104 protein-coding genes, 1 tRNA gene, 1 pseudogene and 1 riboswitch (1 of these 107 only partly in view) are annotated in these 112468 nt (G+C 71.2%); of the genes and pseudogenes, 74 read left to right on the top strand and 32 right to left on the bottom strand.

Annotated elements, in window-relative coordinates; translation table 11 throughout:
* On the bottom strand, positions 1-1425 hold the 5' portion of the coding sequence (locus tag ACIQI8_RS05200; protein ID WP_402345086.1) for an ABC-F family ATP-binding cassette domain-containing protein. It extends 195 nt beyond the left edge of the window; the window shows 1425 of its 1620 coding nt (coding positions 1-1425); the start codon lies at positions 1423-1425; its stop codon lies beyond the left edge, outside the window.
* Between the two features lie 315 nt (positions 1426-1740).
* Between ACIQI8_RS05200 and ACIQI8_RS05195 the strand changes: the two genes are divergently transcribed.
* A complete protein-coding gene (locus ACIQI8_RS05195) occupies positions 1741-2379 on the top strand; it encodes a GPP34 family phosphoprotein (protein ID WP_402345084.1) in 639 nt (212 codons plus the stop codon).
* Between the two features lie 98 nt (positions 2380-2477).
* Complete coding sequence (locus ACIQI8_RS05190) at positions 2478-3314, top strand: isocitrate lyase/phosphoenolpyruvate mutase family protein (RefSeq protein WP_402345082.1); 837 nt, start codon at positions 2478-2480, stop codon at positions 3312-3314.
* On the opposite strand, the gene ACIQI8_RS05185 is transcribed toward ACIQI8_RS05190, so the two are convergent.
* Positions 3311-3727, bottom strand: coding sequence for an SsgA family sporulation/cell division regulator (locus ACIQI8_RS05185; protein WP_402345080.1), 417 nt, complete (start codon positions 3725-3727; stop codon positions 3311-3313). The two genes, ACIQI8_RS05190 and ACIQI8_RS05185, sit on opposite strands and share 4 nt — an antisense overlap.
* Positions 3728-4001: 274 nt before the next feature.
* On the opposite strand from ACIQI8_RS05185, the gene ACIQI8_RS05180 reads away from it, so the two are divergent.
* The 3 genes from ACIQI8_RS05180 to mmpA all read left to right on the top strand — a co-directional run bounded on the left by ACIQI8_RS05180 (position 4002) and on the right by mmpA (position 6138).
* A complete protein-coding gene (locus ACIQI8_RS05180) occupies positions 4002-5078 on the top strand; it encodes a WD40/YVTN/BNR-like repeat-containing protein (protein WP_402345079.1) in 1077 nt (358 codons plus the stop codon).
* A gap of 88 nt (positions 5079-5166) precedes the next feature.
* The gene (locus tag ACIQI8_RS05175) at positions 5167-5862 is read left to right on the top strand and encodes an endonuclease V (RefSeq protein WP_402345077.1); all 696 of its coding nucleotides are present in this window, start codon (positions 5167-5169) and stop codon (positions 5860-5862) included.
* A gap of 129 nt (positions 5863-5991) precedes the next feature.
* Positions 5992-6138, top strand: a complete 147-nt coding sequence (gene mmpA / locus ACIQI8_RS05170) for a morphogenic membrane protein MmpA (RefSeq protein ID WP_402346690.1) — start codon at positions 5992-5994, stop codon at positions 6136-6138.
* A gap of 40 nt (positions 6139-6178) precedes the next feature.
* On the opposite strand, the gene ACIQI8_RS05165 is transcribed toward mmpA, so the two are convergent.
* A complete protein-coding gene (locus ACIQI8_RS05165) occupies positions 6179-7357 on the bottom strand; it encodes a saccharopine dehydrogenase family protein (RefSeq protein WP_402345075.1) in 1179 nt (392 codons plus the stop codon).
* A gap of 91 nt (positions 7358-7448) precedes the next feature.
* Between ACIQI8_RS05165 and ACIQI8_RS05160 the strand changes: the two genes are divergently transcribed.
* From ACIQI8_RS05160 to ACIQI8_RS05140, 5 genes are all read left to right on the top strand, one after another.
* Positions 7449-7832: an MmcQ/YjbR family DNA-binding protein gene (locus ACIQI8_RS05160; protein ID WP_402345073.1), complete on the top strand. Its 384-nt coding sequence runs from the start codon at positions 7449-7451 to the stop codon at positions 7830-7832.
* A gap of 179 nt (positions 7833-8011) precedes the next feature.
* Positions 8012-9142: a CaiB/BaiF CoA transferase family protein gene (locus tag ACIQI8_RS05155; protein WP_402345071.1), complete on the top strand. Its 1131-nt coding sequence runs from the start codon at positions 8012-8014 to the stop codon at positions 9140-9142.
* Complete coding sequence (locus ACIQI8_RS05150) at positions 9139-10281, top strand: acyl-CoA dehydrogenase family protein (RefSeq protein WP_402345069.1); 1143 nt, start codon at positions 9139-9141, stop codon at positions 10279-10281. Before ACIQI8_RS05155 ends, ACIQI8_RS05150 begins: the two co-directional genes overlap by 4 nt.
* 21 nt (positions 10282-10302) lie before the next feature.
* Positions 10303-11517: an acetyl-CoA C-acetyltransferase gene (locus ACIQI8_RS05145; protein WP_402345067.1), complete on the top strand. Its 1215-nt coding sequence runs from the start codon at positions 10303-10305 to the stop codon at positions 11515-11517.
* A 56-nt stretch (positions 11518-11573) separates the two neighbouring features.
* Positions 11574-13748: a 3-hydroxyacyl-CoA dehydrogenase NAD-binding domain-containing protein gene (locus ACIQI8_RS05140; protein ID WP_402345065.1), complete on the top strand. Its 2175-nt coding sequence runs from the start codon at positions 11574-11576 to the stop codon at positions 13746-13748.
* A 115-nt stretch (positions 13749-13863) separates the two neighbouring features.
* Here ACIQI8_RS05140 and ACIQI8_RS05135 read toward each other — a convergent pair whose 3' ends face one another.
* Positions 13864-14580, bottom strand: coding sequence for a MerR family transcriptional regulator (locus ACIQI8_RS05135; protein ID WP_402345063.1), 717 nt, complete (start codon positions 14578-14580; stop codon positions 13864-13866).
* A gap of 109 nt (positions 14581-14689) precedes the next feature.
* On the opposite strand from ACIQI8_RS05135, the gene ACIQI8_RS05130 reads away from it, so the two are divergent.
* Entirely contained in the window at positions 14690-15169 is a 480-nt protein-coding gene (locus ACIQI8_RS05130; protein ID WP_402345062.1) for a macro domain-containing protein, read from the top strand.
* A 99-nt stretch (positions 15170-15268) separates the two neighbouring features.
* Here ACIQI8_RS05130 and ACIQI8_RS05125 read toward each other — a convergent pair whose 3' ends face one another.
* Positions 15269-16765, bottom strand: coding sequence for a M1 family metallopeptidase (locus tag ACIQI8_RS05125; protein ID WP_402345060.1), 1497 nt, complete (start codon positions 16763-16765; stop codon positions 15269-15271).
* Positions 16766-16975: 210 nt separating this feature from the next.
* On the opposite strand from ACIQI8_RS05125, the gene ACIQI8_RS05120 reads away from it, so the two are divergent.
* Together ACIQI8_RS05120 and ACIQI8_RS05115 are read left to right on the top strand one after the other, a co-directional pair.
* Positions 16976-18925: a Xaa-Pro dipeptidyl-peptidase gene (locus ACIQI8_RS05120; protein WP_402345058.1), complete on the top strand. Its 1950-nt coding sequence runs from the start codon at positions 16976-16978 to the stop codon at positions 18923-18925.
* 147 nt (positions 18926-19072) lie between these two features.
* Entirely contained in the window at positions 19073-20173 is a 1101-nt protein-coding gene (locus ACIQI8_RS05115; protein ID WP_402345056.1) for an ArsR family transcriptional regulator, read from the top strand.
* On the opposite strand, the gene ACIQI8_RS05110 is transcribed toward ACIQI8_RS05115, so the two are convergent.
* From ACIQI8_RS05110 to ACIQI8_RS05100, 3 genes are read right to left on the bottom strand one after another with little or no spacing between them, the layout of a single operon-like run.
* Complete coding sequence (locus tag ACIQI8_RS05110) at positions 20128-20751, bottom strand: hypothetical protein (protein WP_402345054.1); 624 nt, start codon at positions 20749-20751, stop codon at positions 20128-20130. The two genes, ACIQI8_RS05115 and ACIQI8_RS05110, sit on opposite strands and share 46 nt — an antisense overlap.
* A gap of 13 nt (positions 20752-20764) precedes the next feature.
* Complete coding sequence (locus ACIQI8_RS05105) at positions 20765-23008, bottom strand: glycoside hydrolase domain-containing protein (protein WP_402345052.1); 2244 nt, start codon at positions 23006-23008, stop codon at positions 20765-20767.
* Positions 23009-23036: 28 nt separating this feature from the next.
* Positions 23037-23519, bottom strand: coding sequence for an RICIN domain-containing protein (locus ACIQI8_RS05100; protein ID WP_402345051.1), 483 nt, complete (start codon positions 23517-23519; stop codon positions 23037-23039).
* Between the two features lie 211 nt (positions 23520-23730).
* Between ACIQI8_RS05100 and ACIQI8_RS05095 the strand changes: the two genes are divergently transcribed.
* On the top strand, positions 23731-25431 hold the full coding sequence (locus tag ACIQI8_RS05095) for a BCCT family transporter (RefSeq protein WP_402345047.1): 1701 nt from the start codon (positions 23731-23733) through the stop codon (positions 25429-25431).
* 74 nt (positions 25432-25505) lie between these two features.
* Here the strand turns inward: ACIQI8_RS05095 and ACIQI8_RS05090 are convergent, their stop codons facing one another.
* Entirely contained in the window at positions 25506-26468 is a 963-nt protein-coding gene (locus tag ACIQI8_RS05090) for an FAD-dependent oxidoreductase (protein ID WP_402345045.1), read from the bottom strand.
* Positions 26469-26534: 66 nt separating this feature from the next.
* On the opposite strand from ACIQI8_RS05090, the gene ACIQI8_RS05085 reads away from it, so the two are divergent.
* Positions 26535-27557: an oxidoreductase gene (locus ACIQI8_RS05085; protein ID WP_402345043.1), complete on the top strand. Its 1023-nt coding sequence runs from the start codon at positions 26535-26537 to the stop codon at positions 27555-27557.
* A gap of 48 nt (positions 27558-27605) precedes the next feature.
* Positions 27606-29246, top strand: coding sequence for an ABC-F family ATP-binding cassette domain-containing protein (locus ACIQI8_RS05080; RefSeq protein ID WP_402345042.1), 1641 nt, complete (start codon positions 27606-27608; stop codon positions 29244-29246).
* Positions 29247-29355: 109 nt separating this feature from the next.
* Here ACIQI8_RS05080 and ACIQI8_RS05075 read toward each other — a convergent pair whose 3' ends face one another.
* The gene (locus ACIQI8_RS05075) at positions 29356-31740 is read right to left on the bottom strand and encodes a Tex family protein (RefSeq protein ID WP_402345040.1); all 2385 of its coding nucleotides are present in this window, start codon (positions 31738-31740) and stop codon (positions 29356-29358) included.
* Positions 31741-31897: 157 nt separating this feature from the next.
* Between ACIQI8_RS05075 and ACIQI8_RS05070 the strand changes: the two genes are divergently transcribed.
* Together ACIQI8_RS05070 and ACIQI8_RS05065 are read left to right on the top strand one after the other, a co-directional pair.
* On the top strand, positions 31898-32857 hold the full coding sequence (locus tag ACIQI8_RS05070) for a GlxA family transcriptional regulator (RefSeq protein WP_402345039.1): 960 nt from the start codon (positions 31898-31900) through the stop codon (positions 32855-32857).
* A gap of 85 nt (positions 32858-32942) precedes the next feature.
* A complete protein-coding gene (locus tag ACIQI8_RS05065; RefSeq protein ID WP_402345038.1) occupies positions 32943-33593 on the top strand; it encodes a DJ-1/PfpI family protein in 651 nt (216 codons plus the stop codon).
* Here the strand turns inward: ACIQI8_RS05065 and ACIQI8_RS05060 are convergent.
* Entirely contained in the window at positions 33565-34320 is a 756-nt protein-coding gene (locus ACIQI8_RS05060) for an enoyl-CoA hydratase/isomerase family protein (RefSeq protein ID WP_402345036.1), read from the bottom strand. The genes ACIQI8_RS05065 and ACIQI8_RS05060 overlap by 29 nt on opposite strands.
* A gap of 66 nt (positions 34321-34386) precedes the next feature.
* Between ACIQI8_RS05060 and ACIQI8_RS05055 the strand changes: the two genes are divergently transcribed.
* Both ACIQI8_RS05055 and ACIQI8_RS05050 read left to right on the top strand, forming a co-directional pair.
* On the top strand, positions 34387-35019 hold the full coding sequence (locus ACIQI8_RS05055) for an HdeD family acid-resistance protein (RefSeq protein WP_402345034.1): 633 nt from the start codon (positions 34387-34389) through the stop codon (positions 35017-35019).
* Between the two features lie 174 nt (positions 35020-35193).
* Positions 35194-35703, top strand: a complete 510-nt coding sequence (locus tag ACIQI8_RS05050) for an ATP-binding protein (protein WP_402346688.1) — start codon at positions 35194-35196, stop codon at positions 35701-35703.
* Between the two features lie 3 nt (positions 35704-35706).
* On the opposite strand, the gene idi is transcribed toward ACIQI8_RS05050, so the two are convergent.
* The 3 genes from idi to galE all read right to left on the bottom strand — a co-directional run bounded on the left by idi (position 35707) and on the right by galE (position 38645).
* A complete protein-coding gene (gene idi / locus ACIQI8_RS05045) occupies positions 35707-36300 on the bottom strand; it encodes an isopentenyl-diphosphate Delta-isomerase (RefSeq protein ID WP_402345032.1) in 594 nt (197 codons plus the stop codon).
* Between the two features lie 256 nt (positions 36301-36556).
* Positions 36557-37498 (bottom strand): cation diffusion facilitator family transporter, encoded by a 942-nt coding sequence (locus ACIQI8_RS05040; RefSeq protein ID WP_402345030.1) that lies wholly within the window; start codon positions 37496-37498, stop codon positions 36557-36559.
* A 127-nt stretch (positions 37499-37625) separates the two neighbouring features.
* Positions 37626-38645: a UDP-glucose 4-epimerase GalE gene (galE, locus tag ACIQI8_RS05035; RefSeq protein ID WP_402345028.1), complete on the bottom strand. Its 1020-nt coding sequence runs from the start codon at positions 38643-38645 to the stop codon at positions 37626-37628.
* A gap of 289 nt (positions 38646-38934) precedes the next feature.
* Between galE and ACIQI8_RS05030 the strand changes: the two genes are divergently transcribed.
* From ACIQI8_RS05030 to ACIQI8_RS04935, 20 genes are all read left to right on the top strand, one after another.
* Complete coding sequence (locus tag ACIQI8_RS05030; protein ID WP_402345026.1) at positions 38935-40728, top strand: DUF5941 domain-containing protein; 1794 nt, start codon at positions 38935-38937, stop codon at positions 40726-40728.
* Positions 40725-41477, top strand: coding sequence for a sugar phosphate nucleotidyltransferase (locus ACIQI8_RS05025; protein ID WP_402345024.1), 753 nt, complete (start codon positions 40725-40727; stop codon positions 41475-41477). Before ACIQI8_RS05030 ends, ACIQI8_RS05025 begins: the two co-directional genes overlap by 4 nt.
* The gene (locus ACIQI8_RS05020) at positions 41465-42526 is read left to right on the top strand and encodes an iron-containing alcohol dehydrogenase family protein (RefSeq protein WP_402345022.1); all 1062 of its coding nucleotides are present in this window, start codon (positions 41465-41467) and stop codon (positions 42524-42526) included. The genes ACIQI8_RS05025 and ACIQI8_RS05020 overlap by 13 nt, the downstream gene beginning before the upstream one ends.
* A complete protein-coding gene (locus ACIQI8_RS05015; protein ID WP_402345020.1) occupies positions 42504-43283 on the top strand; it encodes a CDP-alcohol phosphatidyltransferase family protein in 780 nt (259 codons plus the stop codon). The genes ACIQI8_RS05020 and ACIQI8_RS05015 overlap by 23 nt, the downstream gene beginning before the upstream one ends.
* A gap of 5 nt (positions 43284-43288) precedes the next feature.
* Positions 43289-44161 carry a glycosyltransferase family 2 protein gene (locus ACIQI8_RS05010; protein WP_402346686.1) on the top strand — a complete coding sequence of 291 codons (873 nt, stop codon included), beginning with the start codon at positions 43289-43291 and terminating at the stop codon, positions 44159-44161.
* Between the two features lie 94 nt (positions 44162-44255).
* Positions 44256-45185 (top strand): ABC transporter permease, encoded by a 930-nt coding sequence (locus ACIQI8_RS05005; protein WP_402345018.1) that lies wholly within the window; start codon positions 44256-44258, stop codon positions 45183-45185.
* Positions 45178-45981, top strand: a complete 804-nt coding sequence (locus tag ACIQI8_RS05000) for an ABC transporter ATP-binding protein (protein WP_402345016.1) — start codon at positions 45178-45180, stop codon at positions 45979-45981. Before ACIQI8_RS05005 ends, ACIQI8_RS05000 begins: the two co-directional genes overlap by 8 nt.
* Before the next feature lie 390 nt (positions 45982-46371).
* Positions 46372-47274, top strand: a complete 903-nt coding sequence (hpnC, locus tag ACIQI8_RS04995) for a squalene synthase HpnC (protein ID WP_402345014.1) — start codon at positions 46372-46374, stop codon at positions 47272-47274.
* A complete protein-coding gene (gene hpnD / locus ACIQI8_RS04990) occupies positions 47271-48218 on the top strand; it encodes a presqualene diphosphate synthase HpnD (protein WP_402345012.1) in 948 nt (315 codons plus the stop codon). The genes hpnC and hpnD overlap by 4 nt, the downstream gene beginning before the upstream one ends.
* The gene (locus ACIQI8_RS04985; RefSeq protein WP_402345010.1) at positions 48218-48355 is read left to right on the top strand and encodes a DUF6380 family protein; all 138 of its coding nucleotides are present in this window, start codon (positions 48218-48220) and stop codon (positions 48353-48355) included. Before hpnD ends, ACIQI8_RS04985 begins: the two co-directional genes overlap by 1 nt.
* On the top strand, positions 48352-49779 hold the full coding sequence (hpnE, locus tag ACIQI8_RS04980; protein ID WP_402345008.1) for a hydroxysqualene dehydroxylase HpnE: 1428 nt from the start codon (positions 48352-48354) through the stop codon (positions 49777-49779). Before ACIQI8_RS04985 ends, hpnE begins: the two co-directional genes overlap by 4 nt.
* Positions 49779-50909 (top strand): polyprenyl synthetase family protein, encoded by a 1131-nt coding sequence (locus tag ACIQI8_RS04975; protein WP_402345005.1) that lies wholly within the window; start codon positions 49779-49781, stop codon positions 50907-50909. The genes hpnE and ACIQI8_RS04975 overlap by 1 nt, the downstream gene beginning before the upstream one ends.
* A 119-nt stretch (positions 50910-51028) precedes the next feature.
* Complete coding sequence (gene shc / locus ACIQI8_RS04970; protein WP_402345003.1) at positions 51029-53035, top strand: squalene--hopene cyclase; 2007 nt, start codon at positions 51029-51031, stop codon at positions 53033-53035.
* The gene (locus ACIQI8_RS04965; protein ID WP_402345001.1) at positions 53035-53676 is read left to right on the top strand and encodes a 1-hydroxy-2-methyl-2-butenyl 4-diphosphate reductase; all 642 of its coding nucleotides are present in this window, start codon (positions 53035-53037) and stop codon (positions 53674-53676) included. The genes shc and ACIQI8_RS04965 overlap by 1 nt, the downstream gene beginning before the upstream one ends.
* Positions 53677-53681: 5 nt before the next feature.
* The gene (gene hpnH, locus ACIQI8_RS04960; protein WP_124002031.1) at positions 53682-54704 is read left to right on the top strand and encodes an adenosyl-hopene transferase HpnH; all 1023 of its coding nucleotides are present in this window, start codon (positions 53682-53684) and stop codon (positions 54702-54704) included.
* A gap of 4 nt (positions 54705-54708) precedes the next feature.
* The gene (gene ispG / locus ACIQI8_RS04955; protein WP_402344999.1) at positions 54709-55866 is read left to right on the top strand and encodes a flavodoxin-dependent (E)-4-hydroxy-3-methylbut-2-enyl-diphosphate synthase; all 1158 of its coding nucleotides are present in this window, start codon (positions 54709-54711) and stop codon (positions 55864-55866) included.
* Between the two features lie 27 nt (positions 55867-55893).
* The gene (dxs, locus tag ACIQI8_RS04950) at positions 55894-57798 is read left to right on the top strand and encodes a 1-deoxy-D-xylulose-5-phosphate synthase (RefSeq protein WP_402344997.1); all 1905 of its coding nucleotides are present in this window, start codon (positions 55894-55896) and stop codon (positions 57796-57798) included.
* Complete coding sequence (locus ACIQI8_RS04945) at positions 57795-59180, top strand: aspartate aminotransferase family protein (RefSeq protein ID WP_402344995.1); 1386 nt, start codon at positions 57795-57797, stop codon at positions 59178-59180. The genes dxs and ACIQI8_RS04945 overlap by 4 nt, the downstream gene beginning before the upstream one ends.
* 65 nt (positions 59181-59245) lie before the next feature.
* Positions 59246-59869 (top strand): helix-turn-helix domain-containing protein, encoded by a 624-nt coding sequence (locus ACIQI8_RS04940; protein ID WP_402344993.1) that lies wholly within the window; start codon positions 59246-59248, stop codon positions 59867-59869.
* Positions 59866-59991, top strand: a complete 126-nt coding sequence (locus ACIQI8_RS04935) for a DUF6126 family protein (RefSeq protein WP_402344992.1) — start codon at positions 59866-59868, stop codon at positions 59989-59991. Before ACIQI8_RS04940 ends, ACIQI8_RS04935 begins: the two co-directional genes overlap by 4 nt.
* Before the next feature lie 31 nt (positions 59992-60022).
* Here the strand turns inward: ACIQI8_RS04935 and ACIQI8_RS04930 are convergent, their stop codons facing one another.
* On the bottom strand, positions 60023-60820 hold the full coding sequence (locus ACIQI8_RS04930) for a tyrosine-protein phosphatase (RefSeq protein ID WP_402344990.1): 798 nt from the start codon (positions 60818-60820) through the stop codon (positions 60023-60025).
* Positions 60821-60999: 179 nt separating this feature from the next.
* Between ACIQI8_RS04930 and ACIQI8_RS04925 the strand changes: the two genes are divergently transcribed.
* The 3 genes from ACIQI8_RS04925 (at position 61000) to ACIQI8_RS04915 (ending at position 65602) form a co-directional block, all read left to right on the top strand.
* Positions 61000-63078 carry an alpha-galactosidase gene (locus ACIQI8_RS04925; RefSeq protein WP_402344988.1) on the top strand — a complete coding sequence of 693 codons (2079 nt, stop codon included), beginning with the start codon at positions 61000-61002 and terminating at the stop codon, positions 63076-63078.
* Positions 63079-63384: 306 nt separating this feature from the next.
* A riboswitch (cyclic di-AMP (ydaO/yuaA leader) is annotated at positions 63385-63554 on the top strand.
* Positions 63555-63558: 4 nt separating this feature from the next.
* Positions 63559-64551, top strand: coding sequence for a peptidoglycan DD-metalloendopeptidase family protein (locus tag ACIQI8_RS04920; RefSeq protein WP_402344986.1), 993 nt, complete (start codon positions 63559-63561; stop codon positions 64549-64551).
* Positions 64552-64816: 265 nt separating this feature from the next.
* Positions 64817-65602 carry an SGNH/GDSL hydrolase family protein gene (locus tag ACIQI8_RS04915; protein ID WP_402346684.1) on the top strand — a complete coding sequence of 262 codons (786 nt, stop codon included), beginning with the start codon at positions 64817-64819 and terminating at the stop codon, positions 65600-65602.
* A 102-nt stretch (positions 65603-65704) separates the two neighbouring features.
* On the opposite strand, the gene ACIQI8_RS04910 is transcribed toward ACIQI8_RS04915, so the two are convergent.
* Positions 65705-66325, bottom strand: coding sequence for a TetR/AcrR family transcriptional regulator (locus tag ACIQI8_RS04910; protein WP_402344984.1), 621 nt, complete (start codon positions 66323-66325; stop codon positions 65705-65707).
* Between the two features lie 114 nt (positions 66326-66439).
* The gene (locus ACIQI8_RS04905; RefSeq protein WP_402344982.1) at positions 66440-67618 is read right to left on the bottom strand and encodes a Glu/Leu/Phe/Val dehydrogenase dimerization domain-containing protein; all 1179 of its coding nucleotides are present in this window, start codon (positions 67616-67618) and stop codon (positions 66440-66442) included.
* A 269-nt stretch (positions 67619-67887) separates the two neighbouring features.
* On the opposite strand from ACIQI8_RS04905, the gene ACIQI8_RS04900 reads away from it, so the two are divergent.
* The 11 genes and pseudogenes from ACIQI8_RS04900 (at position 67888) to ACIQI8_RS04850 (ending at position 76391) form a co-directional block, all read left to right on the top strand.
* On the top strand, positions 67888-69084 hold the full coding sequence (locus ACIQI8_RS04900) for an MBL fold metallo-hydrolase (protein ID WP_402344981.1): 1197 nt from the start codon (positions 67888-67890) through the stop codon (positions 69082-69084).
* Between the two features lie 158 nt (positions 69085-69242).
* Positions 69243-70091 carry a YhjD/YihY/BrkB family envelope integrity protein gene (locus tag ACIQI8_RS04895; RefSeq protein WP_402344979.1) on the top strand — a complete coding sequence of 283 codons (849 nt, stop codon included), beginning with the start codon at positions 69243-69245 and terminating at the stop codon, positions 70089-70091.
* A gap of 79 nt (positions 70092-70170) precedes the next feature.
* Positions 70171-70380 (top strand): annotated as a pseudogene (locus ACIQI8_RS04890) (DUF1206 domain-containing protein); the annotation flags it as partial.
* 67 nt (positions 70381-70447) lie between these two features.
* Positions 70448-70789, top strand: coding sequence for a DUF1206 domain-containing protein (locus ACIQI8_RS04885; protein WP_402344977.1), 342 nt, complete (start codon positions 70448-70450; stop codon positions 70787-70789).
* 60 nt (positions 70790-70849) lie between these two features.
* Positions 70850-71137: a hypothetical protein gene (locus ACIQI8_RS04880; protein ID WP_402346682.1), complete on the top strand. Its 288-nt coding sequence runs from the start codon at positions 70850-70852 to the stop codon at positions 71135-71137.
* 393 nt (positions 71138-71530) lie between these two features.
* A complete protein-coding gene (locus tag ACIQI8_RS04875; protein WP_402344975.1) occupies positions 71531-73642 on the top strand; it encodes an ATP-binding protein in 2112 nt (703 codons plus the stop codon).
* Between the two features lie 68 nt (positions 73643-73710).
* Positions 73711-74145 carry a roadblock/LC7 domain-containing protein gene (locus ACIQI8_RS04870; protein ID WP_402344973.1) on the top strand — a complete coding sequence of 145 codons (435 nt, stop codon included), beginning with the start codon at positions 73711-73713 and terminating at the stop codon, positions 74143-74145.
* Positions 74146-74147: 2 nt separating this feature from the next.
* Complete coding sequence (locus ACIQI8_RS04865) at positions 74148-74519, top strand: DUF742 domain-containing protein (protein ID WP_124002318.1); 372 nt, start codon at positions 74148-74150, stop codon at positions 74517-74519.
* Positions 74497-75096, top strand: a complete 600-nt coding sequence (locus tag ACIQI8_RS04860; RefSeq protein WP_402344971.1) for a GTP-binding protein — start codon at positions 74497-74499, stop codon at positions 75094-75096. Before ACIQI8_RS04865 ends, ACIQI8_RS04860 begins: the two co-directional genes overlap by 23 nt.
* A gap of 64 nt (positions 75097-75160) precedes the next feature.
* Positions 75161-75742, top strand: a complete 582-nt coding sequence (locus ACIQI8_RS04855) for a GAF domain-containing protein (RefSeq protein ID WP_402344969.1) — start codon at positions 75161-75163, stop codon at positions 75740-75742.
* Between the two features lie 55 nt (positions 75743-75797).
* Positions 75798-76391, top strand: a complete 594-nt coding sequence (locus ACIQI8_RS04850) for a TetR/AcrR family transcriptional regulator (RefSeq protein WP_402344968.1) — start codon at positions 75798-75800, stop codon at positions 76389-76391.
* 26 nt (positions 76392-76417) lie between these two features.
* On the opposite strand, the gene ACIQI8_RS04845 is transcribed toward ACIQI8_RS04850, so the two are convergent.
* Genes ACIQI8_RS04845 through ACIQI8_RS04835 form a run of 3 tightly spaced genes read right to left on the bottom strand, consistent with a single transcriptional unit; the run spans position 76418 to position 78592 of the window.
* Complete coding sequence (locus ACIQI8_RS04845) at positions 76418-77023, bottom strand: GPP34 family phosphoprotein (protein WP_402344967.1); 606 nt, start codon at positions 77021-77023, stop codon at positions 76418-76420.
* 13 nt (positions 77024-77036) lie between these two features.
* Complete coding sequence (locus tag ACIQI8_RS04840) at positions 77037-78293, bottom strand: YbfB/YjiJ family MFS transporter (RefSeq protein ID WP_402344965.1); 1257 nt, start codon at positions 78291-78293, stop codon at positions 77037-77039.
* Positions 78290-78592 carry a muconolactone Delta-isomerase family protein gene (locus tag ACIQI8_RS04835; protein ID WP_402344963.1) on the bottom strand — a complete coding sequence of 101 codons (303 nt, stop codon included), beginning with the start codon at positions 78590-78592 and terminating at the stop codon, positions 78290-78292. Before ACIQI8_RS04835 ends, ACIQI8_RS04840 begins: the two co-directional genes overlap by 4 nt.
* Before the next feature lie 138 nt (positions 78593-78730).
* Between ACIQI8_RS04835 and ACIQI8_RS04830 the strand changes: the two genes are divergently transcribed.
* The 12 genes from ACIQI8_RS04830 to ACIQI8_RS04775 all read left to right on the top strand — a co-directional run bounded on the left by ACIQI8_RS04830 (position 78731) and on the right by ACIQI8_RS04775 (position 88969).
* Positions 78731-79660: a LysR family transcriptional regulator gene (locus tag ACIQI8_RS04830; protein ID WP_402344961.1), complete on the top strand. Its 930-nt coding sequence runs from the start codon at positions 78731-78733 to the stop codon at positions 79658-79660.
* 193 nt (positions 79661-79853) lie between these two features.
* Positions 79854-80567, top strand: a complete 714-nt coding sequence (locus ACIQI8_RS04825; protein ID WP_402344959.1) for an SDR family NAD(P)-dependent oxidoreductase — start codon at positions 79854-79856, stop codon at positions 80565-80567.
* Positions 80568-80612: 45 nt separating this feature from the next.
* Positions 80613-80987, top strand: coding sequence for a YybH family protein (locus tag ACIQI8_RS04820; protein WP_402344958.1), 375 nt, complete (start codon positions 80613-80615; stop codon positions 80985-80987).
* 154 nt (positions 80988-81141) lie between these two features.
* Positions 81142-82170: an L-threonine 3-dehydrogenase gene (gene tdh / locus ACIQI8_RS04815; protein WP_402344956.1), complete on the top strand. Its 1029-nt coding sequence runs from the start codon at positions 81142-81144 to the stop codon at positions 82168-82170.
* A gap of 56 nt (positions 82171-82226) precedes the next feature.
* The gene (locus tag ACIQI8_RS04810) at positions 82227-83429 is read left to right on the top strand and encodes a glycine C-acetyltransferase (RefSeq protein WP_402344955.1); all 1203 of its coding nucleotides are present in this window, start codon (positions 82227-82229) and stop codon (positions 83427-83429) included.
* 81 nt (positions 83430-83510) lie between these two features.
* Positions 83511-84413 carry a LysR family transcriptional regulator gene (locus ACIQI8_RS04805; protein WP_402344953.1) on the top strand — a complete coding sequence of 301 codons (903 nt, stop codon included), beginning with the start codon at positions 83511-83513 and terminating at the stop codon, positions 84411-84413.
* A gap of 98 nt (positions 84414-84511) precedes the next feature.
* Positions 84512-85093: a helix-turn-helix domain-containing protein gene (locus ACIQI8_RS04800; protein WP_402344951.1), complete on the top strand. Its 582-nt coding sequence runs from the start codon at positions 84512-84514 to the stop codon at positions 85091-85093.
* Entirely contained in the window at positions 85090-85626 is a 537-nt protein-coding gene (locus ACIQI8_RS04795; protein ID WP_402344949.1) for a GNAT family N-acetyltransferase, read from the top strand. The genes ACIQI8_RS04800 and ACIQI8_RS04795 overlap by 4 nt, the downstream gene beginning before the upstream one ends.
* Before the next feature lie 55 nt (positions 85627-85681).
* Positions 85682-86041 carry an MmcQ/YjbR family DNA-binding protein gene (locus ACIQI8_RS04790; RefSeq protein ID WP_402344948.1) on the top strand — a complete coding sequence of 120 codons (360 nt, stop codon included), beginning with the start codon at positions 85682-85684 and terminating at the stop codon, positions 86039-86041.
* Between the two features lie 87 nt (positions 86042-86128).
* Entirely contained in the window at positions 86129-87490 is a 1362-nt protein-coding gene (locus ACIQI8_RS04785; RefSeq protein WP_402344946.1) for an MFS transporter, read from the top strand.
* Between the two features lie 110 nt (positions 87491-87600).
* Positions 87601-87674: transfer RNA gene (locus ACIQI8_RS04780), tRNA-Pro, on the top strand.
* Between the two features lie 407 nt (positions 87675-88081).
* Positions 88082-88969, top strand: a complete 888-nt coding sequence (locus ACIQI8_RS04775) for a sugar phosphate isomerase/epimerase family protein (protein WP_402344944.1) — start codon at positions 88082-88084, stop codon at positions 88967-88969.
* A 157-nt stretch (positions 88970-89126) separates the two neighbouring features.
* Here ACIQI8_RS04775 and ACIQI8_RS04770 read toward each other — a convergent pair whose 3' ends face one another.
* The 4 genes from ACIQI8_RS04770 to ACIQI8_RS04755 all read right to left on the bottom strand — a co-directional run bounded on the left by ACIQI8_RS04770 (position 89127) and on the right by ACIQI8_RS04755 (position 93397).
* Positions 89127-91238 carry a nitrate- and nitrite sensing domain-containing protein gene (locus tag ACIQI8_RS04770; protein ID WP_402344942.1) on the bottom strand — a complete coding sequence of 704 codons (2112 nt, stop codon included), beginning with the start codon at positions 91236-91238 and terminating at the stop codon, positions 89127-89129.
* Positions 91239-91394: 156 nt separating this feature from the next.
* Positions 91395-91796 (bottom strand): hypothetical protein, encoded by a 402-nt coding sequence (locus ACIQI8_RS04765; protein WP_402344940.1) that lies wholly within the window; start codon positions 91794-91796, stop codon positions 91395-91397.
* 148 nt (positions 91797-91944) lie between these two features.
* The gene (locus ACIQI8_RS04760; RefSeq protein ID WP_402344938.1) at positions 91945-93135 is read right to left on the bottom strand and encodes an SPFH domain-containing protein; all 1191 of its coding nucleotides are present in this window, start codon (positions 93133-93135) and stop codon (positions 91945-91947) included.
* A gap of 10 nt (positions 93136-93145) precedes the next feature.
* Entirely contained in the window at positions 93146-93397 is a 252-nt protein-coding gene (locus ACIQI8_RS04755; RefSeq protein WP_124002080.1) for a hypothetical protein, read from the bottom strand.
* Positions 93398-93746: 349 nt separating this feature from the next.
* On the opposite strand from ACIQI8_RS04755, the gene ACIQI8_RS04750 reads away from it, so the two are divergent.
* Both ACIQI8_RS04750 and ACIQI8_RS04745 read left to right on the top strand, forming a co-directional pair.
* A complete protein-coding gene (locus ACIQI8_RS04750; protein WP_402344936.1) occupies positions 93747-94934 on the top strand; it encodes a cytochrome P450 in 1188 nt (395 codons plus the stop codon).
* Positions 94935-94996: 62 nt separating this feature from the next.
* Positions 94997-96025, top strand: coding sequence for a helix-turn-helix domain-containing protein (locus tag ACIQI8_RS04745; protein ID WP_402344933.1), 1029 nt, complete (start codon positions 94997-94999; stop codon positions 96023-96025).
* Between the two features lie 181 nt (positions 96026-96206).
* On the opposite strand, the gene ACIQI8_RS04740 is transcribed toward ACIQI8_RS04745, so the two are convergent.
* Positions 96207-96650 carry an SRPBCC domain-containing protein gene (locus ACIQI8_RS04740; protein ID WP_402344931.1) on the bottom strand — a complete coding sequence of 148 codons (444 nt, stop codon included), beginning with the start codon at positions 96648-96650 and terminating at the stop codon, positions 96207-96209.
* Positions 96650-97573 (bottom strand): NADP-dependent oxidoreductase, encoded by a 924-nt coding sequence (locus ACIQI8_RS04735; protein WP_402344929.1) that lies wholly within the window; start codon positions 97571-97573, stop codon positions 96650-96652. The genes ACIQI8_RS04740 and ACIQI8_RS04735 overlap by 1 nt, the downstream gene beginning before the upstream one ends.
* A 119-nt stretch (positions 97574-97692) precedes the next feature.
* Here ACIQI8_RS04735 and ACIQI8_RS04730 point away from each other — a divergent pair, with 119 nt between their 5' ends.
* A complete protein-coding gene (locus ACIQI8_RS04730) occupies positions 97693-98112 on the top strand; it encodes a winged helix-turn-helix transcriptional regulator (protein WP_402344927.1) in 420 nt (139 codons plus the stop codon).
* Between the two features lie 100 nt (positions 98113-98212).
* Here the strand turns inward: ACIQI8_RS04730 and ACIQI8_RS04725 are convergent, their stop codons facing one another.
* Positions 98213-99667 carry an MFS transporter gene (locus ACIQI8_RS04725; protein ID WP_402344925.1) on the bottom strand — a complete coding sequence of 485 codons (1455 nt, stop codon included), beginning with the start codon at positions 99665-99667 and terminating at the stop codon, positions 98213-98215.
* A gap of 185 nt (positions 99668-99852) precedes the next feature.
* On the opposite strand from ACIQI8_RS04725, the gene ACIQI8_RS04720 reads away from it, so the two are divergent.
* From ACIQI8_RS04720 to ACIQI8_RS04705, 4 genes are all read left to right on the top strand, one after another.
* Positions 99853-102537 carry an MGH1-like glycoside hydrolase domain-containing protein gene (locus tag ACIQI8_RS04720; RefSeq protein WP_402344923.1) on the top strand — a complete coding sequence of 895 codons (2685 nt, stop codon included), beginning with the start codon at positions 99853-99855 and terminating at the stop codon, positions 102535-102537.
* Positions 102534-103982: an alpha-amylase gene (locus ACIQI8_RS04715; RefSeq protein ID WP_402344921.1), complete on the top strand. Its 1449-nt coding sequence runs from the start codon at positions 102534-102536 to the stop codon at positions 103980-103982. Before ACIQI8_RS04720 ends, ACIQI8_RS04715 begins: the two co-directional genes overlap by 4 nt.
* A 50-nt stretch (positions 103983-104032) precedes the next feature.
* On the top strand, positions 104033-104713 hold the full coding sequence (locus tag ACIQI8_RS04710) for an NUDIX domain-containing protein (protein ID WP_402344919.1): 681 nt from the start codon (positions 104033-104035) through the stop codon (positions 104711-104713).
* Positions 104714-104784: 71 nt separating this feature from the next.
* The gene (locus tag ACIQI8_RS04705) at positions 104785-105771 is read left to right on the top strand and encodes an aldo/keto reductase (RefSeq protein WP_402344918.1); all 987 of its coding nucleotides are present in this window, start codon (positions 104785-104787) and stop codon (positions 105769-105771) included.
* Between the two features lie 27 nt (positions 105772-105798).
* Here the strand turns inward: ACIQI8_RS04705 and ACIQI8_RS04700 are convergent, their stop codons facing one another.
* The 5 genes from ACIQI8_RS04700 to ACIQI8_RS04680 all read right to left on the bottom strand — a co-directional run bounded on the left by ACIQI8_RS04700 (position 105799) and on the right by ACIQI8_RS04680 (position 110693).
* Positions 105799-106335, bottom strand: a complete 537-nt coding sequence (locus tag ACIQI8_RS04700) for an NUDIX hydrolase family protein (RefSeq protein WP_124002091.1) — start codon at positions 106333-106335, stop codon at positions 105799-105801.
* Positions 106336-106350: 15 nt separating this feature from the next.
* On the bottom strand, positions 106351-107478 hold the full coding sequence (locus ACIQI8_RS04695) for an amidohydrolase family protein (RefSeq protein ID WP_402344915.1): 1128 nt from the start codon (positions 107476-107478) through the stop codon (positions 106351-106353).
* 1 nt (position 107479) lies between these two features.
* Complete coding sequence (locus tag ACIQI8_RS04690; protein WP_402344913.1) at positions 107480-108883, bottom strand: glutamine synthetase family protein; 1404 nt, start codon at positions 108881-108883, stop codon at positions 107480-107482.
* Positions 108884-108922: 39 nt separating this feature from the next.
* Positions 108923-109735, bottom strand: coding sequence for an SAM-dependent methyltransferase (locus ACIQI8_RS04685; RefSeq protein WP_402344911.1), 813 nt, complete (start codon positions 109733-109735; stop codon positions 108923-108925).
* Between the two features lie 115 nt (positions 109736-109850).
* Positions 109851-110693 (bottom strand): hypothetical protein, encoded by an 843-nt coding sequence (locus tag ACIQI8_RS04680; protein WP_402344909.1) that lies wholly within the window; start codon positions 110691-110693, stop codon positions 109851-109853.
* Between the two features lie 309 nt (positions 110694-111002).
* On the opposite strand from ACIQI8_RS04680, the gene ACIQI8_RS04675 reads away from it, so the two are divergent.
* Positions 111003-112430, top strand: a complete 1428-nt coding sequence (locus ACIQI8_RS04675; protein WP_402344907.1) for a cytochrome P450 — start codon at positions 111003-111005, stop codon at positions 112428-112430.
* The last annotated feature ends 38 nt before the right edge of the window (positions 112431-112468 follow it).

Here is a 112468-nt window from a genome sequence, read left to right as displayed (position 1 = left end):
CTGCGGGGCCGGTTCGGCCAGCATCAGGGCGGCCAGCGCGGCCCGGAAGCGCTCGCCGCCGGACAGGGTCGCCGCCTTCTGGTCGGCGCGGGCGCCCCGGAACAGGAAGCGGGCCAGGCGGGCCCGGATCCGGTTGTTGGTGGCGCCCGGCGCGAACCGGGCCACGTTCTCGACGACCGACAGTTCGCCGTCGAGGACGTCGAGCCGCTGCGGCAGGAAACGCAGCGGCACGTGCGCGTGCGCCTCGCCCGACACCGGCGCCAGCTCCCCGGCGATCGTGCGCAGCAGCGTCGTCTTGCCCGCGCCGTTGCGCCCGATCAGCGCGACCCGCTCGGGACCGCGCAGATCGAGACCGCCGGCCACGCGCGCCCCGTAGGCGAGTTCCAGGTCCAGCAGGGTCAGGACGGTACGGCCCGGCGGTACGGCCGTGTACGGCAGGTCGACGCGGATCTCGTCGTCGTCCCTTACGGCCTCCACCGCGTCGTCGAGCCGCTCCTTGGCCTCGGCCAGCCGCTCCTCGTGCATCAGGCGGTGCTTGCCCGCGGACTCCTGCGCCGCGCGCTTGCGCGCACCCATGACGATCTTCGGCTCGCGTTTCTGGTCCCACATCTTCTGCCCGTACCGCTTGCGGCGGGCCAACTTCACCTGTGCGTCGGCCAGTTCGCGCTTCTGCTTGCGCAGGTCGGACTCCGCGACCCGCACCATGCGTTCGGCCGCCTCCTGTTCGGTGGCGAGCGCCTCCTCGTAGGCGGAGAAGTTGCCGCCGTACCAGGTGACCTCACCGCCCCGCAGATCGGCGATCTGGTCGACCAGGTCGAGGAGTTCGCGGTCGTGGCTGACCACGACCATGACGCCGGACCAGGACGACACGGCCGCGTACAGCCGACGGCGCGCGTACAGGTCGAGGTTGTTGGTCGGCTCGTCCAGGAGCAGTACGTCCGGGCGGCGCAGCAGCAGGGCCGCCAGGCGCAGGAGCACCGACTCGCCGCCTGAGAGTTCGCCGACCGTGCGGTCCAACTCGACGTGGCCGAGACCGAGTTCGCCGAGGGTGGCGAGCGCGCGCTCCTCCACGTCCCAGTCGTCGCCGACCGTCTCGAAGTGCTCCTCGGCCACGTCACCCGCCTCGATGGCGTGCAGCGCGGCCCGCCGGCCGGCGATGCCGAGGGCCTCGTCGACGCGCAGCCGGGTGTCGAGCGTGACGTTCTGCGGGAGATAGCCGACCTCGCCCGCGACCCGTACCAGGCCGTCGGCCGGCGCGAGTTCACCGGCGATCAGCTTCAACAGGGTTGATTTTCCGGACCCGTTGACACCGACGAGCCCGGTCCGGCCGGGACCGAAGGCGACGTCGAGGACCTCGAAGACGGGGGTGCCGTCGCGCCAGGCGAAGGAGAGGGACGTGCAGGCGATGGACATGGTCGTAGACATAAGGGCGCCTCGCGATTGCTTGATGCGGTGATGGGCAAACGCGTATCGAGACACCGGAGGCGGCGACGGGGAGGGAAGGAGCGGGACACAGCCCTGGGGCCATGAAAAAGGCCCGCTCCGTCGGGACGGCTCGAATGCCGAGGTCGCACGCGGCACACACACCACAGGCGGGTGGGTGGCTCGGTGTCTCAGAACCTCAGACGAGCAACGTCCTTCTCCAATCGACGGCAACAGGACCGTCACCAACGGTACGAACGCGCCTGATCGCTGTCAACGAATTAACGTGAGCCTCGATCGCCCCCTGAAGGAGACCCCGTGTCCGACGGTTCGCTCTCGCTCCCCGCCCTGCTCTACCTGGTCGCCTGGGACACGGAGACGGGCGAGGGTTCCGGCGCCGCCCCGCAGGCCCGCGCCGGCGCTCTGGTGGAACTGGCCCGGCGCGGTCTCCTCGTCGACGAGGACGACATCGTCACGCCCGTCGACATGGACGCCCTGACCGGGGACGGTCCCCTCGACGAGCTCCTGGAACTGATCCGCGAGTCCCGGCCGCACGGCTGGCGGTCGTGGGTCACGCTGCACGCGCGCGAGACGGCGGACGCCCTGCGGGAGCAGCTGACCGCCGAGGGCTATCTGCGCACCGAGCGGAAGCGGGTCCTCGGCGTCTTCCCGGGCGTGGAGCACAAGCTGGAGCGGGCCGCCGACGTGGCCGCGCTGCGCGCCGAGATCCAGGAGGTCCTGGACGGGCCGGTCCCCGTCGCGGAGGTACCGGAGCGGGACGCGACCGCCGCCGTCCTGGCCGCCGCGGCCGAGCTGGGCACTCCGACCCCGGTCAAGGACCCGGAGCGCGTCGAGCAGCTGGTCGCGCATGTCGGAACGGGCGTGCCCGGGCTGCGGAAGGTGATCGACGAGGTGCGTACGGCGCTGACGCCCGTGCCCGCGGAGGCGGGGGAGTAGGCGCCTTTCGCGCGGTCTCCCGACCGTCCTCGCGAGGGTCACGTACATGTCGGATTCCTGCCAGCCTCCACCCCGCCGCGGCTGCTTGGCTGGGCGGCATGACGACCGAGAACCCCCTCCGTGACCGCGCTCTCGCCTTCCGCTCGCTGCACGTCCCGGGCGATCCGCTCGTCCTGCCCAACGCCTGGGACACCGCGAGCGCCCGCATCGTCGAGGACGCCGGTGCCGCGGCCGTCGCGACCACCAGCGCCGGGCTCGCCTGGGCGCTGGGCGCGGCGGACGGCGACCGGCTCGACCGCGAGGCGGCCCTCGGCGCCGTCGCGCGCATCGTCGCCTCGGTGGACGTGCCCGTCAGCGCGGACATCGAGAGCGGATACGCGCAGGACGCGGCCGGGGTGGCCGACACCATCCGCGCGGTGATCGCGGCCGGGGCGGCCGGCGTGAACATCGAGGACGCGCTGTACGCGGCCGGGGCGGGGCCGCTGCGGCCGGTGGCCGAACAGGCCGAGCGCATCGCCGCCGCGCGTGCGGCGGCCGACTCGGCGGGCGTGCCGCTGTTCGTGAACGCCCGTATCGACACGTTCCTGCGCGGTGATGGGGAAGTGGACGTCACCCTGGAGCGGGCCGCCGCCTTCCTCGCGGCGGGCGCCGACGGGATCTTCGTCCCCGGGGCCGTCGAGCCGGGGACGGTCAAGCTCCTCGCCGACGGAATCGAGGGGCCGCTGAACGTGATGGTGCATCCGGGCGCGGCGCCGGTCGCCGAGCTGGCCGCGCTCGGTGTCGCGCGCGTGAGCGCCGGTTCAGGGCTCGCGCAGGCCGCGCACGCCTTGGTCCGCCGTGCCGCGCGGGAGCTGCTGGACACGGGGACGTACGACGCGCTGACGGACGCGCTGGACTACGGCGAGCTCAACGCGTTGCTGGGCGCCGTGCGTTAGCAGGCGTCCCGCATGAGCTCGGCCAGGTCGCGGTCGAGGTCGAGGTGGAGGTGTTCGAAGCCCACGGGCACCAGGTCGCTGGTGGCCTGGAGGAACCGGCGTATCTGCTCCGAGTGGACGTGCACCACGGCGGTGCCCTCGGGGGCGTGGAACTCCAGGACGGTGCGGTCGTACCCGTACGGCCGCACCCGGACGTCTCCGGTGCCCTCGGCGCTGTGCAGGCCGGCCGCGAGGAGTTCGCGCGCGAAGGTCCAGCAGACCTCCACGCCCTCCAGGGTGGCCGGGGCCGGGAAGGTCATACGGATCGCGAACGGATCGCGGCGGTCGTAGTGCAGCTTGGCCGGGATGCTCGGCATGCGCGGAGCGGCCGCGACGAGGCGGGCCTCCACGGGCTGCTCGATGACGGTGATCAACGCCTTGCTCCCTCGTGACGGCTGGACGGTGGGGTCGACGGATAAGGCCGGCCAATGGAAGAGACGTCGGAATCGGTCAATCAGTGCACACGAATTGCTAGTGACCTCCGTCACCGCTTTCATTCACGGAAGTGAAATAGTCGGCCCGCCGGTCAGCACGGGCCCTTGCGGTGGGCCCGGGGACGGTGTGCCGGAGCGGACGCGGCCATCTGGACGGCACCCTTCCCGTCGGCTAGCTTCGCCCGCCATGAGGCCCATGGGGAAGACGCGACGCATGAGACGTACGGTTCGCACGGTGGCCGCGGGGGCGGTGAGCGCGGCGGCACTGGCCGCCCTGACCGCCGTACCGGCGCAGGCGCACGAGCCACAGCACCGGGCGCCGCACTGGGAGCTCAAGGACACCGGGGCCGCCGACGTGCGCTTCCGTGGCCTCGCGGCCGTCGAGCGCGACACCGCGTGGGTGGCCGGCACCGCGGGCACCGTGCTGCGGACCACGGATGGCGGCAAGAAGTGGCGGAACGTCTCGCCGCCGGGCGCGACCGACCTGCAGTTCCGGGACATCGAGGCGTTCGACGCGCGGCGCGCCGTGGTGCTGGCCATCGGCGAGGGCGAGGCCTCCCGCGTCTACCGCACCGAGGACGCGGGCCGGACCTGGACGGAGTCCTTCCGCAACACCGACGCCGCCGCCTTCTACGACTGCCTGACCTTCTTCGACAGCCGCCACGGCCTCGCCATGAGCGACCCGGTGGACGGGAAGTTCCGCATCCTGTCGACCGGCGACGGCGGCCGCTCCTGGAAGGTGCTCCCGAACGCCGGTATGCCCGCCGCCCTGACCGGTGAGGCCGGGTTCGCCGCCAGCGGGCAGTGCCTGGTCTCCTCGGGTCCGTCGGACGTGTGGCTCGCCACCGGAGGCGGCGCCCACGCGCGCGTGCTGCACTCCGCGGACCGCGGAGTGCACTGGACGGCCACCGACACACCGATCCCGGCGGGCGACCCGGCCAAGGGCGTCTTCGCGCTCGCCTTCCGCGACCGCACCCACGGCCTCGCGGTCGGCGGCGACTACCGCGCCGACCGGACCTCTCCGCAGGCCGCCGCCCGCACCACCGACGCCGGCCGCACCTGGCGGCCCGCCACCCAGCCGCCGCCCGCCTACCGCTCCGGCGTCGCCTGGCTCCCGCACAGCCGCACCACCGCCCTCGCCGTCGGCCCCACCGGCACCGACCTGACCAGCGACGGCGGCCGCACCTGGCGCACCGTCGACACGGGCTCCTACGACACCGTGGACTGCACCGCCGACCGGGCCTGCTGGGCCGCCGGCGAACAGGGCCGGGTGGCCCGCCTGGAGAGGTGACGCGTCCGCGGGGAACGCGAGTGACCGGTCGCGAGGTCCGACCTGACCGCGGGCCGGTCCGGCCGGGAACCGTACGCTCGTCCCCACCATGACGACCGTACGCATCCCCGCGGGCTGGCCCGCGACCGAGGAGCAGGCCCGCGATGTCCAGGACGAACTGCGCGCGCGGGTAGTGCTCGACGAACCCGGACCACCACCCGGAAGCGGAGTGGTGACCGGCGTCGACGTGGCCTACGACGACGAACGGGACGTCGTCGCGGCCGCGGCCGTCGTCCTGGACGCGGCCACCCTGGACGTCGTCGCCGAGGCCACCGCCGTCGGCCGGATCTCCTTCCCGTACGTCCCCGGCCTGCTGGCCTTCCGCGAGATCCCCACCGTCCTGGCCGCCCTCGACGCGCTGCCGTGCCCGCCGGGACTGGTCGTCTGCGACGGCTACGGCCGCGCCCACCCGCGCCGCTTCGGCCTCGCCAGCCACCTCGGGGTGCTCACCGGCCTGCCCACGATCGGCGTCGCCAAGAACCCGTTCACCTTCGCGTACGACGAACCCGGCGCCCCGCGGGGGAGCACGTCCCCGCTCCTCGCGGGCACCGAGGAGGTCGGCCGCGCCGTGCGCACCAGGGACGCCGTCAAGCCGGTCTTCGTCTCCGTCGGCCACCGCACGGGCCTCGACAACGCCTGCGCGCACGTACTCGCCCTGACCCCCGCGTTCCGCCTCCCGGAGACGACCCGCAGGGCGGATGCCCTGTGCCGCAGCGCCCTGCGGGCGGCGACGGAAAGCGGGTGAGGCGGCGGGAGTCGGGTACGGGGCGGGCGTGAACTGAGTACCCGGACTGAGTATCTGTACGGATGTGGACGCACCCGCCCGGTCGGCAGGCTGTGCGCCATGACGACGCACCGCATGACGACCCGCCGTATGACGAGCCGCCGCGACCCGAAGCCGCTCGCGGACCCGAACCGTCCCGTCGAGCGGGTCGTGAACCTCGCGCTGGTCCTCGCCGTGCTGGCGGGCGTCGGCTGGATCGGCGGGATGATCTACACGGTCGCCGGGTGGACGCTCTAGGGATCGGCCGCCGGCCTTCGCGAAGCTCCAGTGGGCCGGATCACCAGCTCGCCACCACCCGGAACGTGAGCCCGGCCGCGCGCAGCCGCTCGGTCAGCGCGTCACCCATCGCGACGGCCGTGGTGACCTGACCCGCCGTCGGCGGAAGGTCGTCAAACGCGAGGGACAGCGCGGACTCGGCGAACATCTTCGCCGTCTCGCCGTAGCCCGGGTCGCCGCCCGCGACCTCCGTGAACACTCGCCGGCCGCCACCTTCGCCGACGAAGCGCACCGTGAACCAGCTCTTCGCCCGCTTCTCCGGACCCGGCCCGTCCCCCGGCTTGAACCGGTCGGACAACCAGCGCCGGGCAACGGGTAGTTGGGCCGCGGCGAAGATCCCGCCGGTGAGCGCGATCCCGCCCACCGCGACGGGCAGATACCGGGCGGCCGCGTAGTGCCGGTAGCGGAAGTCGGGGCCGTAGCGCTCCAGTGCCCGCGCCGACCGGCGCACGATCTGCGGGTCGATCGTCGGCAGCGGCAGCGCCCACGCGCCGACCTCCTTCGCGAACCGCGGTGCTCCCATCGGCGCCAGCGCCCGACGCCCCACCAGCCGCGGCTCGTGCCGTTTGCGGTCGCGCTCGGCGGTCAGCATGGGCCGCCAGCGCGCGAACTGGTTGAGCGCCGAGGCGAACGTGCCGCCCGAGAACATGGCGTCCGCCGTCACGTACCCGTCGACCGTCAGCGGCACCCCCTCCGGCAGCTGCCGGACCGTGAAGTACGCGCCCAGGTCGTGCGGCACCGAGTCGAAACCGCAGGCGTGCACCAGCCGGGCACCGGTCTCACGCGCGCGTGCGTCGTGCCGGACATACGTGAGGTCCACGAACTCGGGCTCACCACTGAGGTCGAGATAGTCCGCGCCGCTGTCCGCGCACGCGGCCACCAGGTCCTGACCGTGCAGCACGTACGGCCCCACCGTCGTCGCCACCACGCGCGCGTGCTCGGCGAGTTGGCGCAGCGAGGCCGGATCCGCGACGTCCGCGCGCAGCACCCCGACCTTCCCGCCGCCGGGCAGCCGCTCGCGCAGCCGCTCCAGCTTCCCTTCGTCGCGGCCCGCGATCGCCCAGCGCAGATCCTCGGGCGCGTGCGCGGCGAGGTACTCCGCGGTCAGCGTTCCGACGAAGCCGGTGGCTCCGAAGAGAACGATGTCGTACGGACGGTCCGTCCTGTTCAGCCTGCTCATGACACCCCTCGGTCCGCGGCGCGCGCCGTTGTCGGTGGCCGAGGCTAGCGTGAAGGGTGCGGAGCCCGAAGACGAGCCCGGAGGTGTGCCGGTGGCGGTGGACAGGAACGCCCTGAAGAAGTGGGAGAAAGTGCGCGAGTTCGCCCTCGGGCTGCCCGGTGCCGTCGAGGAGTTCCCCTGGGGCGAGAGCGTCGCGAAGGTCAACAAGAAGGTGTTCGTCTTCCTCGGCGTCGACGACGGCAGCTATCCCCTGGCGCTCACCGTGAAGCTCAAGGACGAGGAGGCGCACGCCCACGCCCTGACCTCCCCGGGCGCCGAGCCGGCGGGCTACGGCCTCGGCAAGGCGGGCTGGGTGCGGGTGCCGCTGGCGGAGAAGGGCGCGCCGGCCGCCGAGCTGCTGTGCGACTGGGTGGAGGAGAGCTACCGCGCGATCGCGCCGAAGCGGCTGACGGCTGAACTGGACGAGAGCGGCTGATGTCGGAGCCGGTCGAGCGTTGAGCCGTGAGCCGGATACCGGTCGCCTGACCGGTACCGGATCGGTGGGACGTGCGCCGATAATTGGCTAAGCGCTTGCTCGTTCGGGCTTGTGCTCGATGGAACGTGTTCTTAACATCGTTGGTGTTACATCAGTTGTGTCACACCTCTGGGGGCCGGATGGCGACGACGCCAGGACAGGGACCGCTCGTCGGCGTGCGCGTGGTCGAGCTGGCCGGGATCGGGCCCGCGCCCTTCGCCGCCATGCTCCTGGCCGACCTGGGCGCAGACGTCGTGCGCGTGGACCGACCCGGCGGCGTGGGACTGGGGATCAACCCGGACTACGACGTCACCAACCGCAACAAGCGCTCGGTGATCGTCGACCTGAAGTCCCCGGACGGCCCGACCCGCGTCCTCGACCTCGCCGAACGCGCCGACATCCTCATCGAGGGCCTCCGCCCCGGCGTAGCCGAGCGCGTCGGCGTCGGACCCGAGGCCTGCCACGCCCGCAACCCGCGCCTGGTCTACGGCCGCATGACCGGCTGGGGGCAGGACGGCCCCCTCGCCCACCGCGCCGGACACGACATCGCCTACCTGGCCGTCACCGGCACCCTCGGCATGATCGGCGACCCGGACCGGCCGCCGGCCGCCCCCGCCAACCTCCTCGGCGACTACGGGGGCGGCTCGCTCTACCTCGTCGTCGGAGTCCTCGCCGCCCTCCACCACGCGCGCGTGAGCGGCGCCGGCCAGGTCGTGGACGCCGCGATCGTCGACGGCGCCTCCCACCTGGCGGCGATGATCCACGGCATGGTCGCGGCGGGCGGCTGGCAGGACCGGCGCGGCGCCAACCTCCTGGACGGCGGCTGCCCGTACTACGGCACGTACGAGACCGCCGACGGGAAGTACATGGCGGTGGGAGCCCTGGAGCCGCAGTTCTACGCGGAGTTCGTGACCCTCCTCGGGATCCCCGACCAGGCCGACGCCCGCAAGGACTGGGCCCGTTGGGGCGAGCTGCGCGAGGCCGTCGCCGCGCGCTTCCGCAGCCGTACACGCGAGGAGTGGACGGCCGTCTTCGAGGGCACGGACGCGTGCGTGGCGCCCGTACTGTCGCTCGGCGAGGCCCCGCACCACCCGCACCTCGCCGCCCGCGGCACCTTCACCGACCACGGCGGCATCACCCAGCCCGCCCCCGCGCCCCGCTTCTCCGCGACCCCCACGACCGTCCGCACCGGTCCCGCCCGACCGGGCGCGGACACGACCGAGGTGGCGCGCGACTGGGACGTGCCCCGCCTCACCAAGGACCTGCCATGAAGCGCCGGATCTTCGCCCCCGAGCACGACGCGTTCCGTGAGACCGTACGGGCCTTCCTGGCCAGGGAGGTGCTGCCGTACTACGAGCAGTGGGAGAAGGACGGCATCGTCGCGCGCGAGGCCTGGCGCGCGGCCGGCAAACAGGGGTTGCTCGGGCTCGCCGTGCCCGAGGAGTACGGGGGCGGCGGCACCCGCGACTTCCGTTACAGCGCCGTACTCGCCGAGGAGTTCACGCGCGCGGGCGCACCCGGGCTCGCCATCGGCCTCCACAACGACATCATCGGCCCCTACCTCACCGGCCTCGCCACCGAGGAGCAGAAGCGCCGCTGGCTGCCCGGCTTCTGCGACGGCTCGCTGATCACGGCCATCGCCATGACCGAACCCGGCGCGGGATCCGACCTCCAGGGCATCCGGACGCACGCCGAGGACAAGGGCGACCACTGGCTGCTCAACGGCTCCAAGACGTTCATCTCCAACGGGATCCTGGCCGACCTCGTGATCGTGGTCGCCAGGACCACGCCGGAGGGCGGTGCGCACGGGCTGTCGCTGCTGGTCGTCGAGCGGGACACGGCCGGCTTCGAGCGCGGTCGCAACCTCGACAAGATCGGCCAGAAGGCGCAGGACACCGCCGAGTTGTTCTTCACCGACGTACGCGTCCCGAAGGAGAACCTGCTGGGCGAGCTCAACGGCGCGTTCGTGCATCTGATGACCAACCTCGCCCAGGAGCGCCTGCACATCGGCGTCGCCGCGATCGCCGCGGCCGAGCACGTCCTGGAGATCACCACCGACTACGTCAAGGAGCGCGAGGCCTTCGGCCGGCCGCTCGCCACCAAGCAGCACATCCGGTTCGAGATAGCCGAGATGGCCACCGAGTGCGCCGTCACCCGCGCCTTCCTCGACCGCTGCATCGAGGAGCACGACAGCGGCACGCTCGACGCCGTGCACGCCTCCATGGCCAAGTGGTGGGCGACCGAGCTGCAGAAGCGGGTCGCCGACCGCTGCCTCCAACTGCACGGCGGCTACGGCTACATGACCGAGTACCCCGTGGCCCGGGCGTTCACCGACGGCCGCATCCAGACCATCTACGGCGGCACGACCGAGATCATGAAAGAGATCATCGGCCGTTCCCTGCTGGGCTGACCCTCATTGAAAGGCTTCCCCGTGACCACCGAAGCGTACGTGTACGACGCGATCCGCACCCCGCGCGGCCGAGGCAAGGCGAACGGCGCCCTGCACGGCACCAAGCCCATCGACCTGGTCGTCGGACTCATCCACGAGATCCGCGACCGCTTCCCGGGCCTGGACCCGGCCGCGATCGACGACATCGTGCTGGGCGTCGTCGGCCCGGTCGGCGACCAGGGCTCCGACATCGCCCGCATCGCCGCGATCGCCGCCGGACTGCCGGACACGGTCGCGGGCGTCCAGGAGAACCGCTTCTGTGCCTCGGGCCTGGAAGCCGTCAACATGGCCGCCGCCAAGGTCCGTTCGGGCTTCGAGGACCTCGTCCTGGCGGGCGGCGTCGAGTCCATGTCGCGGGTGCCGATGGCCTCCGACGGGGGCGCCTGGTTCAACGACCCGATGACCAACCTGGCCGTCAACTTCGTGCCGCAGGGCATCGGCGCCGACCTCATCGCCACCATCGAGGGCTTCACGCGGCGTGACGTCGACGAGTACGCGGCGCTGTCCCAGGAGCGGGCGGCCACCGCCTGGAAGGAGGGCCGCTTCGAGCGGTCCCTCGTGCCCGTCAAGGACCGCAGCGGGCTCGTCGTCCTCGACCACGACGAGCACATGCGCCCCGGCACCACGGCCGACTCCCTCGCCAAACTGAAGCCGTCCTTCGCGGACATCGGCGACCTGGGCGGCTTCGACGCGGTGGCCCTGCAGAAGTACCACTGGGTCGAGAAGATCGACCACGTCCACCACGCGGGCAACTCCTCCGGCATCGTCGACGGCGCCGCCCTGGTCGCCATCGGCACCAAGGAGGTCGGCGACCGCTACGGGCTCACCCCGCGCGCGCGGATCGTCTCCGCCGCCGTCTCCGGCTCCGAGCCCACCATCATGCTCACGGGTCCCGCCCCCGCCAGCCGCAAGGCGCTCGCCAAGGCGGGCCTGACCGTCGACGACATCGACCTCTTCGAGATGAACGAGGCCTTCGCCGCGGTCGTCCTGCGCTTCGCCAAGGACATGGGCATCTCCCTGGACAAGGTCAACGTCAACGGCGGCGCGATCTCCCTGGGCCACCCGCTCGGCGCGACCGGCGCGATGCTGCTGGGCACCCTCGTCGACGAACTGGAGCGCCAGGACAAGCGGTACGGCCTCGCCACGCTGTGCGTGGGCGGCGGCATGGGCATCGCCACGATCGTCGAACGCATCTGATTCCCGGCGGAATCGGCGGACCACACGACCTCAACGGCTTCTACGGAGACCCTGTCATGACACAGAGCACCACCATCCGCTGGGAACAGGACCGCAGCGGTGTCGTCACGCTCGTCCTCGACGACCCGAACCAGTCCGCGAACACGATGAACTCGGCCTTCCGCGAGTCCCTCGCCGCGGTGACCGACCGCCTGGAGGCCGAGAAGGACTCCATCCGCGGCGTCATCCTCACCTCGGCCAAGAAGACCTTCTTCGCCGGCGGCGACCTGCGCGACCTCATCCGGGTCACCCCGGAGACCGCGCAGGAGCTGTTCGACGGCGGCCTGGCCATCAAGCGCAACCTGCGCCGCATCGAGACGCTGGGCAAGCCGGTCGTCGCCGCGATCAACGGCGCGGCTCTGGGCGGCGGTTACGAGATCGCGCTCGCCTGCCACCACCGGGTCGCCCTGGACGCGCCCGGCACCAAGATCGGCTGCCCCGAGGTCACCCTCGGCCTGCTCCCCGGAGGCGGCGGCGTCGCCCGCACCGTCCGTCTGCTCGGCATCGCCGACGCGCTGCTCAAGGTCCTCCTCCAGGGTACCCAGTACAACCCGCAACGGGCCCTGCAGAACGGCCTGATCGACGACGTGGCCGCCACCCCCGACGAGCTCCTCACCAAGGCCCGCGCCTTCATCGAGGCCCACCCCGAGTCGCAGCAGCCCTGGGACAAGCCCGGCTACCGCATCCCGGGCGGCACCCCCGCCAACCCGAAGTTCGCGGCCAACCTCCCGGCCTTCCCGGCGAATCTGCGCAAGCAGACGAACGGCGCGCCCTACCCGGCCCCGCGGGCCATCCTCGCGGCCGCCGTCGAGGGGTCCCAGGTCGACTTCGAGACCGCGCAGGTCATCGAGGCCCGCTACTTCGTCGAACTGGCCGCGGGACAGACCTCGAAGAACATGATCCAGGCGTTCTTCTTCGACCTCCAGGCCGTCAACTCCGGCGCCAACCGCCCCAAGGGCATCGAGCCCCGGAAGGTCCGCAAGGTGGCCGTCCTCGGCGCGGGCATGATGGGCGCGGGCATCGCCTATTCGTGCGCCCGCGCGGGCATCGAGGTGATCCTCAAGGACGTAACTCCGGAAGCGGCGGCCAAGGGCAAGGCGTACTCCGAGAAACTGTGCGCCAAGGCGGTCTCCCGGGGCCGTGCGACCCAGGAGAAGGCGGACACGCTCCTGGCCCGCATCACGCCCACCGCGGACCCGGCGGACCTGGCGGGCTGCGACGCGGTCATCGAGGCGGTCTTCGAGGACACAGCGCTCAAGCACAAGGTCTTCCAGGAGATCCAGCACGTAGTCGAGCCGGACGCGCTGCTGTGCTCCAACACCTCCACGCTCCCGATCACCGCACTGGCCGAAGGGGTGGACCGCCAGGCGGACTTCATCGGCCTGCACTTCTTCTCGCCGGTGGACAAGATGCCGTTGGTGGAGATCATCAAGGGCGAACGGACGGGCGACGAGGCGTTGGCCCAGGCCTTCGACCTGGTCCGCCAGATCAACAAGACCCCGATCGTGGTGAACGACTCCCGAGGCTTCTTCACCTCCCGGGTCATCGGCCACTTCATCAACGAGGGCGTCGCGATGGTCGGCGAGGGCATCGAGCCGGCGTCGATCGAACAGGCGGCGGCCCAGGCCGGCTACCCGGCCAAGGTCCTCTCCCTCGTGGACGAGCTGACCCTCACGCTCCCGCGCAAGATCCGCAAGGAGTCCAAGCGGGCCGTCGAAGAGGCGGGCGGCACCTGGCCGGCACACCCCGCCGAGGCCGTTGTCGACCGCATGGTCGACGAGTTCGACCGCACCGGCCGCAGCGGCGGGGCGGGCTTCTACGACTACGACGCGGACGGCAAGCGAGTCGGCCTCTGGCCGGGCCTGCGCGAACACTTCACCAAGCCGGGCCACGAGATCCCCTTCGAGGACATGCAGGAACGCATGCTCTTCTCGGAGGCCCTGGACACGGTAAAGCTCCTGGAGGAGGGCGTGTTGACGTCGGTGGCCGACGCCAACATCGGGTCCGTCTTCGGCATCGGCTTCCCCGGCTGGACCGGCGGAGTCCTCCAGTACATCAACGGCTACGAGGGTGGCGTCACCGGCTTCGTAACCCGCGCGCGTGAACTGGCGGCCCGCTACGGCGAGCGCTTCAATCCGCCGGCACTGCTGGTGGAGAAGGCGGAGAAGGGGGAGCGTTTCGGGGACGCTTGACACTTGCTCACGCGCGCTTCTCGACGCCGGTACGGGCCTTGGTCCTTTGCCTTTCGGCCCGTCCGGCGTCGAGGACGAGGGCAGCGGCTTCCTGACCGGGCAGACGCTCGACGTCTCAGGAGGGTCGGCGCTCCTGTGACCCGTCGACCCAGGCGTGCAGCTCCTCCTTGAGGGACCGCTGGAAGGTGGTGAGCAGCGCCTGCAGCACCAGCGGCTCCATGTGGGCGGACAGGGACCTGACGGCCCGCGCGTCCCGCTCCCGGACCTCCCCGCGGAACAGCTCCGACAGCTCGTGCGCCGCCGCGCGCGAGTGCGCGATCAGCACCTGGCGCGAGGCGAGGATCGCCTCCTCGGACAAGGGCACATCGAGCAACCGCACCCCGAGCCGCAGCAGCCCGACGTCGACGAGATAGCCGCCGCCCTCCTCGGACCGCACCACACCCATCGCACCGAGCCGCTCGACATCATGGTCGCTCAACGCCCGCCCGGCCCGCTCCCGCAGCTCCGCCGGGCTCAGCGTCTCCAGCGTCTCCGGCGCCCAGGAGGACACCACGGCCCGGTGAATGGCGAGGTCCTGGGCGGTGAGATCCGGCGGCAGCTGCTGCAGATACCGTTCGATGGCCGCCAGCGTCATGCCCTGGTGCTGCAGCTCCTCGATGAGCGCCAGCCGGTCCAGGTGCTCCCCGCTGTAGTGCCCCACCCGACGCGGCCCGATCACCGGCGGCGGCAGCAGCCCCTTGGTGCTGTAGAACCGAACCGTACGAACCGTGACCCCGGCCCGCGCGGCCAGTTCGTCGATGGTGAGCGTCGGCTCCTCGGTGTCGGTCGTCATGCGTATCAGTATCGCTGTCTCACCACCACTGTGACACCTCTTACGCGACCTCGACGGCGACCCCGGCTCGTCCGAGGCCGTTGTCAGTGGCGAGCCGTACGGTGACGTCATGGCAGAGATCATCTACACACGGGGTGACGCCACCGTTCCGTCGGTGAAGGGCGTCAAGGTGATCGCCCATGTCTGCAACGACATCGGGGGATGGGGAAAGGGCTTCGTCCTGGCCCTCTCCCGTCGTTGGCCGGAGCCGGAGGCCGCGTACCGGGCCTGGCACCGCGACCGCGCACAGAACGACTTCGGTCTGGGCGCCGCGCAGTTCGTCCAGGTCGAGCGTTATGTGTGGGTGGCCAACATGGTCGGCCAGCGCGGCACGAGGACCGGCAGCAAAGGCGTCCCGGTCCGGTACGAGGCCATCGACACGGCTCTCGGCAAGCTGGCCGACAAGGCCCTGGAGCTGAGCGCGTCCGTCCACATGCCCCGCATAGGCTGCGGCCTGGCCGGCGGCAAGTGGTCACGCGTCGAACCGCTGGTGACGGAGCGACTGGTCGCGCGCGGGGTCCGGGTCACGGTCTACGACCACGGGGACTGACCAAAGGACAGCGATGACCACGCCGTGAAGGGGCGCGGGGAACTGCGCGACCAGCCACACCGGACGCGCAGCCCCCACACAACCGAACCGGGCAACCCCTCAGTGGGCGCCTTCGTGCACATCATTCGTCGTCGCGATCTTCTTCCACGACTTGGGCTGAACAAGGGGCGCCGACCGAGTGATCGACGCCGAGCCCGCCGCCGGGGCGCCCGGCTTGGTCGGCTGGAACAGCCACGTGTCGAAGAGCGCCGACAACGACTGCCCGGACACCCGCTCGGCGAACGCCTGGAAGTCGGCGACGGACGCGTTGCCGTACGCGTGCTCCTTCGGCCACCCCTTCAGGATCGCGAAGAACGCGTCGTCGCCGACGGCGTTGCGCAACGTCTGGATCGCCAGCGCGCCGCGGTCGTAGACGGCGAGGGCGAACTGGTCGTCCGGACCGGGGTCACCCGGCTTCACGGTCCAGAACGCGTCGTCGGCCGGGTGCGAGGCGTACACGTAGTCGGCGAGTTCCTGGGTCGTGCCCTCGCCCTCGTGCTCGGACCACAGCCACTGCGCGTACCGGGCGAAGCCCTCGTTGATCCAGATGTCCTTCCAGCCCTTCAGGGACACGCTGTCGCCGTACCACTGGTGCGCCAACTCGTGCACCACGACCGACGTGTTCGAGCCGTTCGCGAACTGCCGGGGGCTGTAGTAGACGCGGGTCTGGGTCTCCAGCGCGTACCCGGTGGTCGTGTTGGGCACGTAGCCGCCGGCCGAACTGAAGGGATACGGCCCGAAGTAGCCGCTCAGCCAGTCGACCAGCTCCCCGGTCCGCTCCACGCTCGCCCGCGCCGCCCCGTCGTTGTCGCCGAGGTCCTTGCTGTAGGCGTTGACGACCGGCACCCCGCCCTCGGAGGTGCTCGTCGTGATGTCGAACTTCCCGACCGCGAGGGTGGTGAGGTAGGTCGCCTGTGGCTTGTTCTCACGCCAGTTGTAGCGGGTCCAGCCGCGCTGCGAACTCGTCGACTGGAGCAGCCCGTTGGAGATCACCTGCGTGCCGTTCGGCACCGCCACCGACACGTCGTAGGTCGCCTTGTCGAGCGGGTGGTCGTTGCTCGGGTACCACCACCAGGCCGACTCGGGCTCGTCCGCCGCGATCGCCCCGTCGGGCGTGCGGTGCCAGGTCGAGAAGCCGTACGCGCTCTTCGTGGACGGCACCCCGCTGTAGCGCACGACCACGGTGATCACCGTGCCCTTGGCCAGCGGTGTCTTCGGCGTGACCACCAGCTCGTGCTGGCCCGAGGTCGTGAAGGAGGCCGCCGCGCCGTTGACCCGCACCTCGCTGACGTCCAGCAGGAAGTCCAGGTCGAAGCTCGACAGATCCTGCGTGGTCTTCGCCAGGATCGTCGCCGTACCCGCCAACTCGTCGGTGGTGGGCTGGTATTGAAGTCTCAGGTCGTAGTGGGAGACGTCGTATCCGCCGTTGCCGTAGGCCGGGTAGTAGGGGTCGCCGATACCGGGCGCGCCGGGGGAGAAGCTCGCGGCCGACGCCGGGATCGCCAGCATCAGGGACGCGGCGGCAAGTGCGCCCGGCGCGATGATTCTGCGGTGCACGAAAGGCTCCAAGTGTTGGGGGCACGAAGGCTGTTCGAAGCCTATTCAGTCTCTGTGCACCCATCCCTGTCCACGGCCCCTCCTGTCACACGATCGCCATTCGGCCGACATGAGCGAGGTCCACGCAGGGGCCTTATTCGGCCACAGGGGCGCCACAGTTCGCGCATAGTCCTCTTCTGTGCGGGAGTTGACCGAGGTACCGTCCCGCGCATGCCGACACGCACGCGCTTCACGACCTGGAGACCGCTCGCGACGGCGGCCATCGCCGCCCTCATGGCCGCGTTCCTCACCCCGATCGCGGCCCACGCGGCCCCTCGGGAGAGCCAACCTGTCTACTCCTACGACAACGCTGTCCGCGAGGCCGTCTGGGTGGACACCGGCCTCGACGGCGACGGCGACGGCCGGCACGACCGCGTGGCCGTGGACATCGTCCGGCCCCGCGAACCGGCCCAGCAGGGCCGCAAGATCCCCGTCATCATGGACGCCAGCCCGTACTACTCCTGCTGCGGACGCGGCAACGAGGGCCAGCTGAAGACGTACGACGCCCATGGTGACGTCGTCCAGATGCCGCTCTTCTACGACAACTACTTCGTACCCCGCGGCTACGCGTTCGTCGGTGTCGACCTCGCCGGCACCAACCGCTCCGACGGCTGCGTCGACGTCGGTGGCCGCTCCGACATCCAGTCCGCGAAGGCCGTCGTCGACTGGCTGAACGGCCGCGCCAAGGCGTACACCACCCGCACCGGAACCGCACGCGCCAAGGCGAGTTGGACCAACGGCAAGACGGGCATGATCGGCAAGAGCTGGGACGGCACGATCGCCAACGGCGTCGCCGCCACCGGGGTCAAGGGCCTGAAGACGATCGTCCCGATCAGCGCCATCTCCTCCTGGTACGACTACTACTTCGCCAAGGGCGCGCCCCTGTACGACTCGGGCCCCGACTGGCTCTCCGACTACGTCGACAGCCCGGACGCCCGCGCCAAGTGCGCCGCCGTCCAGCAGAAGATCGTCGACGGAGCCCCGCGCACCGGTGACTGGACGAAGTTCTGGACCGAGCGCGACTACGTGAAGGACGCGAGCAAGGTCAGGGCGAGCGTCTTCCTGACCCACGGCCTCCAGGACCTCAACGTCCGCACCAAGCACTTCGGCCAGTGGTGGGACGCCCTCGCCAAGAACGGCGTCGAGCGCAAGATCTGGCTCTCCCAGACCGGCCACGTCGACCCCTTCGACTTCCGCCGCGGCGCCTGGGTCGACACCCTGCACCGCTGGTTCGACCACGAACTCCTCGGCTACGACAACGGAATCGACCGCGAGCCGATGGCCGACGTCGAGCGCCACCCCGACCAGTGGGTCACCTCCTCGGTCTGGCCCCCGCGAGGCACGGCCACCACGACCCTGCGCCCCGACCAGGGCACCCAGGCCGGAGTCGGCACCCTCGGCCTCACCAAGGGCGACGGCACCGAGACCTTCACCGACGACCCGCAGCTGAGCGAGACCGACTGGGCCGCCCAGATCGACACCTCGACCCCCGCCAAGGCGGGTTTCGTGACGAAGCCGCTCAGCGGCGACCTGCGCGTGTCCGGCTCATCCAAGGTCACCGTCACCGCGACCCCGACCACCCCGACGGCCCACCTCTCCGCCGTCCTGGTCGACCTGGGCCCCGACACGATCCGTGACTACGCGGCCGGCGGCGAGGGCATCAGCACGCTCACCGACCGCAGTTGCTGGGGCGCGAGCACCACGGGCGACAGCGCCTGCTTCAAGAACACCGCGGCGAAGAAGGCCGACGTCGACTACACGGTGGTCAGCCGCGGTTGGGCCGACCTCGGCAACTACGCCTCCGACCGCAGGGGAGTTGCGCTCACCCCGGGCAAGGCGTACACCATCACCCTCGACCTCGCGGCGACCGACCACGTCGTCCCGGCGGGACACCGCCTCGCCCTGATCGTCGCGGGCACCGACAAGGACCTCATCGATCCGCCGGCCGACACGCCGACGCTCACCGTCGACCTGGCGCGTACGTCCGCGCGCGTTCCGCTGGTCGGCGGCGCGTCCGCGTTCCGGCACGCCACCTCGGGCACATCCGGCGCGGCGGCGGAAGCGACGGACCTCGACGGGGTCCGCGTGCCGCGCACCCACCGCGTACCGGACGGAAGTTGACGGACCGTCGGCCCACGGCGTCCGCGCCGTGGGCCGACGGACTCGGGGACCGCCACCGCTGCTGACCACAGCGTGGAACCGCTGCTGACCACGGCGTGACACGGCCCCTGACCACAGCGCACGACGCACCACCACGGGGGAACCACCATGCTGAAGTTCCATTTCACGGACGCCGATCTGGCCCGGATACGGGTCGCGAGCGGACCGCATCCCATGTGGGAGGTCCTGCTCAGCCTGCACCTGCTCGCCGGCTGCGACGGGGCGGTCGTGTTCGGGCCCTGGCGGCGGCACGTCCGCGCCCAGCTGCCCGCCGGCGTCCGCATGCTGCTCGATCTGGCCCCGCCCCGAGGCTACTCGGCCGACTTCCTCACCCCGGCGCTCGACCGCAACGAACTGGACGCGGGGATCGACGCCGTCCTGTCCACCCCGCGCAAGCTGCTGCGCCGGGACGTGGCCGGGGTGGCCGCCGCCCGCCGCGTCGGGACGTGGACCCGGCCCCTCGCCGAGGGCGACACCGGCACACTGGGCCGCCTCGGCGCGGCCCTGCGCGGCTATTTCGACCACGCCCTGCGCCCGCACTGGGCGCGGGTGCGCACGACGGTCGAGGCGGACCGCGCGCTGCGGGCGCGGGCCGTCCTCGACGGGGGCACCGAAGCCATGCTGGCCACCGTCCACCCGGGCCTGCGCTGGGAGTCGGGCGTGCTCACCATGGCCAGCGCGTACGACCGGGACATCCACCTGGAGGGCCGCGGACTGCTTCTGGTGCCGTCGTTCTTCTGCCGGCGCGCGCCGATCACCCTGCGCGACCCGGTCCGTCCCCCGGTGATCGTCTATCCGGTCGCCCACGACCTCGGCTGGGCCCAGGAGGAGGACGGGCCGGTCAGCGACGGACGCGAGGCGCTGCGCACCCTGCTGGGCCGCACGCGTGCCGAGCTGCTGTCCGCGGCCGCGTCGGGCGGGTCGACCGGTGAGCTGGCCCGGCGGCTCATCGTGTCCCCGGCGACGGTCTCGCAGCACGCTGCGGCCCTGCGCGAGGCGGGCCTGATCGTCACCCAACGCCGGGGACAGGGCGTCCACCACAGCACGACACCGCTCGGGCAGGCACTCCTGGACGGGCGGCGCGGCATCCCGCAACGCTGGCCGGAGAGCGGAGCGCAGCCGGCCGCCGGGCATACGAGCCCGGCGGCCAGGTGGGGTTCCGGTCAGGCGGCCAGCGGGAACACCCCCGCGCCCTCGCCCGGGAGTTGAGACCAGCCCCCGATCCGGGCGGCCAGCCGCCGCAGCCGGGGGTCACCGGGGCGGACGTCGATCTGGAAGTGCGCCACGTGCGGCCGGCGCAGCCGGCCGCCCCAGGCCACCACGCCCTCGCACTCCCGGACGATGTCCCGCACCGCCCGCTCCTGCTGCGGGAACAGCACGCCCTCCGCGCCGAGTGGATAGGCGTCAGGGCGGACGGCCACGGCGGTCCCGGAGGCGTAGTTGGTGCGGTGCCCGGTCAGCCCTGCGGCGGTCCGGTGCCCGGCCAGTTCGTGGCGGGCCACCTCCTCGACCTCGTAGTGGAAGCGGCGGATGACGTGGACGAGCACCGTGGATACGTCCCCGTCCAGCAGTGCGACGGAGGCCGGGGTGCCCGGCACAGGCAGGGTGCTGATGCCGGCGGTGGTGACGGGCCATCCGTTCGCACTGGTGGTACCGGCCGCCGCCGAGGCGGGAGCGGCCGTCGGCAGGGAGATGCCGGCCGCCACCGCCCCCGCGAGTCCGGTGAGCAGCAGGGTCCGCCGCGGCAGGCCTCTGCCGCCCGGTCCGTCCGTGTCTCTGATCTGCATGCCGGTTCCCCCTTCAGCCGCGCACGACTGCGTTGTAGGCCTCGAAAATGTTGTAGAGGTCGCGCGCTCGGCGGCCGTACTCCTGTGCGTCCTCGGTGGTGCCGTTGTAGCGCGCGAGCACCGTGACGTTGTCGGCGTCGGAGTAGCGCAGCCGGTCGGTGGTGACGCCCTTGAGGGAGGCGGACCAGATGTGGATCAGCGGGACGGTGCTCACGTTGTAGTCGTCGTCGTTGCGCAGTTGGTTCCAGACCGCCCGGCGGGCCCGCCAGTCCTCCGGGTCCTGGATCGGGGCCGAGATCACGTCCGCGTCGATGCAGTGGTTACGGGCCCTGATCGCGGTCCTGCCGAAGATCTGGGCGACGCCCGTGCTGGAGTCGTCAAAGGTCGGGGTCGGCGGGGTGGGCGGTGACCCGACGGGGTTCTGCTCCCAGGCGGCCTGCGCGTCCTTCCAGTTGTAATAGGCGTCGACCAGCACATCCACGCCCTCGTCGGTGAAGTCGGCCTGGTACTCCCAGAAGACCACGGCCTGGATGAGCGACTTGCGCATCCGGAAGGACCGCGCGAGTCCCGTGATCAGCGCGTCCATGTCGAGGACCTTCGCGATGCACTCCTCGGCACTGCGGGCGCGGTACCAGTCGTCGTGGCCGTTGGCCACGATGTAGTTGACGAGACCCGAGGTCAGCCCACCTCGCATGCTCATGTCGAAGGGCACGTCCAGCGCGGTGTCCGGCCCCCGGGGCGCGAACTGGCTCTGTCCGACGTCGCGGCCGGACGCCACGTCCTTGTCGATCTCGATGAACCCGGTGCCCGAGCCCACCGTGATCGTCGCGATCTGGTCGAAGGCCCAGTCCTTCGGCAGCGGGAAGCCCAGGTTGCCGCTGTATCCGGTCGACATGTCGGATACGAAACTGGCCACCGTCAGACCGGCCTTGGAGAGCCGGCTGCAGATGTTCCGCGGCGCGTAGACACCGACGCGGTACTCGCTGCCGTAAGCGGTCATACGGCCCACCAGGCCGCGGAAGTGCGGGATGACCCGGCTGGTGATCTCCTCGTCGACGGCGTCGTAGTCGACGGAGAAGTAGAGGATGGTGCCTGCCTTGAAGCCGTGTCCCCGAGCCGCCTCCAGGGCCGCCAGGGCGTCCGTGGCGCCCTGCTGCGCGTTGAAGTACTCCGGATCGCCGCCGTTGGTCTGGTAGATCGGGAAGACCGAGAGGCCGCCCGCGACGATGTTGGCGAGTTCCCCGGGCTGGATCTTCTTGTTCTTCGGGTTGGTGACGTTCGCGTTGGTCAAGTACCGCCCCACCGTGGTGTATCCGGCGGCGCGCAGCGCCTGGGCGCGGGCCGGGGTGATCTCGGTGATGCAGTCGGCCGCGGTGCCGGCCCTGCTCGGGTCGCCGGTGCTGACCAGCAGCGAGGCCCAGGTGCGGAAGTCCGCGGTGCCCGTGGTGGGCAGGAGTTGGGCGAACCGCTGGAAGTCCACGACGGTGCTGAGCAGCGACCCCGAGTAGAAGCCGTCGAACTCGACGTCCCAGCCGTTGAACCGCATCGCCGCCTGGAACAGGTGCACGAACTGCTTGGCGCCGTCGGCGGAACCGAGTCCGAGCATCGCCTGCGCCCGGACGCCGTCCTGAGTACCGGGCCCGAAACGCCCGTTGGCGACGTCGTCGCTCATGCCGATCTCGTACTGGAGGGCGAAGACCAAGGCCTTCTGCACGTCCCGGGAGAAGTTCCCGTCGGCCGGGCAGATGAAGAACTCCCGGCGCTTCACGTACCGCCCGTTGAGCCACTGCTGGATCGTGCGCACCTGCTCGGTGCCGTTGCCCACCCGGACGTAGGGGTCCATCGTGAGCAGCGCCTTGAACACCTTCGGCTGCAGCCCGCTGCCCGGATAGGCCCCGCCCACGCCCATGTCGGACTTGAGCTCGGCGACCGAGTCCGCGGTCCTGCCGCTGTAGGTGCCGTCGATGCCGCCGCCGTCGTAGCCCTTGCAGTACAGGCCCGACTGGATGATCCGGTAGACCTTGTCGTTTCTGGTCCCGTCGTCGATCTGCGCCCCGAACCGGGACTGGAGCGTGCTCAGTGTCGTCGGACCGAAGGTGTCCGACAGCGAGGTGATGCCCAACTCGTACTGGAGCGCCCGGGTCAGGGCGTACATCACCGTCCAGCTGGTCTTCCCGTTCACCTCCACCTTCGGGATGCCGGACACGTTGTAAGAGTTGATGAACTGCTGCGCGCGTTCCACCATCTCGTCGGCCATGTGCGCCTCTTCTCCGTGTGGTGGGGCGTCAGACCCAGTCCTGGTAGATGCCGCCGTTGCAGCCGGTGGTGCGGAAGCCGCTGTCGTCGCTGTCGTCGATGCAGTCGCCGGTGTACTGGTTGCGGAAGGTCAGGCGCACCTCGTGGTGGCGGACGATGTACCAGCTCACGGACTCGGAGCTGCCGCAGAACTGCGTGCTGAACCCGGCCGGGCCGTCATAGAGACAGCGCCCCGTGGCCTGGTTCTGGAAGCGGCGCGTGCCGTCGTTGAAGACGTGGACATCCCAGTTCTGGTAGATGCCGCCGTTGCAGGGGTAGGTGCGGAAGCCGAAGGAGTTGCTGTCGTCCATGCAGCGCAGCGTGCCCAGGCTCTGGAACGTGTTCAGGACCAGGACGGAGGTGCCTCCGTCGGGCCTCTCCTGCACGGCGTCCGCGGTGCCCGTCGCGGTGAACAGGGCCCCCGCGCACAGCACGGCGGCGAACATCGCTCTGATCGACTTCTTCTGCCTCATCCGATTCCCCCGAGGTCTGAGTGGTTCGGTCTCGTCCTGGGGTCAGCGTGGGGTCGCCTGACATGGCACCGCCAGACGTTTCAGGCATAGCTGAAACCACGACTCGGACCGGGACCGAGCGCCGCGCCCGCCCGGACCACGCCACCTGTGATAGGCCCTTGGGGCAAAGCCCAACAGAAATGAGCAAAACACCCAGGGGAAGGTGCAGCCGATGACCGACGATCCGCAGCGGGGAGGCGACGGGGAAGGGGCGTCGGCCCCTCCCCGCAACCACACCGACCGGGTGGTGTTCGGTGTCACCGCCGCCATCACCGTGGCCTTCGTGATCTGGGGCTGGGCGGCCACGGACTCCCTGGAGAGCGTCTCCACGACGATGCTCAACGGCCTGATCCACAACGGCGGTTGGGCCTTCATGCTGTCCGCCTCGTGCTTCGTGGCCTTCGCCCTGTGGCTGGCGATCAGCCGCTACGGCCGCATCCACCTCGGCGCCGAGGGCGAGGAACCCGAGTTCCGCACGGTGTCCTGGGTCGCGATGATGTTCAGCGCCGGCATGGGCATCGGCCTGATGTTCTACGGCGTCAGCGAACCGCTCGCGCACTACACGAGCCCGCCGCCCGGTACGCCCCCCGCCGACTCCGGCGAGCGGATGCAGACGGCGATGGCCACCACCCTCTTCCACTGGACGCTGCACCCCTGGGCGATCTACGCGGTGGTCGGCCTCGGCATCGCCTACAGCACCTTCCGCAAGCGCCGCCGCCAGACCATCAGCGCGGTGTTCACCCCGCTCATCGGGGAGCGGCACGCGAACGGCGCCGCCGGGCGGGTCATCGACATCCTCGCGATCATCGCCACCGTCTTCGGCTCCGCGGCCTCCCTCGGCCTCGGCGCCCTCCAGATCGGCTCCGGATTCCAGGAGTTGGACTGGATGGACGACGTCAGCACCGGTCTGCTCGTCGCCATCATCGCCGTGCTCACCCTGGCGTTCGTCGCCTCGGCGGTCTCCGGCGTGGAGAAGGGCATCCAGTGGCTGTCCAACATCAACATGGTGCTGGCGCTGATCCTGGCGGTCTTCGTCTTCGTCGCGGGCCCCACGATCATCGTCCTGGACCTGCTGCCCACCTCGATCTTCGCCTACCTGGGCGACCTGCCCCAGCTCGCGGGCCGCACGGAGGCCAGCGGCGGCAAGGGCGTCGCGGACTGGCTGGGCAGCTGGACCGTCTTCTACTGGGCCTGGTGGATCTCCTGGACGCCCTTCGTCGGCATGTTCATCGCCAGGATCAGCCGCGGCCGCACCATCCGGCAGTTCGTCGGCGGCGTCATCCTCGTCCCCAGCACGGTCAGCCTGGTCTGGTTCGCGGTCTTCGGCGGTACGGCGATGAAGCTGAAGGAGGGCGGCGCGCTGGGCGGCAAGTCGACGCCCGAGGCCCAACTCTTCGGCGTCCTCCAGGAGTTCCCCATCGCGACCGCCACGAGCCTTCTGGTGATGATCCTGGTCGGCATCTTCTTCGTCTCGGGTGCCGACGCCGCCTCCATCGTGATGGGCACGCTCTCCCAGAAGGGCGCCCTCGAACCCGGCCGGTTCGTCGTGGTGTTCTGGGGCGTGGTCACCGGAGCCGTCGCCGCGATCATGCTGCTCGTCGGCAGCGGTGAGGACGACGCCCTCACCGGCCTGCAGAACCTCACCATCCTGGCCGCCGCGCCCTTCGTCCTGGTGATGATCGGCATGTGTGTCGCCCTCGTCCGCGACCTGCGCCGCGACCCGGTCATCGTGCGCGGCGAGATGGGCTCCGAGGCCGTCGAACTCGCCGTGATCGAGGGCCACAAGAAGTACGACGGCGACTTCGAGATCAAGGTCGGCCCGGGCCCCGGCACCGGTACGGAGGGCGACCCCTTGGGGCACGACCACGGCTGAGGGGTACGGCTGGGACGGAACTCGGCACGGCCTGCTCGCCGTTGAGATGCGCCGGGGTGGGGCTCACCCCCGGCTCACCCCGCAGCTCCGGCGCCGACGGCGAGCGCGGCCGCCTCCTCCGCGCACCCCCAGGCCACCGTCACCCCCGCCCCGCCGTGACCGTAGTTGTGCACCAACACCCGCCCGTCCGCGAGGACTTCACTCTCCAACCGGACCGCGTCCCGGGCCGGCCGCAGCCCCACCCGGTGCTCCAGCACCCGCGCCCCGGCGATCTCCGGCCGCAGCGCCGCACACCGCCGTACGATCGCCTCGGCCACCGCCGGATCCGGTTCCGTGGACCACGCGTGCTCGTCGGCCGTGCCACCGAGCAGGAGTCGGCCGGGCTGCGGGAAGAAGTACGCCATCTCGCCGTCGGCGCCGGTGGTGACCAGCCAGGTGTCGATCCCGGGGTTCTCCACCACGACCAACTGCCCCCGCACCGGATACACGTGCGCGTCCGGCACCAGCTCACGGGCGCCGAGGCCCGAGCAGTTGACCACCACCGGGGCGTCCGCCTCCGCGAGCGCGGCCACCGTTCGCTCCTCGACCACCCCGCCCGCCTTCGCCAACCGGCCGAGCAGCCACGGCAGATGGGCCGGCATGTCGATGAGCGGCAACCGCGCCCACAGGCCCGTCCCCGTGTACTCGTCGCCCGTCGCCGCCCGCAGCCCCGGCACCCGGGCCGCCCACGGCCCCAGCTCGTCCAGCCGCGTCTCACCGAGTACGCCCTCGGCCATGCGTACGCCCGTCTGTGCGGGCCGCGCGGCCAACTCCTCGTACACGCCCAGCGCGCGCAGCGCCCACGCGCCGGCCCGCGCCTCCGGTTCGATCCGGTACGGCCACCAGAGCGCCCCGGCAACGGCCGAGGTCGTGCGCTCGGCGGGATCCCGGGACCAGACCCGCACCCGTATCCCGCGTTCGGCGAGGACGACGGCCGTGGTCAGACCGACGACCCCGCCACCGATCACGATGACATCGCTGTTCGATCCGCTCTCCATCCCGGGACCGTAGCGGAATGTCCCATGCCGTGCGCAGATCGCTGTCGCTGCGGGAATACTCACAGCATGTCTGCCGAGTACGCGACCTTCGGCCTGGCACCGGCGATGCGTGCCGGTGGAGTCCTCGTCAATGGTGACTACCAGGTTCACCGGGACTTCCTGGACTTCATCGTCGACGGACGACCGCTGCTGTTCCAGCTCTCCGACCTCGATGCCGTCTCCCCACTGGCCTCCGACATCCCACCCGCGATCTTCACCGAACAGGTCCGCAGCCTGCTGCTGGAGGCGGACGCCCCGCTTCCGGGCGGGCGTTACGTCATCTACGGCTGCCCCGAGTGCGCCGACCTGGCCTGCGGCGCCGTCACCGCGGTCATCGAGAAGGACGGCGCCGACTACATCTGGCGGGACTTCGCCTGGCAGACCGACGAACACGCCGACCTGGAGCTCAACGGCTACCACGGCATAGGGCCGTTGCGCTTCGCCGGCACCGAGTACCGCGAGGCACTGGCGGCCCTCCTCGACGAAGGCCCGGGCGGCACCCGCCGCCGGGTTCTGCTGATCGGCGCCCGCGTCGCCCTGCTCGCCAGACTCGCCGCCGCCCTGCGCATCATCGGCATCGGCGCCGACATCGCCCACGACACCGACGGCGTCCACACCGACGAACTGCGCGGCTACGGCGCCGTCGCCTTCGGCCGCGCGGTCGCCGAGCAGGAACGTGCCTCCGTACGCCGTGCCTTCGAACAGGCCGGCGTCGACGTCGCCTACGTCGACGGCCTCGCCCCGATAGTCCCGCTGCTCGTCGCCCAGATCGAACACGCCCTGGACCGCAGCCCGGTGGAACTGCGCCGCCTCACCCACCTGGTCGCCGCCGACGGCGAGGCGGGCGTCGAGGTCACCTCGTCCTGCCGGGTCAGCCTCACCGCGTACCGCCTCGACCGCCTCTACCGCGCCCACGCCCACGAGGTCTTCGACGGCGTCCTCGAACCGGGCCGCCACCGCATCGCCCTGGACGCCAAGGCGGTGAAGGGGGAGTCCTTCGTGGTGGCACGGACCGCCGGGAGTGTGCTGGTGGAGGCGATGGCGCGGTGAGAACCCGGCGGCGGGAGACCGCGCCCGGCCGTTAGGATCGGCGGTCTGATGACTGCCACCCTCGTCGCCAAGAATCTCGCCGCCGGCCACGGTGACCGCTCCCTCTTCGCCGGGCTCGACCTCGTCGTCGCGCCCGGCGACGTGATCGGGTTGGTCGGCGCCAACGGCGCGGGCAAGTCCACGCTGCTCAAGATGCTCGCGGGCCTGCTCGCTCCCGAGGAGGGGGAGCTCAGGCTCTCCCCGCCGAGCGCCACCGTCGGCCACCTCCCGCAGGAGCCCGAGCGCCGGCCCGGCGAGACGGTCCGGGAGTTCCTCGCCCGCCGCACCGGCGTCGCCGAGGCCCAGCGGGTGATGGACGAGGCCACCCAGGCGCTGGTCGACGGCGCGCCCGGCGCCGACGACGCCTACTCGACGAGCCTGGAGCGCTGGCTCGACCTCGGCGGCGCCGACCTCGACGAGCGGGCCGCGGAGGTCACCGACTCCCTGGGCCTGTCCGTGGACCTCGACCAGCCCATGACCGCCCTCTCCGGCGGCCAGGCGGCCCGCGCCGGACTGGCCTCCCTGCTCCTGTCCCGCTACGACGTCTTCCTCCTCGACGAGCCCACCAACGACCTCGACCTGGACGGCCTGGAGCGCCTGGAGCGCTTCGTCTCAGGCCTGCGCGCCGGCACCGTCGTCGTCAGCCACGACCGCGAGTTCCTCACCCGCACGGTCACCAAGGTCCTCGAACTCGACCTGGCCCAGCAGCAGATCACCCTCTACGGCGGCGGCTACGAGGCCTACCTGGAGGAGCGGGAGGTGGCCCGTCGGCACGCCCGCGACGACTTCGACGAGTACGCCGACAAGCGCTCCGCGCTCCAGGACCGCGCCCAGATGCAGCGCTCCTGGATGGACAAGGGCGTCAAGAACGCCCGGCGCAAGGCGAACAACGACAACGACAAGATCGGCCGCAAGTTCCGCAGCGAGGCCAGTGAGAAGCAGGCCGCGAAGGCCCGGCAGACCCAGCGCATGATCGAGCGCCTGGACGTCGTCGAGGAGCCCCGCAAGGAGTGGGAACTGCGCATGGAGATCGCCTCGGCCCCGCGCTCGGGCGCCGTCGTGGCCACCCTGCGGGACGCCGAGATCCGCCGCGGCGACTTCGCCTTCGGCCCGGTCACCCTCCAGATCGACTGGGCGGACCGGGTGGCGGTGACCGGGGCGAACGGCGCCGGCAAGTCGACCCTGCTCGGCGCCCTCCTCGGCCGCATCCCGCTCGACTCCGGTACGGCCTCCCTCGGCTCCGGCGTCCTGGTCGGCGAGGTCGACCAGGCCCGCAAGCTCTTCCACGGCGAGGAGTCCCTGCTCGACGCGTTCTGCGCGGCCGTCCCGGACACCGAACCGGCCGAAGTACGCACCCTCCTGGCCAAGTTCGGCCTCAAGGCCCACCACGTCATGCGCTCCGCGGCCACCCTCTCCCCGGGCGAACGCACGAGGTCGGCCCTGGCCCTCCTCCAGGGCCGAGGAGTCAACCTCCTGGTCCTGGACGAGCCCACCAACCACCTCGACCTACCGGCCATCGAGCAACTGGAGTCCGCCCTCGACGCCTACGAGGGCACCCTCCTCCTGGTCACCCACGACCGCCGCATGCTGGACGCGGTACATGTGACGCGCCGCTTGGAGGTAGCGGCGGGCAAGGTCGAGGAGCGCTAGCGGAGGGTGAAACGCGTGGTCTTCTCGCGAGACGGTTGGGGACGCGCCCCGAAAGGGGCGCGGGTAACTGCGCGACCAGCCACAACGGCCCCGCAGTTACCCACTGCCGTCAGCGCTTGCCATCCTTGGGATTGAGCAACCCCGCCTTGCGAAGAGCATCGGCCATCGCACTGTTGGCCGGCGGCGCAGCCGCTTGCCGCGAACCACCGCCACCCCCTTGCCGCTGCTGCCGCTGCTGAGGCGGACGCCCACCCCGCTGCCGACGGTCACCCCCGCCGCCCTGCTGCCCCTGCTCCTTCGGCGCCGCTTCGTCATCGAGCCGCAGGGTCAGCGAGATGCGCTTACGCGGGATGTCCACGTCGAGCACCTTCACCTTGACGATGTCACCCGGCTTCACGACCTCACGCGGGTCCTTGACGAACGTCTTCGACAGCGCGGACACATGCGCGAGCCCGTCCTGGTGGACACCGATGTCGATGAACGCCCCGAACGCGGCGACGTTCGTGACGACGCCCTCCAGCACCATCCCGGAAGTGAGGTCGGAGATCTTCTCGACGCCGTCCTTGAAGGTCGCCGTCTTGAACGCGGGCCGCGGGTCGCGACCCGGCTTCTCCAGCTCCTTGAGGATGTCCGTCACGGTCGGCAGACCGAACGTCTCGTCCACGAACTCGGTCGGCCTCAGCGAGCGCAGCACACCCGTGTTGCCGATGAGCGAGGCCACCTCCTGCCCGGACGTCTTCACCATGCGCCGGACCACCGGGTACGCCTCGGGGTGCACGCTGGACGCGTCCAGCGGGTCGTCGCCGCCGCGGATCCGCAGGAAGCCCGCGCACTGCTCGTAGGCCTTGGGGCCGAGCCGTGCCACGTTCTTCAGTTGGCCGCGCGAGGTGAACGGGCCGTTGGAGTCGCGGTGGGCCACGATGTTCTCGGCGAGTCCGGAGGTGATGCCGGAGACCCGGGAGAGCAGCGGGGCCGACGCCGTGTTGACGTCCACGCCGACGCCGTTCACACAGTCCTCCACCACCGCGTCGAGCGAGCGCGACAGCTTCACCTCGGACAGGTCGTGCTGGTACTGGCCGACGCCGATCGACTTGGGGTCGATCTTCACCAGCTCGGCGAGCGGGTCCTGGAGGCGGCGCGCGATGGAGACGGCGCCGCGCAGCGACACGTCCATGTCGGGCAGCTCCTGCGAGGCGAACGCGGAGGCCGAGTACACGGAGGCGCCGGCCTCGGACACCATCACCTTGGTGAGCTTCAACTCCGGGTGCTTGGTGATGAGTTCACCGGCGAGCTTGTCGGTCTCGCGGGACGCCGTGCCGTTGCCGATCGCGATCAGCTCGACCGCGTGCTCCTTGGCGAGGCGGGACAGCTTGGCGATCGCCTCGTCCCACTTGTTCGCCGGGACGTGCGGGTAGATGACGTCGGTCGCCACCACCTTGCCGGTCGCGTCGACGACGGCGACCTTCACCCCGGTCCGGAAGCCGGGGTCCAGGCCGAGCGTCGCGCGCGTGCCGGCCGGGGCGGCGAGCAGCAGGTCGCGGAGGTTGGAGGCGAAGACGTTGACCGCCTCGTCCTCGGCGGCCGTGCGCAGCCGCAGCCGCATGTCGATGCCGAGGTGCACCAGGATCCGGGTGCGCCAGGCCCAACGGACCGTGTCCGTCAGCCACTTGTCACCGGGGCGCCCGCGGTCGGCGATCCCGAATCTGTGGGCGACGATCCCCTCGTACGAGGAAGGCCCCTCCGTCGCCTCCTCCGGCTCCAGGACGAGGTCGAGGACCTCCTCCTTCTCGCCGCGCAGCATGGCGAGGGTCCGGTGCGAGGGCAGGGCGGTGAACGGCTCGGCGAAGTCGAAGTAGTCGGCGAACTTGGCGCCCGCCTCCTCCTTGCCCTCCCGCACCTTGGCGGCCAGGCGGCCACGCGCCCACATGCGCTCGCGCAGCTCGCCGATCAGGTCGGCGTCCTCCGCGAACCGCTCGGTGAGGATCGCCCGGGCGCCGTCGAGGGCGGCCTGCGGATCGGCCACGCCCTTGTCGGCGTCGACGAACGCGGCGGCCGCGGCCAGCGGTTCCACGGTTGGGTCGCCCAGCAGCCCCTCCGCCAGCGGCTCAAGACCGGCCTCGCGCGCGATCTGCGCCTTGGTGCGCCGCTTGGGCTTGTACGGCAGGTAGATGTCCTCAAGGCGCGCCTTGGTCTCCGCGGCGCGGATCTGCGCGGCCAGCTCGTCGGTGAGCTTGCCCTGCTCGCGCACCGACTCCAGGATCGCCGTGCGCCGCTCCTCCAGCTCCCGCAGGTAGCGCAGCCGCTCCTCGAGTGTGCGCAGCTGCGCGTCGTCGAGCATCTCGGTGGCTTCCTTGCGGTAGCGCGCGATGAAAGGCACCGTCGAGCCGCCGTCGAGCAGCTCTACGGCCGCCTTGACCTGCCGCTCCCGTACGCCGAGTTCCTCGGCGATCCTGCCTTCGATGGACCCTGGTTCGATGGATCCGGCTGTCGTCACGATCCCGTACCGCCTTCTCGCTGGGGTTGCGCGGCAATTGTGGCAGGTCGCACCGACACCCGGGGATCAGGGCGCCGCCCTGTGGAAAAGCCGGATGGCAGGAAAGGTGGGAAGCGCGTCATTGCGGCCATGTGCACGCCCGCCGAGAATCGACGGCATGGCGCAGCGAACCGTTCTCGTCGTCCTCTTCGACGGCGTCCAGAGCCTCGACGTCACCGGCCCGGTGGAGGTGTTCGCGGGTGCGGAGAAGGGCGTGCCGGGCTCGTACCGCATCCGTACGGCCTCCCTGGACGGCGGCCCGGTGCGCACGTCCAGCGGCCTCACCCTCGTAGCGGACCAGGCGCTCACGGAGGCGCCGGACCCGCACACCCTGCTCGTCCCCGGCGGCGCGGGCACCCGCAGTCCGGACCCGCGCCTGGTCGACTGGCTGCGTGCGCACGGCACGCGCGCGAAGAGGCTGGTGTCGGTGTGCACGGGAGCGCTGCTGCTGGCCGAGGCGGGCCTGCTGGACGGCCACCGCGCGACCAGCCACTGGTCGGTGTGCGAGAAGCTCGCCCGCGACCACCCGGCCGTCGAGGTCGACCCGGACCCCATCTACATCCGCGACGGACACCTCGCCACCTCGGCCGGCGTCACCTCCGGCATCGACCTCGCCCTCGCCCTGGTCGAGGAGGACATCGGCCGGGAGACCGCCCTCTCCATCGCCCGCCACCTCGTCGTCTTCCTCCGACGCCCGGGAAACCAGGCCCAGTTCAGCGCCCAGCTCGTCGCGCAGACGGCGCAGCGGGAGCCGCTGCGTGAGGTCCAGCAGTGGATTACCGAGCACCCCGGCGACGACCTGTCCGTGGAGGCCCTCGCGACCCGCGCCGGCCTCTCGCCCCGCCACTTCGCCCGCGCCTTCCAGACCGAGACCGGCATGACACCGGGCCGCTACGTCGACCGTGTCCGCCTCGAACACGCCCGCCGCCTCCTGGAGGACACCTCCGACGGCATCGAGGAGATCTCCCGCGCCTGCGGCTACGGCACGCCCGAGGCCATGCGGCGCGCCTTCGTCAGATCCCTCGGCACCGCACCGGCCGAGTACCGCCGCCGGTTCCGCCCGGCGCCCGCGCACTGAAACACCCGCGGATCAGCTGGACACATGCAGATCGGCTGGACATCCGCCGACCGCTGATACATCCGCAGACCGAAGGGGGAACCCCATGCAGTTCGCCATCGTCCTCTACGACCGCTTCACCGCCCTCGACGCCGTCGGACCCTACGAGACCCTGGGCCGCCTCCCGGACTCCGAGGTCGTCTTCGTCGCCGAGCAAACCGGGCCCGTCCGCACCGACAACGGGAACCTCGCGCTGATCGCCGAAAGGACCCTGGCCGAGGTGCCCGGCCCCGACGTCGTGGTCGTCCCCGGCGGCCCCGGCCAGACCCCGCAGATGGAGAACGAGGCACTGCTGGACTGGATCCGCACGGCCGACGCCACGAGCACCTGGACGACGTCCGTGTGCACGGGTTCGCTGCTGCTGGCCGCCGCGGGACTGCTCGACGGGCGCCGCGCGACCTCGCACTGGCTGGCCCTGGACGAGCTGAAGAGGTTCGGCGCCGAGCCGACGGGGGAGCGGGTCGTCACGGACGGCAAGTACGTCACCGCGGCCGGGGTCTCCTCGGGCATCGACATGGGCCTCACCCTGCTGGGCCGTATGTCGGGCGATGTCGTCGCCCAGGCCGTGCAGTTGGGCATCGAGTACGACCCGCAGCCGCCCTACGACGCGGGGTCCCCGCAGAAGGCGCCCGCGGACGTCGTCGAATTGATCCGCTCGATGAGCCGGTTCATCCTGGGAACGGAACCGACCACGTGAACCGCGGCCGCCTGCGCTCCAGGAACGCGGCGACCCCCTCCGCGGTGTCGTCGCTGCCGCGCGCCTGCTCGGCCCAGTAACCGTCCCTGTCCGTACGCCCGCCCGCGAATTCCTTGGCCGCGGCCTGCGTGAGCCGCGAGCGGGCGGCCAGGATCCTGGTGAACTCCGCGACCCGCTGGCTGAGTTCGCCCGCCGGAAGGACCTCGTCCACCAGGCCGGTGCGCAGCGCCCGCTCCGTGTCGATCAACTCGCCCGAGAACAGCAGGTACTTGGCGGTGGCCGGACCCACCAAGGCCACCAACCGCCGCGTGGACGAGGACGCGTACACGATCCCCAGCTTGGCCGGTGTCACCCCGAACAGCGCACCCTCCTCGGCGAACCGCAGATCGCAGGCCGCCGCGAGCTGCGCGCCGCCGCCCACGCAGTGCCCGCGGATCGCGGCCAGCGTCGGCTTCGGAAAGGCCGCGAGGGCATCCTCGGCACCCACCGCAAGCGACTGGGCCTCCTTCGGCGACCCCCGCAGCGTCGAGATGTCGGCCCCCGCGCAGAACGTGCCGCCCTCCCCGGTCAGCACCAGTGCCCGCACCTCCGGATCGCCCGCGAGCGCGTCGAGCAGCGGCGGCAGCGCGGCCCACATCGCGGCCGTCATGGCATTGCGCTTGGCCGGGTGATGGATGACGACCGTGGCGACGGAGTCGGTGACCGTGTGCATCAGCTGGGGCTCCATGGCCGGATGCTAGCCGCAGCGCCCGACCGTACGATCAAGGAGGGGGCCGACCGCGAGGAGACTGCGATGGCCACTGCCCGACAGGACGAGGCCGCGAAACTGCACCGAGGTTTCGGCTGGCTCGCCGCGCTCGGCGTGATCCTGGTGCTCGCCGGACTCGTCGGGCTCGTCTACACCGGGGTCGCCACCCTGACCTCGATGCTGCTCTTCGGCTGGCTGCTGCTGATCGGCGGCGCCGTGGGTCTGCTGCACGCGGTGCAGGCGCGCGGCACCAACTTCTTCTGGCTCGGCGTCATCGTCGCGGCCCTGAACATCGCCGCGGGCGTGGTCGTCATCCGCCGCCCCGACGCGGCCGCCGCCGCTCTCACCATGTTCGCCGCGCTGCTCTTCCTCACCGCCGGTCTCTTCCGCCTCGTGGGCAGCCTGGTGGTGCGCGGTCCGCAGTTCGGCTGGACCCTGCTGCTGGGCGCCTTCGACCTCCTGCTGGGCATCCTGGTGCTGGGGAACTGGCCGAGCAGCAGCAAATACGTCATCGGCTGTTTCTTCTCGCTCGCGCTGCTCTTCGACGGACTCGGACTGCTCGCGACCGGTTTCGGCGGTCGCCGGATCGTCGGCCTGGTCTCCGAGCGGCTCGCCGGGGAGGACGACGCCCGGGACGGACCGGGCCGGGCGCACGCCAAACCCGTACCCCCCGAATAGGTCGCGAAGTCGGCGCGGAGCGGACAGAAGTGGTCACCTAGGCGACCTCGTCATCCGTCAACGGTCATAAGTGCTCGATACTCGCTGACTTCTGTTCAGTCATCCGGAGCGGAGCGGGTCGTTATCAACACTCGATGCGTGGTGACAATCGAGCGCAAGGGTGGCGACCGGACGATGGAGAACCACGGGCGCGGGTCCGGCCCACGCCCAGACGGCGACACGGACGAGCCCCGTGACCGGGGGGCCCCCGATCCACTGCCGTACGAAGGTGTCTGGCGGTTCACCGCGCCCGCTGTCGACGCCTCGGTCCCGCAGGCGCGACACGCCGTGCGGGACCTGCTGTACCGCCAGGGAGTGCCCCTCTCCGACGACCTCGTCCAAGGCCTGCTGCTGATCGTCTCGGAGCTGGTCACGAACGCCGTCCGGCACGCGGCGCTGCTGTCGCCGATGCTCGCCGTGGAGGTCGCGGTGGGCGCCGAGTGGGTGCGGGTGTCCGTCGAGGACAACCACCCCTACCGCCCGACCGCCCTGGAGGCCGACCACGGCCGGACCGGCGGCCGTGGACTGCTGCTGGTGCGCGAGATCACCAGGGAGGCGGGCGGGGTGTGCGACGTCGAGCACACGTCGAGCGGCGGCAAGGTGATCTGGGCCGCGCTGCCGCTCAAACCCGTGCGGGTGCTCTGAGCCTCACCAGCCGGCCGACGGGCCGGTCAGCTCCCGCACCGCGGGCCGGGCGGCGTCGAGGACCGTCATGAACCAGGACGAGAAGGGGTCCTTGGCATGCCGCTCGGCCAGCTCCGCGGGGGTCACGAACGCCGTGTCGCCGACCTCCTCCTCGTCGGGCCGCAGCTTCGACTGCACCAGGCCCACGAAGAGGTGGTTGTACTCCTGCTCGACCAGGCCCGAGGCCGGGTCCGGGTGGTTGTAGCGGACCGTGCCCGCCTCGGCGAGCAGCGTCGGGGACACCCCCAGCTCCTCGTACGTACGCCGGGCCGCCGCCGCGAAGGGCGCCTCGCCGGGGTAGGGGTGGCCGCAGCAGGTGTTGGACCACACACCGGGGGAGTGGTACTTGCCCAGCGCCCGCTGCTGGAGCAGCAGCCGGCCGCGCTCGTCGAAGAGGAACACGGAGAACGCGCGGTGCAGCCGCCCCGGGGGCTGATGGGCGGAGAGCTTCTCCGCGGTGCCGATCGTGACGCCGTCCTCGTCGACCAGTTCGAGCAAAATGGCGTCTGCGGTGCCGTTCGACGGACTGTGCGTCGCGGTGGCTGGTGTGATCGGCATACCCATCCTTCGCATCGGTTCTCGCCGCCCAAGTCTGCCGTACGAATCCGGCACTCCCGGCACTTCGCGGCGCGCCCGCATGTCCCGCGCGCGGCACGGACAGCGACCGTCACCGGTCGGACGCCGGAACAGGGGCCCGGTAGGTCATCGTGCCCCTGGCGGTCGGCGGGGAACCGCGCGGGGCGGGCGTACTGATGTGCAGGACGCCGATGCGCCCCGGACGGCTGCGTTCCGCGCCGGGGGCGCCCCACGTGCCTCAGTGGCAGAGCTTCGCCTCGTGTTCCGCGTGTCCGCCCGGTTCCAGCTGGAAGGTGCAGTGCTCCACGTCGAAGTGGTCGCCGAGGCACTCCTGGAGCTCGTGCAGCATCTTCTCGTGGCCGATCGCGCTGAGCGCGTCGGAGCCCACGACCACGTGCGCCGACAGCACCGGCATGCCGGACGTGATCGTCCAGGCGTGCAGGTCGTGGACGTCCTCCACCCCGTCCAGGGCCAGCATGTGGGACCGCACGTCCGCCATGTCGACGCCCTTGGGTGCCGTCTCCAGCAGCACGTCCAGCGTCTCGCGCAGCAGCTTCAGGGTGCGCGGCACGATCATCAGGCCGATCACGAGCGAGGCGATCGGGTCGGCGGCCTGCCAGCCGGTGCCCAGGATCACCAGCGCCGAGATGATCACCGCGAGCGAACCGAGGGCGTCCGCGGCGACCTCCAGGAACGCCCCGCGCACGTTCAGGCTCTCCTTCTGACCACGCACCAGCAGCGTCAGCGACACCATGTTGGCGACCAGACCGATCGCGCCGAACACGATGGTCAGCCCGCCCTCCGTGGCGGCCGGCGTGACGAACCGCTGGACCGCCTCGTACAGGACGTATCCGCCGACCCCGAGCAGCAGCAGGCAGTTGGCGAGCGCGGCGAGGATCTCGGCGCGGGCGAGCCCGAAGGTGCGGTTCCCGGTCGCCGGACGGCCCGCGAAGTGGATGGCGAGCAGTGCCATGCCCAGGCCAAGGGCGTCGGTCGCCATGTGGGCGGAGTCCGCGATCAGCGCCAGCGAGTCCGCCAGCACTCCGCCGACCACCTCGATCACCATCACGCCGAGCGTGATCGAGAGCGCGACACGCAGCCGACCGCGGTACGCCGAGGTGGCCGTACCCGTGGTCGGCGCATGCGAATGCGCGTGTCCGTGGTCGTGTCCTGCCCCCATGACAGCCCTTCCTGTGTTCCGCCCGGGAACCCAGTGAACTACGGGTGGGGGGTATCGGGCAACGCGGCACTGAACACCGTTGTCATGTGCCGTGACCTGCGGAAACGATACGCAGGTCAGGAGACCCTCAGTTATTCGGCCGGGTGCCCTCCGGCTCGCCGGTCGTGCCGTGGCCGCCGTGGTGCAGCAGCCAGCCCCGCCACGCCGACTCGACCATTTCGCGTACCCCGCGCCCGGCCGTCCACCCCAGTTCCCGCCCGGCGAGCGCGGCCGAGGCGACGGCACGCGGCGCGTCCCCGGGGCGGCGCCCCTCGACGAGCGCCGGCCGGGTGTCGCCGGTGACCTCACCGATGAGCGTGACCAGCTCCCGTACCGAGACGCCCTCGCCGCGACCGATGTTCACCGTGAGGTCGCCGGCGGCGGTACCGGTGGCCTCACCGAGCCGCCGGGCCGCCGCCAGATGCGCCTCGGCCAGGTCGGCGACGTGGATGTAGTCGCGCACGCACGTGCCGTCCGGTGTCGGGTAGTCGGCGCCGAAGATCCGCGGGGCCTCGTCACGGGTGATCCGGTCGAAGACCATCGGCACGATGTTGAAGACGCCGGTGTCGGCCAGCTCCGGCGCGGCGGCGCCCGCCACGTTGAAGTAGCGCAGGCACACGGTCGAGATGCCGTGCGCCCGGCCCGCCGCGCGGACCAGCCACTCCCCGGCCAGCTTGGTCTCGCCGTACGGGTTCACCGGCCCGCACGGGGTGTCCTCCGTGATGAGGTCCACATCGGGGTTGCCGTACACGGCCGCGGACGAGGAGAAGACGAACCGTCCGATCCCGGCCTCCGCGACCGCCTCCAGGAGCGTGGCGAGGCCGCCGACGTTCTCCCGGTAGTAGCGGGTCGGCTGCGCCACGGACTCGGCGACCTGCTTGCGGGCGGCCAGGTGCACCACACCGGTCACCTCGTGCTCGGCGAAGACCCGCTTGAGCAGTCCGGCGTCCAGCGTCGAGCCCCCGATCAGCGGGACGTCCGCCGGCAGCCGGCCCGCCACCCCCGCCGAGAGGTCGTCCAGCGCGACGACGCGTTCCCCGGCCCCGGCCATGACCCTCGCCACATGGGCTCCGATGTATCCCGCTCCGCCTGTGATCAGCCATGTCATGGTCGCCCACCCTATGTCGGCACCGCCGGGCGCCCTCGATGTCCTGGATGCCCGGGCCGAAGGGGGTGATAGCGGGCACGGTTTGTGGGCGGAGCCCAAAATCACCGATGATGATCGCGGCAAAGGCCAGTGGATCCGGCGTTGATCAGCCCATGAACGGGCGGTGAACGCAGGCCTTCGAACATCCGATAGCCTCTGCCGACATGCCGCCCGCCTGGTGCAACCAAGGGGCGCCCCCATCGTGTACATGACCGGCGCCAGGGCGTCGGCACCCAGGGAGTGAGTTCGGTTGTCGACCGCCATCCTCACCGGTCAGCCGGTCCCCGGATCGTCGATCGAGGGTGATCTGCGGTCCCTCGGCTTCGACGTGCTGGTGGCCGCCGACGCCGTCGACGCCGAGCGGCTCGTCGCGCAGGTGCCCTCCGACGGACGGGTCGCCCTGGTCGACGCCCGGTTCGTCGGCCACGTGCACGCGCTGCGCCTCGGTCTCACCGACCCCCGCTTCCCGCTCGCCGCGATCGCCGGTGCCGTCACCGCACAGCCCGAGGGCCGGTCGACCCTCACTCGCGCGCTGGCCCGCGAGACCTCGGCGGGCGGCGGCACGGCCCTGGCCGTCGACAGCCTCCCCGACCGCATAGTCACCGCCCTTTCCGACGACGGCGCCGACGTCCGCAGCCCCGAGCTCGGCAGCCTGGTCGCCGCCGTCCCGGCCGACCCGCAGGCCCGCAACGAGGCACGGCAGGCCGTCGCCGACGTGGACGACGAGGCCGTACGCCTGAAGTCGGCGGTGAAGGCCCGCGACGGCTTCTTCACCACGTACTTCATCAGCCCGTACTCCCGTTACATCGCCCGCTGGTGCGCCCGCCGCGGCCTGACCCCGAACCAGGTCACCACCGCCTCCCTGCTCACCGCGCTCATCGCGGCGGGCTGCGCGGCCACCGGCACCCGCGGCGGCTTCGTCGCGGCCGGCGTGCTGCTGATCGCGTCCTTCGTCCTGGACTGCACCGACGGTCAGCTCGCCCGCTACTCCCTGCAGTACTCCACGCTCGGCGCCTGGCTCGACGCCACCTTCGACCGGGCCAAGGAGTACGCCTACTACGCCGGCCTCGCCCTCGGAGCCGCCCGCGGCGGTGACGACGTATGGGCCCTCGCCCTCGGCGCGATGGTCCTGCAGACCTGCCGGCACGTCGTCGACTTCTCCTTCAACGAGGCCAACCACGACGCGACCGCCAACACCAGCCCCACCGCAGCCCTCTCCGACAAGCTCGACAGCGTCGGCTGGACGGTGTGGCTGCGCCGGATGATCGTGCTGCCGATCGGCGAACGCTGGGCGATGATCGCGGTCCTCACCGCCGTCACGACCCCGCGCATCACCTTCTACGTCCTTCTCATCGGCTGCGCCTTCGCGGCGACCTACACGACCGCCGGGCGCGTACTGCGCTCGCTGACCCGCAAGGCACGGCGCACGGACCGCGCGGCACAGGCGCTGGCGGACCTCGCGGACAACGGGCCGCTGGCGGGACTGGTCGCGCGGGTGGCCCCCCGCTTCCCGGCGCCGGTGAGCGCCGCGGCCGGCGGGCTCCTCGTGGTGATCTCCGCCGCAGTCTGGGGCGCCGGCTGGCCGACCGTGCTGGGCGCCGTCGGCTACGTCCTGCTCTCCGGGGTCGCTCTCTCGCGCCCCCTCAAAGGCGCTCTGGACTGGCTCGTCCCCCCCTTCTTCCGGGCGGCCGAGTACGGCACCGTCCTGATCCTGGCGGCGAAAGCGGACGTGAACGGAGCGCTTCCCGCGGCTTTCGGACTGGTGTCCGCCGTCGCCTACCATCACTACGACACGGTGTACCGCATCCGTGGCGATGCCGGAGCGCCCCCCACGTGGTTGGTGCGCGTCATCGGGGGACACGAAGGACGGACGCTGCTCGTCACCGTCCTGGCCGCGCTGCTCACGGCCTCGCAGTTCACGCTCGCGCTCACGGCCCTGGCCGTGGCCGTGGCCCTGGTGGTGCTCGCCGAGAGCATCCGCTTCTGGGTGGCTTCCCATCTGAGAGGCGCCTCCGCAGTACACGATGAAGGAGAACTCGCATGATCGGCCTCGTGCTGGCGGCCGGCGCCGGTCGGCGTCTGCGCCCCTACACCGACACCCTGCCCAAGGCACTGGTGCCGGTGGGGCCCGCGGGTGCCGAGGACTCGATCACCGTGCTCGACCTCACCCTCGGCAACTTCGCCGAGATCGGCCTGACCGAGGTCGCCGTCATCGTCGGCTACCGCAAGGAGGCCGTGTACGAGCGCAGGGCGGAGCTGGAGCGGAAGTACGGCGTCAAGCTCACCCTCATCGACAACGACAAGGCCGAGGAGTGGAACAACGCCTACTCCCTGTGGTGCGGCCGTGACGCTCTCAAGGACGGCGTGATCCTCGCCAACGGCGACACCGTCCACCCGGTCTCCGTCGAGCGTGCGCTGCTCGCCGCGCGGGGCGACGGAAAGCGGATCATCCTGGCCCTGGACACGGTGAAGGACCTGGCCGACGAGGAGATGAAGGTCGTCGTCGACCCCGAGCAGGGGATGACGAGGATCACCAAGCTGATGGACCCCGCCGAAGCCACCGGCGAGTACATCGGCGTCACGCTCATCGAGGGCGACGCGGCCCCCGAACTGGCCGACGCGCTCAAGACGGTCTGGGAGACGGACCCGCAGCAGTTCTACGAGCACGGCTACCAGGAGCTGGTGAACCGCGGCTTCCGGATCGACACCGCGCCCATCGGTGACGTGCAGTGGGTGGAGATCGACAACCACGCCGACCTCGCCCGCGGACGGGAGATCGCGTGCCAGTACTGACCCGGCTCATTCCCTCGCCGCTGGTCGTCGACATCCGCCCGGGTGCTCTCGAGGACCTGGCGGGAGTGCTGGCCGACGAGCGCATCTCGCAGTCGGGCCGGCTCGCCGTCGCCGTCAGCGGCGGCTCGGGTGCCCGGCTGCGGGCGCGCCTGGAGCCGACGCTGCCCGGTGCCACCTGGTACGAGGTCGGCGGCGGCACCCTCGACGACGCGGTGCGGCTGGCCGGCGAGATCAAGGCCGGCCACTACGACGCGGTCGTGGGCCTGGGCGGCGGGAAGATCATCGACTGCGCCAAGTTCGCCGCCGCGCGCGTGGGCCTGCCCCTGGTCGCGGTGCCGACCAATCTCGCGCACGACGGCCTCTGTTCGCCGGTCGCCACCCTCGACAACGACGCCGGGCGTGGCTCCTACGGTGTGCCGAACCCGATCGGCGTGGTCATCGACCTGGACGTGATCCGCGAGGCCCCCGCCCGCTTCGTACGGGCAGGCATCGGCGACGCGATCTCCAACATCAACTCGATCGCGGACTGGGAGCTGTCCCACCGGGTCAACGGCGAGAAGGTCGACGGACTCGCCGCCGCCATGGCCCGCCAGGCCGGCGAGGCGGTGCTGCGTCACCCCGGCGGCATCGGCGACAACGACTTCCTCCAGGTCCTCGCCGAGGCACTGGTCCTCACCGGAGTCGCCATGTCGATCTCGGGCGACTCCCGGCCCGCCTCGGGCTCCTGCCACGAGATCAACCACGCCTTCGACCTGCTCTTCCCCAAGCGCGCAGCCAGCCACGGCGAGCAGTGCGGCCTGGGCGCGGCCTTCGCGATGTACCTGCGCGGAGCCCACGAGGAGGCCGCCTACATGGCCCAGGTGCTGCGCCGGCACGGACTGCCGGTGCTCCCGGAGGAGATCGGCTTCACGACGGAGGAGTTCGTCCGGGTCGTGGAGTTCGCCCCCGAGACCAGGCCCGGCCGTTACACCATCCTCGAACACCTCGACCTCAAGACCGACCAGATCAAGGACATCTACGCCGACTATGTCAAGGCCATCGGTAGCTGAACTCCGCCCGGTCGTCCACCCGCCGGGGGTCAAGGACCGGCGCAGCGGTGAGCACTGGATGGGGCGCCTCTACATGCGAGAGGTGTCCCTGCGCGTCGACCGCTACCTGGTGAACACCAGGGTCACGCCCAACCAGCTCACGTACCTGATGACCGTCTGCGGCGTGCTCGCGGCGCCGGCGCTGCTGGTGCCGGGCATCCCGGGCGCGGTGCTCGGCGTGCTCGCGGTCCAGTTGTACCTGCTGCTCGACTGCGTGGACGGCGAGGTCGCCCGCTGGAAGAAGCAGTACTCGCTGGGCGGGGTCTACCTCGACCGGGTCGGCGCCTATCTGACCGACGCGGCAGTGCTCGTCGGCTTCGGGCTGCGCGCCGCCGACCTGTGGGGCAGCGGCCGTATCGACTGGCTGTGGGCCTTCCTCGGCACTCTCGCCGCGCTCGGCGCGATCCTGATCAAGGCCGAGACCGACCTGGTCGGCGTCGCCCGCCACCAGACGGGCCAGGCGCCGGTCCAGGAGGCCGCGTCCGAGATGCGCTCCTCCGGCATGGCGCTGGCCCGCCGGGCCGCCGCCGCGCTCAAGTTCCACCGGCTGGTGCTCGGCATCGAGGCGTCCCTGCTGATCCTGGTCCTGGCCATCGCCGACGAGGCCCGCGGCGACCTGTTCTTCTCGCGGCTCGGTGTCGCCGTACTCGCCGGCATCGCGCTGCTGCAGACCTTGCTGCACCTCGTGTCCATCCTCGCCTCCAGCAGGCTGAAGTGAGCGCCATGCGGGTCGGCGCGGTGATCATCACCATGGGCAACCGCCCCGACGAGCTGCGGGCCCTGCTCGACTCGGTCGGCAAGCAGGACGGCGACCCGGTCGAGGTCGTCGTGGTCGGCAACGGATCGCCCGTCCCGGACGTCCCCGAGGGCGTCCGCACGATCGAGCTGCCCGAGAACCTCGGCATCCCCGGCGGCCGCAACGTAGGCATCGAGGCCTTCGGCCCCAGCGGTCGCGATGTCGACATATTGATGTTCCTCGACGACGACGGCCTGCTCGCTCAGCACGACACCGCCGAGCTCTGCCGCCAAGCCTTCGAGGACGACCCCCGCCTCGGCATCATCAGCTTCCGCATCGCCGATCCCGAGACCGGGATAACCCAGCGCCGGCACGTCCCGCGGCTGCGCGCCGCCGACCCGATGCGCTCCTCCCGGGTCACCACCTTCCTCGGCGGCGCCAACGCCGTCCGCACCAAGGTCTTCGCCGAGGTCGGCGGCCTCCCGGACGCCTTCTTCTACGCCCATGAGGAGACCGACCTGGCCTGGCGCGCCCTGGACGCCGGCTGGATGATCGACTACCGGTCCGACATGGTGCTCCACCACCCCACGACCGCCCCCTCGCGGCACGCGGTCTACCACCGCATGGTCGCCCGCAACCGCGTCTGGCTCGCCCGCCGCAACCTCCCCGCGCCCCTGGTCCCGGTCTACCTCGGCAGCTGGCTGCTGCTCACCCTCGTCCGCCGCCCCTCGCGGTCCGCCCTGCGGGCGTGGTTCGGCGGTTTCCGGGAGGGCTGGAGCACGCCCTGCGGACCGCGCAGGCCCATGAAGTGGCGTACGGTGTGGCGGCTGACCCGACTGGGCCGTCCCCCGGTGATCTGACAAGCTCGTTCCTGTGAGCCGGCGGATCCGACCGGCTCCGGTCCCCGTGCCGGCCCGCACGGGTGCGCATCCCGAAGACGAAGGTTTTCCACTGGTGAGTGAGACAACGCATGACGGCACGGTCGCACCGAGTGCGGCCGCGCTGCCCGCCGAGGGCCTCACGGCGGCCCAGCTCGCCTCCAAGTACGGGCTGACCGTGAGCGGGGCCCGGCCCTCCCTCGTCGAGTACTTCCGTCAGCTCTGGGACCGGCGGCACTTCATCCTCGCCTTCTCGCGGGCGAAGCTGACCGCCCAGTACAGCCAGGCGAAGCTCGGCCAGCTCTGGCAGGTGGTGACCCCGCTGCTGAACGCGGCGGTCTACTTCTTCATCTTCGGCATGATCCTGAAGGCGAACCGCGGTCTGTCGCACGACGTCTACATCCCGTTCCTGGTCACCGGCGTCTTCGTGTTCACCTTCACGCAGAGCTCGGTGATGGTGGGCGTGCGCGCGATCTCCGGCAACCTCGGCCTGGTCCGTGCCCTGCACTTCCCGCGCGCCTCGCTGCCGATCTCCTTCGCGCTCCAGCAACTCCAGCAGCTGCTCTACTCGTTGATCGTGCTGTTCGTGGTGGCCGGCGCCTTCGGCAGCTACCCGGACCTGTCCTGGCTGCTGATCGTTCCGGCGCTCGCCCTGCAGTTCCTCTTCAACACCGGGCTCGCCCTGGTCTTCGCCCGGGCCGGCTCCGCGACCCCGGACCTCGCGCAGCTGATGCCGTTCGTGCTGCGCACCTGGATGTACGCGTCCGGCGTGATGTTCTCCATCCCGATCTTCCTGGCCGACAAGCCGCAGTGGCTGGCGAACGTCCTGCAGTGGAACCCGGCGGCGATCTACATGGACCTGATGCGCTTCGCGCTCATCGACGGCTACGGCGCCGAGAACCTGCCCGACCACGTCTGGGCGGTCGCCGTCCTGTGGGCGGTGTGCCTGGCCGTCGGCGGGTTCGTCTACTTCTGGAAGGCGGAGGAAAGGTACGGCCGTGGCTGAGCACAATCCCGTCGAGCGGGTGGTCGAGCAGGGTGCGGACCGCATCCCCACCGTCGTCGCCGAGGAACTGCACATCGTCTACCGGGTCAACGGCGCCAAGACCGGCAAGGGCAGCGCCACTTCGGCGCTCAGCCGGATCATCAAGCGCGGCGAGGAGCGGGGCGTGCGCAAGGTGCACGCCGTGCGGGGCGTGTCGTTCGTCGCCTACCGCGGCGAGGCCATCGGCCTGATCGGCTCCAACGGCTCCGGCAAGTCGACCCTGTTGCGCGCCATCGCCGGGCTGCTGCCCGCCGAGAGCGGCCGGGTCTACACCGGTGGCCAGCCCTCCCTGCTCGGTGTGAACGCGGCCCTCATGAACGACCTGACCGGCGAGCGGAACGTCATCCTGGGCGGGCTCGCCATGGGCATGTCCCGCGAACAGATCAGGGAGCGCTACCAGGAGATCGTCGACTTCTCCGGGATCAACGACAAGGGCGACTTCATCACCCTGCCGATGCGCACCTACTCCTCCGGCATGGCGGCCCGGCTGCGGTTCTCCATCGCCGCCGCCAAGGACCACGACGTCCTCATGATCGACGAGGCCCTCGCCACCGGCGACGCCGCCTTCCGCAAACGTTCCGAGCAGCGCATCCGCGAGCTGCGCAAGGAAGCCGGCACGGTGTTTCTGGTCAGTCACAACAACAAGTCGATCCGGGACACCTGCGACCGCGTCCTGTGGTTGGAACGCGGTGAGCTGCGGATGGACGGACCCACCGAAGAGGTCCTCCAGGAGTACGAGAAGTTCACGGGCAAGTAGTCCACCCCGACATGGGCAGTCAGGCCCACCACGCTTCCACGGGCCCCGCCGGAACCTCTCCGGCGGGGCCCCGCGTCTGCAAAGGAAACGTCAACTCGTGGTCGCCTTAGGAATCTTGGCGCCAATCGGTGTGTTGTTGTGATGTGCAGGACACCCCAGAGAACCTCGCTGCGTTGTACAACGTAAGCTGGACCGGTCCCGAAACGCGGCAAGTGGGGCGATAATGCGCGACACCCTCGTACGGGACGACTGTGCGGACGGCCGGGCGGCGTGTCCGAAATAGTGTGTATTGGGTCGGCAGTGTAGAACGGGAGATGTGACGGCAATGGCTACGGAAACTCCCCAGCTCAACGGAGCTGCCTGTGCCGTCCCCGCGCCGGGAAGTGAGCGGTGACGGGAACCGGCACGCCGGCCTCCGACGATCCGGAGCGCGGCACGCTCGACAAGGCCGCGGACGAGAACTTCCCCGTGGCACCCTTCTTCCTGCCCAAGGCCTGGCGCACCGACCTGATGGCGGTCTACGGCTTCGCCCGCCTCGTCGACGACATCGGCGACGGCGACCTGGCCCCCGGCGGCGCCGACGCCCGGCTGCTCGGCGTGGAGGGCGCGGCGGCCGAGGACCGCCTGCTGCTCCTGGACGCCTTCGAGGACGACCTCCACCGCGTCTTCGACTCGACCCCGCGCCACCCCCTGCTGCGCCGCCTCCAGCCGACCGTCCGCCGCTGCGCCCTGACCCCCGAGCCCTTCCTGGGCCTGATCGCCGCCAACCGCCAGGACCAGCTCGTCAGCCGCTACGAGACCTACGACGACCTGCTCGCCTACTGCGAGCTCTCGGCCAACCCCGTCGGCCGCCTCGTCCTCTCGGTCACCGGCACCTCGACCCCCGAGCGGATCCGCCTCTCGGACGCGATCTGTACCGCACTTCAGATCGTCGAACACCTGCAGGACGTGGCCGAGGATCTCGGCAACGACCGCATCTACCTGCCCGCCGAGGACATGAAGCGGTTCCATGTCCAGGAAGCGGATCTCGCCACGGCCAGCGCGGGCGCGTCGGTGCGCGCCCTGGTTGCATACGAAGCGGAACGCGCACGCGATCTCCTGAATGAAGGCGCCCCCCTGGTGGGTAGCGTCCACGGCAGGTTGAAGCTGCTGCTCGCGGGGTTCGTGGCGGGGGGGAGGGCGGCGATCAAGGCGATCGCCGCCGCTGAATACGACGTACTTCCCGGCCCGCCCAAGCCCGGCAAGATCCAGCTGCTGCGCGAGGTGGGCGTGACTCTGCGAGGAGAGGGGTGATCCGGACCGTGGACGCACCACAGGTGTCCCCGCCGGTACTCGCCGCCTACAGCTACTGCGAGGCCGTCACCGGACAGCAGGCCCGTAACTTTGCCTACGGGATCCGCCTGCTGCCCACGCCGAAGCGGCGCGCCATGTCGGCGCTCTACGCGTTCTCCCGGCGGGTCGACGACATCGGGGACGGCACGCTGGCGGTCGAGGCGAAGGGCGCGAGACTCGAGGAGACCCGGGCGCTGCTGACCCGGGTCCGCGAGGGAGCGGTCGACGAGGACGACACCGACCCGGTCGCGGTCGCCCTCACCCACGCCGCCCAGGCCTTCCCGATCCCGCTCGACGGCCTGGACGAGCTGATCGACGGCGTCCTGATGGACGTACAGGGCGAGACCTACGAGACCTGGGACGACCTGAAGGTCTACTGCCGCTGCGTGGCGGGCGCGATCGGGCGGCTCTCGCTCGGCGTGTTCGGCCCCGAGCCCGGGGCGCCCGGCGTCGAGCGCGCGTCGGAGTACGCCGACACGCTCGGGCTGGCGCTCCAGCTCACCAACATCCTCAGGGACGTCCGCGAGGACGCCGAGAACGGGCGGACCTATCTGCCCGCCGACGATCTCGCCAAGTTCGGGTGCTCGGCCGGGTTCGACGGGCCGACCCCGCCGGAGGGCTCCGACTTCGCGGGTCTCGTCCACTTCGAAGTGCGACGGGCCCGCACCCTTTTCGCCGAGGGGTACCGGCTGCTCCCCATGCTCGACCGGCGCAGCGGCGCCTGCGTGGCCGCCATGGCCGGGATCTACCGCCGGCTGCTCGACCGGATCGAGCGCGAACCGGAGGCCGTGCTGCGCGGCCGGGTCTCGCTGCCCGGGCGGGAGAAGGCGTACGTAGCCGTGCGCGGACTGTCCGGCCTGGACGCCCGCGGTGTGACGCGGAGGACCATCAGGAGGCGCGCCTGATGGACAATTCGGTCCAAGGTGATTCCACCGGAGAAAAACGGCACGCAACCCTCCGGTCGCGGACGGCGTCCATGACTGCAACGGCCTGCCGCGCGGGGTTCGACCGCGGTGGCCGCTCGGGGGAGGGCGCACGATGAACGACGGGACGCAGTCCGAGGGGCTGCCCGCGGACGTCCCGGCACGGGCCGGGCGGGACGCCGTCGTGGTCGGCGGCGGGCTCGCCGGCATCACCGCGGCGCTCGCACTGGCCGACGCGGGCGTGCGCGTCACCCTGATCGAGGGCAGGCCGAGACTGGGTGGCCTTGCCTTCTCCTTCCAGCGCGGCGAACTGACCGTTGACAACGGCCAGCACGTGTACCTGCGCTGCTGCACCGCCTACCGCTGGTTCCTCGACCGGATCGAGGGCACGGCGCTGGCACCGCTGCAGGATCGTCTCGACGTGCCCGTCCTCGACGTCGACAAGCCCGAGGGACGGCGGCTGGGACGGCTGCGCCGCGACGCGCTGCCGGTACCGCTGCACCTGGGGCGCAGCCTCGCCACGTATCCGCACCTCTCGCTCGCCGAGCGTGCCAGGGTCGGACGTGCCGCGCTCGCGCTCAAGGGCCTCGACCTCGCCGATCCGAGCCTGGACGCACAGGACTTCGGCAGCTGGCTGACCGCGCACGGTCAGTCGGCGCGTGCCGTCGAGGCCCTGTGGGACCTGGTCGGGGTCGCCACTCTCAACGCGGTCGCGGGCGACGCCTCGCTGGGGCTCGCCGCGATGGTGTTCAAGACCGGTCTGCTGTCCGAACCGGGCGCGGCCGACATCGGATGGGCGCACGTCCCGCTGGGTGAACTGCATGACCGGCTCGCCCGCAAGGCGCTCGACTCCGCGGGAGTGCGTACCGAGATCCGTACACGAGTCACCTCCATCTCTACTGACGAGAACGGACGCTGGAGCGTTCAGGTTCCCGGCGAGACCATCGAGGCGGACACGGTCGTCCTCGCCGTGGCCCAGCGCGAGGCTCACGATCTGCTGCCGCCGGGCGCACTCGACGCCCCCGAACGGCTCCTCGACATCGCCACCGCGCCGATCCTCAACGTGCACGTCGTCTACGACCGCAAGGTGCTCGACAAGCCCTTCTTCGCCGCGCTCGGCACCCCGGTGCAGTGGGTCTTCGACCGCACCGACGCCTCCGGGCTGCGCGAGGGGCAGTACCTCGCGCTGTCCCAGTCGGCCGCCCAGGACGAGATCGACACGCCCGTGGCCGAGCTGAAGGAGCGTTACCTCCCGGAGCTGGAGCGGCTGTTGCCCGGCACCCGCGGCGCCGAGGTGAAGGACTTCTTCGTGACCAGGGAGCGCACGGCGACGTTCGCTCCGACCCCCGGCGTCGGGCGGCTGCGGCCCGGCGCCCGCACCAAAGCCCCCGGCCTGTACCTGGCCGGTGCGTGGACCGCCACAGGGTGGCCCGCGACCATGGAGAGTGCGGTCCGCAGTGGGGTGAGCGCGGCGGACGCCGCTCTCGCCGCCCTGGGCCGGCCCCGCCCCCGTCACCTCTTCGAAGTCGAGGAGGCGGCGTGATGCTCGATCAGCAGGCGGCAGGCGACCCCCGCACCTCCGGTACCGCAACAAGAGGAGAGACTGTGCCCACTGTGCCCCCGGCCTCGACGGCTGCCGACGCGGTGGACGTGACCGCGCTCCTGGAGCGCGGCCGGACCCTGGCCACACCGGTACTGCGGGCGGCCATCGACCGCCTGGCCCCTCCCATGGACACCGTTTCCGCCTACCACTTCGGCTGGATCGACGCCGACGGCAACCCCGCGCACGGCGACGGCGGCAAGGCCGTACGTCCCGCCCTCGCGGTGCTGTCGGCCGAGGTCACCGGCGCCGCGCCCGAGATCGGCATTCCCGGCGCGGTCGCCGTCGAGCTGGTCCACAACTTCTCGCTGCTGCACGACGACCTGATGGACGGCGACGAACAGCGCCGTCACCGTGACACCGTCTGGAAGGTGCACGGGCCCGCCCAGGCGATCCTGGTCGGCGACGCCCTGTTCGCCCTCGCCAACGAGGTGCTGCTGGAGCTCGGCACCGCCGAGGCCGGCCGCGCCGCCCGCCGCCTGACCTCCGCCACCCGCGCCCTCATCGACGGACAGGCCCAGGACATCTCCTACGAGCACCGCGACCGCGTCAGCGTCGAGGAGTGCCTGGAGATGGAGGGCAACAAGACCGGCGCCCTGCTCGCCTGCGCCTGCTCGGTCGGCGCGGTGCTCGGCGGCGCTGACGACTGGACCGCCGACACCCTCGAGAAGTACGGCCACCACCTCGGCCTGGCCTTCCAGGCCGTCGACGACCTCCTCGGCATCTGGGGCGACCCGGTCTCGACCGGCAAGCAGGCCTGGAGCGACCTGCGCCAGCGCAAGAAGTCCCTGCCGGTGGTGGCCGCGCTCGCGGCGGGCGGTCCCGCCTCCGAGCGGCTCGGCGAGATCCTCGCCGCGGACGCCAAGAGCAGCGACTTCGAGAACTTCTCCGAGGAGGAGTTCGCGGCCCGCGCCGCCCTCATCGAGGACGCGGGCGGCCGCGAATGGACGGCCGAGGAAGCACGCCGTCAGCACACCACCGCCATCGAGGCCCTCGACGCCATCGACATGCCCGACCGGGTGCGGGCACAGTTCGCGGCGCTCGCCGACTTCGTCGTCGTACGAAAGAGATGATCACTATCGGTCGAATAACCCTCGCGTAGTCGCCGACCGGTGCCCTGGGCACCACCCGCGCACCGGCCGACGGCGGACCCACAGCAGCACGATTTGAACGACTGCACGAAGGGGAAGCCATGACAGCGACGACCGACGGAAGCACCGGGGCTTTGCCGCCCCGCGCTGCCTCGGCCCGCGAAACCGACAGCACGACCCCCGTGGCGGCGGGGGGACCGGACGCCGCCGTACGGGCCGTACAACGCGCCACCGACTACCTGCTGTCGCGGCAGGACCCCCAGGGTTGGTGGAAGGGCGACCTGGAGACGAACGTCACCATGGACGCCGAGGATCTGCTCCTGCGTCAGTTCCTGGGGATCCGCGACGAGGAGACCACGCGCGCCGCCGGGCTGTTCATCCGCGGCGAGCAGCGCGAGGACGGCACCTGGGCCTCGTACTACGGCGGTCCGGGCGAACTCTCCACCACCATCGAGGCGTACGTCGCCCTGCGGCTGGCCGGTGACGCGCCGGACGCCCCGCACATGGCGAAGGCCTCGGCGTGGATCCGCGAGCGCGGTGGCGTGGCCTCGGCCCGGGTCTTCACCCGGATCTGGCTCGCCCTGTTCGGCTGGTGGAAGTGGGAGGACCTGCCCGAACTCCCGCCGGAGCTCATCTTCTTCCCCAAGTGGGTCCCGCTCAACATCTACGACTTCGGGTGCTGGGCGCGGCAGACCATCGTCCCGCTCACCGTCGTCTCCGCGAAGCGGCCGGTGCGGCCCGCGCCGTTCGCGCTCGACGAGCTGCACACCGACCCCACCCGGCCGAATCCGCCCAAGCCGCTTGCTCCGGCGGCGAGTTGGGACGGTGCCTTCCAGCGGCTCGACAAGGCGCTGCACCGGCTGCGCAAGGTCGCGCCGCGCCGGCTGCGCAGGGCGGCGATGAACTCCGCCGCCCGCTGGATCGTCGAGCGGCAGGAGAACGACGGTGCCTGGGGCGGCATCCAGCCGCCGGCCGTGTACTCGGTGATCGCGCTGTCCCTGCTCGGCTACGACCTCGAACACCCCGTGATTCGTGAGGGGTTGGCGTCCCTGGACCGGTTCGCCGTCTGGCGCGAGGACGGGGCCCGGATGATCGAGGCCTGCCAGTCGCCGGTGTGGGACACCTGTCTCGCCACCATCGCGCTGGTCGACGCGGGCGTGCCGGCCGACCATCCGCAACTCGTCCGAGCGGCGGAGTGGATGCTCGGGGAGGAGATCGTCAGACCCGGCGACTGGGCCGTGAAGCGACCTCAACTGCCGCCTGGTGGCTGGGCGTTCGAGTTCCACAACGACAACTACCCGGACATCGACGACACCGCCGAGGTGGTCCTCGCGCTGCGCCGGGTCCGGCATCACGACCCGGAGCGGGTGGAGAAGGCGATCGGGCGGGGGGTGCGCTGGAACCTCGGGATGCAGTCGAAGAACGGGGGCTGGGGCGCCTTCGACGTCGACAACACCAGCCCGTTCCCCAACCGGCTGCCGTTCTGCGACTTCGGGGAGGTCATCGACCCGCCGTCGGCCGACGTGACGGCGCACGTGGTGGAGATGCTGGCCGTCGAGGGGCTCTCGCACGATCCGCGCACCCGGCGCGGCATCGAGTGGCTGCTCGCCGAACAGGAGCCGAACGGCTCGTGGTTCGGGCGCTGGGGCGTCAACTACATCTACGGCACCGGGTCCGTCGTACCCGCCCTCGCCGCCGCGGGACTGCCCGGCTCGCACCCGGCGATCCGACGGGCGGTCACCTGGCTGGAGTCGGTCCAGAACGACGACGGCGGCTGGGGCGAGGATCTGCGCTCCTACGACGACGCGGAGAAGTGGAGCGGCCGCGGGGCCTCGACTGCCTCGCAGACGGCGTGGGCGCTGATGGCCCTGCTGGCGGCCGGGGAGCACGACTCCAAGGCCGTGGAGCGGGGGGTGGAGTGGCTCGCCGTCACCCAGTTGGAGGACGGTTCCTGGGACGAGCCCTACTTCACCGGGACCGGCTTCCCGGGGGACTTCTCCATCAACTACCACCTCTACCGGCAGGTGTTCCCGCTCACCGCTCTTGGCCGGTACGTGCACGGGGAGCCCTTCGCGAAGAAGCCCTTCCCAGAGGCCGAGGGGGGCTGATGAGCACACAGCCCGCACCGGCCCCGCTGCTGATCGCCTGCGCCCTCGGCATCGAGAGCCTCGCGCTGCGCAGCCGCGACCACCGCGGGGCCGACGGGCCGGTCACCGTCCTGCGCACGGGCATGGGACCGGAGGCCGCCGAGGCTTCCACCACCCGGGTGCTGGCCCAGCCGGAGCTCGCGGGGGCCGCCGTCCTCGCCACGGGCTTCTGCGCGGGCCTCGCCCCGGGGATGCACCCCGGCGACCTGGTGGTCGCCGAGGAGACCCGGCACTCGCGCGGGAACGTCCCGTGCGTCGGAACCGACCTGCTGGTCAAGGAGCTCATGCGCGCCGTGCCCGGCCGCACGGTCCATACCGGACCGCTCACCGGCTCCGATCACGTCATCCGCGGTCACGAACGGTCGGAGCTGCTCGCGACCGGCGCAATCGCGGTCGACATGGAATCCGCGGCGACGCTCCTGAGCGCCGTACGCACCGGTGAGCGCCCCGTTGCGGCCGTACGGGTGGTCGTGGACGCTCCTGAACATGAACTCGTCCGGATCGGCACGGTGCGCGGTGGAATATCAGCTTTCCGCGTCCTTCGTTCCGTACTTCCAGCTTTCTTCGAATGGCACCGTTCTTTGCTGCTCCCCAGGAGGTGAGCCAGATGGCCATGCCGCTGCGCCAGTCCATCAAGGTCGCTACATATTTGGCCGAACAGAAGCTCCGTAAGCGGGACAAGTTCCCGTTGATCGTGGAGCTCGAACCTCTCTTCGCGTGCAACCTGAAGTGCGAGGGCTGCGGCAAGATCCAGCATCCGGCCGGAGTGCTCAAGCAGCGCATGCCGGTCGCGCAGGCCGTCGGGGCGGTGCTGGAGTCCGGTGCGCCGATGGTGTCCATCGCGGGCGGTGAGCCCCTGATGCACCCTCAGATCGACGAGATCGTGCGGCAGTTGGTGGCGAAGAAGAAGTACGTCTTCCTCTGCACCAACGCCATGCTGCTGCGCAAGAAGATGGACAAGTTCACGCCCTCGCCCTACTTCGCCTTCGCCGTGCACATCGACGGGCTGCGTGAGCGCCACGACGAGTCGGTGGCGAAGGAGGGTGTGTTCGACGAGGCGGTGGCGGCGATCAAGGAGGCCAAGAAGCGCGGCTTCCGGGTCACCACCAACTCGACCTTCTTCAACACCGACACCCCGCAGACCATCATCGAGGTGCTCAACTTCCTCAATGACGACCTGCACGTGGACGAGATGATGATCTCGCCCGCGTACGCCTACGAGAAGGCGCCCGACCAGGAGCACTTCCTGGGCGTGGAGCAGACCCGGGAGCTGTTCAAGAAGGCCTTCTCGGGCGGCAACCGCAAGAAGTGGCGGCTCAACCACTCCCCGCTCTTCCTGGACTTCCTGGAGGGCAAGGTCGACTTCCCGTGCACCGCGTGGGCGATCCCGAACTACTCGCTCTTCGGCTGGCAGCGCCCCTGCTACCTGATGAGCGACGGGTACGTGCCCACGTACCGCGAGCTGATCGAAGAGACCGACTGGGACAAGTACGGCCGCGGCAAGGACCCGCGCTGCGCCAACTGCATGGCGCACTGCGGCTACGAGCCCACCGCCGTCCTCGCCACCATGGGGTCCCTGAAGGAGTCGCTGCGCGCCATGCGCGAGACGGTCTCCGGAAACCGGGAGTAGCACGATGACCGCCATCTCCTTGGGAGTCCCCGAGGTACCGGCCCGGCCGATCGCCGAGCGACGCGTGTCGCGGCAGATCCATGTCGGGCCGGTGGCGGTCGGGGGCGGCGCCCCGGTGTCGGTGCAGTCGATGACGACGACCCGCACATCCGACATCGGGGCCACCCTCCAGCAGATCGCCGAACTCACCGCGTCCGGCTGCCAGATCGTGCGCGTCGCCTGTCCCACGCAGGACGACGCGGACGCGCTGGCGACCATCGCCAGGAAGTCGCAGATCCCGGTGATCGCGGACATCCACTTCCAGCCGAAGTACGTGTTCGCGGCGATCGAGGCGGGTTGTGCCGCGGTTCGCGTCAATCCCGGCAACATCAAGCAGTTCGACGACAAGGTGAAGGAGATCGCGCGGGCCGCGAGGGACCACGGCACGCCGATCCGGATCGGCGTCAACGCCGGATCGCTCGACAAGCGGCTGCTGCAGAAGTACGGCAGGGCCACACCGGAGGCACTCGTCGAGAGCGCGCTGTGGGAGGCGTCGCTCTTCGAGGAGCACGGCTTCCGGGACATCAAGATCTCGGTCAAGCACAACGACCCGGTCGTGATGGTCGAGGCCTACCGCCAGCTCGCCGCGCAGAGCGACTACCCGCTGCACCTCGGGGTGACGGAGGCGGGCCCGGCCTTCCAGGGCACGATCAAGTCGGCCGTCGCCTTCGGGGCGTTGCTCAGCCAGGGCATCGGCGACACCATCCGGGTCTCGCTGTCCGCGCCGCCCGCCGAGGAGGTGAAGGTCGGCCTCCAGATCCTGGAATCGCTGAACCTCAAGCAGCGGCGGCTGGAGATCGTCTCCTGCCCGTCCTGCGGGCGTGCCCAGGTGGACGTCTACAAGCTGGCCGACGAGGTCACGGCCGGCCTGGAGGGCATGGAAGTCCCGTTGCGGGTCGCCGTCATGGGGTGCGTGGTGAACGGACCCGGTGAGGCGCGCGAGGCGGATCTGGGGGTCGCCTCCGGCAACGGCAAGGGGCAGATCTTCGTCAAGGGCGAGGTCATCAAGACCGTCCCCGAGTCGAAGATCGTGGAGACCCTCATCGAGGAAGCGATGAAGATCGCCGAACAGATGGAGCAGGACGGCGTCGCGTCGGGGGAGCCGGCCGTCACCGTGAGCTGAACAGCACGGACCGAAGGGGGCCCGAGCGTGACGATTCTGGAGAACATCCGGGGACCACGCGACCTTAAGGCGCTGTCCGAGGCGGAACTCGGTGAACTGTCCGAAGAGATCAGGGAGTTCCTGGTGCACGCCGTGGCCAGGACGGGCGGTCACCTCGGGCCCAATCTGGGGGTGGTGGAACTCTCCATCGCCCTCCACCGGGTCTTCGAGTCGCCGGTCGACCGCCTCGTGTGGGACACCGGTCACCAGAGCTACGTACACAAGCTGCTGACAGGCCGTCAGGACTTCTCGAAGCTGCGCGGCAAGGGGGGCCTGTCCGGCTACCCCTCCCGCGAGGAGTCAGAGCACGACATCGTGGAGAACAGCCACGCGTCCACCGCGCTCGGCTGGGCCGACGGGCTCGCCAAGGCCCGTCAGGTGCAGGGGGAGAAGGGCCATGTCGTCGCGGTGATCGGCGACGGCGCGCTCACCGGCGGGATGGCGTGGGAGGCGCTGAACAACATCGCGGCCGCCAAGGACCGGCCGCTGATCATCGTCGTCAACGACAACGAGCGCTCCTACGCGCCCACGATCGGCGGCCTCGCCAACCACCTGGCCACCCTGCGCACGACCGACAGTTACGAGAAGGTGCTCGCCTGGGGCAAGGACGTGCTCCTGCGCACCCCCGTCGTCGGCAACACCCTCTACGAGTCGCTGCACGGCGCGAAGAAGGGCTTCAAGGACGCGTTCGCGCCGCAGGGCATGTTCGAGGACCTGGGCCTGAAGTACGTCGGTCCGATCGACGGGCACGACCTCGGGGCCGTCGAGTCGGCGCTGCGCCGGGCGAAACGGTTCCACGGGCCGGTGCTCGTGCACTGCCTCACGGAGAAGGGGCGCGGCTACGAACCCGCCCTCGCCCACGAGGAGGACCACTTCCACACCGTCGGCGTGATGGACCCGCTCACCTGCGAGCCGCTCACGCCGTCCAACGGGCCTTCCTGGACCTCGGTGTTCGGCGACGAGATCGTCGCGATCGGCGAGGAGCGGGACGACATCGTGGCGATCACCGCCGCCATGCTGCACCCGGTGGGGCTCGGCAAGTTCGCCGCGCGCTTCCCGGACCGGGTGTGGGACGTCGGCATCGCCGAGCAGCACGCGGCCGTCTCCGCGGCCGGTCTCGCGACCGGCGGGCTGCATCCGGTCGTCGCCGTCTACGCCACCTTCCTCAACCGTGCCTTCGACCAGCTCCTGATGGACGTGGCCCTGCACCGCTGCGGGGTCACCTTCGTCCTGGACCGGGCCGGCGTCACGGGCGTCGACGGAGCCTCGCACAACGGCATGTGGGACATGTCGATCCTCCAGGTCGTGCCCGGCCTCAGGATCGCCGCACCGCGCGACGCCGACCAGCTCCGCGCCCAACTGCGCGAGGCCGTCGCCGTGGACGACGCGCCGACGCTGATCCGCTTCCCCAAGGAGTCGGTGGGACCGCGGATCCCGGCGGTGGACCGGGTCGGCGGAATCGACGTCCTGCACCGGGGCGAGCGGCCGGACGTGCTCCTGGTGGCCGTCGGCGTGATGGCGCCGGTGTGTCTCCAGGCGGCCGAGCTGTTGGCGGCCCGGGGCATCAACTGCACGGTCGTGGACCCCCGTTGGGTCAAACCCGTCGACCCGGCGCTCCCGGGCCTCGCCGCCGAACACCGGTTGGTGGCCGTCGTCGAGGACAACAGCCGGGCCTCCGGCGTCGGCGCGGCGGTGGCGCTGGCGCTGGGCGACGCCGAAGTCGACGTACCCGTACGGCGGTTCGGCATCCCGGAACAGTTCCTCGCGCACGCCAAACGCGGCGAGGTACTGGCCGACATCGGCCTCACGCCGGTCGAGGTGGCGGGACGGATCGGCGCGAGCCTGGCCGTCAAGGAGCAGCTGGACGGCCCAGTCAAGGAGAAAGCTGAATGACCAAGGAGTTCGACCTCGCCGCGCTGCTGGCCGAGCGCGGAGCCGAGCGCTACGAGCTGCACGGCAAGTACCTGAACCACCAACTGCCGCGCATGCTGCACACGATCGGCTTCGACAAGGTCTACGAGCGCGGCGAGGGCGCCTACTTCTGGGACGCGGACGGCAACGACTACCTGGACATGCTGGCCGGGTTCGGGGTGATGGGCCTGGGACGCCACCACCCCGTCGTCCGCAAGGCGCTGCACGACGTCCTCGACGCCGACCTCGCCGACCTCACCCGCTTCGACTGCCAGCCACTGCCCGGGCTGCTCGCCGAGAAGCTGCTGTCCTACAGCCCGCACCTGGACCGCGTGTTCTTCGGCAACAGCGGCACGGAGGCCGTGGAGACCGCGCTGAAGTTCGCCCGGTACGCCACCGGGAAGCCCAGGGTCCTGTACTGCGACCACGCCTTCCACGGCCTGACCACCGGCTCCCTGTCGGTCAACGGCGAGGACGGCTTCCGGGACGGCTTCGCCCCGCTGCTGCCCGACACGGCGGTCCCGCTCGGTGATCTAGACGCCCTGGACCGGGAGTTGAAGAAGGGCGATGTCGCCGCGCTGGTCGTCGAGCCGATCCAGGGCAAGGGCGTGCACGAGGCCCCGCCCGGCTATCTGCGGGCCGCCCAGGAGCTGTTGCGCCGGCACAAGGCGCTGCTCATCGCGGACGAGGTGCAGACCGGCCTCGGCCGCACCGGCGACTTCTACGCCTACCAGCACGAGGAGGGCGTCGAGCCGGACCTGGTGTGTGTGGCCAAGGCCCTGTCCGGCGGCTATGTGCCCGTCGGTGCCACCCTCGGCAAGGACTGGATCTTCAAGAAGGTCTACTCGTCGATGGACCGGGTGCTCGTGCACTCGGCGAGCTTCGGGTCCAACGCCCAGGCCATGGCGGCGGGTCTGGCCGTCCTTTCCGTCATGGAGAACGAGCAGATCGTCGCCAATGCCCGGGTGACAGGGGACCTGTTGAGGACGCGGCTCGCGGCGCTGATCGACAAGTACGAGCTGCTCGCCGACGTGCGCGGCCGGGGCCTGATGATCGGCATCGAGTTCGGTCGGCCCAAGTCGCTGAAACTGCGCGGCCGTTGGACCATGCTGCAGGCCGCGCGCAAGGGCCTGTTCGCGCAGATGGTCGTCGTACCGCTGCTGCAACGGCACCGGATTCTCACCCAGGTCTCCGGCGATCACCTGGAGGTGATCAAGTTGATCCCGCCGCTGGTCGTCGGTGAGCGGGAGGTGGACCGGTTCGTGGACGCGTTCACGGCAGTCATGGACGACGCGCACAGCGGCGGCGGGCTGATGTGGGACTTCAGCAAGACGCTGGTGAAGCAGGCGGTCGCCAACCGCTAGAGGCATTTTTTGTCTCTGAGGCAAGAGATTTGCCCCAGAGACAAGCCTGCGGCTGAATGGAGAGCATGAGCTCTCCCGAGACCGAGCCGGTGGACGGGCAGGACGAGAACCTGCCCGTCGTGGCTCCACAGCTCCGCGCCCTGCGCCGCCGGGCCTCCCTCACGCTGGAGGCAGCCGGCCGCGCCGCCGGGCTGTCGCCGGCCCACCTCTCCCGACTGGAGACCGGGCAGCGCCAGCCTTCGCTGCCGATGCTGCTCGCCCTCGCCCGTATCTACGGTACGACGGTCTCGGAGCTGCTCGGCGAGACGGTCGCCGACCGGGACTCCGTCGTCCGCGCCGCCGACATGGAACCGACCGCGGCCGGCGGCTGGACCTACTGGCCGGCCGGGGCGCCCGGCCGCGGCATGCAGGCCCTGCGTGTCCACGTGCCGCACGGCTCGCAGGGCGACATCGTGCGTGTGCACCCCGGCGAGGAGTGGCTCCACGTCCTCAAGGGCCGGCTGCGGCTGCGCCTCGGGGACACCGCGCACCGCCTCGCCCCCGGCGACAGCGCGCACTTCGACTCCCTCACCCCGCACCGGATCGCGGCGCAGGACCCCGACGGGGTCGAGCTGCTGTTCGTCCACACCCTGCTGCAGAGCCCCACGGCCACGCTGTGCCTGGGCCCCATCACCGGAGAGACGCCATGAGAGACATGGAAGAGAAGATCCCGCGCGCGCTGTGGGTGCGGCTCCTCATCTACATCGCCGCCGGGCACGTGTTCGCGGCGTTCCTGTTCCTGCTGTTCGAGGTCGGCGCGGGCGCCAAGTAGCCCCGCGCATCGTCCCCGCCGGCCGCCGTCGTCAGTCGAGCAGGCGCTCCCGCAGCCGCTCCCGGATCTCCGGGGTGACACCCAGGCCCTGCTCCAGGTAGGTGTCCACGTCGCCCCACGTCTCCTCGATGGTGTCGAAGGCGGCGGTCAGATACTCGGCGCGGGCCTCGAAGAGGGGGCTGAGCAGCTCCATGACCTCGGGGGAGTGCGCGGACTCGGCACCGCTGCTGCGACGCACCTTGTAGCGGCGGTGCTTGGCGTTCGACTCCAGGTAGTCGGCGATGATCGCCTCGCGCTCGACACCCAGGGCGAGGAGCGTCACGGCTATGGACAGGCCCGCGCGGTCCTTGCCCGCCGCGCAGTGCATCAGCGCGGGCGCGCTGTCCTCGGCGAGCGCGTGCAGGACGCGCGCGTGCTCGGCGGTGCGGCTCTTGATGATGTCGCGGTAGGAGCTGATCATCCGGTTCGCGGCCTTGCCGTCGCCGAGGAGCTCGCGCAACTGCTCGATCTCGCCGTCCCGGACCATCGTCCAGAAGTCGGCGCCGTGAGCCGGGTCGGTGAGCGGGAGGTTCACGTTCAGCACGCCGGGCAGCTCGACGTCCGGGCCCTCCAGCTTCTGGTCGGCCGCGTTGCGGAAGTCGAAGATCGTGTGCAGCCCCAGCGACGAGAGGAACACCGCGTCCTCCGCGGTCGCGTGAGCCAGGTGCCCGCTGCGGAAGAGCACGCCCTGCCGCACCCGCCGTCCGTCCACCGTCGGCAGCCCGCCCACGTCGCGAAAATTGCGGACTCCGGTCAGCTCGGGCTCGGTCGACGGGATCTGCTGCGTCACGGGGGCTCCTCCCAGTCCACCCGGCCGGCGCGGCTCGGCGGGGTGGCCGACGGGGTGCGCCTTCGACGATACGACACGGGTTCCGGGGGCATTGAGTTGTCCACAGGCGTTGCCTCGGGCCGCATGACCGTTGATGATGTTGATCCTTGATCGCACCTGTTGGGAAGTGTGGAAGCTTGATGCTGGAGATCTCCGACAACGGTCGTACGTGGCTCCTCTCGGGGCCTCTGAGCAGCTACGCCGTCCATCTCGCCGAGGACGACGTACTGCTGCATCTGCACTGGGGCCCGCGGATCGCGCTCGCCGACGCCGAGGCCCTCGCCGCGCTTCCGCTGCCCGAGTACCGGGGCTTCGAGTCGCAGCTCGACGGCCGCGAGGAGTACCCCGTCGAGGGCGGCCCGCGCTTCGTCCGGCCCGCCCTGTCCGTGCGCACCGAGGAGCGGCGCGGCACGGAGTGGCGGTTCGAGGCGTACGAGGCCGACGAGGGCGAGGACGGTGAACTGCGGCTGCGCTTCCGGGACGGCGGGCTCGCGATCACCCTGCACTACCGGATGCGGCACGACGTCGTGGAGCGCTGGGTGAGCCTCGACAACGAGGGGCCCGTCCTGGAGCTGCTGCGCGCCGACTCGGCCACCTGGACGCTGCCCGACCGCGAGGGCTGGCGGCTCTCGCACCTGCACGGCCGGTGGGCGGCGGAGTCGCAGCTGACCTCGGCACCGCTCACCTACGGCGAGAAGGTCATCGGCAGCCGCCGCGGCCACACCAGCCACCAGCACCTGCCCTGGGTCGCCCTCGACACCGACGCGACCGAGGAGCGCGGCGAGGTGTACGGCTGCGCGCTCGGGTGGTCGGGCTCCTGGCGGATCGCGGTGGCGCAACTCCCCGACGCGCGCGTGCAGATCAACGGCGGTGTGGGCTATGACGAGTCCGGGCTGCTGCGCCTGGCGGCCGGGGAGTCGTTCACGACTCCCGTCTTCGCCGGTCTGTGGAGCGACGGCGGCTTCGGCGGCGCGAGCCGTGCCTGGCACGCCTACCAGCGGGCGTACGTCATCCCGGACGCGGACCGGGACCGGCCGGTGCTGTTCAACTCCTGGGAGGCCACCGAGTTCGACATCTCCGAGGAGCAGCAGGGCGCCCTCGCCCGGCAGGCCGCGGCGATCGGTGTCGAGCTGTTCGTGGTCGACGACGGCTGGTTCGGCAAGCGCGTGAACGACCGGGCCGGACTCGGCGACTGGACGCCCAACCCCGACCGCTTCCCGGCCGGCCTCAAGCCGCTCGCCGACGAGGTGCACGCGCTCGGCATGCAGTTCGGCATCTGGGTCGAGCCCGAGATGGTCAACGCGGACAGCGACCTGTACCGCGCGCACCCCGACTGGGTGCAGTTCCAACCGGGACGAAAGCGGACGGAGTTCCGCAATCAGCTCGTACTCAACCTGGCCCGGCCGGACGTCCAGGAGTACCTCTGGGAGAAGCTCGACGCCATCCTCTCCAGCGCCCCGATCGACTACGTCAAGTGGGACTTCAACCGCTGCTTCACCGACGCCGGCTGGCCCGGCGAGGCGTACCCGCAGCGGCTGTGGATCGACCACGTGCGCGCGCTGTACGCCCTGTTGGACCGGCTGCGGGCGGCCCATCCGGGGGTCTCCTTCGAGTCCTGCTCGGGCGGCGGCGGCCGGATCGACCTCGGGATCATGAGCCGCACGGACGAGGTGTGGACCTCGGACAACACCGACCCGCTCGACCGGCTCGCCATCCAGCACGGCTTCACCCAGATCCACCCCGCGCGCGTGATGGCCGCCTGGGTCACCGACAGCCCCAACACCCAGCTCAACGACCGGGTCAGCTCGCTGCGCTTCCGGTTCGTGAGCTCCATGGCGGGCGTGCTGGGCGTCGGCGGCGACCTCACCAAGTGGACCGAGGAGGAGCTGGCCGAGGCGGGCGGCTGGGTGGCTCTGTACAAGGAGATCCGGCCGCTCGTGCAGCGCGGTGACCTCTACCGGCTGCGGGCCCCGCAGGGCGGGCTCAGTGCCGTCCAGTACGTGCTCGGGGACGAGTCCGTGGTCCTCGCCTGGCTCCAGGCGCAGAGCTACGGCGAGCCCGTGCCCGCGCTGCGGCTGCGCGGACTGGACCCGGCCGCGTCGTACGAATGCCTCGAAACGGGCGAAGTGCACAGGGGGGCCGTACTGCTGCATCACGGACTTCGGGTCGGTCTGCGCGGTGACCTCGATGCGACGGTTCTCCGACTGCGTCGCATCTGACTCTTCTGTCCGAATTGGCGCCTTGGTTCGCCTTCGTTCCAACTCGCTCTGGAATAAGGCGGACTGGGGTGGCGTCACGTGAGGAGCGTCATATCCGTGACCGTGCGTGGTTCTGCATGTCCACGTAATGCGCGTGCTTTTCAAGGGTGTTTGTGCCTGGTGGCAGGTCCTTAATTCACGCAGCGTGACCGCGAATTCTCGCAGGGGATCAAGAGAATCGTATGCACAGGGAACCTCTACTTGTTCCTTTGCGTCCTGGTCGCTTACGTTCGCCACCAATCCGGACGGACGCCCAATCCTGCCGCCGACCGGAGTCCGCACAACTCACCCGTGAACGGCAGGAGCGGGGGACCCACAGGTACAACCGCCTGTTCCGGTCTCCGGAAGAGGCTTGGGGTAAAGCCGTGCCGAAAAGCGCGGCCGGGCATCTCCAGCTCGCACCCGACAGCTCACCTCGCAGGCGCCGGAGAGGAATTCGTCATGCCCGCGAAGGGTAAGCACCGCCGCCCCAAGTCCCAGCGCCTGACCCGCACCATCGCCGTCGCCGGCACCGGGGGCGCCGCGCTCGCCCTCCCGCTCATGGGGGCCACCGGCGCCCACGCGGCCACCTCGGAATCGGCTTCCCAGGCGGTATCCGAAAAGGCCGTCCAGTCGCTTCCGGATGTCGAGAAGGCGTCGGTCCAGCAGAAGTCGACGGCACAGAAGTCCGCCAAGAAGAGCACGGCCAACACCGAAGGCGTGCGCACCTATTCGGTGCGATCCGGTGACTGGCTCGCGAAGATCGCCGACGAGGAGAACGTCACCGGCGGCTGGCAGAAGCTGTACTCGGACAACCGCGAGGCCGTCGGCGACGACCCGTCGCTCATCCACCCCGGCCTCAAGCTCACGCTCGGCAAGAAGGCCGCGACCCGCACCACCGAGTCCGCGCCCTCTTCTTCGTCGGCCTCGAAGGATTCCGGTTCCTCGTCCTCGAAGGACTCCTCCTCGAAGAGCTCCTCCTCGGACAGCCAGGCCTCCTCGAACTCGACGAGCACGCAGTCCGCCGACTCCGCCACCAGCTCCAGCGGCTACACGCTCCCGGTCACCGGCGCCACCATCGGCACCGGCTACCGCGTGGCCGGCAGCATGTGGTCCAGCGGCTACCACACGGGCGTCGACTTCGTCGTCCCGACCGGCACCTCGCTCAAGGCCGTGGCCGCGGGCACGGTCGTCTCCGCGGGCTGGGGCGGCGCGTACGGCAACCAGGTCGTCATCAAGCTGAACGACGGCTACTACGCCCAGTACGCCCACCTCTCGCAGCTCTCCGTCTCGGCCGGCCAGACCGTGACCGAGGGCCAGCAGATCGGCCTCTCCGGCGCGACCGGCAACGTCACCGGACCCCACCTGCACTTCGAGATCCGTACGACCCCGGACTACGGCTCCGACGTGGACCCCGTCGCCTACCTCCGTACGAAGGGTGTCGCCGTCGGCTGACGCGCCCCTGAGCCACCTGCCTGACACGCTGCCGAAGGTCGGATCCCGATCCCCGGGTCCGGCCTTCGGTATGACGTGATCCGCCTGTCGCTGTGGCGTTCCCGCCGTCAACAGCCCTGGCGGGAAAGCTATTCCTGGTTTGGCGAACACTTTAGGAGTGGCTTATCTCACCGCACGTCAACCCTTTCCTACGGTCGCGTAGGTCACATTCGAAGGTGAATCATGTTCGCTTGTGGCAGACGATTCGAAGAATGACGGCAGATCAGTGATCGGGTCGTACGTTGCGGTGGGGGACAGCTTCACCGAAGGCGTCGGCGACCCCGGCCCCGACGGGGCGATGGTCGGTTGGGCCGACCGGTTCGCGGTGCTGCTCGCGGACCGGGAGCCCGAGGGCCACTTCACGTACAACAACCTCGCCGTACGCGGAAAGCTGCTAGACCAGATCGTGGCGGACCAGCTTCCGCAGGCCCTCGAACTCGCCCCGGACCTGATCTCCTTCAGCGCCGGCGGCAACGACATCATCCGGCCCGGCACCGACCCCGACGAGGTCGCCGAGCGCTTCGAGCTGGCGATCGCCCGACTCACCGAGGCGGCCGGCACCGTCCTGGTGACGACCGGCTTCGACACCCGTGGCGTCCCCGTGCTCAAGCATCTGCGCGGCAAGATCGCCACCTACAACGGACATGTGCGCGCGGTCGCGGACCGATACGGCTGTCCCGTGCTCGACCTGTGGTCCCTGAAGACCATCCAGGACCGCCGGGCCTGGGACGGCGACCGGCTGCACCTCTCGCCCGAGGGGCACACGCGCGTGGCGCTGCGCGCGGGTCAGGTGCTCGGTCTCGAAGTGCCGGCCGACCCCGAACAGGCCTGGCCCCCGCTGCCGCCCCGCGGCACCCTGGAGGTCCGGCGGGACGACGTGCACTGGGCGCGCGAGTACCTGGTGCCGTGGATCGGGCGGCGGCTGCGCGGCGAGTCGTCGGGCGACCACGTCACGGCGAAGGGCGCGCTGTCCCCGGACGACATCAAGTCCCGGATCGCCCGGGTGGCCTGAACGATGCCAGCGGTGCGGGCCGTGCCGACCTGAAACGGCGCGGCCCGCACCGCTGGAGCATTGAGGTGGTCGGCCCGAAGCAGCGGAGCGACCGTGTGGAATTCATCGCTCCGAAGCGGTCAACGCCTCCTGCGCGAGGCCCAGTTCCCGGGCCACCGCCTCGTCCACCCACTCCTGCGCCCGTGCCCGCGGCACGGCGCCGGGGTACGACGTCAGCTGGACGGCGAGCCCGTCGAGCAGCGCCGTCAGGCGCAGAGCCGTGCCGTGCGGGTCGGGACACTGGAACTCGCCGGCAGCCACGCCCTCCGCGATGACCTCGGCGAGCGCGGCCTTCCACTGCCGGTCCAGGTCCCCGGTGACCTCCCGCAGCGCGGGCTCGCGCAGTGCCGCGGCCCAGCCCTCGATCCACAGCCGCCAGCCCTTGGCCGGGCCGGTCGGCGCGTACCAGCGCACCGCCGAGCGCAGTCGGCGTAGCGCCGTGGTGCGGCGGCCGAGCAGCTTGCGCAGATGGGCGAGGTCGTCCTCGGCCGCGTACGTGAAGGCGGCGGCGACCAGCTTCTCCTTCGTGGAGAAGTGATAGAGCACCAGCGCGTTGCTCACGCCGAGCGCCGAGGCCACGTCGGCGATCCTGACCGCCGCCACGCCCCGTACCTCGATCTGCTCGATGGCGGCCCGCAGCAACTCCTCGCGCCGCTCGGCCACGCTCAACCGCACTCTCGCCACGTGGTCACCTTATTCCGTTCACGCGGGACGACGTCTCCCCGGTGTCGCCCCCGGCGCTGAGGGCCAACGTCGCCGCACCCCTTCGGAGTTCACACCGACCGGGCGGGGACTCCGTCAGCGGTACCAGCCGAACCGCTCGGCGATCACCGGCAGCCGGTCCGCGACGATGGCGTGGGCGGCGGCCCGGGGGGTCGTGCCGTCGGCCTCCGCGCGGGCCAGCGTCCGGTCGATCAGGGCGCGCATCGAGCGGCGCGTGTGCGCGAACGCCTCGTCCGCGTGCGGGCCGATGTCGCCGAACAGGGTCCACCACCACCAGGCGTTCGTCCCGGAGTTGACGACCACGTCGGGCAGCACGGTGACCCCGCGCGCGGCCAGCAACTGCTCCGCCGCCGGCAGGACGGGCATGTTGGCGGCCTCGACGATCCAACGGGCGGTGATCCGCCCCTGGTTCGCCGTGTCGATCGCGTACGAGACGGCCGCCGGCACCAGCACCTCCGCCTGGGCGGACAGCCAGGCGTCGCCGGGCAGTTCGCGGTCGGCGGGGCGCAGCGCGGAGCGGTCCACGGTGCCGTACGCGTCCCGCGCGGCCAGCAAAGCCTCGACGTCGAGGCCCGCCGGGTTGGCGATCGTGCCCTTGATATCCGCTACGGCGACGACGGACAGCCCCGCGCGGGCGAGGAAGCGCGCGGTGGCACCGCCCATGGTGCCCAGGCCCTGCACGGCGACCCGCGCGTCCGCGTACGGCACGCCCGCGCGGTCCAGGGCCGCGAGTGCCGACTCGGCGACCCCGCAGCCGCCGGCCAGTTCGTCGAGCCCGATGCCGTCCACCTCGACCGCGAAGGCGTCCGCGAGCCGCCGCCGGGCCGCCGCCTCATCATCCAGCAGCGGATACACGGCCTGGATCGACGAGACCAGCCCCGCCTCGGTGACCGCCCGGTCCACCACGTCCTGCGTGAGGCCGAGGTCCTCGCCGGTGGTCCAGAAGCTCTCGATGTACGGCTTCATGGCACGCAGGTAGCGCACCAGCAGCTCGTACGCCCCCGGCTCCTGGGGATCGCAGTCGATGCCGCCCTTGGCGCCGCCCAGGGGGATGTAGCGGCCCTCGGGGTCGTAGTGCAGGGCTTCCTTCATGGTCATCCCGCGGGCGAGCCCGGCGACCTCGTCGAGCGTGCAGCCCGGGCGCATGCGCAGCCCGCCGCTGCAGACGCCCCGCACCAGCCGGTCGACGACCAGGAAGCCCTGGCGGCCGGTGACGTGGTCGGTCCAGGTGAGCGTCATCAGGGGGGCGGTCATGCGGTCTCCTCGGGTGCTCACGGACGAGCTGTTACTGAATCGCCGGTCAGTATCCGGAGATGGAGCGGTGCATGTCAACGCGCTGAACGGACGATTCGGCGGCGCGTCGGCCTGCGTAGATGTCCGCATACGAGACGCCCTGGCGCGGTTACGCTCCGCCGTATCTTTGGGTTTTCTTTGGAAACTTCGGGATGCGAACGCCGACGGTCGGGTGTTGTCGGAGGGGCCGACCATAATGGAATGTCTCACCGTCTCCACCAGGAGGTACCGTGTCCGGTTTCCGTTCCCTGAGCTCCGGGCTCCGCGCGCTGCAGCCCGCGGCCTTCGGCGCGGACCCGAGTGGTGAGCGCCTCGCGCGCATCCGCAGATCGCCCCACTTCAAGGACGGGGTCTTCCAGAACCCCGGCGGCACCGCCCGGACCCGCCCCTCCGGCTCGATGGTCGACTTCGCCAAGGTCTTCCTCGACAAGGAGCAGCGCCCCCGCCGCGCCCCCACGGGCACGATCCCGGTGCACGCGACCACGCTCGCCGACATCGCCAAGCCGCCCGCCACCGGTCTGCGGCTGACCTGGATGGGGCACTCCAGCGTGCTCGCCGAGATCGACGGACACCGGGTGCTCTTCGACCCGGTGTGGGGCGAGCGCTGCTCCCCGTTCTCCTTCGCCGGGCCCAAGCGGCTGCATCCCGCGCCGCTGCCGCTGGCCGCGCTCGGTCCGGTCGACGTCGTCGTCATCTCGCACGACCACTACGACCATCTCGACCTGCCCAGCATCAAGGCGCTGGCCGGTACGGACACCGTGTTCGCCGTCCCGCTCGGTGTCGGCTCCCACCTCGAACACTGGGGCGTCTCCGCCGACCGCCTGCGCGAGCTGGACTGGCACGAGGAGACCAAGATCGGCGGCCTCACCCTGACCGCCACGCCGGCCCGGCACTTCTGCGGCCGCGGGCTGCGCAACACCCAGCACACCCTCTGGGCCTCCTGGTCCGTCGCCGGGGACGAGCACCGGATCTACCACAGCGGCGACACCGGCTACTTCGACGGCTTCAAGGACATCGGCGCCCAGCACGGCCCGTTCGACGCCACGATGATCCAGATCGGCGCCTACTCCGACTTTTGGCCGGACATCCACATGACGCCCGAGGAGGGCATGCGCGCCCACCTCGACCTCCAGGGCGGCCGGCCGCACGGCGCGATGATGCCGATCCACTGGGGGACCTTCAACCTGGCCACGCACGCGTGGGCCGAGCCCGGCGAGTGGACGCTGGCGGCCGGCGAGGCGGTCGGGCAGCCGGTCGCCGTGCCCGTCCCGGGGCAGCCGTTCGAGCCCGGCGGAGAGCTTCCCGGGCGTGCGTGGTGGCGCGATGTGTCGCTGCCGCTCACGCGTCAGTGGCCGGTACCGGAGCTCGCCCCGAAGGTCGCTCATGGAGCCGAGGCCGACGCGCTCGACCTCGTCGAGGAGAGCTGAGCGGGAGGCGTACGAAGACCGGGAGTCGGGAGAACGGCGGTCAGGAGAAGGGCCGTTGAGCGGACGGGCGGGGCGAGGGGGCCTCGGCGCGGCTCCGGCGAGAAGTCGGGGTCGGCAGCGGGGCGCATGACACCGCGTTTGTGTGATAGTCGACCTTCATGCCGAACAAGTCTCCCGAGGCCGCGGACAGCCCGTCCGCGTCGGTACGGCTGCGCCAGGTGCTGCGCGACTCACCGGTCGAGCGTGGCTGGCGGCGCGGCAAAGAGATCGAACTGGCCTCCCGGTCCATGGGTTTCGCGGCGCTCGGATTCCTCACGCTGGTACCCCTGTTGGTCGTCGTCTCCGCGGCCGACCCGGAACACGGGCGGGGCTTCGCGCAGTGGCTGGGGGACGGGCTCGGTGTGTCGGGGGAGGCCCGCAAGCAGGTCGGGGAGCTGTTCTCGCGGCCCGGTCAGGTGCTGCAGACGACGACCGCCTTCGGCCTCGCCGCCCTCGCCGTCTTCGGCCTGAGTTTCGGGGCGGCGATTCAGACCGGCTACGAGAAGATCTGGGAACTGCCCGCTGCCCGCTGGTACGCGAGATGGCGGCAGGTGCTGTGGCTCGCCGTGCTCGTCGGGACCCTCTACCTCAGCGCCACCACCACGCTCTGGCGCCACTCGGCGGCCGGCACGCTGGCCGCGACGCTGAGCGCCGTCCTGTTCTTCGGCTGGTCGCAACGGATGCTGCTCGGCGGGCGGGTCGCCTGGAGCGCGGTGCTTCCGGGCTCGGTGCTGACGGCCCTCGGGCTGCTCGGACTTCGGGTCTTCTCCCGTCTTGTCTTCTCCCCGCTCATCGCCTCCAGTGCCGTCACCTACGGCCCCTTCGGAACCGCCCTGGTCGTCCAGTCCTGGCTGGTCGGGGTGGGTGTCGTCGTCTACGGCGGTGCGCTGGCAGGGCGCCTGGTGCACGAGGAACTCCCGCGCGTGGCACAGGCCCTGAGACCGCGGGCGTGGCGACGGCGGCCCTGACACCCGCATCGGGATCCCCGGCCAGGGCACTCGACGGCGGTGGACGCGACCGTGCGGCCACGGAACGGGGAGGGCAATCGTGACGTCGTCCCACACGCGGCGGCGCGGCCGGGCGGCGAAGTCAGCGGCCCGTTCCACCCGGAACGAGACAGTGACCGCGGAGGGCCTGGCGGGCTTCTCCGCGCGCGGAGTCGTCTATGTACTGATCGGGGCGCTGTCCATCCGGATCGCCGTCGGCAGCGGCGGCGGCCAGGTCGACCGGCAGGGCGCGCTGCACGAGATCGCGACGAAGCCCTTCGGCGAGGTGATGCTGTGGGCGCTGGTCGTCGGCTTCGGCGCCATGGCGCTGCGGCGCGATGGCGCTGTGGCGCGCCTCCCGCGCGGTGCTCGGCAGGGGGCCTGGGCGCAAGGCCGCTTCGCGCGCGCTGGACGGCGGCCGTGCCGTCTTTCTACGCCTTCGTCTGCTGGGAACGGCCGTGTACGCGTCCGGCGGCGGGCAGGGCTCCAGCAGCAACGAGCAGTCGCAGGACGGGACGTCGTCCGCGCTCAAACTGCCGTTCGGCCAGGTGCTGGTGAGTGCCGCGGGCTGCGTCCTGATCGGCGTCGGTGTGGTATTCGCCGCGGCCGGGATCCTCATCCTGGTGGCAGCCGTGCGGTTCGACCCGGACGAGGCCTCGGCCCGGTACCGCCGCCTGTGAATCCGTGGCCCCAGCGGGCCGGCGAGGTTTCAACCGCCTTGACGGGGCCAGTCGATGTACATGTCCAGACGCTACGGCGGAAGCCCCGCGGGGACGGTCATCTCCGTCATCGCGGATCTCGCGGCACTGATTCTGATCCTGTGGATCGCCTTCTACCTGTTCGACGCCAACACCGCCAACAACGTGGTCTCGTGGATCCACGACGCGGCGAACTGGCTGTCGGGCTGGTCCCACAACCTCTTCTCCATCGACTCGGACAACTGGCGCACGGTGGTCAACTACGGCCTGCCCGCCCTCGTCTACTTGTTCATCGGCCATGCGGTGGCCGGGGGCGTGCGTCGCGCCTAGCCCAACCCGTCGAACACGCTCAGTAATGTTCGGGGGATGACCGGCGGCGGTTCCGGAGGGCCCGAAGTGGTCTCTCCGAGTCCGTGAGCGAACAGAAAGTGGTACCCGGCGAGAGGTGGAGGGCGGTCGCCCCGGATTCTCGTCGGGTACCACATGACTGCTTCTGAGCAGCTCTGATCGATCCTTCGCCGCATTTGTGCACGCGCCCTCCGGGTTTATCGGTCTGCCGTGCGACGCCTCATACCAGAGCGGGACCCTCGCCGTGGGACTTTGTCAACTGCCCACCGCACATGAAGCGTTGCCGACTACTGTCGGTGTCCGTTGCGCGACGGCGCATGCCTGAGCCGCGCAGCCCGCGCCCCTGGCACCCGACGGATCAGTACGAGGACACCGATGTCTCACCTCCGCGCACCGGCCGCACGCGCAGACCGCCGCGAGGGCGGACGGCACGGGCGGCCGGTCTCCCACACCGCTCCCGCGATGCCCGAGACGCACATACGGCCGCAGTTGCTGCGGCTCGCCGTGCTTCCGCCCCTCGCTGTCGCCCTCAGCGCGTGCGCGGCCGTCCTGTTCACCGTCCGCTCCACCGGCGCCCGGACCGGGATCACGCTGTGGGGCGTGCTCGCCGGAGCCACCGGCGTCGCCCTCGCGGGCATCCTGATCGCCGCCGTGGCCGCCGACCGGGCCGCCAAGGCCGTGAACGACCGCATCGGCGCCCTGCGCCGCAGCAGCGCCCGCGGCGAGGCCGAACTGCGCGCCCTGGTCGAGGCGTTGCGCCGGGGCGAGACCCTGCCCCAGCGCAGGCCGCGCAGCGGTCCCGCCGACGGCGCCGACGACTTCGAACTGCTCGCCGCCGACCTGGGCCGCGCGCACGAGGGAGCCGTCGCCGCCGTCGTCCAGGCCGCCCAGCTCTCCAGCCAGGCGGGCAGCGAACAGAAGCTGGAGGTCTTCGTCAACCTCGCCCGGCGCCTGCAGTCGCTGGTGCACCGGGAGATCTCGATCCTGGACGAGCTGGAGAACGAGATCGAGGACCCCGACCTGCTCAAGGGCCTCTTCCACGTCGACCACCTCGCCACCCGCATCCGCCGTCACGCGGAGAATCTCGCCGTGCTCGGCGGCGCCAACTCCCGCCGCCAGTGGAGCCACCCCGTGTCCATGACCGAGGTGCTGCGCTCCGCCATCGCCGAGGTCGAGCAGTACTCCCGCGTGAAACTCGTGCCTCCCATCGACGGCACCCTGCGCGGCCACGCCGTCGCCGACGTCATCCACCTGCTGGCCGAACTCGTCGAGAACGCCACGGTGTTCTCCGCCCCGCACACCCAAGTCCTGCTGCGCGCCAACCTCGTGACCTCCGGGCTCGCCGTCGAGGTCGAGGACCGCGGGCTCGGCATGCCCGTCGGCGAGCAGAAGAAGATGAACGCCCTGCTCGCCGACCCCGACCAGGTCAATGTCGCGAGCCTCCTGTCGGACGGCCGGATCGGCCTGTTCGTGGTCTCGCAGCTCGCCAAGCGGCACGGCATCCACGTCCGGCTGCAGACCAACATTTACGGCGGAGTGCAGGCCGTACTCGTCGTGCCGCAGGGCCTGTTGGGCGCCGCGCCGGGTGCACCCGGCGTCGCCGCGCCGCAGCCCCAGGGCGCGCCCGGACCGGCCCTTCAGCAGCAGCCGCAGCAGCACCCCCACCCGCAGCCGCCGTCCGGACCCACGGCGGGCGGTCCCGCGACCGCCGGGCGGCACGCCGAACCCCCGTCGTCCGCACCGCGCCAGCCCCGGCACCGGGAAGGCGCACGGCCGACGGCTCCGCCCCAGAACGGCAGCGTGCCCGGCGCCGGCGGCTCCCACGGCGGCGCTCTCAACAGCCGTACCACGAACGGGCATTCCGCCAACAGCGGTGGACCGCCCCCGCTCCCCGTGCGCGGTGCCCACGAGGAGCGGCCCACCCCGGCGGAGGCCGTGCCGGGCATCGCGTCCGACGACCGGCGGCTCGTCGCGGACCGCGTGGCCGCGCCGCCCACGCCCCGCACCGGACCCGTCCGCGGCACCATGGGCAAGCCCCAACTGCCCAGGCGCCGGGCGCAGGAACACATCGTGCCCCAACTGCGCGACGGGCCCGCGCCACGCCTGGACTCCGAGGACGTGGCCGGTCACGACCCGGGTCTGATGGCCGCCTTCCAGCGCGGCATCGGCCTGGCGGAGGCCCAACAGCACCTGGAGGCCGAGCAGTCGGCGGCCGAGCACATGGGGCCGGAGCGCAGCGCGTCCGCGGACTTCATGGACCCGGGCTTCAGCGAGTCACCGCACACGTCCGGTCCGCTCGCCATGGACGTACCCCCCATGGACGTACCACCCGTGCCCCTACCGCCCATGAACCTGGCCCCCATGGACCTCGCGCCCCTGGACGTGACACCCATGGACCCGGCCCACATAGCCCAGGCGCGCCCCGCGTCCGCGCGGGGTGCCGAGCACCCCACCATCCGGCACGACGGGAGCGCGCCGGCCGGATGACCACCCCCCGTTCCACCCCCACACCCAGCGCTCCCGCAGACCTTCGTACCCCAAGGAGTCGATCCACCATGGCGAGCGATGCGCCCACCGGCCATGCATCCGATCTCGACTGGCTGATGAGCGGTCTCGTGCAGCGCGTACCGCACACGACCAGTGCGGTACTCCTGTCCTGCGACGGGCTCGTGAAGTCGGTTCACGGCCTCGACGCGGACAGCGCCGACCACATGGCCGCGCTGGCCTCGGGGCTGTACTCCCTCGGCCGCAGCGCCGGGGTCCGGTTCGGCGACGGCGGGGACGTCCGCCAGGTCGTCGTCGAACTCGACTCGACCCTGCTCTTCGTGACCACCGCGGGATCCGGCACCTGTCTCGCGGTGCTCGCAGGCCGCGAGGCCGACGCCGCCGTGCTCGGCTACGAGATGGCGATGCTGGTCAAGAGCGTGCGGCCGTATCTGGTGACCGCACCGAGGCAGCACGCCGTCGAACCCCCGGCGATGAGGCCTTGAGCGTGGCGGCGGCCGGCGACGGGCCCTGGCTCGACGACGCGGCCGGTCGGCTGGTGCGCCCCTTCACCGTCAGCAACGGCCGCACCCGGCCCACCATCGCCCTCGACCTGCTGTCGCAGGTGATGGCCACCGGAGCCACCCCCCTCGGCTATCTCGGCCCCGAGCACGCGCAGGCGCTCGACCTGTGCCGCGCGCCCGTTCCGGTGGCCGAGGTCGCCGCCCATCTGAAGCTGCCGGCGGTGGTCACCAAGGTGCTGCTGTCGGACCTCGTCGACTGCGGGGCGCTGACCACCAAGCCCCCCGTGTTCCACGAATTTCCCACTGACCGGGCCCTACTGGAGGCAGTGCTCGATGGACTACGACGACAGCTCTGACCCGTTCCCCACCGCACTGAAGATCCTCGTCGCGGGCGGGTTCGGGGTGGGCAAGACGACCTTCGTCGGCGCGGTGAGCGAGATCGCGCCGCTCAGCACGGAGGAGTTGCTCACCACGGTCAGCGCCACGACCGACAGCCTCGACGGGATCGAGAACAAGATCGAGACGACCGTGGCCATGGACTTCGGCCGCATCACCCTCGACCCCGAACACGTCCTGTATCTGTTCGGCACCCCCGGACAGGAGCGGTTCTGGTTCATGTGGGACGAACTCTCCGAGGGGGCGCTCGGCGCGGTCATCCTCGCCGACACCCGCCGCCTGGAGGAGTGCTTCGCGGCCGTCGACTTCTTCGAACAGCGCGGCCTCGGATTCATCGTCGCGATCAACGAGTTCGACGGCGCCTACCGCTACGACCCCGAGGAGGTCCGTGCCGCCATCGACCTGTCGCCGGAGATCCCGATCGTCCGCTGCGACGCGCGGATCTCCAGTTCCGGCGTCCAGACCCTGCTGACCCTCGTACGCCATCTCATCGCCCACGCACCGACGCACGCGCCGATCCACGGCGTCCACAGGTGATACCGCCACGCCCGCCACGGAGCCCTCACATGAACCACCACGTCCAGCGCGACGGAACCCGCCCATGAGGTACGACCCGGTGCGCCCCGCCGGTCGTCTGCTGCTGACCCCCGAGGACAAGGAGGCGCCCGCCCGCACCCAGCGACTGCGCCGGCTCGGGCTCGGTGAGCAGCCGGATCCGGCCCTGGACGCCTACGCGGACCGGCTCGCCGAGCACATCGCGGCGCCGTACGCCATGGTCAACTTCATCGACGAGCGGCGGCAGTTCTTCGCGGGCCTGCACCTCCCGGCCGTCCGCCCGCCCGTGCCCGACGGGGAGGAGGAGAAGCCGGAACTCGGCCGCCGGCTGGAGCGCGACCACGGTTTCTGCCCGCATGTGGTGGTCCGGCGCAAGGCGCTGGTCCTGGAGGACGTGTGCGACTACCCGCGGTTCGCCGGCAACCCGGTCGTCGACGAGTTCGGCATCCGCTCCTATCTGGGCGCACCGCTCATCGACAGCACCGGGATGGTCCTCGGCACGGTGTGCGTGGTCGACGTGGAGCCGCGGCCCTGGGGGAAGCCCGGCCTGGAGACCATCAAGGCGACGGCGGCGGATCTGGTCGCACGGCTGGAGCGCCGGGAGGCGGACGGGCTGCCCACCCTGTGAGCGCCGGCGGGCGATCGCTAGCCGACCGGTCTAGTACCTCCGTACACTCGACGTCGTGGGACGCACCAGTGATGCCAGGGAGAAGATCCTCGCAGCCGCGCGCACGCTCATCGAGAGCCGCGGCTACTCCGCGCTCGGCGTGGCCGAGATCTGCACGGCGGCCGGGGTGCCGAAGGGGAGCTTCTACTACTTCTTCGAGTCCAAGGAGGCCCTCGCCCTCGCCGTCGTGGACGAGCACTGGGCGGGCCAGCACCGGGACTGGACCCGGATCCTGGGCGGCGACGGCGAACCGCTGGCGCGGCTGCGGCAGTTGTTCGAGGAGACCGAGGCCGGGCAGCGTGCCGTGCAGCAGGGCTGCGGCACAGTCTCCGGCTGTCTGTTCGGGAACCTGACCCTTGAGCTGAGCAACCGGACGGAGCCCGTCCGCGCCCGCCTCCAGGAGATCTTCGACGCCCAGGTCGACATGGTCGAGAGGGTCGTCGTCGAGGCCCGCGACCGCGGGGACGCGGCCGTCACCGACCCGCACCAGGCGGCCCGGGCCGTGGTGGCCCAGCTGGAGGGCCAGGTGATGTTCGCCAAGCTGTACAACAGCACGGAGCGCCTGAGCCCCCTGTGGCAGAACTGCCTGGCCCTCCTGGGCGCCCGCTGACGCCCGCCGGCCGCCGCTGACGCTCTCTACATGCCGCGCCAGATGTTGTCGTAGGCCGCGTCCGTGATCTGCTTGCGCTGCCGCACCGCCTCCAGCTCCATCACCGCGTCGCCGACGGCCGCCAGCACCGCGCTGACCGCGTCCTCGGTGATGTCCTCGGAGTCCTCGGCCGGCTCGTCGCCGAAGCCGGCGGCGGACGCCAGGGTGACGAGGACGGGCTCGCCCGCGGCCCAGCGCTCCTCGGCGCGCCGCTTGTCGGGCGAGTCGACCAGCTCGGTGGGCACGGCCCGCAGCGGATTGCGCAGCCCCCGGGGCTTCGCGGTCAGCCCCTCCTTCTCCAGCTCGGTCACATAGGCCGCGGACAGCCCGCGGCCCCGGCGCCACAGCCAGTCCTCCACCGACTCGTACGGCTCCTGCCGTACGAGCTGCTCGGCGGCCTCGTCCAGCAGGCGGTCGCCCGTCTTGGATCCGGTGCCGGGCACGAGGAGGTCACCGTCGACCGAGACGGCCCCGGCGTCGAGGAGGTCGAGCACCTCGGCCCCGGCGAGCGCCAGCGACAGGTCCCCCCGCTCCAGCGGATGGTCGGGTGCCGTGTCGACGGCGACGATGACGAGGTCCCGGGCGGTGTTCATGAGTGACTCCAGGTCAGTCGGGCGGGTGCGGGGCGACGACGCCAGGGCCGGCTGCCTCGGATCGATCGTCCCGCGTCGATTCTCGCCGCCGATCGGGCATCGCGTGGCGTACTACGACCATGTGGTGCGGGAAGCCGATCCGCAGCACGGCGGCCGCCCCCGCCGCGGCGAGCACCACCAGGGCGCCCAGGAGCAGTGCGGGCCGGTAGCCGTGCCCGAGCAGCGGGGACACGATCAGCGGGCCGAGGATCTGGCCGACCGAGTAGCCGGCGGTCAGCAGCGCGACCGAGCGGGGGAACCGCAGCTCGGCGCCGGTGGCCAGCGCGAGCGTGCTGACGCCCAGGAAGGTCGCGCCGAACAGCACCGCGGAGACCAGCGCCGCCCCCACCCCGCCGACCAGCGCGGGCAGCGCGATGCCGACCGCCTGGATCACCAGCGCCGCGAGCAGCAGATCGGGCCGCGACCAGCGCCGCCCGAGCCGTGCCCACAGCGCCGAGGACGGGACGGCGGCCAGCCCGACCAGCACCCAGGCACCGCTGCCGATCCAGCCGGGGGAGCCCTGCGCGATCGCGGCGACCAGGAAGGTGCCGGCGACGATGTAGCCGACGCCCTCCAGGCCGTAACTGAGGAACAGCGCGCCGAACCAGCGGTGCGTGCGGGTCGCCGTGGCCTCGGAGCGCGGGGCGGGCATCGGCGGTCGTAGATTCCAGGCGCCCGCGGCGAAGACCGCTGCGAGCGCGGCCGAGGCCCACCAGGCCGCCCGCCAGTCGGCGACCGACCGCAGCACGAGGACCAGAACCCCGGACAGCGCGATGCCGGTCCCCACCCCGCCGAACGCCCAGCCGGGCAGGTGGGCCGGGTGCGCGCGCAGCTGGTTCAGGAGGGCGTTCACCGCGATCACGAAGACCAGCGCGCTCGCGGCCCCGGCCAGCAGCCGCAGCGCGCCCCACACGGCGGGGCTGTGGGTGAGCGGCATCCCGGCGAGCGTGCCGGTCAGCAGGAGCAGGGAGCCGCGCAGGACGGCCCGTGACCGGACCAGTGCGGGGGCCAGGGTGCCGGCGAGGGCGCCGATGAGGTAGCCGGCGTAGTTGGCGGTCGCCAGGTTCGCGCCGGTCCCGGCCGACAGGCCCGCCTGGGTGTGCATCAGGGGCAGGATCGGCGTGTAGACGAAGCGGCCGACGCCCATGGCGGCGGCGAGTGCGGCGGCCGTGCGGGTGATGTGCGGCCAGGGGGAGGGGAGCGTCGAGGACCGGGGAGCCGACGCGGTCATCGCGTGCTGTCGGCCCGGCCCGGGTCGTTGGGGTGCGCTTCGAGCGGGGTGACGACGAACGTCATCCACGCGTGCAGCGGCAGCGTGCCCAGCACCTTCTCGTGCAGCTCCGCCTCGTCGGCGGCCCGCCACACGCCTACGCTGCGCCGCTCGCCCACCGGACGCCACAGCCGCGCCAGGTTCCCGGTCGCGGCCAGTTCCTTCGCCCGGACCGCCTCGGCGGCGCGGCGCGCGTCGACCTCCTCCTGAGGGGTGCCCTCGGGCACGGTCGTGGTGATCTCGACCAGGAACTCACGCATGGTGTCTCTCCGTTCGGGCGGTGTCCGCGATCCTCCGTCGCAGGGCGGGCATGGATTCATCCTCGGCCCGGCACCGGCCCGGCGCCACTACCGGCATCCTCATTGCTGATAGACACAGCCTCCCAGCCGCCGCGTAGCATGACGGACGTGGAGCTGCGCCAGTTGCGGTACTTCGTCGCCGTCGCCGAGGAGCTGAACTTCGGCCGGGCCGCCGAACGGCTGCTGATCGCCGGGCCCTCGCTCTCCCAGCAGATCAAGGCGCTCGAACGGGACCTGGGCGTGCGGCTGTTCGACCGGGACCGCCGTTCCGTCTCCCTCACCCCGGCGGGTGCCGCCCTTCTCCCGCACACCCGTGACCTCCTGGAACGGGCCGAGGACCTCAAGCGCCGCGCCGGCCGGCTCTCGGACTCCGAATCGGTACGGCTCGGTTACGTCAACTGGCTCCCGCCGGACCTGGTTCGGCGTACCGCTTCGGTGGCCCGGGTGCACATCGACGCCTGGGTCGCCCCCTCCCACACGCAGGCCGCCCGGGTCGCCGACGGCAGCCTGGACCTGGCCGTGTGCTGGGTGCGCACCGAGGACCTGAAGCGGCTCGGGCTGCGGGCCCGGCTGATCGGCGCCGACCGGCTGTACGCCGTATCGACCGGCAGTGTCACGGCGGACGTGTCCGCCCGGGACACCGACGTTCTCGTCGACGACGACATCACCTCCTGGGCGTCCTGGAACGTGTACGCCGAGGAGCTGACGCAGGCCACGGGGGCCCGTGCGGTGCGGATCTCCGACGGGGCGATCACCGGGCCGGCCTTCTTCGAGCACGTGCGCCGCTGCAGCCGTCCGGTCGTCAACTCGCCCAAGGGGCAGACCGATCCGCTGCCACCCGATCTGGTCCGACGTGAGGTCGTCGGGCCGAAGGTGTACTGGACCTGGTCGGTGGTCCGGCGTGAGAGCGAGCAGCGCGAAGGGGTGCTCGCGGTGGTCGACGCCCTGTGCGAGGACGTCGGCGATCTCGGCATCCACGCCCCGGACGCGTGGCTGCCCGCCGACGATCCGTACGCGCTGCCCGGCTGACCGGACGCGCGGCTGGGCTGACCGGACGCGCTCTCCGGCGGATCCGAACGACAGCCCCTAGGAGCCTGAGCCTCCCAGGCGGGAGGAAAGGGGTCCTGAGCAGGTCCTTCCGGATGCCTGGCTGTTCGCTCTACCTTCCAAATAGTCGACCGGTCGTCTAGTAGACCGGTCCCGCTGTTCGGAGGAGAGCACCATGAGCACTCAGGACCAGAAGGTCGCGATCATCACCGGCGCCTCGCAGGGCATCGGTGCCGCCCTCGTCGAGGGCTACCGCAAGCTCGGGTACGCCGTCGTCGCCACCTCGCGCACCATCGAGCCCCTCGACGACGCCGACGTCCTCACCGTCCAGGGCGACATCGCCGACCCGGCGACCGCCGAGCGCGTGATCGCCGCCGCCGTCGACCGGTTCGGGCGGGTCGACACCGTCGTGAACAACGCCGGCGTCTTCGTCGCCAAGCCCTTCACCGACTACACGCCCGAGGACTACGCGACCGTGGCCGGCATCAACCTGGCCGGCTTCTTCCACCTCACTCAACTCGCCGTCCCGCACCTGCTCGCCCAGGGCGGCGGTCACGTCGTCAACGTCACCACCAGCCTGGTCGACAACGCGGACGCCCGAGTGCCGTCCGTGCTCGCCTCGTTGACCAAGGGCGGCCTGCAGTCCGCCACCAAGTCCCTCGCCATCGAGTACGCCACCCGCGGCATCCGCGTCAACGCCGTCTCGCCCGGCACCATCAAGACCCCCATGCACTCCGCCGAGACCCACGAGTTCCTCGCCGCCCTGCACCCGGTCGGCCGGATGGGTGAAGTGAGCGACGTGGTCGACGCCGTGCTCTACCTGGAGGCCGCCCCGTACGTCACGGGCGAGATCCTGCATGTCGACGGCGGCATGAGCGCGGGTCACTGAGAAGCGGTTCGCGAAGACACCGGTCACCGAGAAAGGTCCACGGACATGAACAGCACGAACGACGACGAACTGATCCTGCGCGGTGTCCTCGACCCCTGGAAGGCGGCCGTCGACGCCCACGAACCGCAGGACGTGGCCCGGCTCTTCACCGAGGACGCGATCTTCCAGGGACTGCACCCCTACGGCGTCGGCCGTCCGGGTGTCGCCGAGTACTACGCCTCCCAGCCCCTCGGGATGAAGGCCGCCTATCGGATCCTGGAGACCCGGCGGTACGCCGACGACCTTGTACTCGGCTATCTGGACACGGAGTTCACGTTCACCGACCGGCCGCCGGTCGACGTCAAGCTCGCCGTGCTGGTGAAGCGGCTCGCGGACGGCTGGTACATCGCCCACTACCAGGTCTCGCGGCTGGACGGGTGACAGGTGTGAAGAAGAGCTGCGGCACCGCTTAAGAAAACCTCGATGGACCCGGGCGCTCCGGTGGGGCAGATTTGCAGCAGAATCCACCCCTCCCCCCGGAACGGGCTCGTTCGGCATGCCCGCGCCCGGGCCCTCACCCACAGGAGCCGTTGCGTTGAAGGCGCTGGTCAAGGAGAAGGCGGAGCCCGGGCTCGCGCTCGTGGACGTCCCGGAGCCCGCCGTCGGACCCGGCGACGTACTGATCAAGGTGCTGCGCACCGGCATCTGCGGCACCGACCTGCACATCCGGTCCTGGGACGGCTGGGCGCGGCAGGCGATCCGCACCCCGCTCGTGATCGGGCACGAGTTCGTCGGCGAGGTCGTCGAGACGGGGCCGGGCGTCACCGACATCGCCGTCGGCGCCCGGGTCAGCGGCGAGGGCCACCTGGTGTGCGGCAAGTGCCGCAACTGTCTCGCCGGCCGGCGTCATCTGTGCCGGGCCACCGTCGGGCTCGGCGTCGGCAGGGACGGGGCCTTCGCGGAGTACGTCGTCCTGCCCGCGTCCAACGTGTGGGTGCACCGCGTCCCCGTGGACCTCGACGTTGCCGCGATCTTCGATCCGTTCGGCAACGCCGTGCACACCGCCCTGTCCTTCCCGCTGGTCGGCGAGGACGTCCTGATCACCGGCGCCGGACCCATCGGCCTGATGGCGGCGGCCGTCGCCCGGCACGCCGGCGCGCGCAGCGTCGTGATCACCGACGTCAGCGAGGAACGCCTCGACCTGGCCCGCAAGATCGGCGCGAGCCTCGCCCTCAACGTCTCCGACGCCTCGATCGCCGACGGACAACGGGAGTTGGGCCTGCGCGAGGGCTTCGACATCGGCCTGGAGATGTCCGGCCGCCCCGAGGCCATGCGCGACATGATCGCCAACATGACGCACGGCGGCCGCATCGCCATGCTCGGCCTGCCGTCCGAGGAGTTCCCGGTCGACTGGGCCCGGATCGTCACCTCGATGATCACCATCAAGGGCATCTACGGTCGTGAGATGTACGAGACCTGGTACGCGATGTCGGTGCTCCTGGAGGGCGGCCTCGACCTCACCCCCGTGATCACCGGCCGGTACGGCTACCGCGACTTCGAGGCGGCGTTCGCCGACGCGGCGAGCGGCCGTGGCGGCAAGGTCATCCTCGACTGGACCGCGTAACTCCGCACCGAGCGCGCAACTCCCCTTCGGCTACGGCATTTTCAGGAGCTTCTCCCATGTTCGACTCCGTGCGCGACGACCTCCGCACCACCCTCGACGAGATCCGCGCCGCCGGTCTGCACAAGCCCGAGCGCGTGATCGGCAGCCCGCAGTCCGCGACCGTGAACGTCACCGCGGGCGGCCGCCCCGGCGAGGTCCTCAACTTCTGCGCCAACAACTACCTCGGCCTCGCCGACCACCCCGAGGTCGTCGCCGCCGCCCACGAGGCCCTGGACCGCTGGGGCTACGGCATGGCGTCCGTGCGCTTCATCTGCGGTACGCAGGAGGTGCACAAGGAGCTGGAGGCACGTCTGTCGGCCTTCCTCGGCCAGGAGGACACGATCCTCTACTCCTCCTGCTTCGACGCCAACGGCGGTGTCTTCGAGACGCTGCTCGGCCCCGAGGACGCGGTGATCTCCGACGCCCTCAACCACGCCTCGATCATCGACGGCATCCGCCTGTCCAAGGCCCGCCGCTTCCGCTACGCCAACCGCGATCTGGCCGACCTGGAACGGCAGTTGAAGGACGCGTCCGACGCGCGACGACGGCTGATCGTCACCGACGGAGTGTTCTCGATGGACGGTTACGTGGCCCCGCTGCGCGAGATCTGCGACCTCGCCGACCGCTACGACGCCATGGTCATGGTCGACGACTCGCACGCCGTCGGCTTCGTCGGCCCCGGCGGCCGGGGCACCCCCGAGCTGCACGGCGTCATGGACCGCGTCGACATCATCACCGGCACCCTGGGCAAGGCCCTCGGCGGCGCCTCCGGCGGTTACGTCGCCGCCCGCGCCGAGATCGTCGCCCTGCTGCGCCAGCGCTCGCGCCCCTACCTCTTCTCCAACACGCTCGCCCCGGTGATCGCGGCGGCCTCCCTCAAGGTGCTCGACCTGCTGGAGTCGGCCGACGACCTGCGCGTCCGGCTCGGCGAGAACACCGCGCTGTTCCGGCGCCGGATGACCGAGGAGGGCTTCGAGATCCTCCCCGGCGACCACGCCATCGCGCCCGTCATGATCGGCGACGCGACGAAGGCGGGCCGCCTCGCGGAGCTGCTCCTGGAGCGGGGCGTGTACGTGATCGGTTTCTCCTACCCGGTGGTGCCGCAGGGCCACGCCCGGATCCGCGTCCAGCTGTCGGCGGCGCACTCCACGGAGGACGTGAACCGGGCGGTGGAGGCGTTCGTCGCTGCTCGGGCGGAGCTGGAGGCCGAGCAGGGCTGAGGCAGGGCTGAGGGGAGCCCGGGGTGGGTCGCGTTCCGGCGCGTGCCGGGTTCGACGGGCGCGTTTGAGACAATCGATCCCATGATCGAAGCGCGGCGGCTCCACATCCTCCGGGCGGTGGCCGACCACCGCACGGTCACGGCCGCCGCCGCGGCCCTCTACCTCACCCCCTCCGCCGTCTCGCAGCAGCTCGCCGCGCTGGAACAGGAGACGGGCCACCGGCTGGTCGAGCGCGGGGCGAAGGGCGTACGGCTCACCGCCGCCGGCGAGATCCTGCTCGGTCACACCAACGCCGTCCTCGCCCAGCTGGAGCGGGCCGAGGCCGAGCTCGCCGCGTACAGCTCCGGCGCGGCGGGGACGGTGACCGTCGCCTCCTTCGCGACCGGTATCGCCCTGGTCGTGGCGCCGGCGCTGGCCTGGCTCGCCTCGACCGCACCCGGCATCCGGATCCGGGTCCAGGACGCGGAGGGTGACGCCAGCCTCCCGATGGTCCTCGACCGGCAGGTCGACGTCGCGGTCGCCGTGGAGTACCGCGGGGCGCCGGCCGCCGACGACCCCCGGCTGACCCACGTGCCGCTGTACGCCGAGCCCTTCGACGCCGTCGTGCCGGTCTCGCACCACCTCGCAGACACCGCCGAGGTGCCGCTGGCGGAGCTGGCCAAGGACGCGTGGATCGGCCCGTACCCCGGCAACCCCTGTCACGACGTGGTCGTCCTGGCCTGCGAGAGCGCCGGCTTCCAACCCCGGCTCGAACACTCCTCGGACGACTTCCGCGCGGTCGTCGCCCTGGCCTCGGCGGGTGCGGGCGTCGCCCTCGTGCCGCGCTCGGCGCTGATCGGCATGGACCTCGCCGGGGTGGTCGTCCGGCCCGTCGACGGGGTGGCGCCCACGCGTCGGGTCTTCGGGGCCGTACGCCGTGGTGCGGAGGAGCATCCGCTGATCAGGCCGGTGCTGGACGCGCTCGGGGAAGCGGCTCGGGAGTGACTCTCGGCACGGAGGCTCGGGAGTGACTCTCGGCGAGGAGGCTGGGGAGTGAGCCGTACGCAATCCGCGTGATTCATATCCGGGATATCCTCCCGGATATGAAACAGCTCGATGAGGCGGCCACGGACGCCGTCGACGCCCGGCTCGGTGCTCGCCTGGCCGAACTGCGGGCCGAACGCGGTTGGTCCCTGGGGGAGTTGGCGGAGCGCAGCGGCGTCAGCAAGTCCACGCTGTCCCGGGCCGAGCGCGCGGAGATCAGCCCGACCGCCTCCCTGCTCAACCGCCTCTGCGGTGTCTACGGTCGGACCATGTCCCAACTGCTCAGCGAGGTCGAGTCCGAGCCCGCGCTGCTGTTGCGGGCCGCCGAGCAGCCGGTGTGGCAGGACCGGGCCTCCGGTTTCGTACGCCGGTCCGTGTCCCCGCCGCATGCCGGGCTGCGCGGCGAACTCGTCGAGGGGCGGTTGACGGCGGGCGCCGACCTCGCCTACGACCGGCCGCCCGTGCCCGGACTGGAACAGCACATCTGGGTGCTGGAAGGGGCACTGGACGTGACGGCGCAGGAGGTGACGCACCACCTCGACACCGGGGACTGTCTGCGGTTGCGGGTGTGGGGGCCGACCCGGTTCCGGTGCGTGGGCGATGCCGACGTGCGGTATGTCCTGGCGGTGGTCCTGCCGTGATCGTGCAGAGGCTTGGAAGTGGTGAACTGTCCGCGCGGGTAAGGGAGTTGGCCGAGCTGTTGGTCGACACCGTGGACGACGGTGCCTCCGTCGGGTTCCTCGCGCCGCTCGATCGCGCGGAGGCGCTTGCCTGGTGGGAGGAGCGGACGGCGGGCGTGGCCGCCGGTCGACTCGCCGTCTGGGCGGCTCAGGACGGGGACCGGGTCGTCGGGACGGTGAGCCTCGCCTTCCCGGACAAGCCCAACAGCCGTCACCGCGCGGAACTGGTCAAGCTGATGGTGCACCGCGACGCTCGTGGGCGGGGCCTCGGCCGCACCCTCCTCGGCACCGCGGAGGAGGCCGCCGCCGCGGCCGGTATCACCCTCCTCCACCTGGACACGGAGACCGGCAGTCTCGCCGAGCGGCTCTACGGCGGGGCGGGTTGGACCAGGATCGGCGCGATTCCGGACTACGCGGCGGATCCCGGCGGGGTGCTGCGCCCGACGTCGATCTATTACAAGCGGCTGGGAGCGCGCGTACCCGCCGTCAGTTGAGAGGAGCGACGCTCTCACCAGGTGGTTGTCAGTGGGAAGCGCTACGGTGCGAGGCATGCCGGACGCCGAAGACGTACGCCGTGTCGCCCTTGCTCTGCCGGACACGACGGAGAAGATCGCCTGGAACATGCCCACGTTCCGGGTCGCGGGAAAGATGTTCGCCACAGTGCCCGAGGACGAGACCTCCATCGCCGTGCGCTGCCCCAAGGAGGAGCGCGACGAACTGGCCCTCGCCGAACCGGAGAAGTTCTGGATCGCCGACCACGAGGCGCAGTTCGCCTGGGTGCGGGTGCGGTTGTCCGCACTGGAGGACGAGGACGAACTGCGCGACATCCTCGCCGATTCCTGGCGTCAGGCGGCCCCGCCCCGACTGCTCGACATCCATCCCGAGGTGGGACTGCCGGCCGCGGACTGACATCCCCTCGGGCGTTGTCGGTGCCGCGTGGCATGATCCGGAGTTGTGCGTGGCGGGCGGGGAGGGGGACGCGAGGGGATGGCAGGGATGTCGTCACATTCAGGTCCGTCGGCGGACTCGACGGGGGGAACGAGTGCGTCCGGGGCCGCCGGATCGCCGGAGCTGCCCGTGGAGGCCCGGGGGCAACGGCCCGTGTGGTCGCGGGACTTCGCGCTGTTCTTCGTCGCCCGGGCCGTGGCCCGGCTCGGTGACACCATGCTGCCTGTCGCCCTCGCGACGGGCCTGCTCCAGCACGGCTACGGGGTGGGCGCGGTCGGTCTGGCGATGGCCTCGACGGTCGCCGCCTTCGCCGGGCTCGTCGTCTTCGGCGGGGTCATCGCCGACCGGTTCGACACCCGGAAGCTGATGATCGGCGCCGACCTGGTGCGCCTGGGCACCCAGGCACTCGCGGCCGTGCTGTTCTACTCCGGCCACGTCGTCCTGTGGCAGGTCTGCGCGATCGGCTTCGCCAACGGCATCGCGGGAGCCGTCTTCCAGCCCGGCGTCGCAAGCACGGTGCCCCGGCTCGCCTCCGACATCCAGGGCGTGAACGGCGCCATCCGCATCGCCGAGTCCGCGGCCCAACTCGGCGGTCCCGCCGCCGCGGGCCTGCTGGTCGGCTTCGCCTCACCCGGCGGAGTCTTCGCCGCTCACGCCGCCACGTACGCGGTCAGCGCGCTGTGTCTGCTGCTGCTCCGGCTGCCGCCGCTCGCTCCGGACAGCGGTCCGACCGGGCACGGCGGCAGTGCGTTCCGGGCCGATCTGGTCGAGGGCTGGCGGGAGTTCAGGTCCCGTACGTGGCTGTGGGGCGTGATCGCGATCTGGTGCGTGTACATGATCGCCGTATGGGGACCGTCGGTTCCCCTGGTGGCGACGGAGGTCGTGCAGCAGCACGGCCCGCGCGCCTACGGTCTGGTCAACTCCGCGCTCGGCGCGGGCACGGTCGTCGGCGGCCTTCTCGCCCTGCGGCTGAGACCCCGGCGCATGCTCCGCGCCGGCGCGGTCTCCCTGTTCCTCTTCGCGGGCTTCCCGGCGAGCGTGGGGGCCGGCCTCGGCGTCCCCGCCATGGCGGTCGGCGCGGCCTTCGCCGGGGCCGGGATGTCGTTCTGGGGCGTGATGTGGGCGACCAGCGTGCAGACGCAGGTCCCGCCCGACGTCCTCAACCGCATCCACGCGTACGACGTGGCCGGCTCCCTCGCGATGATGCCGGTCGGCCAGGCCCTCGCCGGCCCCGCCGCCTCGGCACTCGGCGCCGACCGGGTCCTCCTCGTCGCGGGCGTCGTGAGCCTCGTCATCCCGGTCGCCCTCCTCGTCGTACCGGCGATCCGCGACCTGGTCCGCGCGGACGTGCCGCCGGCGGGGCCGGGTGTGCGGGCGACACCCGAGCGGGAGTGTCCGCAGCCGGGGTGAAGCGCGGTGCGGCCGTCGTGCGGGACAAAAGGCGTGCGCGACCACCGACCCGAGTGCGGTATTGTTTCCCTGCGTGTTCGGCCGGGGGAAACCCCAGGTCAGACGGGCACCGGGACGTGGCGCAGCTTGGTAGCGCACTTGACTGGGGGTCAAGGGGTCGCAGGTTCAAATCCTGTCGTCCCGACTCGAAGGAGTCGCAGATCAGGGGCGGTTTCGGAGGAATCCGAGACCGCCCCTCGATCATGTCCGGACACTCGCCCCGGTCTCTGGCCACCTTGCCGACCGGCCCACGCGGGGAGGATTCCCAGCAGTCGAGTTCGGCCAGGCGGGAGCGGAGCGAGGCCCGGATGTTCTCGATCCCGCGCCGGGTCCCCGGACCGCGCAGGGAGGAACTGGCCGCGCCGGCGGGCGGCGCCGTAGCTGTGACGCCGGTGATGATGGAAAAAAGATGTGTCCGATGAAGCCATAATGATGGATTCCGCTCTTCAGAAATGCCCTGTGGCCCACCTACCGTTACGGCCAGGTGAACGGCTCGCGCGCGGGCCGCTCGCCGGCCGCCGACCCTGACCGGAATGATCGAAAGGCCACGGCATGACCACCTCACCGCTGAATCGGATCGCCGGCGCCCCCATCTCCTGGGGTGTGTGCGAAGTACCCGGCTGGGGCTACCAGTTGACGCCCGAGCGGGTGCTGAACGAGATGCGTGAGGTCGGTCTGGCCGCCACCGAGTTCGGTCCCGAGGGCTTCCTGCCCGGCGAGCCGGATGCCATGGCCCGGACGCTCGCCGACCACGATCTGCACGCGGTGGGCGGCTTCACCCCGCTGCTGCTGCACGTGCCCGGACACGACCCGCTGCCGGAGGCCGAACAGCTCCTGGCGGGCTACGACGCCTCGAAGGCGGAGGTGCTCGTCCTGTCGGCCGTCACCGGCCAGGACGGCTACGACTCCCGCCCCGAGCTGGACGCCGACGGCTGGAAGCTGCTGCTGTCCAACCTCGACCGGCTCGCCTCGCTGGCCGCCGAGCGCGGTGTGCGCGCGGTCCTGCACCCGCACGTCGGCACGATGATCGAGAACGGCGACGAGGTCCGACGCGTCCTGGAGTACTCGGCGATCTCGCTCTGCCTCGACACCGGCCATCTGCTCATCGGCGGCACCGACCCGGCCGAGCTCACCCGGCAGGCGCCCGAGCGCATCGCCCACACCCACATGAAGGACGTGGACGCCTCCCTCGCGGCCAAGGTCCAGGACGGGCAGCTCAGTTACACCGACGCCGTGCGCAAGGGCATGTACCGCCCGCTGGGCGCGGGCGACGTGGACGTCGAGGCCATCGTCACCCACCTCAGCGCCCGCGGCTACGACGGCTGGTACGTCCTGGAACAGGACACCATCCTGACCGAGGAGCCCACGACGAAGGGCCCCGTCGAGGACGTGTGGGCCAGCGCCGAGCATCTGCGCGCGGTGCTGCGCGGCGTCGCGTAACGACTGGACGATCCGGGCCCCCGTACCGTGCCTGTCGCCTTGTCGATGGAGCCGACCGAGGTGTCCCTGGAGCCCCTGCGCGGAGTGACCAGGAGATTCCGCTCGGTTCACTCGGCTATCACTGGCTCTCGCAGCCTTTTGCGGGCTCCCCGGGTGCTCACTTCCGGTGCGTCGAGGGCTCGTCCCAGGACTCGAAACCGGGGAGCGTGCCGGCCGGGACGGCCAGGGACAGGGTGGTGGAGTCGACGTCGACCGCGGGCTCGGGTGCTCCCGAGATGATCGTGCGGGGGAGCATGACCAGGGCGGTCGTGCCGGTCCCGGAGGCGGCCGGGCGCAGCTGGGCGCGGATGCCGTGCCGGTCGGCGAGCCGGCCGACCACGAACAGACCCATGCGCTGGGAGATCGACACGCCCACGGTGGGCGGGTTGGCCAGCCCGTGGTTGAGTTCCGCCAGCTCCGCCGGGGGCAGACCGATGCCCTGGTCGTGGATCTCGACCATGGTCATACCGTCGGGGAGCCCGGCCGCGGTGACGCGGACCCTCGACTGCGGGGAGGAGAAGACCGTCGCGTTCTCCAGCAGCTCGGCGAGCAGATGCACGAGGTCGGTCACCGCGGGGCCGTTGATCTCGGTCTCCGGGACGCCCGACACCTCGATGCGCTCGTACTGCTCGACCTCCGCGGTCGCGGCCCGGATGACGTCGACCAGAGGAAGGGGGTGGTCCCACTGCTGGGTGGGTTCCTCGCCGCCGAGCACGAGGAGGTTCTCGCCGTTGCGGCGCACCCGGGTGGCGACATGGTCCAGCTTGAAGAGGCTGGCCAACTGGTCCGGGTCGGCCTCCTTGTCCTCCAGGTCGGTGATCAGGGCGAGCTGACGCTCGATCAGGGAGTGGTTGCGGCGGGCCAGGTTGGTGAAGATCGTGTTGAAGTTGCCCCGGACGATGGCCTGTTGGGCGCCGATCCGGACGGCTTCGCGGTGGACGTGGTCAAAGGCGCGGGCGACCTCGCCGATCTCGTCCCGGGTGGTGATGGGGATGGGCTCCACCTCCCGGTCGACGCGCTCGGGCACGCTGCGAGTGAGCCGGTCGAGCGTGGCCGGCAGCCGCTGCTCGGCGATCTCGTGGGCCGCGGCACTGAGTTGGCGCATGCTCCTGCTCATCGTCCGGGCCACCCAGGAGGCGAGGAGCAGCGCGACCAGGATCGACACGAGCACGAGGACGGCGTTGGTGATCGCGTCGTTCCGCGCGTCGTCGGCGATGTCGTGGGCGCCGGCCAGGGCGGTGTCCGAGAGGTTGATCTCGATGCTGCGGTAGGCGTCGAAACCGAGGGTGGAGGCGGCGAAGAAGGAGTCGGGCGTGATGCCCTGCTCGGCCAGCTCCGCGGCCGAACTGCCCGAGCCGATCGCGCTGTTCATCTGCGCCAGACCCGGCGGCGCGACGAAGGTCTCCCCGGCCGCCTTGGCCTTCTGGGCGGCCTGGGCGGTCTGCGCCTTTCCGCGCTCCTCGGCGGCGGCCAGGGCCGCGCGCAGCCGGGTCATGTCGTCGGCGGTGCCGGCCCCGGCGTACTCCTGGAGCGCGACCTGTTCGAGATAGACGTAGGAGTTGAACGAGCCAAGCTGGGCCTGCAGTTCGCCCGGGGCGAGGGTGCTGCGGTCCTCCACGAGGAGGTGGACGCCGATGGAGCGGATCAGGGACTCGGCGGCCTGGGTGAGGGACATGGCGTAGAGGGTGCGGCCGAAGCTCGCCTGGTTGCTGCTGCCGAAGCCCAGTTCGTTGGAGATCTCCATGAGGGGGTGCTGGATGGCGTGGTAGCTCTCCTCCGTCCGCACGCCCTTGAGCTGGGAGGTGAAGGCCTGCGCGCGCACGGTCGGGAGCAACTGCTCGCCGGCGCGGACGAGTTGGACCCGGCGCAGCAGCCCGGGTGTCTTCGGCATGCGGGCCACCGCACGGTCGAACGCCACCGCGTCCGCGTCGGTGATCCGGCGGGCCTCGGTGACCGTGCTCGACGTCCTGTCGCCGTTCAGCAGGGGAGCGACCGAGACGTCCCGCTCGTTGATCGCGTCGCTCGCGTACTTGTTGGCCGCCTGGACCAACTCCGCCACCCGGACGGCGTCGTCGGCCGCCTGCCAGGTGTCCACCGAGTTCCGCACCCGCAGGCCGCCCAGTACGAGGGCGACGAGCACCGGAACGAGCAGGATGGCGTGCAGCTTCTGTGCCACGCGCCAGTTGCGGACGAAGGGCAGTCGGCGGGCGGGGCGTGAGGTCGTGGGCAAGGTGGTCCTATCGGGTGCAGGATCGCCGGTGCGAGGTGGTGCGGTCGGTCGGAGTCGATGCGGGACCGGCGCTGTGCGCACGAGCCTGAGCGATTTCTAGCACCGGGGGATCGATTTTGATTGCGCTTTCTACGAAATGGGACGCACGCCATCCGTTCAGGACCAGGTCCATACCTGGTTGACGCTGCCCGCGCAGGCCCAGCCCTGGACCGGTTGGCCGTTGCTGCCGACCGCGTCGGCATCCGCCTCCAGAGACAGGTGCGCGCCCCGACTGACGACGATGTACGTGGAGGCCTGACCGGGCACGCGATACAGCGCCCACTTCTGCGTGGCCGTGCCTTTGCACCCCTGCGAGCCGACCTCGCGCTCGAAACGCTTCCGGAACAGCGGGTCCTCGGCGTAGACCCGGCCCATGCCGCCGCTGCCGAGCACGGAGACCAAGTGGTAGGGGCCGACCCGCCGGGGATCGTTCCTCCGCAGCGGGATCACGGGCGGCGGATCCATGCCGGCCGCCGCATAGGCCAACGTCTCCGACCGGCTGCGGTCTTGGTCTGGCATGGGGTTCCTGGTCTCTCGCGTGACGCGTGGGACGGCGAGAGTAGCGCAGAAAATGGGTATCAACTGCACTTATGATAAGGGTCAGTTGATGGGGCCCCGCCATCGGTCCGCACCGATGCCGGGGCCCCAGGACCAACGAGAACCGCGCCTACTCGGCGTCGCGCGGCTTGTCCTCCTTGGCGGCTTCGCCGTCCGCTTCCGGCGTGCGCAGGTAACCCTGAAGCTCCAGCAGCCCATTGGCGGGACGGCCGTCGGAGTTCTGTCCGTTGAGGTTCTGGCGGACCGAGTCCAGGATCGTCAGGCCCTGCGCGACCAGACCGGCCGCGATCTCACCGAGTCCGTCCGCGCCGTTGAGGACGTTGACGTTGGCACCGGCCAGACCGCCCGCCGCCTCCTTCACGATCTGCGGGAGCTGGTCGATCAGCATCCGGTCGAGCGCGACCCGGTCGTAGGAGGAGGCCGCCTCGGCCTGGATCTTCATCCGCTCCGCCTCGGCGATGGCGAGCAGCTTGATCCGCTGGGCCTCCGCCTCGGCCGGCTTCACGATCTCGGCGACCAGCTGCTGCTGACGCAACTGGGCCTGGCGCTGGGCCAGTTCGGTCTGCGCGGCCAGCACCTCCTGCTGGGCGTGCGCCTGGGCCAGCGGACCGGCCTGGGCGGCCTGCGCCTGCGCCCGGTCCACCTCGGCGGAGTACTCCGCCTTGACGATCGCGGTCTGCCGGGCGTACTCGGCCTGGTTGCGGGCCGCGACCTGCTCCGCCTCGACCGAGGCCTGCGTGGCCTGCGCCTGCGCGATCTGCGCCTGGCGCTGGATGGCGGCCTTGTGCGGAGCGGACATCGCGTCGATGTACCCCGTGGCGCCGTCGTCGATCGACTGGATCTGGAGCGAGTCGACGATGAGCCCGATCTTCGCCATCTCGACCTTCGAGGTGTCCAGGACCTCCGCGGCGAGCTTCTGCCGCTCGGTGACGATCTCCTCGACCGTCATCGAGCCGATGATGGAACGCAGGTGACCGGCGAAGATCCGGCCCGTCAACACCGACATCTGGTCCTGGTCGGACAGGAAGCGCTGGCCCGCGTTGATGATGCTCTCGGTGTCGTTGCCGACCTTGAACGCGATCACGGCGCGGACGTGCAGCGCGATGCCCTGCCTGGTCACACAGGTCTCGGTGACCTCGGCCTCGCACATCGACAGCGTGAGGAAGCGAGTCTTGCGGAAGACCGGCAGCACGAACTTTCCGTGCCCCGTGACCACCCGGAACGGCGCGCCCCCCAGACCCCGTCGCCCGCCCGAGATCAACATCGCCTCGTCGGGGGCGGGAACGCGGTAACCGAACATGTTGTACTCCTCAACCTGCGCCGTCGGCGTCGCCGTCCAGCGCGTCCAGTGGATCGACCCACTCGATGACCTCGACCTCGCGACAGCCGCGGGACTCGACCACGAGCACGGTGGCCCCCTTCGGAAGGGGCTGTGAGGACCAGGCGAGGAAGGTCTCGGAGCCGCCTCTGACCCGCACCAGGATCTCGCCGGGCCCCGCGGCTCCGCGCGTGGGGAGGAGCAGTTCCCCGGTACAGCCGATCACGGCCTCGTCCTGCTGCATCGACGGCGGCCTCCCCTCGTTCTGGCCCTTGACCTCCGACGATAGTCCTCTCCGGGCCGGTGGCCTACGCTCCGGTAGGTTCGGTCCTCGTGGACGTCCGCCGCACGTCTCGACAGGGGCTGGCGGCGGTCTCCCGAGCGGGCTGTGGCTTACTGGATCCATGCGCGACCACAGCGAGGCCCGACCGACGACTTCCGCGATGTCACCGGCCGTGTCACCGGCGAATCCCACCCCGCCACCGGCTGTGTCACCGGCGAATCCCGCCACGTCCCCGGCTGTGGCACCGGCGAATCCCACCCCGCCACCGGCCGTGTCACCGGCGAATCCCGCCACACCCCTAGCTGTGCCGTTGGCGACCCCTGCCCCGCCCCCGGCCGGTTTCCCGCTCGGCTCCGCCACCACGATCGCGGAGCTGGAACGGGACCCGCACCCGCGTCTCGCCCTGCTGCGCGAGCACGAACCGGTCTCCTGGATACCGGAGTTGGGCGGCTGGACGGTCACCCGCCGGGACCTGGCGATGCGCGTGATGCGCGACCCGGTCACCTTCACCGTGGACGACCCCCGCTTCTCCACCGCCCAGGTCGTCGGACCGAGCATGCTCTCGCTCGACGGCCCCGCGCACAAACGCCACCGAGAGCCCTTCACCGACCCCTTCCGGGTCCGGGACGTCCACACCCGCTTCAACGAGTTCGTCGAGCGGGAGAGCGGCCGGCTCGTCGACGCGATCAAGCCCCGGGGCAGCGCGGAACTGCGCCGGCAGGTGGCAGGACCGCTCGCCGTGGCCGTCGTCGCCGAATCCCTCGGCCTGCTCGGCGCGGACCCCAAGGAGATCCTGACCTGGTACGACGCCATGGTGAGCGCGGTCTCCGACCTCACCGTGGGCGAACCCGCCGACCCCGCGGCCGGTGCCGCCTTCGCGCAGCTGGAGGCCAGCGTCGGGGCCACGGTCGCCGCCCGCAACGAGGGCTCCGTACTGGTCGAGGCGGCCCGCGACGGACGCCTGGAGCTGCCGGAGGTGGCCTCCAACGCGGCGGTGCTCATGTTCGGCGGCATCGAGACCACCGAGGGCATGATCACCAACGCCGTGCTGCACCTGCTGCGCGACCCGGCCCAACTCGCCCTCGTGCGCGCCGATCCCGACCTGATCGACGCGGCCGTGGAGGAGTCGCTGCGCCTCGAACCCGCGGCGGCCGTGGTGGACCGCTACGCCACCGCCGACGTCGAACTCGGCGGCGCCCGCATCCGCCGCGGCGATCTCGTCAGCGTGTCGATCGCCGGCGCCAACCGGGACCCGGCCGTCTTCACCGACCCCGACCGCTTCGACCTGCGGCGCGACAACGCCCGCCTCCAACTGGCCTTCGCCCACGGACCGCACTTCTGCCTCGGCGCGCACCTGGCCCGCCTGGAGACCAGGGTCTGCATCCGTCACCTCCTGGACCGCCTGCCGGACCTGCGCCTGGACCCGTCGGCACCGGCCGAGGCGCGCGGCCTGGTCTTCCGCAAGCCGCAGGAGCTGCGGGTGCGCTGGACTCGGTAGCCATGCGCGGGCAGGGGACAGCGCAGGGCGTCTTCCCGGAACCGTGTGATTGACTGACCGCCGTGCTGCACGAGTCGGTCTTCCGTACCGAGGAACTGCCGGTCGGCGACCGGTTCGAGGCGTGGACCGAGCGGCTGGGCCGCACCCACGCACCCATGGAGCTGGACAGCGACCGCGCGGCCGACTACCGCGGGCACCAGCGCCTGATCGGCCTCGGGGACGTCACGATCTGGCCCGCCAGCTTCGACCAACTCGTCTTCCGGCGCACCCCGAAGCTGGTGCGCCGGTCCGACCCGGAGGTCTACCACCTCTCCCTGCTGCGCCGCGGGACAGGAGCGGCCAGCTGGGGCCGGGAGCACACTGCCTACGAGGTCGGCGACATCCACACCAACTGCTCGTCACGGGCGTACGAGATAGCTACCGGATCCGAGCCGGTCAGCATCGTCGGCATCGAAGTCCCGCGCACACTCGTGGCGTTGCCCGCGCGCAGTGCGGACCGGGTGATCGGCTCCCGGATCTCCGGCCGGGAGGGGATGGGCGCGCTACTGGCCCAGTTCCTCGGCCAGTTGGCGGCGGACACCAGCCCCTACGCACCCTCGGACGCACCCCGGCTCGGCAACGTCGTCGTCGATCTGGTCACCGCGCTCTTCGCCCATGCCCTGGACGCGGAGGGCCAGTTGGCGCCGGAGACGCACACCCGCGCCCTGACCCTGCGGATCAAGGACTTCATCCGGCGCCACCTCGACGACCCGGAGCTCACGCCCGCCCGGGTGGCCGCCGCACACCACATCTCGCGCAGCTATCTGTACCGCCTCTTCCAGGCCGAGGGCCTCGCCGTGTCCGCCTACATCCGCGACCGGCGCCTGGCCGGTGCCCACCGCGATCTCGCCGATCCGGCGCTGAGCGCGCTGCCGGTGCACGCGGTGGGGGCACGCTGGGGCTTCCCGCGGGCCGCCGAGTTCAGCCGTGCCTTCCGTACCGCCCACGGCGTCACGCCGGGCGCCTTCCGTGAACGGGCGCGGTCCGAGGAGGCCGGAGGCAGTGAGCCCGGTGCCGACCAGGGGCTGAGCCGAACGACAGCCCCCAGGTGAGGCGGTGGACGCGGTGCCAACCAGTTGTGGACCGTGTGCCAACGACAGGGGAGCCGACGGCCGCGCATGCTGGTGATCACCGCGGTGGACGTGCGCGGGAGCAGGGAACGTGCCAGGACCGTGGGGGAGTCCTGGCACCTCCCGCCCGGGACCGTGAACCCGCCCTCGTCGACCGACCGTCTCAGCCGGACAGACCCGTCACGCGGGCGCGCAGCGCCGCACCATTGCGGGCGTACTCCTCTTTGAGCAGATCGAGTGTCGGGACGAGTTCGGCGGCGGCCGGGCCGAGGAACTCCTCGGAGTCCGTGAGTTCGGTGCCGCCGTCCGGCTGAGGGGTGAGCACGAACGAGTGCCTGCCGAGGAGGGTGTCGAGCGACCCGCCCTCCCAGACCAGCCGGCGTGGGGCCCGCGCTTCGACGATCCGCAGAGCGACGTCCTGCCCGGCGGTGTCGCCGCGCGTGACGTGGGCCGGCAACTCGGCTCCCACCACGGCCTGTTCGGGCTTCGCCTCGAAGGACAGGACCGGGTGCCACTGCCCGTACTCGTCGAACGCCACCAGCACGCGCCAGACGTCCTCCACCGGAGCGGAGATCCTGGTCACCGCCGTGACGACAGCGGCTTCCATCACGGCACCAGCACGATCCGGCCGCGCAGGCCGCCCGCGGCGAGCCGGGTGTGGGCCTCGGTGGCCTGCGAGAGCGGGAAGACCGGCCCCACCCGCGGTGTGAGCACACCGGCCTCGGCGAGCGCGGAGACGTAGGAGAGACGGGTCGCGTCGGGACCGGCGGAGGTGTGGCGCACCACCACGCCCCGCTCCGGAGCCGGCAGCACGTCGACCCGCACGCTCACGAAGATGCCGCCGTCGCGGACGGCCGCCAGCGCGGGGGCGCCCAGGGCCGCCGCGTCGAGCACTCCGTCCACGCCCTCCGGCACCAACCGGCGTACCGCCGCGCTCAGTTCCTCGTCGCGCGACACGAACCACCTGGCGCCGAGACCGCGGAGGAACTCCTCGTCCTCGGGCCGCCCCTGCGCGACGATCCGCAGGCCCCGGGTCCGGGCCAGTTCGAGGGCGTAGCCGCCGACGGCTCCGGCGGCGCCCGTGATCAGCAGGGTGTCGCGGGGGCGCAGCGGGAGGTGCTCGAGCGCCTGCACGGCGGTCGTCGCGTTGAGCGGGATCGTCGCCGCGAGCGTCAGGTCCATGCCCTCCGGGGCGGGGGCGAGGGAGTTGAGCTCGGTCACGAGGTATTCGGCCTGGGCCTTCGTGGGCCGCAGCACGGGGGCGTGGAAGACGATCACCGGAGTGCCGACCTCCAGGAGGACACCCGCGCCGACCGCGTCGATCGTGCCGGCGGCGTCCAGACCGAGACCGATGTACTCGACCTCGTCCAACGGCCCGAAGAACCCGCCCCACACGGCCGCGTCGGCGGGGTTGAGCGCGGCGGCCGCGACCTTGACCCGGACCTCGAAGGGGCCCGGTTCCGGGAGCGGGACCTCCACGACCTCGACGGCCTCGGGTCCACCGATCTTCTTCACCACTGCTGCACGCATGATCTTCGCTCGTCCCTTTGCATGGTCGAAAGCCTCGAACTCCACGAACGCTAGGGGAGTTACGATCGATTGGTAAGTAGGCACTTTTAAGTGCGTTGCGCTCCCGACAGGAGACCCCGATGGCCACCAAGGCGAGGCCGGCACGCGAGATCGAGCCGGGAACGTACGAGGCGTACATGCACGACTGCCCGGCGGTGGCCTTGCTCTCCACGATCAGCAACCGATGGGTCAGCCTGACGATGTGCACCCTGGGGTCGTACGGCGAGGCGATGCGGTACAGCCACATCAGCCGCGAGATCCCCGGTGTCAGCCAGAAGATGCTCACTCAGACTCTGCGCATGCTGGAGCGCGACGGCATGGTGAAGCGCACGGCCACCCCGACCGTGCCGGTGCGTGTCGACTACGAACTCACCCCGCTCGGGCAGGGTCTCTACGGTCTGCTGTCGCAGGTGCGCGACTGGGCGGCCGACAAGACCGACGAGGTCGACGAGGCGCGAGCGCGCTACGACACCCGGAAGACCGAGCCGGCGGAGGCGTAACGTACTTCGAAGTGCCTGCTCAGGGATCGGCAGCGCCTTCGTTGAGGTGGATGCTGTCCGGTGTTCGTTGCGTTCCTGTTCGCAAATGACGATCGCTCGCTCAGGCCTCGTCGGACTCCTGTCCGGCCGGCCGGACCTCGCGCGGGATGCCGAGGGCGCACACCGCGCCGGCCAGGACCACGGCGACGCCGACCCACACCGCGGGACGCAGCCCGTCGACGAACTGCCCGGGATCGCGCGTGCTGCCGTGCGCGACGAACACCGTGCTGAGTACGGCGATGCCGAGCGCGCCACCGATCTCCCGGACGGTCGTGTTGGCGCCGGACGCCTTGCCCGCGTGCTCCTTGGCGACCGAGCCGAGGACGACCGCGGCCGTCGGCGCGAAGACGAAGCCCATGCCGATCCCGGCGACGATCATCGGACCGACGAGGGAGGGGTACGCGGTGTCGGTGTCGGTGACCAGGTTGATCCAGCCCAGGCCCACGCCCTGGAGGAAGAGGCCGAGCGCCATCAGCCGGCCCCCGCCGACCTTGTCGGTGAGCAGCCCGGCGACCGGGGCCACGAACATCGGCATCAGCGTCCAGGCCAGCGTGCGGACACCGGCCTCCAGCGGAGTGCGCGGCGGCACGATCTGGAGGTACTGGGCGAGCAGGAACAGGGAGCCGAAGACGCCGAAGTACATGGCCGCCGAGACGACGTTGGTGAGCGTGAAGGCCCGCACCCGGTAGAAGGACAGCGGCAGCATCGGCTCGGGCACCCGCGCCTCCCGGGCGGCGAAGGCGGCCAGCAGGACGGCACCGCCCGCGAACGCGCCCAGCACCTTCGCCGAGGTCCAGCCCGCCGGCTCGCCGTGCACGATCGCCCACACCACCGCGCACAGCCCGGCCGCCGCGAGGACCACGCCCAGCAGGTCGAGCCGGACCCCGGGCAGGGAGCTCTCCCGCAGGGCGTACAGAGCCAGCGGAATGGCGACGGCACAGACCGGCACGTTGATCCAGAAGATCCACTGCCAGTCCAGTCCCTCGACCACCGCTCCGCCGACCACGGGGCCCATCGCCACTGCGAGTCCGCTCACCCCGGACCAGACGCCCAGCGCGAGCCCGCGCAGCCGGTCGGGTACCGCCTGGGAGAGCAGGGTCAGCGACAGGGGCATCACGGCCGCCGCGCCGAAGCCCTGGACCGTACGGAAAGTGATCAACTCGGCGCTGGTGTCGGACAGTCCGCAGCCGACCGAGGCCAGGGTGAACACGGCGATGCCGACGACGAAGACGGTCCGGCGGCCGAACCGGTCGCCCAGCGCGGCACCGGTCATCAACAGGCAGGCGAAGCTGAGCACATAGGCGTTCACGAACCACTGCAGCTCCTGCGTGCTCGCCCGCAGGTCGACGGCGAGGGTGTGCAGGGCCGTGGAGACGACGAGGTTGTCGAGCGCGACCATGAACATGGGGACGCTGCAGGCCAGGATCGCCAGCCACAGCGGGGTGCGCCGGCCGGCGGCGCGGGGTGGTGCGGTGACCGGCTCGGTGCGGGCCGGGTTCTGCTCGGACAGGGACATGGCAGGGGAATCTCCTAGCGCACGTGAAGACCGGGGGCCTACTTGTACAGAGGCTCGTTGCGGCTTCAACCGGACAGGGGAGTTGCCACGGCACGGAAGCCGCCCCTCCGCCATGCATCCGTTGCGGGCCCGTCCGCGACCCCCGAGTCTTGGAGCGATGCCCAATCGCGAGGAGGCGGTCCACAATGGCGGACAGCGGTACGACCGGCGCCGAACGGCAGCGGCTGGCGGAGGCCGACGCGTCCCGGGCGCCATGGCGTCGTTGGGGCCCCTACCTCAGCGAACGCCAGTGGGGGACCGTCCGCGAGGACTACAGCCCCGGCGGCGACGCCTGGTCGTACTTCACCCACGAGCAGGCCCGCTCCCGCGCCTACCGCTGGGGCGAGGACGGCATCGCCGGCGTCAGCGACGACAAACAGCGGCTGTGCTTCGCGCTGGCCCTGTGGAACGGCCGCGACCCGATCCTCAAGGAACGCCTCTTCGGTCTGACCAACACCGAGGGCAACCACGGCGAGGACGTCAAGGAGTGCTACTTCTACCTCGACTCGACGCCCACGCACTCGTACATGAAGTACCTGTACAAGTACCCCCAAGCCGCCTTTCCCTACGGCGACCTGGTCGACACGAACCGCTCCCGCGGCCGCCGCGACTACGAGTACGAACTCCTCGACACCGGCGTCTTCGACGAGGACCGCTACTTCGACGTCTTCGTCGAGTACGCCAAGGCCGGCCCCGAGGACCTGCTGATCGAGATCACCGCCCACAACCGAGGCCCCGACGACGCCCCCCTCCATCTGCTGCCGACCCTCTGGTTCCGCCACACCTGGTCGTGGGCCGGCGGCACCGCCGTCCCGAGCCTCGGCCTGGACGGGTCCGCGATCCGCGCCGAGCACGCGGAACTGGGCACGCGGCGGCTGTACTTCAGCGGCGAGACCGACACCCTGTTCACCGAGAACGACACCAACAACGAGCGTGTCTTCGGCAGTCCGAACACCACGCCGTACGTCAAGGACGGCATCGACCGCCGTGTCGTCCACGGCGAGACCGACGCCGTCAACCCCGCCCGGACCGGCACCAAGGCCGCCGTCCACCACGTGCTCACCGTCCCCGCCGGCGGCAGCGCGACCGTCCGGCTCCGGCTGACCGACGCCCAACCCGCCGACCCCTGGGGCGAGTTCGACGCGATCATGGACGCCCGCCGGACCGAGGCCGACGAGTTCTACGAGGACGTCCTGCCCGACGGCCCGAGCGAGGACGAGCGCCGGGTCGTCCGCCAGGCCCTCGCCGGCATGCTGTGGAGCAAGCAGTACTACTACCTCGACGTCGAGCGCTGGCTCGCCGAGCACGGCGTCGACCCGCTCGGCGCCGACCCCCGGGTCCGCAACAGCGCCTGGTACCACATGGTCAACGACGAGGTCATGTCGATGCCGGACGCCTGGGAGTACCCCTGGTTCGCGGCCTGGGACCTCGCCTTCCACACCATCGCCCTGTCCATGGTCGACATCGGCTTCGCCAAGTCCCAGCTGGACCTGCTGCTGCGCCGCCTCTATCTCCACCCCAACGGCCAGATCCCCGCGTACGAATGGAACTTCGGCGACGTCAACCCGCCCGTGCACGCCTGGGCCGTCCTTTTCGTCTACGAACTGGAGAAGCACCGCACCGGCAAGGCCGACCGCGCCTTCCTGGAGAACGCCTTCCACAAGCTGATGAAGAACTTCAGCTGGTGGCTCAACCGCAAGGACGTCGACGGCAACAACGTCTTCCAGGGCGGCTTCCTCGGCCTCGACAACATCGGCGTCTTCGACCGCAGCGCCCCGCTGCCCACCGGCGGCCACCTCGACCAGGCGGACGGCACCGCCTGGATGGCGCTGTACTGCCAGAACCTGCTGGAGATCGCGATCGAACTCGCCGACGAGAACCCGGTCTACATCGAGCAGGCGCAGACCCTCTTCGAGCACTTCGCGTGGATCGCCGTCGCCACCAACCGCATGGGCAAGGACAACGAGAGCCTCTGGGACGAGGAGGACGGCTTCTTCTACGACGTCCTGCGGCTGCCCGACGGCACCGCCACCCGCCTCAAGGTGCGCTCCCTCGTCGGCCTGATCCCGCTCGCGGCGACCAGCGTGGTCGGCGCCTGGGCCGGCCGCCGCTTCCCCGAACTGGCCGCCGGGGCACAAGAGTTCATAGAGCGGCACCCGGCCGTGGCGGCCATCGTCTCCGCCCAGAAGAGCATCGGCCCCGGCGAGGGCGGCCGTGTCCTGTTCGCGCTGTTCGGCGAGGACCGGCTGCGCCGCGTGCTGGCCCGCATGCTCGACGAGGACGAGTTCCTCGGCCCGCACGGCATCCGCTCACTGTCGAAGCACCACGCCGAACACCCCTTCACCTTCGAGGTGCACGGCGAGACGTACGGCGTCGGCTATCTGCCCGCCGAGTCCGACTCGGGCATGTTCGGCGGCAACTCCAACTGGCGCGGCCCGGTCTGGTTCCCCGTCAACATGCTGCTGATCCGCGCCCTGTTGAACCTGTACGCCTACCACGGCGACGGCTTCACGGTGGAGTGCCCGACCGGCTCCGGCAAGCACCTCACCCTCTACGAGGTGGCCCGCGAGATCTCCGACCGCCTCACCTCCACCTTCCTCCAGGGGCCCGACGGCCACCGACCGGTGCACGGCGCCCAGGCCAAGTACGCCAAGGACCCGCACTGGAAGAACCTGATCCTCTTCTACGAGTACTTCCACGGCGACAACGGCGCGGGCCTCGGCGCCTCCCACCAGACCGGCTGGACCGGCCTCGCCGCCGTCACCGCGACCCTGTTCCACGTCGTCGGCGTCGGCGACTGGGGCACCCTGCGGGAGGAGCCGCTGTCATGACGGTGATCTACGAACTCAACACCCTCATCTGGCTGGGTGAGTTGAGCGGGCGGTACGGCCGACCGATCACCCTGGGCGAGGTCCCGGGCGAGGCCTGGGACGAGGTCGCGCGGCCCGGCGTCGACACCGTGTGGCTGATGGGCGTATGGGAACGCAGCCCGGCGGGACTGGCGATCGCCCTGCGCGACGAGTCCCTGCTCGCCTCCTTCCGTGCCGCCCTGCCCGACCTCACCGAGGCGGACATCGCCGGATCCCCGTACTGCGTACGGAACTACGTCGTCGACGAGTCCCTCGGCGGCCCGGCCGGTCTCGCCGAGGCCCGCGCCCAACTGGCCGCGCGCGGCCTGCGGTTGATCCTCGACTACGTCCCCAACCACGTGGCCCCCGACCACCCCTGGCTCACCGACCGCCCCGACTGCCTGGTCCACGGCACCCCGGAGGACCTCGCCCGCTCGCCCGAGTCCTTCATCGAGGCCGGCGGGCGGATCTACGCCCGCGGCCGGGACCCGTACTTCCCGCCCTGGCCGGACGTGGTCCAACTGAACGCCTTCAGCGAGGCCCTGCGCACGGCGACGGTGGAGACGCTGGTGGCCATCGGCGACCAGGCGGACGGCGTGCGCTGCGACATGGCGATGCTGCTGATGACCGACGTGTTCGCCAAGACCTGGGGCGACCGGGCCGGACCCCCGCCGGCGGAGGACTTCTGGCCGTACGTCCTCCCGCGCGTCCGCGAGCGCCACCCGGACCTGCTCTTCGTCGCCGAGGCCTACTGGGACCTCGAATGGGCCCTCCAGCAGCAGGGGTTCGACCACTGCTACGACAAGCGGCTCTACGACCGGCTGCTGCACGAGGACGCCGAATCCGTCCACGGCCACCTCCAGGCGGACCTCGCCTACCAGCACGGGCTCGTCCGCTTCCTGGAGAACCACGACGAACCCCGCGCCGCCGCCACCTTCCCCGGCGACAGCGAGCGCTCCGCCGCCGTCACCGTCGCCACCCTGCCCGGCGCGACCCTCTGGCACGAGGGCCAGTTCGAGGGCCGGAGGACACGCCCACCGGTGTTCCTCTCCCGCCGCCCGGTCGAACCCGTCGACGAGCAACTGCGCGCGTTCTACGGCCGGTTGCTGCCGGCCGCGGCCGAGGCGCGGGTCGGCGACTGGCAGTTGCTCACCTGCACGGGTTGGCCGGACAACGACACGCACCGCAGCCTCCTCGCCTGGAGCTGGACCGGCCCCGGCACCCGCCACGTCGTGGTCGTCAACGACTCGGACACACCCGCGCAGGGCCGCGTCCCGCTGCCCTGGCCCGACCTCCGGGACCGCGCCTGCCACCTCACCGACCTGCTGTCCGGGCAGACGTACGACCGTGACGGCACCGAACTGGTCACCTCCGGCCTTTATGTGGACCTGCCGGGCCGCGCCTCCCACGTAATGCGCGCGTGGTAGAAGCGGATCATGCACCTTTCCACCGCCTCCACCCGCCGGACCGGTGTCCGATGACCGCCGGCATCGACACCCCGGACCGCCGCGGCCGCACCGGCCTGGACCGCACGGGCCTCGACCTCACCGGCAACCCGCGCGTCAAGGTCCGGGACGTCCAACTGCTCTCCAGCCACTGGTACGTCGAGCGCGCCACGACCTACGACCTCCAGCTCGCCGACGGCACCTGGAGCACCCAGCAGCGCGAGACGCACGACCGCGGCAACGGCGCCACCATGCTGCTCTACGACGCCGACCGCGAAACCGTCCTGCTCACCCGGCAGTTCCGCTACCCGGTGTACGTCAACGGCCACCCCGACGGCATGCTCGTCGAGACCCCGGGCGGACTGCTCGACGACGATGACGAACACCCCGAACTCGCCGTGCGCCGCGAGGTGGTGGAGGAGACCGGCCACACCATCGGCGAGGTCCGGCACGTTTTCGACGTCTACATGAGCCCCGGCTCGGTCACCGAACGCGTCAGCTTCTACGCCGCCGAATACGGCCCCTCGACCCGCACCCACGAGGGCGGCGGCCTCGACGAGGAGGGCGAGGACATCGAGATCGTCGAACTGCCCTTCCGGCGGGCCCTGGAGATGATCCGCACCGGAGAGATCGCCGACGCCAAGACGATCATGCTGCTCCAGTGGGCGGCACTGGAAGGCCCCTTCGCGCAGGGCACGTCCGCGAAGGCTTGACTTCAAGTGCGCTTCAAGATGAAGACTCCCGTTCGTGCCCGGACAACCGGGTGCGAACGGGAGGACCCATCATGAGGTACCGCACCATCGGAACCGACCCGGCCCACCGCCGCGAGGTGAGCGTGCTCGCCCTCGGCGCGATGCTCTTCGGTTCACGGACCGACGAGGAGACGTCCTTCGCCGTGCTCGACCGGTACGTCGAGGCCGGCGGCAACTTCATCGACACGTCCGACAACTACGCGTTCTGGACCGACGGTGGCCAGGGCGGCCACAGCGAGGAACTCCTCGGCCGCTGGCGGCGCAGCCGCGGCATCGGCGACGAGATCGTCATCGCCACCAAGCTCGGCGCCCGCCCGCTCGCCCCCGGCACCAGCTACGTCGACAACCCCGAAGGCCTGTCCGCCAAGGTCATCCGCGAGGCCGCCGAACGCAGCCGGGAACGCCTCGGCGTGGAGAAGCTGGACCTGCTCTACGCCCACATCGAGGACCGCACGGTCCCGATCCGGGAGACCGTCGAGGGCTTCGCCGAACTGGTCGCCGAGGGCACGGTCGGTCTCCTCGGGGTCAGCAACCACGCCGTGTGGCGCGTCGAGCGGGCCCGCGCCCTGGCCGCCGCGGCCGGGCTGCCCGGCTACGAGGTGCTGCAGTACCAGCACAGCCTGCTGCGCCCGCGCGCCGACGTGACCGACGCCATGTTCCCGGACGGCAGCCTCGGCCACACCGGCGCCGAACTGCTCACCTACCTGCGCGCTGAGCCCGAACTCACGCTGGTCGCCTACTCGCCGCTCCTCGCGGGCGCGTACACCCGCCAGGACAAGCCGCTCCCGCAGGACTACGACCACCCCGGCACCCCCGCCCGGCTCGCCGCGCTGCGAGCCGTCGCCGAGGAGACCGGCGCAACCCTCAACCAAGTCGTCCTGGCCTGGCAGATGGGCGGCGACCTGCCGATCATCCCCTTGGCCGGCGCCTCGTCCGTGGCCCAGCTGGAGGAGAACCTGGCCGCGATCGACCTGGAGCTCACGCAGGATCAGCGCGCCCGGCTGGACGCGGCGCACTGATCCGGGGCGAGCTGCCCGGCGGGCCGGCTACAGACCGCATCCCACGTGCGCCAGCGCCTGCCGGAGCAGTACTCCGTGCCCGCCCGGCATCTCGCCCTGCACGGCGGCCGACACGGCCTCCTGCGGGCTGAACCAGACCAGGTCCAGGGCGTCCTGCCGGGGCCGGCAGTCGCCGGTCACGGGCACGACGTAGGCCAGCGACACCGCGTGCTGACGCGGGTCGTGGTACGGCGTGACGCCCTGGGTCGGGAAGTACTCGGCGACGGTGAAGGGCTGCAGGGAGGCCGGGATCCGGGGCAGCGCCACGGGTCCCAGGTCCTTCTCCAGGTGGCGCAGGAGCGCGTCCCGGACCCGCTCGTGGTGCAGCACCCGGCCGGAGACCAGGGTCCGGCTGACCGTCCCCTCCGGCCCCATGCGCAGCAGCAGGCCGACGCTGGTGACTTCGCCGCTGTCGTCGACGCGCACGGGCACCGCCTCGACGTACAGGATCGGCATACGGGCACGCGCCATCTCCAGCTCGTCGGCGCTGAGCCAGCCTGGCGTGGTATCGGTCATGTCAGACATTGCTTGATCATACTTTCAGGAGGGGCCGGGCAGACGGTAGACCCGGCGAGCGTTGTCCGCGCCCGCCCACCGGGCGATCCGCAGGGCGTCGGGCAGGCTCAGCTCGTCGGCGTCCACCCGGTCCTGAAGCAGACCGGTCAGACCCCGCCGGAAGGCCAGCGCACCCAGACAGTAGAACTCAGCCAGACCGTACGCGTCCGAGCTGTACAGCAGTTTGCGGAACGGAGTGATCTCCGTCGCCTCCGCGAGGATCGCGCGAGCCCTTGCGGGACCGACGTGGTGCAGGGTGAGCCCCACGTCGAGATACACCTGCTCGAACACAGCCGCGAGGTAGGCGGCCTGGCGCTGGTAGGGCCAGCAGTGCAGCAGCAGCACCGGGATCGTGCCGGCGGTCAGATGCAGCCAGTCGGTGAGATGGGTGGGGTCGCAGCGGTGCAGCCGGATGTCGTTGTCACCGAATCCGACGTGCAGTTGGAGCGGCAGTCCGAGATCGACGGCGGTCCACAGCAGATGCCGTACGAGGACCGGGTCCGCCAGTCGGCCACCGTCCGCGAGCCAGCGGCGGGCCGCCTCGGTGACCTCGTCCGCCGAGGGGCGGGCCGGATCCAGGACGAAGCCGGTGCGGTAGGCGGCCACGGACTTCACCGCCACCACGCCGGGCCGCCCCACCGCCTCCCGCGCGGCCGCTGCGAACTCGGCCGCGTACTCCCCGGGTTCGACCCCCTTCGCCGCCACCGCCTCCGCGACACTCTCCAGCCGCACCACCTCGTACGCCGATCCGCCCACGGTGTCCGCCAGTTCGGCGGGCGTGGTGAGCAGGTCCGGGGTGTACCCGGTGTCCACGCAGAACACGTCCGTCGAACCGGCGGTCAGAAAGCGGCGGTTGACCTCGCGCCAGCCCAACTCGGCCCGTCGGGCGAGGTAGTCGTCGACGGGCGCGTGCCGGGGGAGGTCGAGCAGGGGAGCGCAGTGCCGGCGCACCGACACGCCGACCGGGCTGTCGAAGGGCGAGATCCCCGGCCAGACCCCACCTTCGGTGAGCAGTGCTTCGAAGTCCGCCCGAGGCAGGTCGGCGGTGACCACCCCATGGCAGTGATGATCCGTCAACTCCTGCGCGTCGAGCGCCTCTTGGATCGCGCCCATGTCAGTACTTCCAGCGGTAGGCGGCGGCCACGCCCTCGTCGTCCAGCTCGTCCACCGCGGCGATCTCTCCGCGGCGCACGGCGGTCACCGCGTCCGCGAGGACCGGCCCCAGCGCGGCGCGCAGCACTTCGTCCTCGCGGAACTCCTCGACCGACTCGGCGAGCGACACGGGCAGTCGGCGCACACCCCGGGCCGCCGCCTCCGCCGGGTCGAGGCGGGCCGGGTCCCCGGTGATCTCCTGGGGCAGCGGCGCCGACTTGGTGAGCCCGTCCAGCCCGGCCGCGATGACGCCGGTGAGCGCGAGATACGGGTTGGCGGCCAGGTCGACCGGCTTGACCTCCAGGTTGGCGGCCTGGTCGCGCAGGCCCGCCGTGCCGGTGACGACCCGCACCGCCGCCTCACGGGTCTCGCGGCCCCACGCCGTGAACACCCCGGCCCACTGGGAGGGCTTGAGACGCAGATAGCTGGCCGGACTCGGGGCGGTCAACGCGGTCAGTGCCGGGAGCCGGTCGAGGACTCCCGCCACGAAGGACTCGGCGTCGGCCGTCATGCCGTACCGGCCCTCGCCGCCCGCGTGCAGGTTGACGTCGTCGCGCCAGGCGGAGAGGTGGAGGTGACCGCCGTTGCCCACACCCTCGGCGAAAACCGCGGGGGCGAACGAGACGACCAGCCCGTGGCGCCCCGCCACCGCGCGGATCGTCTGCCGCACCAGAACACTGCGGTCGGCGGCGGCGACCGGGTCGAGCGCGCCCACCGAGACCTCGAACTGCCCGGCCGCGTACTCGGGATGGAGCTGTTCCACGTCCACGCCCTGCGCCGCGAAGGCCGTCAGGAGGTCGGCGGTGAAGTCGCTGAGCTCGACCTGCCGGATGGCCCCGTACGCGGGACCGGTGAGCGCCGGGACGAACTCGCCGGTGGCGGCCGGGCCTTGACCGACGGCCCACTCGACCTCGACGGCGGCCTTGAACGTGATGCCGTGCCGCTCGGCCGCCTCCGCGACGGTTCGGCGCAGCACCGTACGAGCACACGCCGGATGCGGCTCGCCCTCCTGCGTGATGCGGTCCACCGGTGCCCAGGCCCAGCCGGGTTGCCCGGCCAGGACGGTGAGTTGGTCGAGGTCGGGGTACATGCGCAGATCGCCGTCGGGGGAGCCGAGGACGTCGGTGGCGACGATCGAGTCGTTGGCCAGGAACGTGTCGAACACCGGCGACATGCCCACACCCCAGGCCGCGGCCGAGACGAGCTTCGCCGTCGGGACCGTCTTCACCCGCGCGATGCCCGCGGTGTCGACGTAAGCCAGGACGATCCCGTGCACCCCGCCCTCGGCCAGTTCGTCGCTCAGCGCGGTGGCCCGCTCGACATCGCCGGGGCGTCCGCCGGGGACGGGGTCGGCAAGGGTGGTCATACGTTCTCCTCGACGGTTCGGCCCGTGTACTGGCTCGCGTCAGGGTTTCACGGCGATCGCGCCGAACTGCGGTACCACGGCCGGGGAGTCGGCCTCGGGGCGCCAGCGCGAGCAGGACACCAGGCCCGGCTCCAGCAGGTCGAGGCCCTCGAAGAAGGAGGCGATGTCCGCGCCGCTGCGGGCGGTGATCGGCGGCGTGGCGTTCTCGTTCCAGAACTTCATCGCCGGGATCTGGCCCTCGCCGCCGAGTTCGGCGTCGAAGGTGGGGTGGGTGAGGACCAGGTAGCTGCCGGCGGGGACCGTGGCCATGATCCGCCGGGCGATGTCCCGGGCCTTGTCGGTGTCGAGGACGAAGTTCAGGATGCCGAGCATCATCACCGCGACGGGCTCGGTGAAGTCCAGGGTCCCGGCGGCCCGTTGGAGGATCGCCTCCGGGTCGTGCACGTCGGCGTCGATGTAGTCGGTGCCGCCCTCGTCGGTGCCGGTCAGCAGGGTGCGGGCGTGGGCGAGGACGATCGGGTCGTTGTCGACGTAGACGATCCGCGACTCGGGCGCGATCCGCTGGGCGATCTCGTGCGTGTTGTCGGCGGTCGGCAGCCCGGTGCCGATGTCGAGGAACTGCCGTACCCCGCGCTCCTCGGTCAGGAACCGCACTGCCCGGCCCAGGAACCAGCGGTCGGCGCGGGCGATCTCCCGGATGATCGGGAACATCCCGGCGACGTGCTCGCCGACCCGCTGGTCGACCGCGTAGTTGTCCTTGCCGCCGATCCAGTAGTTCCACACGCGGGCGTTGTGCGCCACAGCGGTGTTGAGCATGGCCGATCCGGCCGAGGGGGTGTGGCTCTCACTCACGACTCTGCTCCTCCTCGCACCGCCTGCGGCCTTCGTCGCCATTGTGCCGCGCGGTGATCACGGTGTCCCGGGAATCGGGGAGCAGAGGGTGGGGCGCGAGATCCGGGGAGGGTTGTCAGTCGTCGTCGCCGGGGTCCGCGGCGGGTGTCCTGCCGGCCAGGACGTCCTTCAGGCGCGGGGTGCCCTCCTTGACCGCCTGCTCGGCGGAGTCGGACTCGTCCCCGTCCAGACCGCCGGCGGTGACGGTGATCGCGTCGTCGCCGACGCGTACGGCCATGACGTCGAGCGTGAGCGTGGTGGCCGTGCCGTTCGTGGTGCCCTGCACGGTCACGCGCAGCCCCTGCCGTGCGTCGCCCTCCTCGGGCACCGAGGTCTCGATCACCTGGACCGTCCGCTTCCCGTCCTTGGCGTCTGTCGCGGTGAACTGGTCGCACTTGTCCGGCAGGGTCCCCAGCCAGGTCAGGGAGGCCGCCAGTGGGGCGCGGTCGTAGGCGGCGACCTGGTGGAGGAGACGGGAGTCGCCCTGCTCGAAGCCGGCGAGCGCGGACGCGCCCGCGGGCTTGCCGAGCAGATCGTCGTCGTAGAGACGGTCGAGGAGTTTCTGGCAGTCGGCCGCGTCGGTCTTCGCGGTGAGGAAGCCGGCCACGTCGACCTTGCCGACGAGCAGCTTCTCCCGCCAGGTCGCCGCGTCGTCGACCTTCGTCCAGTCGTCCTCGATGTCCGCCTCGGTGATCAGCGCGGCCCGCGCCCCGGCCTCGGTCAGCCGGGCCGGCGCAGCGGACGTCCGCGCGGCGAGCGGGGAGGCGGCGCGGGCCTCGTCGGTGACGGAGGAGGCGGCGACGTCCGAGGCGGTGGAGCCGCCGTTGCCGTCGTCCGAGCATGCTGCGGTGGTCAGCAGCGTGCCCGCGGCCAGCGCGACGGCGAACACACGGACGGGGCGGGACGCACGACGGGTCATGGCGGGTGCCTCCTGGAGGGATGGGGTCTCCTCTCAGCGCACCACCGGGCCCACCGGCCCACCAGCGCACCGGACCGTACGGGTGACGCCCGAGCGGCCGCGGACGCAGGTCACCTTGTGCCTCGGACAACCCTCCTTTGCCGTCCGCCGGACACTGTCTCCCGGTCCGTCAAAGCCCGCCCGCCGACAGCGGGTTGACGACATCACGATCGGCTACCGGTCAGTACCCCCGACAGGTGACACGTGGGACTCCTGGGGTAACGTCCCCCGCGTTCACAGGCGGGCGGTGTCGAAGGGGGCGGCTGACGCATGGAGATCCACCTGGCCGACGAAGGGGGCGCGGTGTCCGACCGTCCGCGGTTGGAGGCCCTGGCCCCCGAGCCCCTGCTGACCCGGGACTACGAGACCCGTCCCGCGCTCGTCTACGAGCGGCTGCGCGACCGGCACGGACCGGTGGCGCCGGTCGACCTGCTGGGCGTGCCCGCCTGGCTGGTGCTGGGCTACCGCGAGTCGCTCCAGGTGCTCCAGGACGACGCAGGCTGGCCGAAGGGCCTGGAGAACTGGCGGGCCCGCTCGGAGGGCCGGGTGCCCGCCGACTGGCCGCTCGGCCCGTCCCTGGAGGTCAACCACGTACTGATCCAGGGCGGCCCCGGCTACCCGGCGCTGCGCACCGCCTGGGACACCGCGCTGCGCCCCTTCCAGGACCCGCGCAACCCGCAGGCCAAGCGGCTGAAGGCGGCCGTCACCGGGTACGCCGACGAGCTGATCACCCTGCTCGGGCAGGGCGGTGTCACGGGCGCGGCCGACCTGTCCGCCCAGTTCTCCCGGCCGCTCCCGCTGATGGCGGCCAGCCATCTGCTCGGCTTCCCCGGCTCCCAGGGCGACGACGCCCTGATGGACATGTGGCGGGTGCTCGACGCGGGACCGGACGCGGAACCGGCTCTCGACCGGCTGCTGCACACGCTCAAGGAACTCGCCGCCTCGAAGATCGCGCAGCCCGCGGACGACTTCCCCTCCCACCTGGTGGCCGCCCACCCGGACCTCTCGGTCGACGAGCTGGCCCGCGAGCTGTTCATGCTGCTCGGCATGACCTCCGACCACGTCGGCATCCTCATCTCCAACACCGTCGTCGAGGTCATCTCCGGGGACGCCGACGGCGGGGTGCGCACCGCGCTGTCCGCCGGGATGGTGCGGGAGACCATGAACCGCGTGGTCATGCGCAAGCCGCCGCTGGTCAACTTCGTCCCGAGGTTCGCCGCCGAGGACACGCGGCTCGGCCGGTACACCATCCACGCCGGCGACCCCGTGTGGGTCTCCTCCGCCGCCGCGCACGCCGACCCCCTCTTCGCCGACAGGACGGCACCCGGCACCTCCACCATCAGCAGCCGCGCCCACCTGTCCTGGGGCGCGGGCCGCCGCCAGTGCCCCGCCCGCGAGCTGGCCTCGACCATCGCGGCAGCCGGCGTCGGCCGACTCTTCGAACGGTTCTCGCACCTCGAACTCGCCCTCCCGGTCGACCAACTGCCCTGGCGCTCCTCGCCGTTCATGCGCGGCCTGCGTTCCCTGCCGGTCCGCTACGAGCTGTCGGCGCCGGTCACGTCGTCCCCGCCGCCGCGCATGGCGGGCGTGTCGCTCGCACCGAACACACCGGACGCGTCCGACGGTCCCGACCTGAGCGCCAAGCGCCGCTCCTCGCTGTGGCGTTACCTGACCGGGCTCATCAGGTCGGGCGGCTGACCTGGGCTTCTACCGGCTCACGTAGGGTGGAGAGGCCG

Origin of the sequence: Streptomyces sp. NPDC092369, from assembly GCF_044755245.1 — a bacterium.
Classification (GTDB): Bacteria; Actinomycetota; Actinomycetes; order Streptomycetales; family Streptomycetaceae; genus Streptomyces.
Note: the sequence above shows the minus strand (reverse complement) of the source record. Positions and strands in the feature narration are given on the sequence as shown.

Excerpts from the sequence above, each read along its gene's own strand:
- ACIQI8_RS05190 (WP_402345082.1), top strand. The coding sequence starts at position 2,478 with ATGACGACCGAGAACCCCCTCCGTGACCGCGCTCTCGCCTTCCGCTCG.
- ACIQI8_RS05180 (WP_402345079.1), top strand. The coding sequence starts at position 4,002 with ATGAGACGTACGGTTCGCACGGTGGCCGCGGGGGCGGTGAGCGCGGCG.
- ACIQI8_RS05175 (WP_402345077.1), top strand. The coding sequence starts at position 5,167 with ATGACGACCGTACGCATCCCCGCGGGCTGGCCCGCGACCGAGGAGCAG.
- mmpA (WP_402346690.1), top strand. The coding sequence starts at position 5,992 with ATGACGAGCCGCCGCGACCCGAAGCCGCTCGCGGACCCGAACCGTCCC.
- ACIQI8_RS05165 (WP_402345075.1), bottom strand. The coding sequence starts at position 7,357 with ATGAGCAGGCTGAACAGGACGGACCGTCCGTACGACATCGTTCTCTTC.
- ACIQI8_RS05155 (WP_402345071.1), top strand. The coding sequence starts at position 8,012 with ATGGCGACGACGCCAGGACAGGGACCGCTCGTCGGCGTGCGCGTGGTC.
- ACIQI8_RS05150 (WP_402345069.1), top strand. The coding sequence starts at position 9,139 with ATGAAGCGCCGGATCTTCGCCCCCGAGCACGACGCGTTCCGTGAGACC.
- ACIQI8_RS05140 (WP_402345065.1), top strand. The coding sequence starts at position 11,574 with ATGACACAGAGCACCACCATCCGCTGGGAACAGGACCGCAGCGGTGTC.
- ACIQI8_RS05135 (WP_402345063.1), bottom strand. The coding sequence starts at position 14,580 with ATGACGACCGACACCGAGGAGCCGACGCTCACCATCGACGAACTGGCC.
- ACIQI8_RS05130 (WP_402345062.1), top strand. The coding sequence starts at position 14,690 with ATGGCAGAGATCATCTACACACGGGGTGACGCCACCGTTCCGTCGGTG.
- ACIQI8_RS05120 (WP_402345058.1), top strand. The coding sequence starts at position 16,976 with ATGCCGACACGCACGCGCTTCACGACCTGGAGACCGCTCGCGACGGCG.
- ACIQI8_RS05115 (WP_402345056.1), top strand. The coding sequence starts at position 19,073 with ATGCTGAAGTTCCATTTCACGGACGCCGATCTGGCCCGGATACGGGTC.
- ACIQI8_RS05110 (WP_402345054.1), bottom strand. The coding sequence starts at position 20,751 with ATGCAGATCAGAGACACGGACGGACCGGGCGGCAGAGGCCTGCCGCGG.
- ACIQI8_RS05105 (WP_402345052.1), bottom strand. The coding sequence starts at position 23,008 with ATGGCCGACGAGATGGTGGAACGCGCGCAGCAGTTCATCAACTCTTAC.
- ACIQI8_RS05100 (WP_402345051.1), bottom strand. The coding sequence starts at position 23,519 with ATGAGGCAGAAGAAGTCGATCAGAGCGATGTTCGCCGCCGTGCTGTGC.
- ACIQI8_RS05095 (WP_402345047.1), top strand. The coding sequence starts at position 23,731 with ATGACCGACGATCCGCAGCGGGGAGGCGACGGGGAAGGGGCGTCGGCC.
- ACIQI8_RS05090 (WP_402345045.1), bottom strand. The coding sequence starts at position 26,468 with ATGGAGAGCGGATCGAACAGCGATGTCATCGTGATCGGTGGCGGGGTC.
- ACIQI8_RS05085 (WP_402345043.1), top strand. The coding sequence starts at position 26,535 with ATGTCTGCCGAGTACGCGACCTTCGGCCTGGCACCGGCGATGCGTGCC.
- ACIQI8_RS05080 (WP_402345042.1), top strand. The coding sequence starts at position 27,606 with ATGACTGCCACCCTCGTCGCCAAGAATCTCGCCGCCGGCCACGGTGAC.
- ACIQI8_RS05070 (WP_402345039.1), top strand. The coding sequence starts at position 31,898 with ATGGCGCAGCGAACCGTTCTCGTCGTCCTCTTCGACGGCGTCCAGAGC.
- ACIQI8_RS05065 (WP_402345038.1), top strand. The coding sequence starts at position 32,943 with ATGCAGTTCGCCATCGTCCTCTACGACCGCTTCACCGCCCTCGACGCC.
- ACIQI8_RS05060 (WP_402345036.1), bottom strand. The coding sequence starts at position 34,320 with ATGGAGCCCCAGCTGATGCACACGGTCACCGACTCCGTCGCCACGGTC.
- ACIQI8_RS05055 (WP_402345034.1), top strand. The coding sequence starts at position 34,387 with ATGGCCACTGCCCGACAGGACGAGGCCGCGAAACTGCACCGAGGTTTC.
- ACIQI8_RS05050 (WP_402346688.1), top strand. The coding sequence starts at position 35,194 with ATGGAGAACCACGGGCGCGGGTCCGGCCCACGCCCAGACGGCGACACG.
- idi (WP_402345032.1), bottom strand. The coding sequence starts at position 36,300 with ATGCCGATCACACCAGCCACCGCGACGCACAGTCCGTCGAACGGCACC.
- ACIQI8_RS05040 (WP_402345030.1), bottom strand. The coding sequence starts at position 37,498 with ATGGGGGCAGGACACGACCACGGACACGCGCATTCGCATGCGCCGACC.
- galE (WP_402345028.1), bottom strand. The coding sequence starts at position 38,645 with ATGACATGGCTGATCACAGGCGGAGCGGGATACATCGGAGCCCATGTG.
- ACIQI8_RS05025 (WP_402345024.1), top strand. The coding sequence starts at position 40,725 with ATGATCGGCCTCGTGCTGGCGGCCGGCGCCGGTCGGCGTCTGCGCCCC.
- ACIQI8_RS05015 (WP_402345020.1), top strand. The coding sequence starts at position 42,504 with ATGTCAAGGCCATCGGTAGCTGAACTCCGCCCGGTCGTCCACCCGCCG.
- ACIQI8_RS05010 (WP_402346686.1), top strand. The coding sequence starts at position 43,289 with ATGCGGGTCGGCGCGGTGATCATCACCATGGGCAACCGCCCCGACGAG.
- ACIQI8_RS04985 (WP_402345010.1), top strand. The coding sequence starts at position 48,218 with ATGGACAATTCGGTCCAAGGTGATTCCACCGGAGAAAAACGGCACGCA.
- hpnE (WP_402345008.1), top strand. The coding sequence starts at position 48,352 with ATGAACGACGGGACGCAGTCCGAGGGGCTGCCCGCGGACGTCCCGGCA.
- ACIQI8_RS04975 (WP_402345005.1), top strand. The coding sequence starts at position 49,779 with ATGCTCGATCAGCAGGCGGCAGGCGACCCCCGCACCTCCGGTACCGCA.
- shc (WP_402345003.1), top strand. The coding sequence starts at position 51,029 with ATGACAGCGACGACCGACGGAAGCACCGGGGCTTTGCCGCCCCGCGCT.
- ACIQI8_RS04965 (WP_402345001.1), top strand. The coding sequence starts at position 53,035 with ATGAGCACACAGCCCGCACCGGCCCCGCTGCTGATCGCCTGCGCCCTC.
- hpnH (WP_124002031.1), top strand. The coding sequence starts at position 53,682 with ATGGCCATGCCGCTGCGCCAGTCCATCAAGGTCGCTACATATTTGGCC.
- ispG (WP_402344999.1), top strand. The coding sequence starts at position 54,709 with ATGACCGCCATCTCCTTGGGAGTCCCCGAGGTACCGGCCCGGCCGATC.
- ACIQI8_RS04945 (WP_402344995.1), top strand. The coding sequence starts at position 57,795 with ATGACCAAGGAGTTCGACCTCGCCGCGCTGCTGGCCGAGCGCGGAGCC.
- ACIQI8_RS04940 (WP_402344993.1), top strand. The coding sequence starts at position 59,246 with ATGAGCTCTCCCGAGACCGAGCCGGTGGACGGGCAGGACGAGAACCTG.
- ACIQI8_RS04935 (WP_402344992.1), top strand. The coding sequence starts at position 59,866 with ATGAGAGACATGGAAGAGAAGATCCCGCGCGCGCTGTGGGTGCGGCTC.
- ACIQI8_RS04925 (WP_402344988.1), top strand. The coding sequence starts at position 61,000 with ATGCTGGAGATCTCCGACAACGGTCGTACGTGGCTCCTCTCGGGGCCT.
- ACIQI8_RS04920 (WP_402344986.1), top strand. The coding sequence starts at position 63,559 with ATGCCCGCGAAGGGTAAGCACCGCCGCCCCAAGTCCCAGCGCCTGACC.
- ACIQI8_RS04905 (WP_402344982.1), bottom strand. The coding sequence starts at position 67,618 with ATGACCGCCCCCCTGATGACGCTCACCTGGACCGACCACGTCACCGGC.
- ACIQI8_RS04895 (WP_402344979.1), top strand. The coding sequence starts at position 69,243 with ATGCCGAACAAGTCTCCCGAGGCCGCGGACAGCCCGTCCGCGTCGGTA.
- ACIQI8_RS04885 (WP_402344977.1), top strand. The coding sequence starts at position 70,448 with ATGGCGCTGTGGCGCGCCTCCCGCGCGGTGCTCGGCAGGGGGCCTGGG.
- ACIQI8_RS04880 (WP_402346682.1), top strand. The coding sequence starts at position 70,850 with ATGTCCAGACGCTACGGCGGAAGCCCCGCGGGGACGGTCATCTCCGTC.
- ACIQI8_RS04875 (WP_402344975.1), top strand. The coding sequence starts at position 71,531 with ATGTCTCACCTCCGCGCACCGGCCGCACGCGCAGACCGCCGCGAGGGC.
- ACIQI8_RS04870 (WP_402344973.1), top strand. The coding sequence starts at position 73,711 with ATGGCGAGCGATGCGCCCACCGGCCATGCATCCGATCTCGACTGGCTG.
- ACIQI8_RS04860 (WP_402344971.1), top strand. The coding sequence starts at position 74,497 with ATGGACTACGACGACAGCTCTGACCCGTTCCCCACCGCACTGAAGATC.
- ACIQI8_RS04855 (WP_402344969.1), top strand. The coding sequence starts at position 75,161 with ATGAGGTACGACCCGGTGCGCCCCGCCGGTCGTCTGCTGCTGACCCCC.
- ACIQI8_RS04845 (WP_402344967.1), bottom strand. The coding sequence starts at position 77,023 with ATGAACACCGCCCGGGACCTCGTCATCGTCGCCGTCGACACGGCACCC.
- ACIQI8_RS04840 (WP_402344965.1), bottom strand. The coding sequence starts at position 78,293 with ATGACCGCGTCGGCTCCCCGGTCCTCGACGCTCCCCTCCCCCTGGCCG.
- ACIQI8_RS04835 (WP_402344963.1), bottom strand. The coding sequence starts at position 78,592 with ATGCGTGAGTTCCTGGTCGAGATCACCACGACCGTGCCCGAGGGCACC.
- ACIQI8_RS04830 (WP_402344961.1), top strand. The coding sequence starts at position 78,731 with ATGACGGACGTGGAGCTGCGCCAGTTGCGGTACTTCGTCGCCGTCGCC.
- ACIQI8_RS04825 (WP_402344959.1), top strand. The coding sequence starts at position 79,854 with ATGAGCACTCAGGACCAGAAGGTCGCGATCATCACCGGCGCCTCGCAG.
- ACIQI8_RS04820 (WP_402344958.1), top strand. The coding sequence starts at position 80,613 with ATGAACAGCACGAACGACGACGAACTGATCCTGCGCGGTGTCCTCGAC.
- ACIQI8_RS04810 (WP_402344955.1), top strand. The coding sequence starts at position 82,227 with ATGTTCGACTCCGTGCGCGACGACCTCCGCACCACCCTCGACGAGATC.
- ACIQI8_RS04805 (WP_402344953.1), top strand. The coding sequence starts at position 83,511 with ATGATCGAAGCGCGGCGGCTCCACATCCTCCGGGCGGTGGCCGACCAC.
- ACIQI8_RS04800 (WP_402344951.1), top strand. The coding sequence starts at position 84,512 with ATGAAACAGCTCGATGAGGCGGCCACGGACGCCGTCGACGCCCGGCTC.
- ACIQI8_RS04790 (WP_402344948.1), top strand. The coding sequence starts at position 85,682 with ATGCCGGACGCCGAAGACGTACGCCGTGTCGCCCTTGCTCTGCCGGAC.
- ACIQI8_RS04785 (WP_402344946.1), top strand. The coding sequence starts at position 86,129 with ATGTCGTCACATTCAGGTCCGTCGGCGGACTCGACGGGGGGAACGAGT.
- ACIQI8_RS04775 (WP_402344944.1), top strand. The coding sequence starts at position 88,082 with ATGACCACCTCACCGCTGAATCGGATCGCCGGCGCCCCCATCTCCTGG.
- ACIQI8_RS04765 (WP_402344940.1), bottom strand. The coding sequence starts at position 91,796 with ATGCCAGACCAAGACCGCAGCCGGTCGGAGACGTTGGCCTATGCGGCG.
- ACIQI8_RS04760 (WP_402344938.1), bottom strand. The coding sequence starts at position 93,135 with ATGTTCGGTTACCGCGTTCCCGCCCCCGACGAGGCGATGTTGATCTCG.
- ACIQI8_RS04755 (WP_124002080.1), bottom strand. The coding sequence starts at position 93,397 with ATGCAGCAGGACGAGGCCGTGATCGGCTGTACCGGGGAACTGCTCCTC.
- ACIQI8_RS04740 (WP_402344931.1), bottom strand. The coding sequence starts at position 96,650 with ATGGAAGCCGCTGTCGTCACGGCGGTGACCAGGATCTCCGCTCCGGTG.
- ACIQI8_RS04735 (WP_402344929.1), bottom strand. The coding sequence starts at position 97,573 with ATGCGTGCAGCAGTGGTGAAGAAGATCGGTGGACCCGAGGCCGTCGAG.
- ACIQI8_RS04730 (WP_402344927.1), top strand. The coding sequence starts at position 97,693 with ATGGCCACCAAGGCGAGGCCGGCACGCGAGATCGAGCCGGGAACGTAC.
- ACIQI8_RS04725 (WP_402344925.1), bottom strand. The coding sequence starts at position 99,667 with ATGTCCCTGTCCGAGCAGAACCCGGCCCGCACCGAGCCGGTCACCGCA.
- ACIQI8_RS04720 (WP_402344923.1), top strand. The coding sequence starts at position 99,853 with ATGGCGGACAGCGGTACGACCGGCGCCGAACGGCAGCGGCTGGCGGAG.
- ACIQI8_RS04715 (WP_402344921.1), top strand. The coding sequence starts at position 102,534 with ATGACGGTGATCTACGAACTCAACACCCTCATCTGGCTGGGTGAGTTG.
- ACIQI8_RS04710 (WP_402344919.1), top strand. The coding sequence starts at position 104,033 with ATGACCGCCGGCATCGACACCCCGGACCGCCGCGGCCGCACCGGCCTG.
- ACIQI8_RS04705 (WP_402344918.1), top strand. The coding sequence starts at position 104,785 with ATGAGGTACCGCACCATCGGAACCGACCCGGCCCACCGCCGCGAGGTG.
- ACIQI8_RS04700 (WP_124002091.1), bottom strand. The coding sequence starts at position 106,335 with ATGTCTGACATGACCGATACCACGCCAGGCTGGCTCAGCGCCGACGAG.
- ACIQI8_RS04695 (WP_402344915.1), bottom strand. The coding sequence starts at position 107,478 with ATGGGCGCGATCCAAGAGGCGCTCGACGCGCAGGAGTTGACGGATCAT.
- ACIQI8_RS04690 (WP_402344913.1), bottom strand. The coding sequence starts at position 108,883 with ATGACCACCCTTGCCGACCCCGTCCCCGGCGGACGCCCCGGCGATGTC.
- ACIQI8_RS04680 (WP_402344909.1), bottom strand. The coding sequence starts at position 110,693 with ATGACCCGTCGTGCGTCCCGCCCCGTCCGTGTGTTCGCCGTCGCGCTG.
- ACIQI8_RS04675 (WP_402344907.1), top strand. The coding sequence starts at position 111,003 with ATGGAGATCCACCTGGCCGACGAAGGGGGCGCGGTGTCCGACCGTCCG.